Below are 96,507 nucleotides of genomic sequence, written 5' to 3' on the forward strand. Positions count from 1 at the left end.
GATGTCCCAGGTGAAGCGGGAGCGGGTGGACTGGGCCACATCGTCGATGAAGTCGCGGCGGGTGTCGCTGTAGACGCTCTCGATGGGGACATCCGCCGGGCGACCATCGACGCCGGGAATGCCGCGATCCGGGGTGCGATCGTGCTCGTTGCGCTCGTATTGCACCAGCCAGTTCAGGGTGTCGGTGATCTCCCAGTTGACGGAGGGGGCCAGCAGGGTGCGCTTGCTGGTCACGTCGTCGCGAAAGCTGTCTTTGTCTTCCTGGGCCAGGTTCAGGCGCACCTGTACCCGCTCTCCTGCCTCGCCGTTGAGGTCGGCGGCGAAGCGTCGGCTGTCGAAGCTGCCGACCTGGGCGCTGACGCTGGAGGCCTGCCCCTTCTGGGGAACCTTGCTGACCCGGTTGACGATGCCGCCCGTGCTGCCACGGCCGTAGAGCACGGCGGCGGGGCCCTTGAGCACTTCGACCCGCTCGATGTTGCCAAGGTCGCGGGTGTATTGCATGTCATCGCGCAGGCCGTCGAGGTAGAAGTCGTTGCTGGCGCTGAAACCGCGGATGGTGACGCCGTCAAAACGGGTGTCGCCGCTGGCGTTGACGCCAGGGATGCCGGTCAGGGCTTCACTCAGGGTGGGCTGGCCGAAGGCGGTCAGCTCGCTTGCCTTGACGCTCTCGATGCTCTGGGGCACCAGCTTGGCCGGGGTGGCGGTACGGGTCGCGGTGGCGACCTCTTCATGTTGGCTGCGTTTGCCGACCACGGTCAGGGTTTCGTCTTCGGCACGGGGGCTGGTGCAAACCGCCAGCAAGGCGACGCCCAGCAAGGCGCGCGGGGAGTTGGAATGGTTCATCTGGGTGTGACTCTTTGTCGACCAATCGGCCTGAACTTGTTGATTTATTTGTAATTATTGATTTCTCTCATCGCGAGAGGTTGCTAATGATATTGATTTTCATTTGCCTTGCAAGGAGAAGATGCAAGAAAAAGAGATCATTGGCGGGCAGGCACTGAGGGGGCTGGAATCTCGGGGAAAAGGCCGGGGGAGCCTTGGTTCGGTTCGGAGGGGACGCTACCATGGTGGCCTCGCGCCTTGGCGCACCATCCGGAACACACAGGGAGAGAAACATGGTCGAGATCATCAGGGCGGATCTGCACAACCCTCGCCACGGCGAGGCGCTGATCGCGATGCTGGACGAATACGCCAGGGATGAGATGGGGGGCGGCAATGCACTGGCGGACGAGGTGAAGGCGAATCTGGCCGACGCCCTGGCCGCGCGGCCCGGTGCCCATGTGCTGCTGGCCTGGGTCGATGGGGAGCCCGCTGGCGTTGCCACCTGCTTCGAGGGCTTCTCGACCTTCGCCTGTCAGCCGCTGCTCAATATCCACGACGTGGCGGTGCACCCTGCCCATCGCGGCCAGGGCATCGGCAAGCGGCTGTTGGCGGAGGCGGAGCGGCTCGCCCGGGAGCTCGGTTGCTGCAAGCTGACCCTGGAGGTGCTGGAGGGGAACAAGGTGGCCCAGGCTGCCTATCGTGCCAGCGGCTTTGCGGGTTATGAGCTCGATCCCGAGGTGGGCCGGGCCATGTTCTGGCAGAAGAAGCTGGGGTGAGAGGGTCGGCAAACATGATCTGCCGGGCTTGCCTCTGAGACTCCTGTCCCCTGGAGTGGCACCAGATTTTTCAATGTGTTGATGGAACCGGCCCGGCCGGGTGAGTGACATGACCCTTTATGCTTCGGATCAGCGAGTGACCCGAATGAACTCCGTACAGATGCGCACGATGAAGCATTGTCCGGAGCCGGTGGAGGCCCAGACCTCCCATCCATTCATCGTGCAGTGACGACCGGATCTCGCTACCTCGCGGGAGCCGTGACCTTGCCGCACGACTGAACCAAGGCCATAGACGTTGCCTCGTCTATGGCCTTTTTTGTTGCCCCGCAGCCAGGCTGCGGGTGCGAGACAGAGCAGAGGCCCGCCCGGGTCTCTGCTTTTTTTATGGTCTGTCATGACCGACGGGTATGCTTGGCAAGGGCCGGGTCGTCGGCCAGAGAGGCTGACCATCTTCAAGAGGAAACAGTGCAATGTCACAAAATATCTATGACGAACCAGGGTTTTTTGAGGGCTATGCCCAACTGCCACGCTCCCTTCACGGGCTGGCGGGGGCGCCGGAGTGGCCGGCGCTGCACGCCATGCTGCCGGATCTTGCCGGCAAGCGGGTGCTGGATCTGGGCTGCGGTTATGGCTGGTTCTGCCGGGCAGCCAGAGATCTCGGGGCTGCCGATGTGGTCGGTATCGATCTTTCCGCGAAGATGCTGGCCCGTGCCGCCGAGCTGACCCGGGATGAGGCCATCCGCTATCGGCAGGGGGATCTGGACGGTCTTGCGCTGTCCGATGAGCCTTTCGATCTCATCTACAGCTCCCTGGCGCTACATTACCTGCCCGAGGTGGCGCCGCTGTTTGCGGAGATCCACCGTGCGCTGGTGGCTGGCGGCAGCCTGGTGTTCTCGGTGGAGCACCCCATCTTCACCTGCCCGCAGCCGCAAGGCTGGCTGGTTGATGCAGAGGGACGCCGCTCCTGGCCCGTCAACGGCTATCAGGCGGAGGGCAAGCGGGTCAGCAACTGGCTGGCGGAGGGGGTAGTCAAGTATCACCGCACCCTGGGCACCTACCTCAATGCCCTTGTCGCCGCCGGGTTCCAGATCCGCCGCGTGGAGGAGTGGGGGCCGACGGCGGCGCAGATTGCGGCCAACCCGGCCCTGGCGGAGGAGGCGGAGCGCCCCATGCTGTTGCTGGTGTCGGCGTACAAACCCCTGGCCTGACGCAATAAAAAACGGCGCGCAGAGTGCTCTGCGCGCCGTGTTGTCAGGTGGTTGCCGACTTAGAAGTCGTAGCGGGCCGCCAGCTGGAAGTCATCCTTGGTGTTGAGCTTGCCGCTGTCATGGCTGTCGAGGTTGTTGATGCGGTACTCGCCGATGACGCGCAGGTTCTTGTTGAACTTGTACTGGGCGCCCAGGGTGTAGTAGTCGATGGAGTCGTAGTCAGACTTGCCAGCCTGCTCCACCTTCTGCTTGTTCCACAGGGCCATCAGGCCGAAGCCGCTCTCGAAGTTGTAACCCAGCGCCCCTTCCCAGCCGGTGTGATCCTTGCCGGTGGCCAGGAAGTCGCTGCCGTCGGCATAGCTCAGGGCGGCGTAGAGGGCCTTGTTGTCGTACTTGGCGGAGAGCAGCCACAGCTTGGCATCCTCTTCACCGCTCTTGTCGCGGATGCCCACGTTGTAGGCGGTCCCCAGGGAGAGGTTGAACGGGAAGGTGTAGGCCACGGCGGCACCGTAGGCGGCATCGCTGTCCTTGCTGGAGGTCTCTTCGGTGTCACCGCCATCGAACTTGTAGCTGGTATCTACCTGGAAACCGTTGAACAGGCCGGAGTACTTCAGCACGGAGCCGGCGCGGTTGGTGGCGAAGGTGTCGGTCTTGGCGCCCAGTGCCTCGTTGCCGTAACCATCGGAGAGAGAGACATCAGTCCAGTCCGCCAGGAAGCCAGGAGCCCCCTTCTGGCGACCGAAGGTGACGGTCCCCCAGTTGGCGCCGACACCGGCGAACGCCAGACGGGTACGCAGGTTGTCGGAGTTCTCGCTGACGGTCTTCTCGCTGTCGTTGATGTACATCTGCAGTTCGTACTGGGCCAGCGCCTTGAGACCCGGGTTGATCTCGCTCTCTACCTTGGCGCCCAGACGGACAAACTGGTTGGCCCCCTGCTTGTCGCTGTATTCGTTCTTGATGTCACCGTTGGCGTCCAGCTCTTTCTTCTCGCCGAAGAACTGGCCGGCGTAGATGCGGCCGTAGAGGTCGAGCAGGGTGCTCTCGTTTTTGTACACTTCGACGGCTTGAGCCTGGAAGGCGGCGGTAAGAGCCAATGCTACTACTGTCAGCTTTTTCATCATGATCCCTTGTGTTGCAAGCTTTTGTTTTAAAAGACGGGGCCATGCTAGAAGTGACAGATGACAGTCGGGTGACCGTGCAATGAACAAACCGTGTCGGTTCCATGTCAGCGGGATGAAAACCGGGATTTATGTGGCTGGTCGCCACTTTTACGCGCAAAGGTTTGCCCTTGTGGTAGAATGCCGCCCGTTTTCGAGCTCCTAAGGTTGGATATGCGATGAGACGTGAACTGGCAATCGAATTTTCCCGAGTGACGGAAGCGGCTGCACTGGCTGGCTACAAGTGGCTCGGACGTGGTGACAAGAATATCGCCGATGGCGCGGCCGTGGCGGCCATGCGTCACATCCTCAATCAGATCCAGATCGATGGCGAGATTGTGATCGGCGAAGGGGAGATCGACGAAGCCCCCATGCTCTACATCGGCGAGAAGGTGGGCACGGGTCAGGGCGACGCCGTGGACATCGCGGTCGACCCCATCGAGGGGACCCGCATGACTGCCATGGGTCAGGCCAATGCTCTGGCCGTGCTGGCGGTGGGCGACAAGGGATCCTTCCTCAAGGCCCCCGACATGTACATGGAAAAGCTGATCGTGGGCCCCAAGGCGAGAGGCGCCATCGATCTCGATCAGGCCCTGGAGCTGAACCTCAAGGCCGTGGCCAAGGCGCTCGGCAAGCCCCTCTCCCGTCTGACCGTCATCACCCTGGCCAAGCCGCGTCATGACAAGGCGATCAAGGAGATGCAGGGTCTGGGAGTGCGGGTGTTCGCCATTCCCGACGGCGACGTGGCCGCTTCCATCCTCACCTGTCTGCCGGACAGCGAAGTGGACATGCTCTACGGCATCGGTGGCGCGCCGGAAGGGGTGATCTCCGCCGCGGTGATCCGCGCCCTGGACGGCGACATGCAGGCTCGCCTGATCCCCCGCCACCAGGTCAAGGGTGACAGCCCCGAGGTTCGTGCCCTGGGTGAACAGGAGATCGCGCGCTGCGAGGAGCTGGGCATCGACGTGAGCAAGGTGCTCAAGCTCGAAGATCTGGCCAAGAATGACAACGTCATCTTCTCGGCCACCGGCATCACCAAGGGTGATCTGCTGGAAGGGATCACCAGCGACGGCGTCATGGCGACCACCGAGACCCTGCTGATCCGCGGCAAATCGCGCACCATCCGTCGTATCAAGTCGATCCACTTCCTGGATCGCAAAGACAGCGTGGTACGCGACATCATCCTGTGATGTGCTGACTCCCGCAGCAAAAAGCCCGGCACTGCCGGGCTTTTTGCGCTCTGCAGGGCGCCAGGGTGCCCGGGCAGGGATAAGGCTTAGGAGAAACCGGACTCCTTGCTACACTGCGGTGCCCCACAGAGGAAAAATCACATGGAATGTCGTCAGGGATGCGGTGCCTGCTGCATCGCCCCCAGCATCAGCAGTGCCATTCCCGGCATGCCGGACGGCAAGCCCGCCGGTGTGCCCTGTGTGCAGCTCGATGCGCACCTGGGGTGCAAGATCTTCGGCCAGCCGGAGCGCCCGGCGGTGTGCGGCGGCTTTCGCCCCATGGCGGACGTGTGCGGCTCCCATCGCCAGGAGGCCATCTGGCTTATCGGCGAGCTGGAGCGGCTGACCGCCTGAGCCCTTGACCCTCTCCCTCGGGGAAAGGGTGTCTGCTTGTCCTCCTCATCCCCGCCCCCTTCTCCCGCAAGGGGAGAAGAGAGCCACCATTCGGAACAATGGCAATAAACAATCCCAATAAAAAGAGGCCGCAATTGCGGCCTCTTTTTATTTCGCGACGAACGGGCGTCAGATGTCGGCCAGCTGCAATGCCTGGCGGTAGTACTCGTTGGCCTTGTTGGTCAGGCGGCGCTTGTCCATCACCTGGCCGAGGGCGTGGTAGAGGGCGGCATCCGGCGCCTTCGCCACTTCCTGCTCCAGCAGCCGCTGGGCTTCGTCCAGTTGACCGGCCAGCAGGCAGACCCGGGCCAGCGCCGCTTCGGCGCCCGGTTGATCCTGGATCTTTCTGAGCAGGGTCAGCATGGGCTGGTAGTCGTCCAGTTTGAGCTTGGGCAGGCGGGCGAACAGCTCGGGGGAGGGATCCTTGCGCAGGGCCTCCAGCCAGAGATCGGCGGCTTCGGCATCGGCCCCCAATCGGCGCAGGCGATCCCCGTAACTGGCCAGCAGCACGGGATCCTGGCGCTGTTTGCGGGGCAGACCCTGCCAGACCGTGCGCAGGGTGTCGAGGGAGCCGCTGGCGGCCTCCAGACGACCGCACCACGCCTGGTGCAGCAGGGTCTCTTCCTGCTGGGCGGTCAGCTTGCCCACCTTGCGCAGGGCAGGGGCGAGATCGATGAGGGCCGCCCAGTCTTCACGGGCCAGATACACCTGACGCAGCTGATCCAGCACCATGGGGTGGCGCGGGTTGAGGGCATAGATGGACTCGAGGCGACCGAGGGCGCTGTCGTACTGGCCCTGCTCAATCTGCAACTGGGTCTGGATCAGGGTCAGTGCCAGCTCTGCCTTGGGGTTCTCTTCCTGGGCTTTCTGCAGGTAGTGGTCCCGGCGCACGTCGTCACCCCGGGCCTGGGCCACCCGGGCGGCGCTCAGGTAGTTGAGCAGCGGGGTGTCGCTGTTGTCGGCGCCCTTGATGAGGAGCTTCTCGGCCTGGTTGTAGTGCCCCTCTGCCATGGCCAGGGTGGCATTGACGGTTTGCAGGTTGGCCTTGCGGCGGCGGCGGGAGCCGAACCAGCCCTGGGTCTTGCGGCGCAGGCCGAACAGGCGGGCCAGCACCCATTCCACGATGAGCAGGGCGCCGTAGAACAGCACCGCCAGGATCACCGCGCTGGTGACCGAGGATTCCACCGTGTAGTTGCCCAGCGAGATGAGCACATAGCCCTTGTTGCCGGAGGCTTCGGGACCGAAGATGAGGCCCGCCACCATCACGGCGACTATGACGATCAGACGAATCATGGTCTCCTCCTCAGTTGCCGGCCAGGATGCGTTGCAGGCGTTCGGTCAGCACCTGTTCCAGCATGGTCTGGGTCTTGAACTGATCCGGGTAGTCAAACTGGATCTGCTCGCCTTTGAGCTTGTCGAGCTCGGACTGCATGTACTGGGTGGCGCTGTTGTCGGCATCGAAATACTGGGTCAGCCAGCGCTGGGCCTTCTCCAGGCTGTCGACATAGAGGGACTGCTGTTCACGATAGACGGCGAGCTGGGCCTGCAGCAGCTTGGTCTTGAGGTTCTCCCGCAGGAAGATCTCCTGCTGTGGGGAGAGCAGGGCTTCCACGGCGCCATCGCGGCGACGGATGGTGATGAAGTTTTCGGTGAACTTGACCCAGTTCTTCTTCAGGTTGCTCTGCCACTCGTCCGGGTTGGTGCTGACGGTCTGGTCGGGCTCGCTCTTGGCTTCCGGCATGCTGACGGTGGAGAGGGGCAGCAGCTCGATCTGGTCCGAGAGGGCGGCCAGCTTCAGGGTCAACCCTTCGCGATCGACCCGCGGCATCCCCTTGAGCTTGGCGATGTCTTCCGCCAGCGCCTTGCGAATGGGCATCAGGCTGGGGTCGTTGAGCGCCTTGATGCGCTCGTCGGCGTTGCCGAGCAATGTGATGGCGGAGACGATGTCGTGTTCGAGCCACAGCTTGCGGCCCGCCATGCGCACCAGGTATTCGGATTCGGCCAGCATCCAGTCATTGGGGCGCTTGTCGTCCAGATCCAGCACCTTGGTCTGCAAGGCGTCCAGCGCCTCCTGCAACTGCTGCTGGCTCTTGCCGAGGGCACCGATCTGTTCGGCATCCTTGCTGCTGCCCTGATCAATCCTGGTCATGGCGTCGGCCAGTTGCTGCTTGAGGGCTACCAGTTCGGCCTGCTGGGCAACGGCGTTCTGGTGTCCGTGCACATAGAGACCACCGGCCAGCCCCAGGGCCAGCAGGATGGCGATGCCGCCAAGCACGGTGCCAGAGCTGCCCTTCTTGCTCCCTGTTGTTCCGGGAGCGGGCTTGTTGTTGTCGGCCACGGTGGCCGCGGCACTCGGCTGGACTTCTTGCTGTTCAGTCATTCCATCTTCCTCAGTTCCAGGGCGGCCACCAGAGCCTGGTTGGATGCACCTTGGGCAATCACGATACGGGTAAAACCAGCCCCTTCTGCCATCTCGGCCACCCGGGGACTGGGCACCACCAGCAGGCGGTCATAAAGCCAGGGGTGCTGCGGGCCGGGCACCAGGGCCAGCAACCGCTGCAACAATTCGCCACTGGTGATGAGCAGGCTGTCGAGCCCGGCTGCCTGCCAGTGGCGGGTCAATGCGTCCCCGTCAAGATCGGGGTAGTGGCGCTCATAGGTGGCACAATAGTGCACCAGTGCGCCCCGTGAGGCCAGCGTCCGGGCGATGAGATCCCGCCCGTCGTTGCCGCGCAGGATCAGCACCCGGCGGCCACTCACCCCTTGCAGCGCCGGCAGGGCCAGCAGCCCTTCACTGCGGGGATCGGCCGGGCACAGGGCCTGGATGCCCGCCTCGGCGAAGGCATCCGCACTCGCCTGGCCGACTGCAAAGTAATCAATATGTGGCCAGGTCTGACCAGTTTGCAACAGAAAATGATGTGCAAAATGAACGGCATGCATGCTGACGGCGATAACGAGGTCCGCCTCTCGCAGCATGTCACCCAGGTGAGGGAGGTCGCATCCCGGCCGGGTTTCCAGCAACGGACAGCAGAGCGGTGCATGACCCAACTGGTGCAGCATCTGCACCAGCTGGTTGGCCTGGGCGGCCGGGCGCACCACCAGGGGGACCATCAGGCGGCGCTCCAGGCAGATGACCGTGAACCTGGCTGTGCTGCACTCATGCCCGGTAGACCTCGGCCAGGATAACGTCGGCGCCGGCGGCCAGCAGGCGCTGGGCCAGGGTGTGGCCCAGCGCCTCGCCCTCTGCCAGGGGGCCGCGGATCTCATCGCGAATGACGTGGCTGCCATCCGGGCTGCCCACCAGGCCGCGCAGCCATACCTCTTCTCCCTGTACCAGGGCATAGGCCCCGATGGGCACCTGACAGCCACCTTGCAGGGCGCGGTTCATGGCGCGCTCGGTCAGCACCCGGATGCGGGTCTCGGGGTGTTCGAGCGGCGCCAGCAGGGCGTGCAGCTCAACATCATCCAGGCGGCATTCGATGCCGACCGCCCCCTGGCCGTTGGCGGGCAGGCTCTGCTCGGGCTCGATGAAGGCGGCGATGCGATGGGCCATCTCCAGTCGTTTCAGGCCGGCGGCGGCCAGGATGATGGCGTCATAATCACCGGCATCCAGCTTGGCGAGGCGGGTGTTGACGTTGCCCCGCAGGTCGCGGATCACGAGATCAGGGCGGGCAGCGCGCAGCTGGCACTGACGGCGCAGGCTGGAGGTGCCGACCACGGCCCCTTGAGGCAGCTCGTCTATCTGGTTGAAATGGTTGGAAACAAAGGCATCACGCGGGTCTTCGCGCTCACAGATGGTGTGCAGGCCGAGTCCGTCGGGGAACTCCACAGGTACGTCTTTCATGGAGTGGACAGCGATGTCGGCACGCCCTTCCAGCATGGCAGTCTCCAGCTCCTTGACGAACAACCCCTTGCCGCCGACCTTGGCGAGGGGGGTGTCGAGGATCTTGTCACCCTGGGTGCTCATGGGCACCAGTTCGACCTGCAGATCCGGATGGAGTGCCTCCAGCCGATCTTTCACAAAATTGGCCTGCCACAGGGCCAGTGGGCTCTTTCGAGTGGCAATTCTCAGGGTTCGGGCTGCCATATCAATCAGTTGTTTCATCTTTTGAGAGGAAAACGATCTTACCACCCTTTGCAGGGGCTTTCATGGCGCAGCCCGCAAAAGCGGGGCCAAGCTCAAAAACGGGGGCTGAAAATTATTTTCATTCAGCCAATAATTGATTTTAAGTTATTGAAAGTAAGCAACTTTATTGCTTTCCTCTGATACCGTTACGAACGGGGTCAGAAATAATCCGGTGATTGTGTGCGGGCTTGTTTACCACTGCTGTTTGCATTGTTAACATGATCACACTTTTTTGACGTCTCCCCGTTTTGGTGCGTCATTTCTCTTCCCCATAGGTAGGGCATTGCTGGTTAAACTCGACACGCTGGTGGCGCGCTACGACGAACTCAATCGTCTCAAGACGCAACGAGCGCTGGATCTCATGAGTCGCTACGGGCAGCAGGTTTTCCACTTGCTGCCTGTCATGCTGCACTTCAATCACCCCCTGTTGCCCGGTTATGTGGCAGGGGATGTGCCTCATGGTATCTGGAGTTTTGTCGCCAACGAGGCCCAGCAGGCCTTCATCCAGGATCTCTGCCAGAACGCCAACTGCCAGGGCGGTCTCAGTACCCACGACAAGTCCATTCAGGGCCTCTACTCCATGGGGAGCACCTCCTCCATCGGTCAGTGCTGCCACTCGGATCTCGACATCTGGGTCTGTCATGTGGCCGGTCTGTCGAGCGAGCGCCTCGCCCTGCTGGAACAGAAGTGCCAGCACCTCTCCATGTGGGCGGAGCAGCGGGGGGTCGATCTCAACTTCTTCCTGATCCCCGAAGACAAGTTCCGTCAGCGCAACGATGCCCAGATGCAGGGGGAGAGCTGCGGCAGCGCCCAGCACCTGCTGCTGCTCGACGAGTTCTACCGCAGCGCCATGCACATCGCCGGCAAGCGGCTGCTCTGGTATCTGGTGCCTGCCGAATATGACGATCACTACGACGACTACGTCAACGGCCTGTTTGCCAACGGCAAGTTGAGCCAGGATGACTGGCTCGATCTGGGGGGTTTTGATCGCATTCCTGCCGAGGAGTATTTCGGCTCCGCCCTGTGGCAGCTCTACAAGGGAATCGACTCCCCCTACAAGGCGGTGCTCAAGTCGGTGCTGATGGAGGCCTACTCCCACGAGTATCCCAACACCCGGCTGCTGTCGGTGACCAGTCGCGACTGGTTCCAGCACAACGAGGGGATGCACTACCGCCTCGACAACTACTGCCTGATGCTGGACAAGGTGACCAACTACCTCAAGTCCATCGGCGACATGCAGCGCCTCGATCTGGTGCGTCGCTGCTTCTATCTGAAGGTGTGCGACGGGCTGAGCCATCCCAAGGAAGATCACTCCCCGGACTGGCGCCGGGAGCAGATGGCCCAGCTGGTAGCCTACTGGGGCTGGAGTCCGGAGCGCCTTTACCACCTTGATCACCGCCAGGAGTGGAAGGTCGAGGACGTCAAGGTGGCCTACGCCGAGTTGCTGGAGGCCCTGATGCAGAGCTACCGCAATCTCATCCAGTTCGCCCGGCGCAACAACATCAGCGAGTCCATCAACCCGGAAGACATCGGCATCCTGTCGCGCAAGCTCTATGCCGCATTCGAGAGCCTGCCGGGCAAGGTGCAGCGCATCAACCTCAAGATTGCGCCGGATCTCGGCGAGCCGGATCTCAGTCTGGTACAGGTGCCCCACGGCCGCCTGAATCGCGCCGGCTGGTATCTCTACAAGCATTCCCTCGAACCCGCCGACATCATTGGCCGGGCGCCGCTCGAATATAACGGCTACATCAGCAAGCTGGTGGCCTGGGCCTATTTCAACGGCCTGCTGACGCCCCAGTCCCGGGTACACCTGTTCAACCAGGGCTCGGATCTGCACATCGACAACCTGCATCAGTTCTGTCGCGATCTCTCCGGGACCTTCCCGGTCAAGTATCCCCGCGCGACCAACCTGGCCCTGAGCCGGCCGTGCGAGATCCGCCAGCTCTCCATCTTCCTGAACCTGGAGACGGACCCGTCCAGCCACTGGGTGGGGCAGGTGATCGAGTTCGATGCCAACGCCGCGGACGTCTTCTCGTTCGGTCGCAACCAGGAGTGTCTGGTGGGATCCGTGGATCTCGTCTATCGCAACTCCTGGAGCGAGATCCGCACCCTGCACTTCGAGGGAGAGGAAGCCGTGGTGGACGCCCTCACCACCATCCTCGGCAAGATGCACCAGGACGCCGCGGCCCCCGAGATGATCGAGGTGTTCTGCTACAGTCAGCACTTCCGCTCCCTGGTGCGCACCCGCTTCCAGCAGCTTGTGGCTGAATGCATCGAGTTGCGCCTGGCCCGGGACAAGCAGCAGCTGGTCAAGACGCTGGCGCTCGGCAAGGAGAAGTACGGCATCTTCTTCGAGCGGCGCGGGGTGTCGGTCAAGAAGCTGGAAAACGCCATCGACTTCTACCGCCACATCTCCCACAACAAGCTGGATCACCTGCCGCTGCGCCTCGACAAGACTCACAGCCAGCACCTGCCCGGTATCGTCGACGCCTACGCCAGCGAAGGGCTGGTGCAGTTCTTCTTCGATACCCGGGATGCAGGCACCAACATCTATATCCTGGACGAGGCGAATCGGGTGGAGATCTACCAGCACTTCGCCGGCAACAAGGACGAACTGGTACAGGGGGTGAATCGCTTCTACACCTCGGGTCACGAGCGATTCAGCAATGCGGGTCAGTTCAGCAACTTCAACCTGCCCCAGTACTACGAAATCGTGCAGGTGGGTGACAAACTCGATGTGATCCCCTACCGCAGCCAGAGCCCGCAGCGGGACACCCCAGGAGCTGCGCGGGAAGTAGGATGATGAGCTGATAACAGCACCGGCAAGATGGCAAACGGCCTGCATGATGCAGGCCGTTGTCGTATCCGTGGTGCGGGAATCAGGCGTGGAGGGGGCGCAGCCAGTGGGGGGATGCCGTCGAGCATCGCCGTCAGGGATGAAAGCAAACGGCCTGCTGATGCAGGCCGTTGTCTTACCCGTGAGCCGACAATCAGGCGCCGAGGCGGGCCAGCAACCAGCTGCGAATGTCGCCCAGCTGGGGGCGGCAGATCTCGTGGCGCATGGGGTATTCGTGCCACTCGGGGCTGAGTCCCGCCGCTTCCAGCCGGTTCTTGGCGTCCCAGCCCATGGAGAGGTTCACCACGTCGTCATAGATGCCGTGCATGTAGCAGATGGGCAGGGCGCGGGCCGCCTCGCTCATTTCGCCGGGCAGGGCATCGGGTACCGCCAGGTAGGTGGACATGCAGATCCGTCATGAGAAGACCACGGGCTCGCCGGCCTGGGTGGTGCAGGCCCGGGTCAGCAGAGCCTTGAGCTCGTCGCCGAAGCGGTTGTCGATCCAGCTGTCACCGCGCAGCTCGAAGTGGAAGCCGTTCTCCCGGGTGGCGACCCAGATCTGGTGCAGGGGCTCCTGCTTGTTGATGATGACCTTGGTCTTGTTCTCGAAGCTCAGGGTCAGCACCCCGCCGGCGCGTTCGCAGTCGATATCCGGATACCCCTCGTCGATGGTGTCTTCCACATACTGGAAAAAGGCGTCGGTCAGGGCGTGATACTCGTGATCCTTCATCGGTTTATCCTGTTGCTTTTAACAATGTGAGTGCGATTATAGAGGGCCAAAAATTTTTTCGCAGCGAACCATTATGATTACCCAGTTCACCAAGTGCCTGTTTGCCGCGTCGCTGTCGCTCGGGTTGGCCGCCTGTGGCCTGACGGGGCCGCTCTACATGCCGCCGGCCGAACAGCCCGCACCTGCAGAACAGACACAGCCCAAGACAGAGAGTACACCGCAAGCCGCCTCGCCTGCGACCGCTACACCGGCCTCAGAGGCCGCGCCGCAATAATCTAGGAAGGAACCGCCCCCTTGGATCACTTTAACTACGACGCAGACGGTCAGCTTCAGGCCGAACAGCTTCCCCTGCAACAGCTTGCCGACCAGTACGGCACTCCGCTCTATGTCTACTCCCGCGCAACCCTGGAACGCCACTGGCATGCCTTCGACCAGGCGGCTGGCGACATTCCCCACCTGATCTGCTACGCGGTCAAGGCCAACTCCAACCTGGCCCTGCTCAATCTGCTGGCACGCCTTGGTTCGGGCTTTGACATCGTCTCCGGCGGCGAGCTGTCCCGGGTGCTGGCGGCGGGCGGTGATCCGGCCAAGGTGGTCTTCTCCGGCGTCGCCAAGAGCGAAGCCGAGATGCGCCTTGCGCTGGAAAAAGAGATCCTCTGCTTCAACCTGGAGTCCGAAGCCGAGCTGGAGCGCCTGAACCGGGTCGCAGGCAGCATGGGCAAGAAGGCGCGGGTCTCGGTGCGGGTCAACCCGGACATCGACGCGGGCACGCACCCCTATATCTCCACCGGCCTCAAGCAGAACAAGTTCGGCATCCCCATCGAACAGGCGCCCGCCATCTACCGCAAGGCGGCGGCCATGGCCCACATCGAGATCAAGGGCGTGGATTGCCACATCGGCTCGCAACTCACTGAATTGAATCCCTTTATGGAGGCGGCGGACAAGCTGCTCAAGCTCATCGACGAGCTGGCGGCGGAAGGCATCCACATCCATCACCTGGACGTGGGCGGCGGCCTGGGGGTCAACTACGGCGCCGAGCAGCCGCCGCACCCCACCGAGTATGCCGAGGCGCTCAAGCAGAAGCTGGCGGGCCGGGATCTGACCCTCTTGTTCGAACCGGGTCGCGCTATCGTCGCCAACGCCGGTGTGCTGTTGACCCGGGTCGAGTTCCTCAAACCCGGCGAGACTCGCAACTTCGCCCTGATCGACGCCGGCATGAACGATCTGCTGCGCCCCTCCCTCTACGGCGCCTGGATGAACATCATCGAGGTGGACAGCCGGGCGACCCACGAGAAGGCACTCTATGACGTGGTGGGCCCGGTGTGCGAGACCGGCGACTTCCTCGGCAAGGAGCGTACCCTGGCGATTGCCGAGGGCTCCCTGCTGGCGGTGCGTTCCGCTGGCGCCTACGGCTTTACCATGTCCTCCAACTACAACACCCGACCCCGTGCGGCCGAGGTGCTGGTGGACGGTGACCAGGCGCACCTCATCCGTGAGCGGGAGCAGTTGGCGGATCTCTGGCGTGGCGAGCACCTGCTGCCGTGATGGATGGATTTTCAGCGTTCCTCCATGTGAGAGCGTGATTAACGGTGAGACAGGAACGCGCGATGTTGATTGAGTTTTCCAAAATGCACGGCCTCGGTAACGACTTCATGGTGGTGGATGGTGTCACCCAGAAGGTGTTCTTCAGCAACGACATCATCAAGAAGCTGGCGGATCGTCACTTCGGTATCGGCTTCGACCAGCTGTTGCTGGTGGAGCCGCCCTATGACCCCGAGCTCGACTTCCACTACCGCATCTTCAATGCCGACGGCAGCGAGGTGGAACAGTGCGGCAACGGGGCCCGTTGCTTCGCCCGTTTCGTGCGTCTCAAGGGGCTGGTCAACCGGGATCGCATCGCGGTCAGCACCGCCCGGGGCCGCATCACTCTGCAGCTGGAAGGGGAGAACCAGGTCACGGTCAACATGGGGGTGCCCCAGTTCGAGCCGGGCAAGATCCCGTTCCGTGCCCAGAAGGCGGAGAAGACGTATCTGCTGCGGGCCCAGGATCACACCGTGATGTGCGGTGCCGTCTCCATGGGCAACCCTCACTGCGTCATCGAGGTGCCCTCGGTGGCCGATGCGCCGGTGGAGACCCTGGGACCCATCATGGAGCGCCACGAGCGCTTCCCCGAGCGGGTCAACGTCGGCTTCATGGAGATGGTCAACGCCAGCGAGATCAAGCTGCGGGTCTTCGAGCGCGGGGTGGGGGAGACCCTGGCCTGCGGGACCGGGGCCTGTGCGGCCGTGGTGATAGGCATCAGCCAGGGCAAGCTCAAGGAGCGGGTCACCGTCACCCTGCCGGGTGGCAAGCTGACCATCGCCTGGAAGGGACCGGGTCAGCCCGTCTACATGACGGGGCCGGCCGAGCACGTCTTTGACGGCCAGATAGAGTTGTAGACAAGGAGCGGGTGATCCCGCTCCATCAACGGATCATATCGGGGCCCTTGGCCCCTTTTTCGGATGGATCAACCAAGTTATGAGCGAACTCAAACGGCAGGAATCACTGGTGGATGAAGCCACAGTGCTGGAGTACCTGGCCCGTTATCCCGAGTTTTTCCTGCGTCACGGGGCCATGCTGGACAAGATCCGCATTCCCCATGGGCAAAAGGGCACCATCTCCCTGGTGGAGCGCCAGCTGGACAGACAGCGGGAGCGCATCGAGCAGCTGGAGCAGGAGATCACCGAACTGATGGGGGTCGCCAGCGAGAACGAGCGGATCTTCCGGGTCTATGCGGATCTCTACGGGGAGATCTACGGCTGCCAGACCCTGTTCGAGCTGAGCGCCGTGATGGGCAAGGCCTTCGTCCAGCGGCTGCGACTCACCGGCCTGCGGCTCTGGCTCAATCCCAGGCATTTCCAGCTGAGCGGCCCCGAGCAGCGTTTCCTGGCGCAGGGCAAACAGCTCGAACAACTGCTGGGGCAGCGCCTGCCCGGCACGGACTACTATTTCGGCCGCCTCAACCAGAGCGAGAAGCAGGCGCTGTTTGGCAATGATGTGCTGGTCAACTCGGTGGCCCTGATGCGGCTCGGGGAGCTAGGCGTGCTGGCCTTCGCGAGCTCGGATCCCAGCCACTTCACCCCTCACAACGACACCCTGCTGCTGGGTCAGCTGGGGCGTCTGCTGCAGCTGCGTCTGCCCGAGCTGGCCCGTGGCTAAGGCAACGACCCGATCCGCTGCCAAGACGCCCCCTGCCGCCGACCCCCTGCCGGTCGCACTGGCGGGGGAGCTGGACGCCTTTATCGAATACCTGCGGGTCGAGCGCCAGCTCAGCCCCCACACCCGTAGCAACTATCAGGCCCACCTGGAAGCCATGACCGCCGAGCTGGTGAAGCTCGGGGTCGACGACTGGGCCCGGCTCGAGGCGAGCCAGGTGCGCAGTCTGGTGACCCGGATGCACAAGGGGGGGCTGGCGCCCCGTTCCCTTGCCACCAAGGTGTCGGCCCTGCGCAGCTTCTGCGACTGGCAGGTGCGCCAGGGGCGGCTCACCGCCAACCCGGCGCGGGGCATCGTCACCCCCAAGCAGGGGCGGCCTCTGCCCAAGAACCTGGACGTGGACGAGATGTATCAGCTGCTCAACATCACCGACGAGCAGGATCCGCTGGCGGTACGGGATCGCGCCATCATGGAGCTGATGTACTCCTCCGGCCTGCGCCTTGCCGAGCTGGTGGGGCTCAACCTCGCGGACGTGAAGCTCGACGAGCGCCAGCTCAGGGTGATCGGCAAGGGCTCGCGGGAGCGGGTGCTGCCCATCGGGCGGATGGCGGTGGAGTGGTTGCACAAGTGGCTCAAGGTACGCCCCCTGCTGGCCGGTGACGAGGGGGAGGCATTGTTCGTCTCCAAGCGCAGGCAGCGGCTCTCGGCCCGCTCGGTACAGGAGCGGCTCGACGGCTGGGGCAACAAGCAGGCGCTCAATGCCCACGTGCATCCCCACAAGCTGCGCCACAGCTTCGCCACCCACATGCTGGAATCCTCCGGCGACCTGCGGGCGGTGCAGGAGCTGCTGGGGCATGCGGATCTCTCCACCACCCAGATCTATACCCACCTCGACTTCCAGCATCTGGCCAAGGTATATGACAGTGCCCACCCGCGGGCGAAGCGGGATCCGGAAACGCCGGAGGATGAGTGATGTGGTGTGCGATCTGCGGGGATGACAATCTCCACGTCGCCCGAGTCAGGCGGGAGCCCGCAACGCCAGAGGATGGGGAGTAAAGAGGAACAGCCATGCAGTTTTACCGTCGCTGGCAGCCGGTGGCCGCCATCTCGTTCGATCTGGACGACACCCTCTATGACAACGGCCCCACCATCGCGCGGGCGGAACAGTGGATGCTGGACCACCTGCGCAGCGAATACCTGGCTACCGCCATGCTGGACAAACCGCGCTGGCTCGCGCTCAAGCGCCAGTTGCTGCTGGACCACCCGGCGCTGAGCCACGACGTCAGCCTGGCGCGGCAGCGGGGCATTCGCGAGGCCCTGGTGCAGGGGGGCATGGAGCCCGGGCTGGCGGAGCAGCAGGCCCGGGCGGTGTTCACCGGTTTCATGGCCGAGCGCTCGAAGATAGAGGTGAGCGAGGCGACTCACGCCCTGCTGGCTCGTCTGGCGGCGCGCTACCCGCTGGCGGTGATCACCAACGGCAACCTGGATCTGGAGCAGGCGGGTCTGGCTGGCTACTTCACCCTGGTCTGCAAGGCGGGAGCGGGAGCCAGAATGAAACCGGCGCCCGACATGTTCGTGCAGGTGCAAGAGGCCCTGGGGCTGGCCCCCGGCCGCATCCTCCATGTGGGGGATCACCCGGTGACCGACGTGCTGGGGGCCAGGCTGCACGGCTTTCGGGCCGCCTGGCTCAACGAGAGCGGTCAGTCCTGGCAGTCGCTGTCGCTGCTGCCGGATGTGGAGCTGGGACAGCTGCAGGATCTGGCCACCCTGCTGCTCTGAGCTGGGGGTGAGGGACAGATTCCGTGATGTATATCGGGCAATAACAACAAGGGAGCAAGGGCGTGAAGGGACTGAAGGGTGTCATCTGGCTGGCGATCCCCGTGATGCTGGCGGGATGCGATCTGGTGCAAGACCGTTACCGGATGGAGTTCAGGGACGGATCCTGGCGGGAGATCGCCATCTCCCCGTTTTCCGACGAGGCGCGCTGGCGCGAAGGGTGTGCCACCGGCGAGATCCAGGTGGACATGACCCTGCCCCTGAAACGGGGCAAGGTGGTGAATGGCCGGGAGCAACTGCTCATCGGGGGCGAGCTGTTCGAGCTGGAGGATGCCCGTCTCTATCGCGGCAACGGCATGGTGCTCGGGCAGGCCCCGGACCATATCCAGCGGGGCCTCAAGGGGCTGGATGTCTGCCGAACCCTGCGCCCTGATCGCGGAGCCCTGCCCAAGCTCAAGGGCAAGGGATTTGGCGACTAGCCCGTCTGCTGCCTGAGCGGGCAGGAGGCGTCGCCGAAGGCAGTGGACAGCTTGATGGCGTGGGGGGGTCACAGGCCCGCCACGTCGGATGCCTCCGGGCAGCCCCCGATGCACGGGGCCCTGCCCAGGCTCAAGGGCAAGGGGTCGGTGACTAGCCGACCTGCTGCCTGAACCGGCGGCAGGCGTCGCCAAAGGCGGTGAAGAGCTTGATGGAGTGGGGGTTCTCGCTGGCCTTCCACTCCGGGTGCCACTGCACCGCCAGCAGGAAGGGGGAGAGGGCGGGTGCGTGGATCGCCTCGATCAGCCCGTCTTCTGCATGGGCCAGGGGGGCCAGCCCCTTGGCCAGCGTCTTGATCCCCTGCCCGTGGAGGGAGTTGACCGGAATCGACGGCTGCCCCATCAGCTCGGCCAGCCAGGTACCGGGCACCAGCTCGACATGATGGCTCTCGCCATACTGCTCGTCCACCGGGTCATCCGCATCCTCCCGATGATCGTCATAACCCGGCTCGCAATAGACCTTCTGGTGAATGTCGCCTCCCAGGGCCACGTTGATCTCCTGCATGCCGCGGCAGATCCCGAGGATCGGCAGGCCACGGTCGAGGGCGGCGCGCACCAGGGGAATATCGAACAGATCCCTGTCCCTGTCCTGGGGCTTCTCCGGGGTGAGGTTCTCCTGGCCATAGAGGGCAGGATCGATGTTGGATCCGGCACCGCTCAGATAGACCCCGTCGGCGAGGTCCAGATACTGCTCCAGATCCTCGGTGCCACAGCAGGTGGGCACCAGCAGCGGCACGCAGCCGCTGATCTCCACCAGAGGCTTGATGTATTTGTGGGTCATGACCTGGTAGGCGTGGCCACTGCGGGCCTGGGCCCCCATGGTCATCAGCACGACGGGTTTGTTATGGGCACTGGGGTTGGGCATAGGTCACCTTGGCTATCCTTGGCGGTCTCATCCTGCGCCTTGGGAAGGCCCTTGCCGCCTCGGCTCGCAAGGGCATGCCTCAAGGCATGGTCGTGGGATCAGGGTCGCGCCAGCGTGCCAGAATCGTCGGTCAGCCTTGGCAACGACAGCCTGGATCCTGCCTCCAGTCTGCCAAGGCCGTTCAATATGTCAAACAAAATGATGCAATTATGTTAACCGTTGATGTCGAGATGCGGCTGCGAGTCCCATTTAAAGGGGCTTGAGGGGGAATGCCTGGCGCGGCGAGAGATTTGATGGTGGATATATTAAACATCTGGCCAGGTGGCCGGATAGCAGAAGGGGCCCACAGGGCCCCTTGTCGACTCAGGCGTTCAGGATGAAACGTTCGATCACCTGGGCGACCCCGTCTTCATCGTTGCGTCCCGTGGTGTGCTGTGCCAGCGCCTTGATCTCGTCGGTGGCGTTGCCCATGGCGACCCCGAGTCCGGCGTAGGCGATCATGTGGTGATCGTTGCCCGCATCCCCCACCGCGATCACCTGGGAGGCATCCAGCCCCAGGTGCTCGGCCAGGGCGGCGACGCCGGTGCCCTTGTTGCTGCGCTTGTTCATGAACTCGAGGAAGTAGGGGGCGCTGCGCACCACGGTATAGCGCTCGTGGAGTTCGGCGGGCAGCTGGGCGATGGCACGGGAGAGCAGGGGCTCTGGGTCAATCATCATCACCTTCATGATCTGCTCGTCGTCGGGCAGGGTGGCGAAGTCCACCAGGTTGATGGGTTGACCGATGAGGCGGGATTCGTGCTCGGTGTAGGGGCTGATCCTGGGGCTGATGAGCCCCTGGCGGACGGAGAAGCCGTGGATGTTCACCCCCAGCTCACAGGCCAGGTGGGCGATGGCACGGGCGTCGCTGCCGGTCAGCAACTGGCTGCGGATGATGCGTTGCTCGGACACCTGCTGCACCAGGGCGCCGTTGTAGCAGATGACGTAGTCATCCTGGCCGGTGAGGCCCAGCTCGGTCAGGGCGGCGGTCATGCCTTCCAGCGGGCGGCCGGAGGCCAGCACCACGGTCACGCCCCTGGCGCGGGCTGCCGCGATGGCGGCCTGGGTGCGGGGGGAGATTCGGCCCTCTGGGGTCAGCAGGGTGCCATCCATATCCAATGCGATCAGCTTGTACATCTTCTCACTACCTGAGTCTGGCCGGCCCGCCCGATGGGGCCATGGGGAGGCCGAGTGTAGCGAAAATCGCCGCCGGGATCACGCCGCCTGCCGAAGCGGGGGCACGTTGCCCCTCAGCGCTGGCCCTGGTAGGGGGTCAGTTGCAGCTGATCTTCCCGGATGGCGAAGTGGATGGGGCCGTGCTCGATGTCGACCCTGTTGTGGTGATGGGCCATCTCCACCTCGACGCCGGGGAAGAGGCGCTGGGTGGCGATGATGTCCATGTTGGCCATGAGCGCCTGCAGCTCCCGCTGCGCCTCGGCGAGCTGCTCGTCCAGGCTCTTGCTCTCGTCGAACTGGCGGGTGCGCAGCGCCTTGATCTTCTGCAGGGTCTCGGGATTGCGCTTGTCACGAGGCAGTTGCAGCAGACGCAGGATGAGATCCTGCAGCTTGTCTATCTGCTCGGCGCAGGTCTGTTTGCGCTGGCGAAGCGCCAGCTCCTGCTCCTTCTGGCTGAAATAGCCGCCGAGGATCTGCAACCGGGTCCGGTTGGCCGCCGAGGCTCCGAGCACCGGTGCCATGATGAGCCGGTTGGCGATGTTGATACCGCCGATGAGGTGCCCCTTGCGCATGGCGCTGTCCCCCACCTTGAGATCCTGGCCGCTGCGGCAATAGCAGTGACTGAGCTGGCTCAGGATATGGATGTCGCCATCGGCCTCCAGCCTGGCGTACTGGGCATAGCTGGCGTGGATCTCCCCCCCGGCGTTGAGGTGGCAGAGGTATTCGTCGTCTGCCAGCTTGCGCCCTATGATGCCGTTGCGCACCGTGATGGTGCCGCCGGATTCGATGTAGCCGCCCTCGACGAAGCCGCCGATCACCACGTCCCCGCTGGTCTTGACGCGCATGCCGGGCATGACGTCCCCGGTGACCAGCAGCGATCCCTCGAACTCGACGTGGCCGTGGCGGATGTCGACCTGCTTGACGTTGAGTACCTCGTCGACCCGCATCCCGGCACGCTCCTGACAGGGGAGCCCCGGGCGGGTCGCCAGCAGCAGGTCCGGATCCTCGGGGGAGAGGCAGGTGCCGTCACCCGGCGTCATGGCGCTCTCCTTGCCGTGGCGGGCGGTCAGGGTCTGGCCCGTCACGGTGAAGCCGTCGATGCCCTGGGTGGCGGGGTGCCTGCGCATCAGCAACGCCCCGGCCTTGACGGTGAGCAGGGTGCCGAGGTCGCGCATGTCCACCTTGCCGTGATCCCGCTCCTGGGGTTTGAGGATCCGCTCGGCTGCGGTCTCCACCAGCCGCTCCAGGCGGGTATCCAGGCCGTGCCTGGCGGCCTTGCCGAGGGCGATGACGAGATTGAGCTGGGCACCGGGGGCCGCCTCACCCGCTGCCTGGATGGCGGCGGCAAGGAGTCGTTCGCTCACCCCCTGCTTGACCGTGCTGGCCGCCAGGGCCTCCTGCAACTGGGCCAGGGTCAGGGGCTGGCCGCCCCAGTCCGCGGTGATCTGCGCCCTGGCGCTCATCTGGTCCTTGTCCACCTGGATGAGCAGCCTGGCATCCTGGCGCCGGGCAATGGGGACTGGCGGATGCGCGGGGGCATCCGGCTCTGCGATGAGGGCGTTGAGCAGGGTGACGGCTTCGCGGATCCCCTCGCCGAGGGGTTCGTAGCGCCGACAGTTGGAGAGTCGCAGCAGGGCCAGGACGTCGCTTTCCTGGATGGGCTCGGTGAGGCCCGGGGTGATGCGCAGGCAGACATAGCTCATGTCGGCCGACAGCTGAAACCACGCTTTGCTTAACACCGGGCCCTCCTTCGTTGTCCCTGTCCGGTTTGCCCCATGCCGGGGCCTCTCCTTGCCGGCATCCAATGCCGCCGGGGCGGATCCAACGCGCAGTATTCGGGTATTTTTCCTTCCGGGTCAACGATCTGAATGCAAATGGGTGAGCCGGGTTGAGGAAATTTCGGCTGACGGGAGAGGGGCAGAGCCGGCCATGTCATGGGTTCCATTGCAGTTTTTTAGCGCAATATGCTGACGTTTTATGCTTTCGCTATCCAGGGTGTCCATCACGTTGAGGGAGGCGATGCAAATCACCTTGCCAGACAGGAAGAGAAGGATTTTAATCTGCCGCCGCCCCAGGGCGAGGACCCTGGTCGCCATCGATCAGCCCCTTTTTCTGTCCAACCGAACGAGCCCCATGACCGCCCAAGGCCACCTGCTGTTTTCCGTCACCTGCGTCCTGCTTGCCCACAAGGTCGAACTGACTCCGGCCCTGGCCGATGCCAGCCTGTGGCATATCGTTCCCATGGCCCTGGCGAGCGCCCTGCTGCCGGATCTCGATCACCCCCGCTCCCTGCTCGGGCGGCAACTGCCCTGGATCTCGGGGCCGCTCTCCCGGCTGTTCGGCCATCGCGGCTTCACCCACAGCCTGCTGGCGGTGGGGATGGGGGTCTGGGGGCTGGCCCAGGTGGAAGCCCCCTGGTTGCTGTCGGGGGCGGTGAAGGATGCTCTCATCGTGGGCTATCTCAGCCATCTGCTGGGGGACTGGCTCACCCCCATGGGCATTCCCCTGCTCTGGCCCTGGCGTCGGCGCTTTCGCCTGCCCGGCCTGCCCCTCAAGAGCGGCGGGGGCTACGAGAGGGCCTTCTGCCTGCTGACCCTGGCGCTCGCCGGGTACTGGGTCCATGGCGGCGCAGGCTTGACTCACTTCTAGCCCCGGGCGCCTTCCTGGCATCTGGCCGTTCGGGTCAGGGTGAGGTAATCGGCGAGCACCGGCAGCCCCAGCAGGTGGCGGCGCAGCATGTCGAGGGCGGCGAAGGCGAGGATCCGGCGACCGCTCGCGGGATCCGGGTGGCTGACCCTGAGCGTCTGGCCGTGCAGTTGCCCGTCGGCGCAGAGCAGCAGCGGCACGCCGTCCGGCCCGGCACGGCCTATGGTGAGGCTCAGGGGGGCGGCGGGCACCGCCAGTTGAGTCAGATCGTCGCTCAGGGTGTGGCTGAAGCCGGCGGTCAGGGCCGGGTGCCCGTGACACATGGCCAGCAGGGCGCCCCGGCTCTCCCCTTCTTGCAGGTGCAGCGACCGCTCCCCCAGCAGGGCCAGGATCTGGCTGGCAGGCGCCTCGTTGCCACGCCCTACCAGCCAGGGGGCGATGGCCGCAAGCAGCCTCGCCTCGGCGGCGTCCATGTCGGCGGTGCTGGCACCGTGGCCGATGAGCTTGAGCTCGATGAGAGGCATGGAGGAGCGGTAGCCCAGCTCGATGCCGGCAGGCCAGGGGGCCGCATCCAGCATGTCGCTGAGGGCGGACTCCGAGACGCCGAAGGTGTAGAAACGGCGCAGCTCGGTGTCGGTCTCTTCCCCGGCCAGCGCCTTGAGGCGGGGCATGATCTGTTCGCGCACCATCTGCTTGAACTCGAACGGCACGCCCGGGGTGAAGAAAAGCCGGCTCTGGCCGTGGCTGGCCGGGTGGCGGACCACAAAGCCGCAGGCGGTGCCCACCGGGTTGTCGAGGATCTCGCAGTCCCGGGGCAGCCAGGCCTGCTTGGTGTTGCTCCGGGCCATGGTGCGGCCCCGGCTGGCATAGCGTTCGGCCATGGTGGCGAGCCAGTCCGGGAACAGGGTCAGGGGCTGGTCAAACGCCTCGGCTGCGGCCTGGGCGGTGAGGTCGTCCGCCGTGGGGCCGAGCCCCCCGCACACCAGTACCACCTCGGCGCGGTTGGCGCTCTCCTGCAGCACGGCTGTCAGATCCGCGAGGTTGTCCCCCACGGTGGCGCGGCGGCGCACCTGCCAGCCCTGCTCCAGCAAGAGGGCGCTGAGCCAGGCGGCATTGGTGTCCACCACCAGGCCGGTCACTATCTCGTCGCCTGTGCTGATGATCTCGATGCGCATGGGGACTCCTTGGGTGGGGCCAGCCCTCTCAGGGCTTGCCGTGTTCGAAGTAGTAGCTGATCCGGGTGCGGGGGTTGAGGTATTCGAACACCGCCGGGGGCAGGCGTTTGGGCTGGATCACCTTGGCGATGGTCAGCCCGGCCGCGTCGAGGTCGATGATGGCCGCCTCCTGGCGCGGAATGCGGGGGTCGTATACCAGCACGGCGGGGTAGAGCAGGCGGGAGGCGTTGACCGACATCACCAGCCCCACCTGGCCGTTGGAAAGCTGCACCACGCTACCCGGGGGGTAGACCCCCATCAGTCGGATCAGCATGCCGAGGTGATCGGCGTTGAACTGGGACTTGCGCTGCTTGTAGAGGCTGCCGAGGGCCGCGTAGGGCACCTTGGCCTCCAGGTGGCAGAGGTTGTCGTACTCGTTGATGAGGGAGACGATCTGGGTGAGGGGATCGAGCTGATCCCCCTTGAGCCCCTGGGGGCCGGTGCCGTCCAGGTACTCGTGGTGGTTCTGCACTATCTGCTTGGCCGCTTCCGGAAAATCGCTGACCAGCCCCAGCAGTTCCAGGCCGTAGCGGGGATGCTGGGCCATCAGGTTCTGCTCCGGCTTGGTCAGCGGCTCCGTCTTGCGCAGGATCTGGCTCGGGATCCTCAGCTTGCCGATGTCGTGGAACAGGGCCCCCATGCCGACCTGGCGGATTGCCTCGGCCGGCAACTTGCACTCCCGGGCGAGCAGCATGCTGAGCACGCTGACGTTGAGGGAGTGAAACTGCAGGCTGTTGCCATCATCGCTGTCGGAGACCAGGTGCAGCACCATCTCGTCCACCGAGAGGAGCTGCTCCGTCATGGCGTTGATCAGCTCCTGGGCCTCGCTGATGGCGTTGAGGGGGCGGGACTGGATCTTGCCCATGAGGTTGCGCACCTGGGCCAGGGATTGGCGGAACTGTTTCTCGCACTGCTGCAGGTCGCGGCGATAGCGCTGCAACTGCTCGATGCGCCGCAGTTTCTCCTGCTGCATCTCCTCCTGGCGGGCGACGAGACCCTCTCCCTCAACCTCATCCGCCTGGGGCTGGGTCTGTCCGAGGGGCTTGGGCGGCGTGTCGCTCTTGTCGGGAATGATGGTCACCAGCTTGAGGCCAAGGCGACGAATGAGCTCGATCTCCTCCTCGCTCTTGAGCTTGAAGCTGGAGAACAGAAACGGGTGCTCACGCCATCCCAAAGGCAGGGAGACATAATTGCCGACTTGCAGCCGTTCTACGGAGATCTTGATTCCTGTCATGGGGTTGGGCACGAGGGACACACTGAGCCGTATGCTAGTCAAAGGGCGGGGTGAATACAAAAGGTATCTGATGACAGCGGGAGCGCTTTATTATAGGCTTCTAGATGTCCAGACATATTTACCGATGCAGTACAGGGAGTCAGCATGCCGATCAAGATCCCGGACCAGTTGCCCGCCGCCGAAGTGCTGGGGCAGGAGAACATCTTCGTGATGACGGAATCCCGGGCCGTCACCCAGAACATCCGCCCGCTGCGGGTGCTCATCCTCAATCTGATGCCCAAGAAGATAGAAACCGAGATCCAGCTGATGCGGATGCTCTCCAACTCGCCCTTGCAGGTGGACGTGGATCTGTTGCGCATCGACGATCGGGAGTCGAAAAACACGCCCCAGGCGCACCTGGAGAACTTCTATCACGACTTCGAGCAGGTGAGAGGCAACAACTACGACGGTATGATCATCACGGGGGCGCCGCTCGGGCTGGTGGAGTTCGAGGAGGTGGTCTATTGGCCCCGCATCGTCGAGATCATCGAGTGGTCCCATCAGCATGTCACCTCCACCCTCTTCCTCTGCTGGGCGGTGCAGGCGGCGCTGAAAGCCTTGTACGGCATGGAGAAGCAGACCCACGGCGAGAAGCTCTCCGGGGTCTATCGCCACCACCGCCTCGACGAGCACGAGGCGCTGCTGCGCGGCTTCGATGACGAATTCGTGGCGCCCCACTCCCGCTATGCGGCCTTCGACGGGGATCTCATCCGCGCCCACACCGATCTGCAGATCTTCGCCGAGTCGGAAGAGGCGGGCGTCTATCTGGCCGCCACCAAGGATTGTCGCCAGGTGTTCGTCACCGGCCATCCGGAATATGACGCCCTGACCCTGGATGGGGAATACCGGCGGGATCTGGCGGCCGGGCTCACCCCCGTCATTCCGGTCAACTATTACCCGAACAACGACCCAAGCCAGACCCCGCGCGCCACCTGGCGTAGCCACGGTCACCTGCTGTTTTCCAACTGGCTCAACTATTACGTCTACCAGTTGACCAGCTACAAGGTGGAAGACATCGGCAAGGTGTTTACCTACCAGCAGCCCAAGGGATAGAGCCCATCAGTCCGCCCCGGCCAGCCGCCGCCCACGGGTATCGAGCCAGTGACGGTGGCAGGCCAGGGTGAAGGCCCGTGGCCGTCTGGCCCGGATGAGGGTCATGGCCTCCTGCTGGGGCAGCCCCTGGGTCATCAGCAGCAGGGCGGCCGCCAGCCCGGTACGCCCGCTTCCGCCGTGACAGTGAATGGCAAGGTGCCGTCCCTCGCGCAGCAGGGCGAGCAGTCGGGGTTGCACCCCGGGCCAGGCCTGTTCGAAGGTTGCATCCGGTGCCTCGTCATCCGCAATGGGCAGATGGAACCAGCTCATGCCTCTGGCCTGCACCAGCTGCCCGAGAGAGAGGGACCCGCACAGGGCCAGCTCCTCCTCCGTCATCAGGGTCAGCACCCCGCCGGCACCGGCCAGCTGCAACTGGGCAAGGGCGTGGGCCATGGGGACTTGCTGGCTGCCGGGGCAGGGGGTGAGCAGGAGCTGGCCGTCGAGCCGTGGAACGTCCAGGCTCCAGAAGGGATGGGCACTGAGCATGGGGTTCCTCGTGGTGGTCGGGATCAACGGGATCGGCATCCCGCGGGTGCGGCACAGCATAGAGGGGCCGGAGGCGATGTCAATCTGCGTTGTGTTCGGCCCGGTTTACGGGCAGAGTCTAAAAAAATCGAGCGATGCAAGGAGTAAAGATGAGAAACCTGGATCAACTGGACTTGGACATCCTGGCCCATCTGTTTCGCGATGCGGGCATGACCAACAAGGATTTGGCAGCCCTGGTCGGGGTGGCGCCGTCCACCTGTCTGGAGCGGGTGCGCAAGCTGCAGCAGGATGGCGTGCTCAAGGGGGCGCACTGCGAGGTGGATTACCAGGCCCTGGGCGGTCACATCCAGGCCATGGTCTCCCTGCAACTGGCCCGTCACAGCCGCCAGATCATCGATGCGTTTCGCGACGCCATCCTGGCCCTGCCCGAGGTGATCAGCCTGTTCCACATGGGCGGCAAGGATGATTTCCTGGTGCACCTGTGCGTCTCCGATACCGAACACCTGCGCAATTTCGTCTTCGATCACTTCACCTCCCGGGAAGAGGTGGTGCACCTCGAGACCTCCCTGGTGTTCGAGCACAGGTTCAGCCGCTCGCTCCCCTGCTTCCCCCACCCCTGACGGGGCTAGCCGCAAGAAAAAACCGCCCGAGGGCGGTTTTTTTGTGGGCGGTTCCTCAGTTGAGAGCCAGCCGGCTGTCCTGCGCCGTCCGGTAGAGCCCCTGCTGATAGGCCAGGCTGCCCCACAGGACCAGCCCCAGGGTGGCATCCTTCATGGCGCCCGGCTGCGGCGCCGGGGTGAGCGTCTCGGTCGCATCCTCGTAGATGAAGCCTTCCGGCGCCCGCTCGGGCTGCAGGATCACCACATCCTTGCCGCGCATCAGGGCGAAGTTCTTGTCGTATTGCATGATGGCGCGCCCCGGCCAGTCGGCGGGCATGCGGGTGAGATCCTTGCCCAGCATGGGGTAGTCGGCACTGATGCCCATGAGGGAGAGCAGGGTCGGGGCCATGTCGATCTGGCTGACGATGCGGGGGTCCTTTCTCGGTGCAATGCCGTCCCCCAGGATGACCCCCGGGATGTGGAAGCGGGGGATGGGCACCAGGCTGGCTCCCCCGACCCGGCTGTCGTGATCGGCGATGACCAGGAACAGGGTGTCCTGCCAGTAGTCCGATGCCCTGGCCTTCTTGAAGAACTCGCCGACGGCGTAGTCCGCGTACTTGGCGGCGTTGTTGCGGGTCTGCTTGGGCTGCTCGTACAGGGCGATGCGGTTGTCGGGGAATTCGAAGGGATCGTGGTTGCTGGAGCTGAACACCAGGCTGAAGAAGGGTTTGCCCTCCTTGTGCAGCGCCGCGAAGGTCTCGTTGGCCTTGGCCATCAGATCTTCATCCGAGGCGCCCCAGGATCCCTCGAACACCGGGTTCTTGAAGTCCTTCTGCTCGACGATGGTGGTGAAGCCGTTGCCGAGGAAGAAGCTGCGCATGTTGTCGAAGTGGCTCTCGCCACCATAGATGAAGCTGGTGTCATAGCCTCGCTGTTTGAGCAGGTCGGCGATGGTGAAGAAGTTGGTCTGGCTCTTGCCGAGCTTGACCACGGCCTGGGCCGGGGTCGGCGTGAAGCCGGTGAGCACCGCCTCGATGCCGCGTACCGAACGGGTACCGGTGGCGTAGAGCTGCTCGAACGCCCAACCCTCTTTCGACAAGGCATCGATGTTCGGGGTGAGCGGCAGGCCGCCGAGGGAGCCGACGAACTGGGCCCCCAGGCTCTCTTGCAGCAGGATCACCAGGTTTTTGGGCTTGCCCTGGTAGCTGGCCGTGTTGAAAGTCTGGCTCGGCAGATCGGCAGAGGTGAAATCGCCGAGAGGGCGGCCGCTCTCCTCGCGGACTATGTCGAGTACCTGATGGTCAGCCATCTTGCCGTAAAACTGGCTGGCGTCCTCCTCGGCCCCCATCTGCTTGATGGCAAAGAAGAGGGAGTAGGCGGAGTTGACGGTGAGGGCGTTGACCAGGGGATCGTCGGCAAAGGCCACCATGGCCGGGTTCAGGGCGCGATGGCCGAGACTGGAGCGGGCGCCGAGGAAGCCGACGGCGAGGATCAGCAGGGCGAAGGCGGGGCGCCAGTACCAGCGGGGGAAGCTTAGGTCACGCACCAGGCGGCCGCTCAGCCACCAGCCACCGCCGAGTACGGCGCCGCTGAAGATCACGGCCAGCAGCAGCTCGCCCTTGCGGCCAGCCCACAGCATGGAGAGCACCTCCTTCGGATAGATGAGGTACTCCACATAGAGGCGGTTGGGGCGCACCCCGTATTCGGTGACGAAGGCGGGAGTGGAGATCTCGAGAAAGAGCATCAGCCAGAGCCCCAGGGTGAGCCAGATCCGGATAAGCTGCATCCAGAGCCGCCCCGGCGCGTGGGGCCCGGCCAGCAACTGGGTCAAGACGGCGGGTACGCCCCAGACCCAGCAGAGGGTGGCGACGTCGACGCGAATGCCTTGCAGCAGCATCTCCTGCCAGCCAGAGACAGCATCCACCCGTTCCAGTTGCCAGAGCCCCAGGCCAAGGCGGCTGACGGTCAGGGAGATGAGCGCGATCAATGAAAATACGGCGATGGGCCAAACCGGTCCCAGCCATTGTCTGATGGTGGTCATATTGTTCCTGCAAACCTGTTTGCGCCCAGTCCCCGGACGCATTGTTGTTATGGTGCAGGAGTATGACAGTGGCGCCTGGCAAAGGTTGCATGGGCATGGGGTATACATGGAAAAGTTGGCACGTTTTATGATTTTTTTGTGACGGGATGCAGGGTTCGAAGAGAGCATAAAACGCTGGGAAAACTGTGATCCTGCTGGCACATCGAGACAAGGGTCGTGCCTATAATGGCGCCGGGTTTCTCAATCGGAGCTGAAGGGATGCCGGTCTTCATCGATGTGGAATATATGCAGGGCTGGTCTTTGTTCGTGGTGCTCTCCGACGGCACCACAGGCGTGCTGGATCTCACCCCCTGGCGCGGCCAGCCGCTGTTTGCGGCCATGGAGACCGAGCGTCGCTTCGCCCGTGTCTTCATCGATGATCGCCATCAACTGGCGTGGCCCACGGGCTTCACCCTGGCGGCCCACGAGGTCTACCACCTGATCCTGCCCATCGACGAGCGCGCCGCCTTCCCCGATCGCAACATGCATCGATTCTGACATGCTAACTCGTTGAGTCAGGTAACGTTTTCAGTCACAGACCCGCGTCGGTCAGGTCGATATCATGACCCCAGTGCGGCGCTTTGGGCGCCCATCCACCACAGCGGGAACATAACAATGAAACAAGGAACGTTGCGTCGTGGCGGCCTCATCGGGGCCGCCCTGTTACTGACGGCTTGCGGCAGCGGGGGAGGCGGTGGCAGCAGTGACCCCCAGCCCCCGGTGGTCAATCCGCCCCCCGCGTCGGCCAGCCGCGCCTGCTACGGCAATGATCAGCCAGCCTGCAACCTGCGCACCTACCAGGTGATGGTGGAGTCCTTCGTCGACGGCGACGGCAGCGCCAACTACGGCGTTGGTTACGGCCCCTCCCGGCACAACGGCGATCTGCAGGGGATCATCGACAGCCTCGACCACATCAAGAGCCTCAACGTCAACGCCATCTGGCTCACGCCGGTGTTTGACTCCTGCGCCGGCCAGGCCGGGGACGACCGGCTGGATGCCACCGGCTACTTCGCCTGCGACTTCTTCAACGTGGATTCCAACTTCGGCAGCAACGCCCAGCTCAAGCAACTGGTGGACGGGGCGCACCAGCGCGGGCTCTATGTCTTCCTGGACGGGGTGTTCGGCCACGTCAACAAGGTGGGGGTGAGCAAGCCTTCACCAGAGGGGCGGCTGCCTGCCCTCAAGAGCGGCGGCGCAGGCTACCCGGGTCAGCTGGTGGATTACGGCCAGCCCGAGAGTCTGGCCTACTTCAAGGAGGTGGCCCGTTACTGGGTCGAGCAGTACGGCATCGACGGCTGGCGCCTCGATCAGGCTTATCAGTTGGGGCTGGATGACTGGCGCGCCATTCGCAGCGAGGTGGCGCGGGCCAGCGCGGCGCGCAAGGCCGCCGGCCAGCAGTGGGGCACCCTCGGCTACATGGTGGGGGAAGTGTGGAAGGGCGCCGACGAGATCCGCGCCCAGGCCTATGGCCCGAGCGACAACCCGGCGCTCTCTTCGGCGTTCGACTTCCCCCTGCGCTACGGCCTGGTACAGGCGCTGGCGGTGGAAGAGTCCGGCAAAGGCGGGCAGGGGGCCAGCGTGCTCGACGCCAGCTGGAACAAGGTGGAGAACTACCCGGACCACGCCATGCCCAACCTGATGCTGGGCAACCACGATCTGGTGCGCTTCGGCGATCTGCTGGAGCGGGGCAACTTCAATGGGGCGGACTACTGGCAACGCCACAAGGCGGCCTTCAGCTTCATGGCCGCCCGCTCAGGTCCCATTACCTTCTACTATGGTGAGGAGTTTGGCGACGAGGTGCCTGGCTTTGCCAGCCAGGTGGGGGGCGACTGTGCGGCCCAGGGGCTCTGCGATGATCACGTGGCCCGCAGCGATGGCAAGGTCCCCGGTGTCACCGGCTTCGTGCCGAGCAGCGAGCAGGCCGAGCTCAAGCAGTGGCTGAGCGACCTGCTGGCCTTGCGCGCCGCCCACCCCGCCCTCTATCAGGGGGAGCGGGTCAAGCTGGTGGCCGAGGGGAGCGTCTATGGCGACATCAAGCAGACGGCGGGCGAGCAAGTAGTCTACCTGCTCAACGTCTCCACTACGCCCCAGAGCTACGCTGTGCCGGTCGGCAAGCTGCGCAGCGGCAGCGCCCTGGTGGATCTGCAGAGCGGCGAGAGCCTGGCCATCGGTGGCAGCAGCGTGACGGTGGACTTGCCACCCCTCACTGGCCGCTTCCTGCTGGTGCGCTGAGGGAGGCAGACAACAGAAAGGGCTCCATGATGGAGCCCTTTTTCATGGTGGCGGCTTACTTCTCGATGCCGCTGCCCAGATCGTCCCGGCGGGAAGAGACCGAGGGCTCGGCCCCGTGGCGCCAGTGTTCCAGCCTGTTGTGCACCCCGCGGCGCAGGCTCTTGAAGCTGGCTTCCAGATAGTCCACCCCCACCAGGATGGAGAGGGTGACGACGGTGAGCAGCAGCGCCTGATGCAGCATGTCCATGCCGATGAGGGCGCCGAGGGCGGCCAGCATCCAGATGGCGGCGGCGGAGGTCACCCCCAGCACCTGACCATCCCGGGTCATCATCACCCCGGCCCCGAGAAAGCCGACCCCGGTGATGAGCTGACCCAGCACCCGCGCCTGATCGGCGCCCTGAGGGCTGACGGCGGCGCCGATGGCGAGAAAACAGTAGGTGCCGAGCACGATGAGGGAAGAGGTGCGGATCCCCACCGGCTTGCCGCGAAGCTGCCGCTCCAGCCCCACCAGGGTGCCACACACCAGACAGACCAGGATGTTCTCCCAGCCAAGGGGCGCGATGTCCCACCACTGCATTGTCATCATATCCACCTCTGCTCGCGATGCTTGTTATCCTGTCGCGCTCTGCCCCCGGTTCTCCAGCCGCTGGCGGAAGGCCCGGGCGAGGCGCTCGTAGAGGTCCTTTGCCTCCCTGTCTTCAATATCGCCACGTATCCAGGGGTTGTCGATGATTTCCAGCAACACGCAGCCCTGACCCTGCTGGCGCAGATCCACCCCGAACAGGCCGTTGCCGAGCTGGTGCACGGCGCGGCGGGCGGTTTGCAGCACCCGCTCCGGCACGTCGCTGAGGGGCAGCGCCTCGATGCGGCTCATGTCGAGGGGGTGTTTGCGGCGACGGATGCGGTTGCCGGGTTCGGGTCGGTAGCGGCGGCAGGCGAACAGCGGCGAGCCGTCGAGAAAGCCGATGCGCCAGTCGAACTCGGCAGGGATCCGGCTCTGGACCAGCAGCAGGGCGGAGCGGGCCAGCCCCTCGTCCAGCAGGCGGGCGAGCTGGATGTCATCGCTGGCCATGGCGAGGTCGCGCCCCTGGGCGCCGTCGGGGATCTTCACCATCAGTGGCAGACCGAGGCGCTGCACCAGTTCGTCCACATGCTGGCGGCCGCGGCGGGTCACGACGGTGGTGGGGGGCATGGGCACGCCGCTGCGCACCATCAGCTCGTAGAGATAGAGCTTGTTGCTGCAGGCGAGGATGGCACGGGAGCTGTCGATGACCGGCATCTTGAGCTGCTCGGCACGGCGGGCAAATTCGAAGGTGTAGTGGCCGACCGCGGTCTCGGCGCGCAGCCAGAGGGTGTCGAACTCCGGCAACCGTTCGATGGCCGAGGGAGGCAGGATCTCGGCCTGGATCCCCTGGGCAGCGGCCGCCTTGATGAAACGCTCCAGCGCCAGGGCATCGCTGCTGGCGCGGCCGTCGTTGGGGTCGACCAGGATGGCGAGCTGGTAGCGTGGTGCCGTCTGCTCCTCGTCCCCCGTGCCCACCAGCGCCTGGGCGTGCTGCACCATCAGCGCCTTCTCGCTCGGGCTCAGCGCCAGCGGTGACAGGCTCTCCTGCTGGCGCACCGACCAGCCGTGGCGGCCGCGCTTGAGGGTCAGCTCCTGCAGCGGCAACTGGCTCAGGCCGTAGTAATAGCGGGCGAGCCCCGCCAGCTCGCTCTGTTCGCACTGGCCGAAGATGGCGCGCACCCGGATCCTGTCTTCGCTTTGCTGGGCCAGCCAGCCCTGCAATTTGCGCCACAGCTTGGCGGGAGGCTGCTGGGGTTGCAGCCGGCTGATGGCCTGCAATCCCGGCAGGCAGTGGTGGCCGCGGGCCTGGGCCAGCAGGGAGCAGTAATAACCGGCCCCCAGGTGTTCCAGGCTGCGGCAGAGGTTGATGATGCGCGGACGCCCCCCTGTGGTAGGCAGACCGTGTTGCAGGTAGGTGCGGGCGGTCAGCAGATAGTCGGCATGGCAGGGCCAGTCGCCCAGCTCCTCGACGATGACATAGGTACTCATATTTTCAGGCTCCACAGAAAGGACTGCCAGAAACGGCAGGATCCCCAGTGGGCTTCGATGCACCGACAAGCACGACAATGGCGCGAGGGGAAACAAGAGGTTACAGTGCCTAATATTCTGCCTTGGTAACTTGTGATACAAGTCGCATTTCTGGTGCTGAGGATAAATAACCGAACAAGGACTCCCCGTGTTGACCGTGCGCGCCGCCCGAGCCGATGATTTGGGCGCCATCGTGAAGCTGGAACGCTACTGTTTTCCCCCCGAGGTCGCCTTCGGCCGCAGCCGCTGGCACTATCTGCTCAATCAGGCCAAGGGGCACACCCTGCTGCTGCAAGACGAGAAGGCGCAGGTGATGGGCTATTTGAGCGTGCTGGAGCACAAAGGCTGGGATCGTCTCATCATCCAGACCCTCGCCATCCGCTGGACCGTCCGCCGTCAGGGGTGGGCACGCCGCCTGCTGGAGCAGGTGATCCGGGAAGGGCGCGAGGCCGGCTGGGGGGCGATTCGCCTCGAGGTCGCCGACGCCAACCCAGAAGCCAGGACCCTCTATCAGGGGCTGGGGTTTCGCCCCAGGGTACGGCTGCCCGATTATTACGGGCCCGGCCAGCATGCCCACCGCCTGGTGCTGGCGCTGGGGGATGAGCGGCAGGAGCCATCATGAGTTGCGAGGATTGCCTGGCCACGGCCATCAGGGCCAAGCTCGGGCGCTGCCCGGTCTGCGCCGCCCAGACCTTTCTCATCGGGGTCGTCGGCTGGCTGGTCTGGTGGTGGTGCGGCGCCGATACCTCGGTCAACGCCCTGACCGGCCTGCTGTTTGCGCTGGGGGGCTCGGGTCTCTTCCTGCTGCATCTGGCGGTGTTCGCATGGCGAAAGCTGGGCAAGCGCGACATATAACGTGCTGATTTTTCAAGAAGACAAATAACAATGGAGGTTCACATGATTGCAATGGTAACGGGCGCCTCGTCCGGCTTTGGTGAGGCCATCAGCCGCCTGCTGGTGAGCGCTGGCCACCGGGTGATCGGCACCGGGCGCCGCGCCGAACGGCTGGCCGCCCTGTCCGAGGTGCTGGGCGAGCAGTTCCTGCCTCTGGTGTTCGACGTCCAGGACAAGGCTGCCACCCGCGCCGCCATCGAGGGGCTGCCGACCGAATGGCAACAGGTGGACCTGTTGGTCAACAACGCTGGCCTGGCACTGGGGCTGGAGCCTGCCCACAAGGCGGATCTGGAAGACTGGGAGCAGATGATCGCCACCAACATCAGCGGCCTGACCCTGATCACCCGGTTGCTGCTGCCGGGCATGGTTGCGCGCAACTGCGGCCACGTCATCAATATCGGCTCCATCGCAGGGACCTATCCCTATCCGGGCGGCAACGTCTACGGCGCGACCAAGGCGTTCGTGAAGCAGTTCAGCCTCAACCTGCGTGCCGATCTGGCGGGCACGGCGGTGCGTGTCACCAACGTGGAGCCCGGCCTGTGTGGCGGCACCGAGTTCTCCAACGTGCGCTTCCACGGTGACGACGCCAAGGCGGCCACCGTCTATCAGGGGGTGCAGGCCATCCTGCCGGAAGACATCGCCAATACCGTACTCTGGATCAGCGAGCAGCCCGCCCACGTCAACATCAACAGCATCGAGATCATGCCGGTGGCCCAGACCTTCGGTCCGCTCCACATCAGCCGTCGCTGATGTCATGACGAGCCGACTCCTGTCCACAAGAGGCGCCTTCGGGCGCCTTTTTTAATGGATCTGGTCGCACTCGTCATGGAGTGCAGAAGGAGGCGTGCTGCGACCCCGTGCTGAACCGTCGAAAGAGGGGGGGTACTCAAGTTGGCCTGCATTTTGCTGTCTCCGGCTCATGGCGGGGAAACCATCCCCGGAGCCGGCGAGGCCGGCAGTGAGCGTGGAGCCTTCATGGATATCAAACCCTATGGTCATCAACTCGCCCAGAGCGCGTCCCAGAACCGTGCCCTGGCGACCCTCAGCGACAGCGACGACAAGCAGAGCGGCTGGTCTCAGCAGGTCAGCCTCTCCAGTCAGGTGCTGACCGGCAAGGCGCAGCAGGCGCTGACCTACGAGCATCTGGCCAGGAACGGCAAGAACACAGTCCTGACCGGTGGTGTCAAGGATGCGCGGGTGCAGCAGATGGTGGACAAGGCCCTGGGCTTTGATCGCAAAAAATTTGACGATCTCGAGCGTCAGCTCAAGGGGATAGCGGATGACAAGACGCTCTCTGCCGAGGAGCGCGAAACGCAGAGCAAGGACCTGGCCGCGCAGCGCGATGCCATGCTCAAGGAGGCCATGGATCGCCTCACCGGCAAATCCGCCTCCCAGGCATGATGTGATTCAAACGGCAATCTTTGGGCGTTAAAGGCAAGGGGTTGCCCCCTTGCCACGGGGCTGGCAGGCCGTGGTCAGGGTTCAGGGACTCTGGGGGGCGATGCCGATGGCGATGGCGGTGGTCTGCACGGCCTTGATCTGGTCCCCCTTGGCGATGAGGGCGAACTGGGCCGGATCCTGCACCTTGAGGGTCAGGGTGTGGTCGACCCCCTTGACCCGGATGGTCTGGTGCGCCTTGTCCACGTCGATGACGTCGGCATAGATGGTTACCTGCATGCCGGCGCCGGCTGCGGGTTTCTCCCCGGCGGCTGCCTTGCCCCCTTCCACTTCCACCACCCGTTTTCTCACCCCGGCGGTGCCCTTGAGCAGGGTCAGGTCCAGCAGTTGCAGATATCTCAAGGCCACGACATCTCCCACCTTGAGCTGGGGAAGGTTGGTCACCTCCTCCCCGGCGATCAGATCCAGGGTCTGCCCTTCGGCATTTTTCAGGCTGACCTTGCGGGTGGCCAGGTCGATGGCGGTGACGGTTGCCCTGGCCGTCAGTTCTTCGGCCAGGCTGGCTTGTCCGGGGGCCACGGCCACATGGGTGGTGACCTCGGCGGCATAGAGCAGGGGAGGGGCACAGAGGGTGAGGGCACCCGCAATCCAGGCGTGCTTCAGTTTCATGATAGAGACCCTGTGAGTGGGAAAGGGACCCCGGGAGGGGCTTGAGGGGGCGACGAACTCGTCTTCCCGCTATCACCATAGCAAAGCCGGGCAGGAGCGCCCGGCATCGGCAGGCTGGCATCGTATTTTTGACGACAGGCTCCCGTTTTTGACCTGATGGCACGGCAGGCGCACAATTCCCCGGCATGCAATCAACCGAGGGCTCTGCCGTGTACAACTTCCAATATGCCAATCCCACCCGCATCTGTTTTGGTGAAGGCCAGATCGCCACTCTGCCGGAGCTGATCCCGGTCGGCAGCCGTCTGCTGGTGCTCTACGGGGGTGGCAGCATCAAGCAGAACGGGGTCTATGACCAGTTGACCCAGGCGCTGGCGGGCCGGGAGTGGCTGGAGTTTCCCGGCATCGGCGCCAACCCCCAGTACGATCAGCTGATGGAGGCGGTGGCTCTGGTCAAGCGCGAGCGCATCGACTTCCTGCTGGCGGTGGGTGGCGGCTCCGTGGTGGATGGCACCAAGTTCGTGGCCGCCGCTGCCTGCTTCGAGGGGGACGATCCCTGGGAGATCCTGCGGGACAAGGCCCCCATCAAGGGGGCGCTGCCGCTCGGCTGTGTGCTGACCCTGCCGGCCACCGGCTCGGAGAGCAACCCCGCCGCCGTGGTGAGCCGGGGGGAGGCCAAGCTCTCCTTCTACAATCCGCTGGTGCAACCGGTGTTTGCGGTGCTGGATCCCGCCACCACCTACAGCCTTCCACCGCGCCAGGTGGGCAATGGCGTGGTGGATGCCTTCGTCCACATCCTCGAGCAGTACCTCACCTTCCCGGTGGGGGGCGAGGTGCAGGACCGGCTGGCGGAAGGGCTGTTGCAGGTGCTGGTGGACAACGGTCCGCGGGCGCTGGCGGAGCCCACCAACTACCAGGTACGCGCCAACCTGATGTGGGCTGCCAGCCTGGCCCTCAACGGCCTCATCGGTCGCGGTGTGCCCCAGGACTGGTCCACCCACGCCATCGGTCACCAGCTCACCGCCCTGCATGGGCTGGATCATGCCCAGAGTCTGGCGGTGGTGCTGCCCTCCCTGCTGCGGGAGCAAGCGGCCCAGAAGCAGGAGAAGCTGGCCCAGTTTGCCGAGCGGGTGTGGCACTCCAGCCGGGAGGACAAGGCGCTGCGCATTGAGGAGGCGATCATCCGCACCGAGCAGTTCTTCCAGCAGATGGGGGTGGGTACCCGCCTCGCCGACTATGGCCTGGATGCGCGCTGTATCCCGGGGATCTGTTCCAACCTCAAGCTGTTCGGCCTGACCGCCCTCGGGGAGCAGCAGGACATCGATCCCGACAAGGTAGCGCGGATCCTCTCTCGCGCCCTCTAGGCCTGAGTCCCTTGGCCAAGGGGCGATCTGGACAATAAGTGCGGCCAGGATCCTGTCCCACGCGCTTTGATATCTGGCTGACGGCCGGAAAAGAGAACGCCCCGATCATCGGGGCGTTTTGCAGGGTGTCACCGGGGCACCGCCGTTTATTCGGCGCTGCGGTCCAGCTCGCGCTCCAGCGCTGCCGCCTTCTGGCGAGCCGGATAGGTGTTGAGTCGCTGCCAGTAGGCCTCAAGGTGCGGGAACTGGGCCAGCTGGCCGCTCTGGGCCAGCAGATCCACCAGGAAGGAGTTCAGGATGTCGGCGCCGGTGAGGCGATCGGCCACCAGGTAACGGCGGTTTGCCAGCACCTCATCGAGATAACCCAGCACCTTGGCGCACTCGGCTTTGGCGTAGTCCGGCAGGAAGCGCATCGGGCTGCCATCCTTGCGCACGAACATGTCGAGCAGCAGCGGCAGAATGCCGGAGCTCTCGGCGAAGTGGAGCCACTGCAGGTATTCGGGATACTCCGGGCTGTCGGTGGCCGGTGCCAGCCGTTCCGGAGCGTGGCGGGCGATCAGGTACTCGGTGATGGCGCCCGATTCCGCCAGCACCCGGCCGTCAAACTCGATGACCGGCGACTTGCCGAGGGGGTGGACGGCCTTGAGCTCGGGCGGCGCCAGAAAGGTGGTAGCATCGCGCTGGTAGGCCTTGATCTGGTAGGGCAGGCCCAGCTCTTCAAGCAGCCAGATGATGCGCTGGGAGCGGGATTTGTTCAGGTGGTGCAGGACTATCATGAAAACCTCGACGCAGTGACGGAAGGCGGTGATACGCAGCGCCCCGGCAGCAGGTTCACTGATGGATGAAAAAGAGCGGGCGTGGTGCCCGCTCCTTCGTCGATTGACTCAGGCCTCCAGCGCCTGATCCAGATCCGCCAGTATGTCCTCGATGGCTTCGATCCCCACCGACAGCCGGATCATCTCAGGTTTCACTCCAGCCTTGGCCTGCTCCTCTTCGCTCAACTGGCGATGGGTGGTGGAGGCGGGGTGGCAGGCCAGGGACTTGGCGTCGCCGATGTTGACCAGCCGCTTGAAGATCTTGAGGGTATCGTAGAAGCGCACGCCCGCCTCGTAGCCCCCCTTCAGGCCGAAGGAGAGGATGGCCGAGGGGCGACCGGCCATGTACTTCTCCGCCAGCGGGTAGTGGGGGTGACCCGGCAGACCGGCGTAGCTGACCCAGGCCACCTTGGGGTGATGCCTGAGGTGATGGGCGACCCGCAGGGCGTTGTCCACGTGGCGCTCCATGCGCAGGCTCAGGGTCTCCAGCCCTTGCAGCAGCAGGAAGGCGTTCATGGGAGCCAGGGCCGCGCCCGTGTTGCGCAGCGGCACGGTGCGCACCCGGCCGATGAAGGCCGCCGGGCCGAAGGCCTCGGTGTAGACCACCCCGTGATAAGAAGGCTCGGGTTGGGTCAGTTGGGGGAAGCGCTCGGCGTGATCCGCCCAGGGGAACTTGCCCGAGTCGACGATGACGCCCCCCAGGGAGTTGCCGTGGCCGCCGACATATTTGGTCAGGCTGTGCACCACGATGTCGGCGCCGTGTTCGATGGGTTTGCACAGCACCGGGGTGGCGACCGTGTTGTCGACGATGAGCGGCACGCCGCGGGCGTGGGCGGCCTTGGCCAGGGCGGCGATGTCGACGATGTTGCCCGCCGGGTTGCCGATGCTCTCGCAATAGACCGCCTTGGTCTTGTCGTCGATGAGGGCGGCGATGGCCTCGGCGCTGTCATCCTTGGCGAAGCGCACCTCGACCCCGAAGCTCGGCAGCATGTGGGCGAACAGGGTGTAGGTGCCACCATAGAGCTGGGGGGTGGAGACTATGTTGTCACCGGCGGCGGTCAGCGCCTGGATGGCGTAGGTGATGGCGGCGGAACCCGCCGAGACCACCAAGCCGGCGATCCCCCCTTCAAGGGCGGCCATCCGTTGTTCCAGCACATCGTTGGTGGGGTTCATGATGCGGGTGTAGATGTTGCCCGGTACCGCCAGATTGAACAAGTCCGCCCCGTGCTGGGCGCTCTCGAACTCGTAGGCCACCGTCTGGTAGATGGGCACGGCCACCGCCTTGGTGGCGGGATCGCTGGAAAAGCCGTGGTGCAGGGCCAGGGTCGCATCTTTCATCACACACTCCTTGTTGGATGTCACCATTATGGATGGATAGACGTCCAATCTAGCAGTCCTGGCGCCGATGTAAACCACCCATTCCGGCAAAGCAATGCCGGGGGATGGGGGTGACCGGATGGCGTCGGTGACGGCAACCTCAGAGACGGCGGCGATACTCCCTGTCGTCTATCTGGTGCATATCCCACTGCATCAGGCGGTTGAGCTGCACCATGGGATCTTCGACCAGCGTCAGAGGGCGGGGCAGGATCCTCAGGAAGTAGCGACGGAGGGTTTGCTGGATCCGGTTCGGTTTGAGGGGGGTGGCATGGCTCATGATGGTGCTCCTGTGCTGTGGTTCTCACGTTCGCCAGCAGTATTGAGCTAAAATGCGGAAGTAAAAACTGATGACTTTCAGCCAATGGATTTCCTCTTTTATGCCTACTAGCCGCCTTTATCAGCAATTTCAACGGCTCGCCCAGCAGCTTGGCTGTGACGAGCGGGAGATCAGCCTCGCCGAGGTGGCGGACCTGCTCTGCTGCACCCCCCGCAATGCCCGCCTGCTGCTGCGCCGCATGGAAGGGCAGGGCTGGCTGTGCTGGACGGCAGAAGCAGGGCGGGGGCGGCGCTCCCGCCTCACCCTGCTCGACAACCAGGAGAGCCTGACCCGGCGCCGATTGCGGGATCTGCTGAGCCAGGGCCAGCTGGCGCAGGCGGTACGGCTGGCCGAAGATCGCCTGGATCTGCTCACCCCGCTGCTCATCGAGCAGCTCGGCCAGGCCACCCGGGAGGGGCGCCAGATCCTGCGGGTACCCTACTACCGGCCCCTGCCCGGTCTGTTGCCCACCGCGCCCTTGCGCCGCTCCGAAATTCACCTGAGCCGCCAGATCTTCAACGGTCTGACCCGGCGAAACGAGGAAAATGGGGAAATCGAGGGGGATCTCGCCCACTACTGGGAGTGTCTGGCCCCCTGTCACTGGCGCTTCTATCTGCGCCCCGTGGTGCGCTTTCACCATGGCCGCGAACTGGTGGTGGAGGATGTGATGGAGAGCCTGCAGGCCTTGCGGGATCGCCCGCTGTTCGCCCATCTGGCACGGCTGGAGAGCCGCTGGCCGCGCACTCTGGATCTTCATCTCGACAGCCCGGATCCTCTGCTGCCGCACCTGCTGGCCGAGCCGGTGGCGGCCATCCTGCCGCGGGAGCTCAAGGGGGAGGCGAATTTCGCCCTGCAGCCGGTGGGCACCGGCCCCTATCGGGTGAGCGCCAACGACCCCCTGCACCTGTGCCTCGAAGCATTTGACGACTACTTCGGGCTGCGGGCCCTGCTCGACGAGATCGACATCTGGATGCTGCCGGAGCTGGCGGAGCGGCTGGAGAGCCACGTCAGGCTGGGCAGCGACACCCCGGAGCTTGGTTCCATGCGCGGGGAGTCCGAACTGGAATCCGGCTGCTACTTCCTGCTGCAGGACGACAGATCGGTCCCCCTGCAGGACCCGGCCCTGCGCCAGTGGCTGACCCGGCTGCTCAACCCCATCGCCCTGATGGCCCGGGTGGCACCCGAACTGCAGCGGGGCTGGACCAGCGCATTGGGTCTCCTGCCCCACTGGCGCGAGAGCCTGCCTCTTCCCGAGCCCGGCCCGGTCAGCCTGCCAGCGCGGCTGGTACTGGCCTGCTTCAACCAGCACCTGGAATTCAACGAGTGCGCCAGCGCCATGAGCAGCCTGCTGGCAGAGCAGGGGATCCAGCTCGAGGTACGTACCCTGGACTACGGCCGCTGGGTGAGCGGGGAGGATGAAGATGTGGATCTCTGGTTCGGCACCCTCAACCTGGAGCATGAGCACGCCTTCGCCCCTTACGCCTGGCTTCAGGGCACCCCCTTGCTGCGCCGGGTGTGGGGCGGCCAGCAGGCCCTGTGGCAGGGATTGACGCAGTGGCGCGCCCATGGTGAAGAGCCCGGCCCCCGCGCCCTGCTGGCCGAGGTGCAGCGCCAGAGCTGGTTCGTGCCGCTGTTTCACCACTGGCTGGAGCTGGAGAGCCGGGTCGGCGTGCACGGCGTGCGCATGACGGCCCTTGGCTGGTTCGATTTTCGCAGCGCCTGGTTAAAGCCCGAGCAGGTGGCGCAGGAGCCGGAAACCGGCGGTGGCTCTCACCCCCAGGCAGGGACGCTTGAGTCGGACGGGTTGGCGCGCTAGCCTGTGCGCGGTCCTACGACAAGGAGTCGACATCCATGCTGGAAATGCAGATCCAACCCCGTTTTCAAGAGACGGACGCCCTCGGCCACATCAACAACACGGTGCCGGCGGTCTGGTTTGAATCGGCCCGTGATCCCCTGTTTCGCCTCTTCTCGCCCGAGCTGGATGTGCATGACTGGCATCTGATCATCGCGGGCTACACGGTGCAATTCAAACGGGAGCTGTTCTATGGTCAGATGGTGTCGATCAAGACCGGCGTGCGGCGTATCGGTACCAGCTCCTTCACGCTCTGGCAGGAAGCCTGGCAGGGCGGCGAGCTGGCGGTGACCGCCGAGACGACCCTGATCCATTTTGACTACCGGACCCGGCAGTCCATCCCTTTGAGCGAGGCTCACCGGGAGGGACTGAGGGTCTGGCTGGTAGAGAGTTAATCCGGCCTTCGGGCCCACCACAGGACACTTATGCGCACAACCGCGATCGCCCTGAGCCTCGGCTTGGGACTGGGACTCTGCTCCCTGCCTTCATTTGCCGCCTCCCTGGCCGAGCAGTTCACCCTGATGGAGAAGGGGGCCGACAGCGCCCTCGATACCCGCTTGTTCAGCCACGATGGCGTTGACATCAAGGCCTGGGTCGACGGCACGCCTGTCATCATCGCCGTGCCCATCCTGAACGAGCAGGGCAAACAGGAAGGGGAGAGCCGTTACTACTTCAAGGGCGGCAAGCTGTTCGGGGTGAAGGAGCCCGCCGCCCAGTTCGCCTTCGATGACAGTGGCAAGCTGACCCAATGGCTGGACGACAAGGGGCAGCCTGCGGAGTTTGTCAGCAAGATGAGCATGCAGCAGCGGGAAGCCTGGCTGACCAGACGGGCGGCCGAGCTGGGCGGGTTGTTTGCACCGAGCACCGCCGAGGAGAAGGCTGACAAGGGGGGCGTCAAGCTCAAGGGGGCCGAGCTCGCCCAGTGGCTCTGCAATGGCAAGCTGATGGCGCTCGCCGGAGGTGACAAGGTGACCTTCGAGCCGGCCAAACTCAAAAGGAGTGCAGAGGGCATCAAGGGAGAGGTCTCCCTGCGCCAGGAGAAGGGGTGGCAGGATCTCTGCCTCACCTGCGAGGTGCAGGGCAACCGGGTGACTCGTCTCACCTGGCAGCCGCTGCCGGGTGCCAACAAGCCGCAGTAAGGGCGGCAGCGTCAAAGAATGGGGGCCCACTTGCGGGCCCCTTTTTCATGCCGGTTACTGCTCGCCCAGGGTGAGCCGGGTGAGGGCCTCCACCCGTCGCCACTGACCGGGCTCGAACCAGCGTGCCAGGATCTCCGGCTGCTGGCTGGCACGGGCCTCGGCAGGCAGGGGCCTGATCTCGGCCAGATAGCCGGCCAGCTGCTGCTCGAACCCCTGCTGGCTCTCTGCCAGCTGGTGCAATCGATCTGCCGCCTCCGGTCCCAACTGTTCGCGCAGTGCGGCGTCACGCCCGGCTGCGGGGAGTTGTTCCAGAGCCTGCAGATCGCCCAGCAGGCGGCTGTTGGCCTCCGCCTCCCGAAACCACTGGGGCTGCTCCGCCAGCCAGAGCTCCAGCTCGCTCGCCAGCAGCGGCTTATCGGCATCGTTGGCCTCCGTCAGCGCCTTGCGGCGCAGGGTCCACTGCTCCATCAGCCTGTCCTCGGCAAACAGCTGCTCCTGCTCGGCCGGGGTGAAGCGCTGCCTGCGCAACTGCTCGCGCTCGTCGAACAGCTTTTGCAAGCTGGCCAGGCCCGGATCCGCCGGCACCGTCAGGCTGCCCTCAGCCGCGAGAAAGGCTTCATGGCGGGCCTGCAGCGAGGACTTATCCGACGGCGGTGAGGCCTGCCTGACCAGAGGGGAAGCGGGCCCGGCATGTTGCGGCGAAGGGGCGGTTGCGTCAGCGGAGGTCCAATACTGCCAGCCCCCCAGCAGCAGGGCCGCCGCCAGCGGAGCAGCCATCAGCCATGCCCTGTTCATAGTCCCAGCCTCTGCAGGCGGTTGGCGTGCTGGCGATAGAGGTTGACCGGGTCGGTCTCGAACAGGTGGCGAATGCCGAACGACTGGTTCACCTCGTCCAGATGGTTCATGCGGTAGTGGGTGCCGATCACCTTGCCGAGGTGGCTGCTGCACACCCCGACCAGGCCGTCACTGGGCTCCTTGAAGAAGCTGCCGGTCAGCGCCAGCGCCGGATCCACCGGATCCAGGATGTTGGTCATGGTGCCGCGTCCGCTCCAGGAAAAGTAGTAGACCCCGTTGGCGGCCTGCATGGGCCCTTCGCCGCAATGCTGGCTCGGCAGCCCTTCCGGATAGCGCTGGTTGAAGCGCTGGGCGCCGGTGCTGGTGAGGGCGTCGAGGGCTGCGAGGGGATCCTGCGGCAGCTGGCTGCCCCCGGAGAGCAGCGAGATGACCCCGGACAGGGCCGAGGCGGCGGCCACCGCCAGACCTTCGGCCGCCGAGCCCGGCGTCACCTTGGCCCGCACCAGGTCGGCGATCTCCGAGCCATGGTTGACCCCGCCCACGCTGGTGGCGGAAGCGACCAGCTCGGGGGCGACCGAAGCGACGTAGCGAATGGTGGGGCCACCGTGAGAGTGGCCGATGAGGTTCACCTTCTCCGCCCCCGTGATGGCGAGCACCTGCTGCACCTGCTTGAGCAGCTGTTCACCGCGAAGCTCCGAGCTCTGGGTGGCGGAGACCTGTGCCACGTAGACCTTGGCGCCATCCCGGGTCAGGGCCTGGGGGATGCCGTAGAAGTAATCGACACCGAGCAGCTTGTCGAAACCGAACAGACCGTGCACCAGCACTATGGGGTAGCGGGTCTGGGTATAACCGGCGCCCTGACCCAGCATGGGCAGGGCGCACAACAGCATCAATAGCCATCTTTTCATCTTCACCGTCCTTGTGAAAAAACCGGCTGCATTCTGGTCGTCACCGGGGGTCGTCACCGGGCAGCCACCGGCCTCATGCCAGTACCGGCAGCATGGTGGCTGAACTCAAATGTATCTGTGGATGGGATCACTAAACTGGGGATTGCAGAAAAACCCTACCCATATGGGCAAAAAAGGCGGCACCAACTATTCCTTGTGACTGCCCATTAAATAAGTTAAATAGTAATTATTATCATTTGAGTGGTCGAGTCATGACGGGAACCTGGGTGAAGGGGTGGGTCGGTACCACCGGAGCGGACAGCAGCATGGCGCACTGGAAGGCGCAGACCCTGAGTGGCAACCGCCATTTCGATGCGGGGGAGTACGCCAGGGCGCTCGACTGCTATCAGCAGGCGCTGTGGCTTGCCCGCCAGCAGTTTGCCGACTGGCACGATGCCGACGAAGCGGTGGCGGCCCTGGTGGTGGCCCATCACAACCTGGCGGATCTGCTGGTGGCCATGACCCTGCCGGATCGGGCCGCCGACCTGCTGTGTCACATCCACGACTGCCTGCTGGCCACCAGCCAGTCCCCCACCAGTTCCGCTGCCCTGCGGGAGGCGGCTGTTCGCCACGCCCGCAGCACCCGTACCGAGCTGCTCGCCTTTCTGGGCAAACACGGTCATCACGACGGCATCCAGCGCAGCCTGGGTCAATGTCTGTGTCAGACCGGCTCTGCCCATCAACTGCATTGAGCCCAACAGGAGAGACAATGAACATGAGCCATACCCTACCAGCCCTTCCTTACGCCTATGACGCGCTGGAACCCCATATCGATGCAAAGACCATGGAGATCCATCACAGCCGTCACCATCAGACTTATGTCACCAACCTCAATGCCGCCCTGGCCGATCTGCCGGAGCTGGCTACCCTGCCGCTGGAGGCATTGCTTGCCCGTATCGACAGCCTGCCGGCCCAGGTTCAGGGGGCGGTGCGCAATCACGGCGGCGGCCACGCCAACCACAGCCTGTTCTGGCAGGTGATGAGTCCGCAGGGCGGCGGCGAGCCGGGCGGCGAGCTGGCCGCAGCGATCGAGCGGGATCTGGGTGGGCTGGAGGCCTTCAAGCAGGCCTTTACCCAGGCGGCGCTGAGCCGTTTTGGCAGCGGCTGGGCCTGGCTGGTGGTCGATGGGCGCGGCAAGTTGCAGGTGGTGAGCAGCGCGAACCAGGACAGCCCCCTGATGGAGGGGCTCACCCCCATACTCGGGCTGGATGTGTGGGAGCATGCCTACTACCTCAAGTACCAGAACAAGCGTCCCGATTACATAGCCGCGTTTTACAACGTGATCGACTGGGATGAGGTGGCACGGCGTTATGTGGCGGCGCTGGCCTGACGACCCATTTCACCTGATGAAAGAGACCCGCCTGTTGGCGGGTCTCTTTTATTGAGGTGTCAGTGCGCTGCCGGTTGGCGTTGCCGCGCTGGCGGCAGCCGGATTATCCACGGGCGTGACTTCGCTCGGCACGGCTGCGCTGGTGGCTGGTGCACCGCTGGTTGCAGCCGCTGCACTGGTGGCGGTTGCCGCGCTCACGGCCGCTGCCTGCTTGGCTTTCGGCTTATGAGGGGGCGGTGCAATGGGCAGGCAGGGCTGGCTTGCCCCTATGGTGCTCAACGCCTGGCAGGGGACCGGGCCGCCGATGACGATGGGCTCGCCGAGGAACTTGGGACCCTTGTCCAGCACGTAGAGGTCCAGCAGCCCCATCAGGCGGGCGAACACCTCGCGCACCCGGGTCTTGATGCCCTGATAGGCGCTGGGATCCACGGCGTTGAAGCCGACCGCCTCGATGCCGAAATGGCGGGCGATGAAGATGGCGCGCTCGTTGTGAAAGGCCTGGGAGACCACGGTGAAGTGGGCCTGACCGAACACCTCCTTGGCACGCACGATGGAGTCCAGAGTCCGAAAGCCGGCGTAGTCGCTGTAGATGGCGCTGGCCGGGATGCCGGCCTGGATCAGGGCCCGCCGCATCTGGCGCGGTTCGTTGTACTGCACGGTGGCGTTGTCGCCGGAGACCAGGATGTAGTCCACCTTGCCGTTGTTGTAGAGCTCGGCGGCGGCCTTGATCCGGTATTTGAAGTAGTGGTTCGGGCTGCCGCCAATCAGGTATTTGGAGGTGCCGAGCACCAGGGCGACCCGGTTGTAGGGCACCGCGTTGACGTCGTCGTAGGTGTAGTGACGGGCGTCCGAGACGGTCCACTCGCTGTAGCCAAGCAGGGCGGCGATGGAGGCCAGCAACAGGCAGAGGCAGGCGAGCAGGATCTTGGCAAACTTCTTCATGCGCGGTGCGGTTCGGGTCTGAAGTAAGAGAAGACAGGGGGTCATTCTATTACAAGTTGTTGTGGCGCGTCAGGTTTGATGGCGGCGCAGGGGCTCACTCGGGCAGAGGTTGTCGCAGCGCGCGCCAGGATCCCGGGCTTATCAAACGGCGCCATAAACAAGGGGCGACCATGGCCGCCCCTTGTCATAGCCGTCTCGTCCTCAGTGGGAGGAGTCGTTGGCCTTGCACTCGTCGGAGTCCTTGTTGGCTTCCCACCAAGGCAGCAGCTCGCGGCCGAGCCACTGCTGGTAGGCCTCGCTGTCATTGGCAATCAGCTGGTCCAGCTCGGCTTCGAAGGTGCTCATGGCCTGCTCTCGATCCGGGCCTCGCAGGGCCTGGGCCATGGCCAGCCAGCTGGCGCCGCGACCGGTCTCGTTCAGGAAGCGGTGCACGGTGTAGGACCAGGAGTAGACCATCTCGCCGCCCTTGTCGTAATCCAGGTGCAGGATGTCGGCCAGGGCCGGGCGATCGCCTGCCGGGCGGCCGGCGACGTTGTCCAGACCGCGGGCGAAGCACTGGCCGTGGGCGACGAACTCCGCCAGCCCTTCCGACCACCAGGTGGTGCGGTTGAGCGGGTAGTGGCCGAAGCTGCCGTACTGGTTGAAGCGGCCGTCCAGGTAGTGCACGTACTCGTGGCGCAGGTTCCACACCTGGAACGCAGGGCGTTTCCACTCCGCCTCGTAGGCGAAGAAGCGGGCCTGGTTGCCGGGGCGAGCCGGATCCCCTTCGAGGTAGATGCCGCCGTTGTCGGTGGAGACGCCGCCAAACAGGGCACTGCCGTAGCGTTTCCAGTCGTCGGAGGAGTTGAAGACCACCAGTTCCAGCGCCTCGTTGTGATCGTCCGCCACCGGCTGCCAGCCGGTCTCCATCTGCTGGTGGAACTGCTGCTCTTCGGCACCCAGTTCACGGCAGATCCCCTCTGCCTGAGCCATGGTCAGGTCCTGGGCCCGCAGGCGCAGGGTCGGTGAGCAGGTGTGCTCGAACGGCAGCACGTCCTCCACCCGGACAGGGGTGCAGAGCCCGGCGAAGTCACCGCTGATGCAGGCTTCGCTGGTGCGGTCCGTGTAGGTCAGGTAGTAGGTGGAGAGGGTCAGTGACATGTCTTCCAGCAGGTCCTGACTCTGCTGACCACCAGGGATCAGGTCGTGGTGGCGAACGAGGGCGATGACGGAGTCATCCAGCAGCTTGCGGTAGTCGTCGAGCTCGTCCGGGCGGGTATGGCGAGCGACCCGGTAGAGGCGTGTGTAGGCATCCAGCACGTTGTTGAGCAGGAACAGATCGGCGCCATCCCTTCCTTGCCACAACGCGAGTTCGCTCATGCCGAGGGCGTGCAGCTGCTTGCGCAGCTCGCCATCCTGCTGGCGAAAGTCGTTGGCGAAGGGGTCGCTGTAGTCGCTGGCGAAGTCGAGGAAGTTGAGCAGATCGAACAGGCCGGTTGCCCAGGCGTGCTGACCGTTGATCTCGCTGGCATGGCGGGTACTGTAGGCCAGCATCTGGTTGAACTCGCCGAGCAGGGTGCCAAAACGGCTCTGCACTGCCGGGCTCTTGAACTGGCCGTGCAGGGCGATGCTCCAGGCACCCATGACGGCGCCTACTTCGTCGCTGGCCTGCTCCGGGAAGAGCAGCGGATGGGCGCCTAACGCGGTCAATGCCTCGGCCAGCGCCTCGGCGGCGGCCGGGCCGTCTTCCTTGTGCTTGCCGTAGTTGTGGTAGTTGTGGGCACGCACGTATTCCAGCAGCAGCTTCATGGCCGGATGGGCCGGCTGATTGGCCGCCAGCAGGCTCTGGATGCCGCGCGACACGGCCAGCAGCTTGGTGTCATCGTGACCATAGTTCTCCTGCCAGACCGGGGCGGGCTGGCCACTGGCATCCTGCACTATCCTGGCCGCTTCGGCGTCCAGCAGCTCGGTGCCCGGCAGATCCGGCTCGGAGCAGGCGCGGCCGTCGGCACGGCGACAGTCGAGCTGCTCTTCCTTGCTGGCCAGCACGATGGGGCGGTTGAGCACCCGGTTCTCCTGCCACTCGGTTGTTTCCGGCAGGGTCTGCCATTCGCTGCCCCCCACCGGGTATTGATAGCCGGTGTCCTTCAAGACCACCTGCACTTCGCTGCCGGCGGGCAGGGTCTGACGGCACACCCGATAGCTGATGGTCTTGTCCCCTTCCTGACGGGTCTGGGGTTCATCGCACTCCTGCTGGGCCTTGATCTCGTCCAGCAGCCAGGTGTACTGGCGCCAGACGTGCAGCTCGCTCACCTGTTTGGCGGCCTGGCTGCCCGCGATGGGCTGCAGGCGGAAGAAGATCTGCTCGAGGCGACCATCCCGTTCGTTGGGGGTCTCTTCCAGCACCTTCAATTGCTGCCAGTTTTGCGGCTGGTACTGCCATGCCTGCTCGGCGCAGCGACCTTCGGCGTTGAGCTCACAGCGATCCAGCTCCTGCTCGCTGTGACCCAGAATGACCCGCTCAGCCAGCGGCAGACGATCCTGACGCGGCGCGGTCGGGGTGCCCGCCAGCGGCTCCCAGCGGCCCTGCTTCATGCCGTAGCCATAGTCATAGCTGCTGGCCGGGACGGCCTTGCCGGCCGGTACCACCTCTTCACAGCTGAGGTAGCGGATCTGCCAGCCCTGCTCGATCTTGAGTTGCGGCTCGCCGCACTGCTGCTCTGCCAGCGCGGCCAGGTTGGCATCGCGCCAGTCGAAGCGGCGATACACCCTCAACTGCTGATAAGGGGCGTCGCCGCTGCGGGCGCTCAGTTCAAAGGTCACTTCGGTGAGACGATCCCCCAGCTGACGGCTGGATTCGCCTTTGAGTTGATACTGTTGCCAGTCGGAGGGGGAGTAGTTGGCCAGCGCCGAAGTGGCGAGCAGGCTAGGGGCTGCCAGGAGCAGCAGCCGGGGAGAGAGGTGCTTCATCATGATCCCTTTGGTGGATGGAGAGGCGTGGGGACCAGAGAGGGTATTGGGCTCCAAAAGAATATCAATTGGCCAGATGGCGCAGCGAAATGATGCATTCGGGAGCAAACAACACAAAAAACAGCCCCAAAAGGGGCTGTGTTGATAGCAAGGACTCCGCCCCATATGGGGGAGGTGTCACTCCTCTTGTCGCAAACTGCGGGCGAGCAGGGTGCGGGAGGGTTTCAGATTGCCGCCGATATCCGGCCAGGGATGCCACTGGTCCGGCACCATGAAGCCGGGTAACGACAGCCTGATCCAGGCGGCCAGCTCAGCAGGGGGGGCCGGTTCGCCGTGCCAGTCGATGAAGGCGGCGGGCCTATGCCCCCACTCGTCGCTCGGCACCGGCACCACCAGGGCCTGGGCCACGGCGGGGTGATCCACCAGCCGCTGCTCTATGGTCTCGGGCTGGATATTCTCCCCTCCCGAGATGAAGAGGTTGTCGAGCCGCCCCTCCACCACCAGATCGCCCCCCGGAGTGAGGCGGCCCTTGTCCCGGGTGTGGAACCAGCCCTCTTCATCGAGGGGGCGCACCAGCTCGCCCTCCCTGAAATAGCCGGCAAACAGGGTCTCACCGCGCACGCAGATCTCCCCCTGGCGGATGCAGACCTCCCGCCCCGGCAGCGGGCGGCCCACCACGCCGGCGGCGCAGGGTTGCCCGGTGCAGACCTGGCTGCCCATCTCGGAGAGGCCATAGCTCACCTTGGGCTCCAGCCCCAGAGCGGTCAGCCGGTTGACCAGGGGCGCCGGGATGGCGGCGCCCCCGAGCAGCAGCTCTCGCACCCGGGTGCGGGATGGGTCGAACCCCTGTGCCAGCAGGCGCCAGAGCTGGGTCGGCACCAGCGAGAGGTGGGTGATGGGCTGATCCTCGAGCCGCGCCTTGAGGGGCCGGGTGCGATCGTCCAGCACCAGGGCGGCTCCCGCCAGGAAGACCCGAAACAAGATAGCGTAACCGCCGACGTGAAACAGTGGCAGGGAGAGCAGCCAGCCGCAGGCTTCGTCCAGGGGGATCAGGGTGGCGGAACCCCTGGCGGAGGCGAGGTGGTTGGCGAGGCGGTGGACCACCGCCTTGGGGGTACCGCTGGATCCCGAGGTGAGGATCATGTTGTTCGGCTGGTCGGGTACCAGCGGGGACTCCCCATCTGCGGCCAGCTCGCCCGTGAAGTCGAGGCTGAGGGCTTGCCAGTCGCCCGCCGGGATCTCGCCTGCCGACCAGAATGCCCGGGCCTCGAGCTGGCTCGCCAGTTCGCTGTGTCTGGTTGCCGGAAAGGCGGGATTGAGGGGGCAGAAGACGATGCCGCTGCGCACGCAGGCCCAGGCCAGCAACACATCCTCCAGGGCGCCGCGCACCACGGCGGCGAGATGATCTCCCCGTTCCAGCCCGGCCCGGGCGAGCTGATTGCACAGGCTGTTGAGGCGCAGGTCGAGGCGCTGGTAGCTAAGAGGCTCCCCGCTGTGGATGGCAATACGATGAGGGGCCAGTGTCGCCCAGCGTCGTACCGGGCAGGTTTCCTGCCGTGGGATCTGACGGGTCACCATGGGTCAGTCACGGTGAAACAGGGGGTCCATCCTGCCCGGATCGGGTTGCCCCTGCTTGTCCAGCAGATCCCTGGCCAGCCAGCGGCGGGTATCGAGGCCAGGGGCCTGATCCGGCGCCCACTCCCCTGCGAGGCGGGCGAGCTGGCCGAGGCCGAGACCGGACTCGAAGCAGGAGGAGACGATCACCTTGAGCTTCAGTTCGCGAGCGCGGGCCACCAGTGCCTCGCTGTTGGCCAGGGCGCCGAGCAGGGTCGGCTTGAGCACCAGGGCGCGCAGTTGCGGGATGGGCTCCCAGGGCTTGCCCTGGGCCAGCAGTTCGTCCAGCGCCACCGGCATGCCGGTGCGGTTGGCGACGAAGGCGATGTCCTCGAAGTCGGCGCACAGATCTTCGAGGTATTCGATGCGATTCGGATCCAGGTGGCCGCAGAAGGCCCAGGCCTCCTCGCGGGTCCAGCCCTGGTTGGCGTCCAGGACCAGCTTGAGGTTGGGGCGCCGATCGAGCAGCAGCCGGATCAGCGCCAGCTCGTCGCGCATGGGGTAGCGGGCTACCTTCAGCTTGGCCTTGAGGGGGGTCTCGTGTAGCCACTGTTTCCAGTTCTTGAGCAGCTCCTGGGGGGAGCCCTGGATCAGCGGATAGGGCTCGGGCAGGGGGGCACCCTGCTCGGGCCAGCTGCGACGGGCGCAGTCGAGCCCGAACTGCACCGAGGGCAGCTGTGGCGTCGGGGTCTGTCCCCGCGCCAGCAGCGCCAGACAGTCGAGGGCCTCGGCCTGGGCGTCGGCCAGGGTCTCTTTGGAAAATCCTGGCAGGGGGGCTATCTCCCCCCAGCCATCGTCGATGCGTACCAGCAGGCCCTCGCGCGCTACCTGCAACTGACCGTGAAAGGCCAGGGGCTGGGTAAAGGGCAGTTGGTAGCGGTAGAGGGCGAGTGTCATCAGGGATTCCGCTTGTATTTGGAGAAGTCGGGACGGCGTTTCTCGTTGAATGCGTTGCGCCCTTCCTGACCCTCTTCGGTCATGTAGAACAGCATGGTGGCATTGCCTGCCAGCTCCTGCAAACCGGCCTGGCCGTCGCAGTCGGCGTTGAGGGCCGCCTTCAGGCAGCGCAGGGCCATGGGGCTGTGTTGCAGCATCTCGCGGCACCAGCGCACGGTTTCACGCTCCAGCTCGGCCAGGGGCACGACGGTGTTGACCAGCCCCATGTCGAGGGCCTGTTTGGCGTCGTAGAGGCGGCAGAGGAACCAGATCTCCCGAGCCTTTTTCTGGCCGACGATGCGGGCCATGTAGGAGGCGCCCCAGCCGCCGTCGAAGGAGCCCACCTTGGGGCCGGTCTGGCCGAACTGGGCGTTGTCGGCGGCGATGGTCAGGTCGCACATCATGTGCAGCACGTGGCCGCCACCGACGGCGTAGCCAGCCACCATGGCCACCACGGGTTTGGGGCAGGTACGGATGTCACGCTGGAAGTCGAGCACGTTGAGGTGATGGGTGCCTTCATCGTCTTTGTAGCCACCGTAGTCGCCGCGGATCTTCTGGTCGCCGCCGGCGCAGAAGGCCTTCTCGCCGAAGCCGGTGAGGATGATGGAGCCGACCTTGTCGTCGTAGCGGGCATCGGCCAGGGCTTGCAGCATCTCTTTCACGGTACGGGGGCGGAAGGCGTTGCGCACCTGGGGACGGTTGATGGTGATCTTGGCAATGCCCTCTGGGGACTTGTGATAGAGGATGTCCTCGTAACCGGCGGAGCAGTCGTGCCACTCGACAGGGGCATAGAGCTCGGCTTCCGTCATTGCTTCAATCATGGATCTTCTCTTCTGGTTGGTGAGCCCACTCCCGCAGGAGCCGGGCAAAGGTATCGGGCTGGCTTGTGTGCAGATTGTGTCCGCCATCCAGAGCCAAGTGTTTGATATTGCAGCCTTGCTTTACCAACTGGCAAGCGAGGGCATGGAATTTGTGATCCCGGTTGCCTGAGATCCACTGCACCGGCAGCCGGGTATCCCGAAGCCAGGGGGCGAGATCCGGCTGCCGCCCCAGGGACGTGGCCCTCAGCATGGCGGCCACGGCCTTGCCGTCGTTGCCAAGGCGGCGTGCGGCCTGGCGGGTGCGGGCATCGTCGTCCAGGTCGGCGAAGACGCCCTGGCGGTACCAGTCGGCAAGCACCCGAGTCAGGGGCTCGCACTCGAAACGCCGGGCCCAGGCTTCATCGTGAGCGATGCGGGCCGGACGTTCACCGGCAGGCAGCCCGGGGTGGCAGTTCTCCAGCAGCAGGGCCTGCAACCCCGCCGGGGAGTGGCTGGCGTGATGAAGCGCGAGCCGCCCCCCCAGCGAATACCCCACCAGCCGGTAGTGGGCGATATCCCGCGCGGCCAGCTCGTCGCAGAGCCAGTGATGGGCCTCGTCAAAGCCGCTCACCCGCAGTGCCCGGTTGCGGCCGTGGCCCGGCAGATCCAGGGCATGGCACGGGACGCCGGGCAGGGTCTGGATGACAGGTCGCCAGTCGTCGGCGTCCCCCAGCAGGCCGTGCAGCAGCACCAGCGGCGCGGCGGGATCAGAGACCACGGATAGCGGCTCCCAGTGCTTTGAGATCCTCGGCGACTTCACTGCTCGGTACCTTGATTTCAATCAGGGTTACCCCGTTTTTCAGGGCTGCGGCATAGTCCTGCTCAAATGCGTCGAGGGTGGTGGGGGCCCGGTAGTGCAGGCCGAACATGGCGGCGGCGTGCTCGAAGTGCAGGCCGTGGGGCAGGCAGTAGTAGGTCTCCAGCAGGGCGTCCTGGGTGGGCACAGGCAGCATGCGGAAGATGCTGCCGCCGTCGTTGTTGAGCAGGATCACCACCAGGGGGCGGCTCCCCTTGCCGAGCAGCGCCAGGCTGTTGAGATCGTGCAGGGCGCTGAGATCCCCGAGCAGCAGGGTGGTGGGCTCGCGACTGTCAGGCGGGACCGACTGTGCGAAGCCGTATGCGGTGGCGATAAGGCCATCGATGCCGGAGGCGCCGCGGTTGGTCATCACCCGGCTGGGGCCCTTGCCCACCTCGCCCAGCATGTCCATCAGCCGGGCCGGCATGCTGTTGCCGACGAACAACTGACCCTGGATGAGCTGATTCAGGCGATGGCACACCCCGAGCTCCGAGAAGCGATCACAGGCGGTGCGGATCTGCTGGCTGATGGCCTGCTGGCGCGCGGCCAACTGGTGCCAGGGCTGCTGCGAATGGGGGATTGGATGGGCGGCCGCAAAGGCGGCGGGGTCGCACACCAGGCGACGGCGCAGCCGGTAGTCGGGGTCGAGGCGTGCCGGCTGCGGGTCCACCAGCCAGTAATCTTGCCAGGGGTGTTGTTTGATGAACTGGCCGAGGCGCTTGGAGATGAGGCGGGCGCCGAATTGCAGCACTACCTCGGCGCGGGCCAGCTCGGCCACGAAGTCGCTGTGTTGCAGGGCGAGATCCGTGTGGACGAGGTTGCGATCATCGAAGCGGATCTGGCTTTGCAGATCCGCCAGCAGGGGCCAGCCGAGGCGGTCTGCCAGCTCGGCCACCGCCTTGCCTTGCACCGGATCCTGGATGCGTCCGGCGACGATGACACCGCGCTTGCCGATGAGACTGTCCCAGTCCGGCTGGGCGGGGCAGCCCGGCTCGCCCACCAGCCAGGGGCTCCAGGGCTTGGCCGAGTGCAGCCAGTCGCCGAGGGGCGCCAGGTAATCGGAATAGTCCAGATAGTGGTCGCCGGGGTAGAGGGGCTCGGGGTACATGCAGTTGAAGTGCACCGGCCCCGGGGTGTGCGCCTGTCGTGCCAGGGCCTGATCCACCGAGCTCAGCACGAAGGCCGCCGGAATGGTGGGAGTGGGGCTCGGCAGATTTTGCTGATAGACGGGGTAGCGACCGAAGATCCCCGGCTGATCGATGGCCTGGTTGGCCCCGTTGTCGATGAGCTCGGGTGGCCTGTCGGCAGAGAGAATGATGAGCGGGACCCCGGTGAGCTGGGCTTCCGCCACCGCGGGCCAGAGGTTGGCCACCGCGGTGCCCGAGGTCATGATCACCGCCACCGGGCGGCCGCTCCCCTTGGCCAGCCCCAGCGCCATGAAGCCCAGACCCCGCTCGTCGAAGTGCAGATGGCGGCGAAAGCCCGGGTGGGCTGCGGCGGCCATGGTGAGCGGCGCCGAGCGGGAGCCGGAGGCCAGGGCGATGTCGCGTACGCCGAGGCGAAAGAGCTCTTCCAGCAAGAGGGAGGACCAGACATGGTTGAAGGTGGCGTGATGGCTGGCAAAGGCGTGATGCGCGGACACGTGGCTGGCGGACATGAAGCTCTCGCAGTGAGGAGTCGGTGAGAAACGCTATCCCAGCAGGGAGAGCACGTTGGCGATCTTGTTGTCGAGTTCGGCCCACTCGGCGGCGGGCTCCGATCCCGCCACTATGCCGGCACCGGCGAACAGGCTGATGCGTTGGCCCCTGATCCGGGCGCTGCGAATGGCGACGGAGAACTCCGAGGTCTCCCGGCTCAGCATGCCGCAGGCACCGGCATACCAGCCGCGATCATGGGGCTCGCATTCACGGATGAAGGCGAGCGCTGCCTCGCGGGGGGCGCCCCCCACGGCGGGAGTGGGGTGCAGGGCAGCCAGCAGTTGCCAGTCGCAGACGCCGGGTTTGAGCTCTGCCTCGATGTCGCACTTGAGGTGTTGCAGCAGCCGCAATTTCAGAATGCGCGGCTCGGTCAGGGTGGCATCGGTCGTGAGGGGGGCCAGGCGGCTGAGAATGTCGGCGTGAACCAGCCGGTTCTCCAGCCGGTTCTTGCTGTCGGCCAGCAGCTCGGCGGCCAGGGCCGCGTCGGTCGCCTCATCCCCGGAACGGCGAATGGTGCCTGCCAGCGCCTCGGTAAAGAGGTGGCCCTTCTCCCGGCGGTAGAGGCGCTCGGGGGAGCAGGAGATGAAGCTCTGCTCGGGGGAGAATTGGAAGCCGAAGTGGAAGCATTCCTGGGCGTGGCGGGCCCACTGTGTCAGCAGGGACCAAGGGCAGAGGGGCGCATCGTGCGCCTCGCTCTGGAGCAGACTCTCCCGCGACAGCACCACCTTGGGGGTGCGGGCCTGGAAGTCGGGGGCCGTGACCTGCTCCACCAGGGTCTGCCACTGGGCAGGGCCCGGCAGGTCCTGGCGCTGCCATGGCCGCTTTTGCAGGGCGGGCAGGGGGGCCTCGGGTTGCAGGGCATCGAGCGCCGCCTCGGCGGCGCAGAGTTCGGCTTCGAATGCGTGACCCTCTTCCCGGGCGGGCAGCCAGAGATTGAGGCAGAGGCTGGTGCACTCCCCCCGGCGTACCAGTTCGATACGGGGCAGCACGAAGCGGCAGGGGCCAAAACCCTGCCAGCCGGGCAGATCCGGGTCGAACGCCAGGCCACCGTAGTAGCGAGGGCTGTCTTCACTGGCCGTGCCGGCAAGGTCGCAGACCCGCTGGATATCCTCCGGCCGCGTCAGCTCGTGGATGGCGCCAAGCGCCACGTACTCCGGGCTCTGTTGCCCTCTGGCGTGCCAATAGATGCGGGGGTAGAGCGTCTGGGCCGCCAACCAGCCGGGAAAGACGTCGACGTGAGCGGCCACGCGCAGTCGCACGAAACCGCTGACAGTGCTGTGACGCAGGGCGTCCAGTTGTTGCTTGAGGTGGGTCTGAGCCAACATGGATGTCTAGTCTGAGCCGGATAATCGCGATCGCTCCGGGGGAGGATGGCGCAGGTTGATGCCAAAGGGCGACGATTTCCTATATATTATCTGCCCATTCGTCCATGTAAATTGCCCGGGGGAGCCGACGCCCCCGCGCAGCCAAGTATACCTAAATCCGGTTCGATAACCCTTAACACGATCAATATCTGATTGTTTGGCCATCACAATATGACAAATACCTTCTCTGTTTGGTTGCTGGCGGCGCGTTTGCGAACACTGCCCCTGGCGTGCTCCTCCATCTTGCTGGGCTCGGGGCTGGCAGCCAGCCGGGGAGCGTTCGACGGCACCATCATGGGGCTCTCCCTGCTGACCGCCATCCTGCTGCAAATTCTCTCCAATCTGGCCAACGACTATGGCGATGCGGTCTCCGGTGCCGACAACGGGGAGCGGATCGGTCCCCAGCGCGCCGTGGTTTCCGGCCTCATCACCCGGCACCAGATGTGTGTGGCCATGGGGCTGACCGCCCTGGCGGCCGTGGTGAGCGGCCTCTCCCTGCTGGTCTGCGCCTTCGGGGAGGCGTGGCAGCAGATCCTGACGTTCATCCTGCTGGGGGGGGCGGCCATCGTCGCGGCCATCACCTACACGGTGGGCAAGAGCCCCTACGGCTATCGCGGCTTCGGGGACATCTCGGTATTCCTGTTCTTCGGCCTGCTGGGGGTGCTCGGTTCCTACTACCTCTTCACCCATCGCCTGGAGTGGGACCTGTTGCTACCTGCCACCGCCTGCGGCCTGCTGGCGACTGCCGTGCTCAACATCAACAACGTGCGGGACATCGAGACCGATGCCGCCAGCGGCAAGATCACCCTGGCGGTACGCCTTGGCCGCAACCGGGCCATCGCCTATCACTGGGTCTTGCTGGGGGCTGCGCTGCTGGCGACCATCGCCTTCCTGCTGACCCAGCCTGCGAGTCTCTGGCCCTGGATCTTCCTGCCCGCCATGAAGCCCCTCACCGATGCCGCCCGCACCCTGCGAGAGAGTTTCGATGGCGAGGTGCTGACCGGCGCCCTCAAGAAGACCGCCATCAGCGCATTTCTGTTCAGCCTGCTGCTCTCCGCCGGGCTGGCGCTCACCTGAGGCCGACGCGTTTGGCAATGAAAAGGGCTCCCGAACGGGAGCCCTTTTTGTTGATGTGTCGACGCGTTGTTGTTTCATCAGACCGATGTGATGATCGCCAGGGGAGGAGCATGCCGCCAGGCGAAGGATGATGCCAGATGATGCAGACGACGAGGGCCCCCGACAGGGAGCCCTCGTGTGCATGAGGCGGGCTTGCCCCTGGGTCAGCTTGCCTGGGCCACGGCCGTGCGGCGAGAGAAGAAGAGACTGTCCAGCAGCCAGATGGCAACCATGGAGGCCCCCACCAGCGGGAAGCAGATCCCGAGCACGACCAGCACCGCGATGGCACCGCCCATGGGAGGCAACTTGGCGGGCAGGGGCGGGGCGGCGAGGCGACCACTGGGACGGCGGCTCCACCAGATCCAGAGCCCGCTCACCGAGCTTGCCAGAATCATCAGGCAGATGAGCAGCATGACGAGCTGGTGCGGCCAGCCGTAGAGCTTGCCCATGTGCAGCATGACGCCGGTTTCCACCGTCTTGGCGACCGGGCCGTAATCCTGCCAACGCACGTCGACCAGCACCTTGCCGCTGTATTGGTCGATGTGCAGGGTGGCGTCGTTGCGGGGATCATCGGCAAAGATGGCGATGGTATAGACGCCGGTTTCACCGACCGGGGGGGTGATGCTGTAACCCGGGCTGACCCCACGCTCGTTGGCGATGTCGACCACCTGTTGCAGCGGAATGCGATGGCTGGCCATGACCATGCCCTCATGTCCGCCGCCATGGGTCATGGCGCTGTGATCATGGCTCTCTGCCGTGGGTTGGGAGCTCGGCATGGGCAGGGTCTCGGCCCCCCAGGAGACGGTCTGTTCGTGAGCCTGGTTGAGGCTGCGGGTGAGGGGGGCCGACTTGGGCACCTCGTTCCACATGGCCGCAGGGAAGCGGTTCCAGACATCGGCGAACTGGCCGCCCCAGAAACCGGTCCAGGTCATGCCCGTCAGCAGCAGCAGCAGCAGGAAACCCGCGCCCCAGAAGCCGACCACGGCGTGCAGATCACGCCACCAGAGACGGCCGCGCTGGTGCATTCTCGGCCAGAGGATGCCCCCCACACCCGGCCCCTTGCGGGGCCACCAGAGATAGAGTCCGCTGACGAGGAGCACGATTCCCCAGCCTGCGGCCAGCTCGATCAGGCGATCACCCGTGGTGCCAAGCATCAGCTCCGCATGGAGAGCACGCGCCACCGCTTGCAGGTTCCACTTGTTGTCCATGGTGCCGAGCAGGGCGCCGTTCGCGGGATCCATGAAGAGGGTCAGCTCCTGCCCTTCACGCATCACGACTATCTGGGCGCTCGCGTCTGCTGCCACCGGGGGCAGGTATTTGCGCAGGCTGGCGTCCGGCATGGCGATGGTTGCCTTGGCCAGCAGCTGGTCGGCACTCAGGGTCTGGGTGGCGGGCGTCACCTTCATCAGCTGGGGGTAGAGCAGGTTGTCCAGCTGCGGCTTGAACAGGTAGACGATGCCGGTGAGGGAGAGCAGGATCAGGAAGGGGGCGACGAAGAGACCGGCATAAAAATGCCAGCGCCAGATCCGTTGGTAATAACTTGCGTCTTGTTGCTTCATCGTTGTTCCCTGGGTGAACGCCAAAAGGTTTCAGTAGGTGGAATGTTTTGAGTGGCGCGGATAATAGCAGCAACGTTTTGTTAACTGCAACAGAACATGTCGAAGAAATGTACATTCCGCCACCGGGGTAAAAACGGGGGTTGAATGGCGCTTTCCGTTCACAATGCGGGGAGCTTCATGGACTTTTCGGGGATAAATTCTTACTTTGTGGCAACACAGGGCATATCAGCCGCAGCGAAGGACTCAAGGCAGGAGGTGAACGTGCAAGCACACGGCCATTTTGAGATGCAGCGACAAGGGCAACTGCTGATCTGTCGGCCGAGCGGCCCTTTCAACCTGGCAGGCGCCATGGCCTATGAGGGCAAGTTCAGCCAGCAGATAAGCCGTTTGCAGGGAGCCCCCTGGGGCATCGTCGAGGTCGCGACCGAGTTCGAGGCCGCCGGCCCCGAGGTGCTGGCCCGTTTTCGTCGCCAGTTCAACTGGTGCGCCACTCATGGCTGCGCCTTTCTGGCGGTGGTCATGATCGGGGATTTCAAACGTTATCTGGCGGATCACGTCTTCAGCGAGCTTCCCTTTCAGGAGGTGCGCTATTTCGAGGAGGAAGCACAGGCCATCCACTGGCTGACACAGCGCCTCGAGGGGCTGCAAGGCAAGGAGATCCACGTCAGCACGGGTTGAACTTCCCGTTCATTCCAGCCTGATGAACCACTTGTCCCGCTCGTCGAGGCAGTCGGGCTCCCCCATCTCGAATTCACGGCAGATAAGTGGCCGCACCTCGTAGATGCGACACATCATGGTGTTGCGGTCGAGGGCGGCGCACCAGCCATCTTCCAGTCTGTGCATCACGGGCACTTCTCCTTCCCGTTCCTCGATATAGCGGTCCGGCACGCCGGTGTCGGTGAAGAGCATCACCTCGAGGCGGCAGCAGCAGGCTTCGCAGTTCTGGCAGCTCACATCGCTCTGGATTGCTTGGGTCATGTCACCTGTCTTGCCGCATGGCGGCGAATGATATGAAACAGGCGCCTGTCAGGCGCCTGTGGTCTGGCCGGGCGTGTGAAATACCTTAGCCCAGTTTGCGGGCACGGTAGCTGCGCCCCTTGATCTTGCCTTCCTGCAACCGCTTGAGGGCGGCGCTCGCCACCTGGCGCTTCACCGCCACGTAGGAGTACTGCTCGGAAATCTGGATCTTGCCTACATCGGCACCGGCAATGCCGCCTTCGCCAGTCAGGGCGCCGAGGATGTCACCGGCACGCACCTTGCTCTTGCGGCCCGCATCGATGGAGAGGGTCACCATCTGCGGCGCGATCGGCTTGATGTCGCGGCCGATCCCGGCCAGGTCGCCCTGGGGAATGGGGGCCTGCTGGTACTCCTCGATGAAGTTGACGCGCTGGGCCTCGTTCGGCTGGTAGAGGCTCAGGGCCAGGCCCTGCTGGCCGGCACGGCCGGTACGGCCGATGCGGTGCACGTGCACCTCGGGGTCGTAGGTCAGCTCGTAGTTGATGACGGCCCCCAGCTCCTTGATGTCGAGGCCGCGGGCCGCCACGTCGGTGGCGACCAGTATGGTGGCGCTGCCGTTGGCGAAGCGCACCAGCACCTGATCCCGCTCACGCTGTTCCAGGTCACCGTTCAGCGCCAGCGCCGAGAAGCCCTTGGCGGCCAGGTGATCGGCCACGTCGTTGCAGGCGCGCTTGGTGTTGCAGAACACCACGCAGGAGCCCGGTTGGTAGTGGCTGAGCAGCCAGGTGAGGGCATCGAGGCGCTGGCCGGCCGGCACTTCATACAACTTCTGTTCGATGGCGCTCTCTTCGTGCAGGGACTCCACGCTCACCTCCACCGGGTTGCGTTGCACGCCGCGGCTCATCTGGGCGATCCCTTCCGGATAGGTGGCGGAGAACAGCAGGGTCTGGCGATCCCGCGGGGCGTGGCTGATGACGCGGTTGATGTCTTCACCAAAGCCCATGTCCAGCATGCGATCCGCTTCGTCCAGCACCAGCGTCTTGAGGTCGTCGAGCTCAAGGGTGCCCTGCTCCAGGTGCTTGAGGATCCGGCCCGGGGTGCCGACGGCGATGTGGGCGCCAAAGCCCAGGGTGGCGGATTGCGGTGCGGTCGGGGTGCCGCCGCACAGGGTCACCAGCTTGACGTTGGGCAGGGTGCGGGCGAGACGGCGGATCTCGGTGGCCACCTGATCCGCCAGCTCGCGGGTCGGACAGAGCACCAGCGCCTGCACGGCCAGCCGGTTGACGTCCAGCTTGGCCAGCAGACCCAGGCCGAAGGCCGCGGTCTTGCCGCTGCCGGTTTTCGCCTTGGCGATCAAATCTTTGCCGTCGAGCACCAGGGGCAGGCTCTGGGCCTGGATCGGGGTCATCTGCAGATAGCCCAGGCTGGCGAGGTTGTCCTGCAGGGCGGAGGAGAGGTTCAGGCTGCTAAATTCGCTGTTGTTCACAAAAGGACTCTATGTCGGAAAACCAGAAATGGGGGTGCGCGGTGCGCAAGGGGGCGCATCATACCAGAATGTGCCGCCGGATGCGGTGAATATTTGAACGGTTGGTGTCATGGGTTGCCGATGGAGGCTTCTGTCTGCGTTGGCGGGCTTGCGGTATGTAAAAAGAGCACAATGGAACAGGGTGGTCATGGCCAGATCATGATGAATGGCGAGAAAACGTTTTTAATTAAACATGTCCTGGTGATGATGAGTCATCGGAGGATGCCATATGGGATATAGCCGTTATGAAATATATATACGAATGAGGAATAAAATTAATGAAAGAGCATAACTTATTGTTTTTAATTTATTTTTAAGCTTTATCAGTGACGATTAATAATCATGTGTCTTGGCAATTAATTTAAAAACGTTTGTATTATTCCGCATGCATATTTTTACCGCGGATTGTGATGATTCTCTGATTTTTAAATATGCAGTTCTTTATGATGGCGCCGGTCAAAAATAACAATTCAATGGGTGCTACTGGTATGGAATACGTTCATTTCGTGCTCGGACTCGTGATGGTCCTGGCATTGGCGTTGCTGGCAAACCGCCGCAACTGGAAACAGATCAAGCTGCGTTACATCGGCCAGCTGCTGGTGGTCGAGCTGGCGCTCGCTTGGTTCATGCTCAACTCCGAGGTGGGTCTGGCGGTGGTGGGTGGCTTTGCCGCCGGCTTCACCAAGCTGATGGAGTTTGCCAAGCAGGGGACCGACTTCGTGTTCGGCGGTCTGGTCAACGAAGGGGCCTTCTCCTTCTTCCTGATGGTGCTGATGCCCATCGTCTTCATCTCCGTGTTGATCGGCATTTTGCAGTACATCCGTCTGCTGCCCATCGTCATTCGTGGTATCGGCACCGTGCTGGCCAGGATCAACGGCATGGGCAAGCTGGAGTCCTTCAACGCCATCAGCTCCATGATCGTCGGTCAGTCCGAGAACTTCATCGCCCTCAAGAACATACTGCCGCACCTGAACGAGAAGCAGATGTACACCCTGGCGGCGACAGCCATGTCCACCGTCTCCATGTCCATCGTCGGTGCCTACATGCAGCTGATCGAGCCGCGCTACGTGGTGGCCGCGCTGGTACTCAACATGTTCAGCACCTTCGTGGTGCTCTCCCTCATCAACCCCTACGAGCCCGACAACACCGTGACCGATGCCAAGGCGCTGGCCGAGGGTGACGAGCACCATACCCCGAAGAAGGAGAACTTCTTCGAGATGCTGGGGGAATACATCATGGCCGGTTTCACCGTGGCGGTGATCGTCGGTGCCATGCTGGTGGGCTTCATCGCCCTGATCGCCCTCATCAACTACCTGTTCGAGGCGGCGTTCGGCGTCAACTTCCAGCACGTCATGGGCTACATCTTCTATCCCGTTGCCTGGATCCTGGGCATCCCGGGCAGTGAAGCGCTGCAGGCCGGCTCCATCATGGCGACCAAGCTGGTGACCAACGAGTTTGTGGCCATGATGGATCTGGGCAAGATTGCCGCCGAGCTCTCCCCGCGCACCGTCGGCATCCTCTCCATCTTCATGGTGTCGTTCGCCAACTTCAGCTCCATCGGCATCATTGCCGGTGCGGTGAAGGCGCTCAACGAAGAGAAGGGCAACATGGTCTCCCGCTTCGGTTTGAAGCTGGTCTATGGCTCCACCCTGGTGAGCCTGCTCTCCGCCGTTATCGCCGGTGTGATGATCTAGGTCCTCCCCCCGCGCTGCTCATGACGACCCCCTGCCTTGGCAGGGGGTCTTTTTTTGAGCAGATGAGCGGGTGAACTGAGGAGGGGACTGGTCGGCAGCCCGGCCATCAAGCGCGGGGGTCTTCCACCTTGATGTTGGCGGGAACCCGCTTTTTGCCCAGCACCATGGCGCGGACCAGATCGCTGCGGGTGAGGCGATCGGTCAGGAGTACCACGGCCGCATGGACGCCAACGGCGGCCATCAGGGTGTTGGCGATGATGCCGTGCAGCTCCTCCAGCCACTCCTCGCCCCAGAAGGCATCCCAGGTGGTGAGCCAGCCGGTGACGACGGTCCCGACCAGGGACAGCAGCAGCAACCAGATCATCAGGGAGCCGACCGGATTGTGGCCGAGGTAGTAGGGGTGGCGCCCCTGGGCGAGCTGACGCAGGTAGTAGCGGACCCGGGCAGGGGTTGGCCACCACTGGCCGAAGCGGGCGTAATAGGGGCCGACCAGCCCCCACAGCAGGCGGATGATGAGCAGGATGCCCACCGCGTAGCCAGCATATCTGTGGGGTTTGCTGCCCTCTTCCAGCACGAAGAAGTTGAGCAGGCAGAGGGTGACGGTCGCCCAGTGAAACACCCGGATGAGGGGATCCCAGACTTTCACTTCAGAGGCAGGTGTCATGGCAAGGCTCCATGGTGGAGGCCGGGGGAAGACCGGCCCTGGGCGGCGTTACTCGTCGATCTCTTCTTTCACCTTTTTCAGGTTGGTCGGGTCGAAGTAGATCTCGACCTTGCGCTTCTCCTTGTCCCAGCCGTAGATCTCGTAGCAGCCGGTCTTGGTGGCCTTGAACTTCTTGATGTCGTAGCCCATCGCCTTGATCTGCTGCTGGGCGTCGGCTTCGCTCATCCACTTGCTCTTGTCGGCCTGGGTGCATTGGGGGTCGGCCAGGGCTGCGCCGCTCAACAGGGGGATCAGTAACAACAGGGGGGTCAGTTTCATTGCTTGCTCCTTGCGGGTGGTTGGGTCAACAGTCGCAAGGCTAATCAAGGCGCATTAAGGAAGAATTAAGGGAAAAGGGAAATGAATGGCTCTCCCCGGCTGTGGGCCGGGGAGAGGGTGATCAGCTCAGCGTGCCCCTGACCAGCCACTTGTCCAGCGCATTGGCGAAGCGCTGCTTGTCGGCGGCGTTGAAGGGCGCAGGGCCGCCGGTCTGGACGCCGGCAGAGCGCAGCTCCTCCATGAAGTTGCGCATCCCGAGCCGTGCCTGGATGGTTTCCCGGGTGTAGATCTCGCCCCGGGGATTGAGCGCCTCGCCCCCGGCGTCGATGACCCAGGAGGCGAGGGGAATGTCGCCGGTGATCACCAGGTCGCCGGGCTTGACCTGCTGGGCGATGACATGATCTGCCACATCGAAGCCCTTCTCCACCTGCTGGGTCTTGATGAAGGGGGAGGGGGGGACTCTGAGCCCCTGGTTGGCCACTAGCGTGGTCACCACCTGGGCGCGGTGAGCGGCGCGGTAGAGGATCTCCTTGACCGGGATGGGGCAGGCATCGGCATCAACCCAGATGGGCATGGCATGGCTTCCTGTGTCTGGAACGGGTGGCGCATCTTAGCATGGCTGGTGCGGGGCGGCTGCCCCGGGGCTGAGTCGTCCCCGCCTTTGGTGTAAGCTGGGGCCTGCACATGAAACGAGAAGGAGACGAGATGGATCGGGTGCCCGGTGACGTGATTTATGGCCTGACCCTGGACGGCAAGGGGGGCATGACCCCGCTGGCCGAAGGTAGCAAGATCCCCGGTGCCCAGCCCGGCTGGCTGCATCTGGACTACGGCAACCCGGAGTCGGCGCGCTGGCTGCTGCAGACGCCGCTGCTGGGGGAGGCGGCCCGGGAGGCCCTGCTCGGCCAGAGCAATCGTCCCAAGCTGGTGCGGATGGGGGAGACGGTGCTGTTGATCCTGCGCGGCATCAACCACAACAAGGATCACAGGCCTGAAGAGATGGTGGCCCTGCGGATCTTCATCACGCCGGATCTCATCATCAGCAGCCGACGTCGTCCGCTGCTCTCCGAGAAAGATGTGTTCGAGCAGCTGTCGCTGGGGGGCGGTGCCGACACTCCCGCCGACTGGCTGGTGGAGATATGCGACGCCCTGACCGACCGGGCCGGGGAGTTCGTCGAGGAGCTGCACGACCAGATCCTGGATCTGGAAGAGATGGTGCTGATGCGCGACCTGCCCGCCAACGGTCGGCTTGCGCGCATCCGCAAGCAGCTCATCATGATCCGTCGCTACCTCTCCCCCCAGCGGGATCTGGTGGCGCGCCTGGCCAACGAGAAGATCAGCTGGCTGGACGAAGATGACAGGCGACGCCTGCTCGACATCGCCGACCGCTTGCGGCGCTGGCTCGACGATCTGGATGCCGGGGTGGCGCGCACCGCCGTGCTGGCGGACGAGATCAACAACCTGATGGCGGAGGCGACCAACCGCCGTGCCTACCAGATGTCGGTGATGGCGCTGCTGTTCCTGCCCGCCAGCTTCCTGACCGGCCTGTTCGGCATCAACCTGGGGGGGATCCCCGGGGCCGAGAGTCCGACTGCCTTCTGGGTGTTCTGTGGCTTCCTGCTGGTGCTGGCGACCGGACTGGCGGTCTGGCTCAAGCACAGGCGCTGGTGGTAAGGAGTGAACATGACGACATGGGAATCTTTTGGCGTGACCCTGCTGCTGTTGCTGGGGCACACCCTGGTGCGCGGCCTCATTCACAAGAGCCTGATGGCCCTTGGCCAGAGCCGGCAGGTGAGCGAGAACCGGGTACTCTACGTGGAGCACGTATTCCACTTCCTGCTGGGCTGCGCCACCCTGCTGATCCTGGCCGGGGTCTGGGGGCTCGACTTCTCCCGGCTGGTGGTGCTTGCCTCCTCCTTCTTCGCGGTACTGGGGGTCGCCATGGTGGCCCAGTGGTCGATCCTCTCCAACATCACCGCCAGCATCACCATCTTCTTCGCCTTCCCCTACAAGATTGGCGATCGCATCCGCATCCTCGACAAGGATGACTCCGTCACCGGCATCATCACCGAGATCGGCCTCTTCTACGTGCGGGTGCGGGATGACAACGGCGATCTGGTCACCTATCCGGCGAACCTTATTCTGCAAAAGCCGGTGAGGCGGCTGGAGGGAAAGGAGGCTGAGTCCACGCAGCCGGAATGAGAAAAGGCTCCCTCGGGAGCCTTTTTCGATGGCTGTTCAGCGTTCGAAGAAGCGGTAGAGGTGCTCGACCTGGACGGGGCAGTCGGCCACCAGGTGGATGTGGTCCCGTGCCTCCTCGGTGGACGAGAAACTCATGGGGCACCCCAGGGTGTCCGTCATCACGTAGAGGTGGCCGTCCTGCCCCCTGAACTCCACGATCCAGCCGGGGGAGACGATGTCGTGCATGATCTCCGCCTCCTTGAACCTGTGCTGCTGGTGAAGCGCGCGCAATTCACTGACTGTCATGACATCCTCCTATGACTCATGGCGCCACCCTCAAGTCTAGTTCTCCTTCCCGGTGGCGCCGTCATCGGATCAGGGCGCCGTCGCCCCCTCCCGGGGTGGCTGCAGGGCGATCAGCAGCTCCCCGGGCAGCGGCGTGACAGGGCCGGTGACCACCCTGGGTCTGGCCTTGGCATCCAGCACGAACAGAGGAATGGCGCCGGGATTGGCCTCCTGATACTGGTCCCAGTCGAAGGTGTCGCTCAGGCGGGTCGCCTTGATCTGCCCGCCCCGGCTCAGCAGGCCGCTCAGCCTGGCGAAGTTGATGTCGGCGCCGAACAGGTTCTGGCGGGCACGGAAGGTGGCGCTCTCCCGGTTGGCCTTGCCGTGCTGTTCGCTGGAACGCAGGGAGTGGACCTTCTCCTCCCCGTAGAGGTGGGCGAAGTGCAGTACCCCGAGGGCGTTGTTGTGGCGGCTGGGAGAGAGCGCCAGCACGGTGCTGATGCTGGTGAGGGGCAGGTGCCGCTCGGCGTGCTCCGACTGGGGGTTGCCGAAGTAGCAGGGCAGGCCGCTCATGCGGGCCAGCTTGCAGTGCTCCCAGGCAGGATCGGAGAGCTGCACCGGGATCCCCTGATCCGCCAGCGCCTTGCCGATGGCCCGGGCCACCGAGTTGGCGCCGATGAGCAGCCAGACATTGGGGGCGCTCTGGCGCATGTCGAGCAATCTGGCCAATGGCGTGGCCGTCAGGCTCTGCAGCACCACGGTGAAGATGATGACCGCAAACACCAGGGGCACCAGCTTGTCGGCATCCTCGATGCCGGCCTCGTGCATGCTGATGGCGAAGGAGGCGCTGACCGCCGCCGCCACTATGCCCCGGGGGGCTATCCAGGCGAGCAGGGCGCGGGCGCGCCAGGGCAGGTCCGACCCCCGGGTCGAGACTAGGATGCAGAGCGGGCGGGCCACGAACTGCACCACGCACAGCAGGGCCAGCACCATGGGGCCGAGCTGCCAGAGCTGGGCCAGATCGAGGCGGGCCGCCAGCAGGATGAAGAGGGAGGAGATGAGAATAACGGCGAGATCCTCCTTGAAGGCCAGCACCTCCTCCAGATCCAGCCCCTCCTGGTTGGCGAGCCAGATGCCGAACACGGTCACCGCCAGCAGGCCGGATTCGTGACTGAGCCAGTCAGACAGGGTGAAGGTCACCAGCACCAGCGCCAGTACCCCGAACTTGTGCAGGCTGACCGGCAGCCAGTCCTTGCGGATGAGCAGGGTGGTGAGCCAGCCGGCACCGACCCCGATGAGCGACCCCACTCCCACCGTCTTGGCCAGGGCCAGCAGGGTATGACCGACCAGATCTCCCTGGCTGCCGAGGCGCACCGCCTCGAACACCAGTACCGCGAACAGGGCGCCGATGGGGTCGATGACGATCCCCTCCCAGCGCAGGATCTTGTCCACCTCCCGGACCGGGCGGATCACGTTGAGCATGGGGGCGATCACCGTGGGGCCGGTCACTACCAGCACGGCGCCGAGCACCATGGCGACCCGCCAGTCCAGCCCAAGCAGGAAGTAGCTGGCGGCGCCGATGACGGCAAAGCTGGTCACCATGCCGGTGGAGCAGAGGTTGCGTACCACCTTGCCGATCCCCTTGAGTTCGGTCAGGTGCAGGGTCAGCGCCCCTTCAAACAGGATGATGGCGACCGAGAGGGAGACCAGGGGAAACAGCAGATCCCCCAGCAACTGATCGGGATCGAGCAGACCGGTCACCGGGCCGAGCAAGAGGCCGCTCAGCAGCAGGAACAAAATGGCGGGAACGCGCACGGACCAGGCAAGCCATTGGGCGAGCAGGGAGATGAGGGCAATTCCGGCGAGGGAGAGAGCAATCATGCCAACCTCGTACAGGTGATGGGGTTGGACCTAGTGTAGCGGGGAAGGGGGGCAAGATGACACCCGCCAGGCGTGCAGGGGAGAGCCGCTCAGATCAGATGGGGCTCTCTTTGTGGAGTTCGGTGACGCAATCGGTCACCGCCAGCACCAGGGCGGAGCGCACCATCTGATCGAGCCGGTTGAGCTGCATCTGGTAGAGGGGCCAGTCCTCCTCGTTGGCCGGGGGATCCTGCGGCATCATGCTGCCCTGCTGGATGGCATTCAGGCGCTCGAGCAGATCGCGGACCGGCTTGTCGCTGAAGCGGTAATCCTTGGGGTCGCGTACCAGAAAGTCGCGGATCTTCAGGTACGCCTCGAGATCCTGATAGCGCTCGAGGGAGATGAGGCCGAGGGCGAAGATGAGCTTGAGGCGCACCTCCAGCTGGCCGAGGGGGCCGCTCTGGTTGAGCAGGGGTTCGATGGCGTATTTGACGGCATACTCCTCCTGACGAAAGGCTCGCCGCATCAGGGAGTCGACCGCCTCTTCCAGGATGGTCACGACCTCGAGAAAGAAGCCGCGGGGGCCATCCTGCTCGTTCAGTCGCTCCAGTACTTCATCTTCCTGGTGTGTGGTCATAAGTGCTTCGGGTCCGGCTGACAGGGGGAGAGCAGGCCCTCCCCCGGTTTGTATCGTATGGGGTCCGTCACGGGCGGTGTGACGCCACCCCATCAGGTCACTTCAAGTTGTTGTAACGGGCGACGATGGTGCGTACCACATCGCTGTGCTCATCCAGGCCGGTGACGCGGGCCAGGGTCCGTGCCGGACCAAGTTCCGCCAGCATGGCCTGCAGCTCCACCGCCTGGGGATCGTCCTCATTGCGGTAATGCAGTGCGGCGGCGATGCCCTCCTGCAGGTGATCGCTGGGCAGGCCGTACTCCAGGGTGCCGAGCAGCGGCTTCACCAGCCTGTCCCCCGCCGCCAGCTTGCGCAGCGGCTGGCGACCGACCCGGTCAATCTCGTCCACCAGATAGGGGTTGGCGAAGCGGGAGAGGATCTTCTCGATGTAGGCGGCGTGCAGGCGCGGGTCGAAGCCGTAGCGTTTCACCAGCACGGCCCCGCTCTCCTCCATGGCGCGGCGCACCTTGCTGCGGATCAGCGGATCCTCGATCGCCTCGCGCACGGTGTGATAGCCCCTGAGCTTGCCGAGATAGGCGGTGACGATGTGGCCGGTGTTGAGGGTGAACAGCTTGCGCTCGACGAAGGCCATCAGGTTGTCGGTGGGTTCCATGCCTGCCACCTGGGGCAGCTCCCCCTTGAACTGGGTCCGATCGACGATCCACTCGCTGAAGCTCTCCACCGTCACCTCCAGGGGATCGTCGTTCGCCGCGGCGGGCGGAACGATGCGATCCACCGCCGAGTCGACGAAGCCGACGCACTGCTCGAGGGTGGCATGATACGCGACCGGCAGGTACTTGAGTACCTCCTCCTTGAGGTGGCTGGTGCCGCGCACCATGTTCTCGCAGGCGATGACGTTGAGGGGAGTCAGGTTGCCAGCATCGAAGCGGGCCTGCAGCCCCTTGGCCAGGGTGCTGGCAATCTTGTCCAGGATGTTGGGGCCGACCGCCGTGGTGACCAGATCGGCGGTGATGATACGGGCGATCACCTCGTGTCCGGCCGAGCTGACGGCGGCAACGTTGCGCACCACGTCCAGCTTCTGATCCGTGCCCACCACGTGCACCTTGTACTCCTGGCGGTGGTTGAGCTGGTCGATCAGGGTCTCGTTGACGTCGGCGAAGGTGACCTGATGGCTGGCGTCAGCCAGCAGTTTGCCGATGAAGCCCCGACCGATGTTACCGGCACCAAAATGCAATGTTTTCATGATATTAACCTCTACAACCAAAGACGATGACGGATGATTACGCGGCCTGCTCGGCCCCCAGCAGATCCAGGAACTCCTGGGGATCCTGGGTGCTGGCCAGACGGTCGACGAGACCGGGCTCATCCAGTGCATTGGTCAGGCGGGTTATGACCTGTATGTGTTCATCGTTGCGGGCGGCAATGCCGATGACCAGGCGCGCTACCTCATCGGCGCCCTCGCCGAAGGCGACTCCGGCCGGGTACTGGCAGATGACGATGCCGGTACGCTTCACGTGCTCCTTGGCGGCGATGGTGCCGTGGGGCACGGCGATGGATTCGCCGAGGTAGGTGGAGACCAGCTGTTCGCGCTCCAGCATGGCGTCGACGTAGTCCGGTGCCACATAGCCTCGCTGGGCCAGCAGCTTGCCGGCGGTCACGATGGCCGCTTCCTTGCTCTCGGCCTTGAGTCCCAGGTGCACGTCCTGCAGGCTCAGGGTGAAGACTTCCGGCTCCTGCGGCTCGTAGCTGTCGTCGTTGGCCGCCACCAGCAGTTGCGGGTTGGCGACGTCATCGTTGGCCGCGTTGGCCAGGCTGAGATTCTGCACCAGCTCCTGATAGAGGGCGTTGTCGAGGAAGTTGGTCAGCGAAATGTGCTGTGCATGCGGCGCATGGCGACGGGCACGGTCGGTGAGATCCTTGTGGGTGATGACCAGATCCACCTGATCGTCCAGGTTGTTGATGGCACGGTTGGTGACGCTGATGTCGAGACCGGCGGCCTGCACCCGCTTGCGCAGCATGCCGGCGCCCATGGCGCTGGAGCCCATGCCCGCATCGCAGGCGACGACGATGTTGCGCACTGCGGTCAGCTCGGTTTCCGGCTTCTTGGCGGCGGTGGTCTCGGGCTTGGCACCCTTCATGGCCTTCATCTTGCGGGTGGCTTCACCCAGGGCATCGGCCTCGTCGGCTTCCGGCTGCTGGGCACGGACGAACACGGCGGCGACCAGGAAGGAGACGGTGGCGGAGGCGACGATGGAGAGCAGCACCCCAATGAGGGAGGCTTTCGGCGTCATCAGCAGCACGGCGAAGATGGAGCCCGGGGAGGCGGGGGAGACGAGACCTGCGTTGAACAGGGTCAGGGTGAAGACCCCGGTCATGCCGCCTGCGATCACCGCCAGGATGAGGCGCGGGTTCATCAGCACGTACGGGAAGTAGATCTCGTGGATGCCGCCGAAGAAGTGGATGATGGACGCACCGGCTGCGGACTGCTTGGCGGCGCCACGGCCGAACACCATGTAGGCCAGCAGCACACCCATACCCGGGCCCGGGTTCGCTTCAATCAGGAAGAAGATGGAGCGGCCCTGTTCGGTGGCTTGCTGGATCCCGAGCGGCGAGAAGATGCCGTGGTTGATGGCGTTGTTCAGGAACAGGATCTTGGCCGGCTCGACGAAGATGGAGGTGAGGGGCAGCATGTGGTTGTCCACCAGGAAGCCGACACCGCTCGCCAGCACGCCGGAGAGCACCTTGACGAAGGGACCGATGACGAAGAAGGCGAGAATGGCGAGCAACATGCCGATGATGCCGGCGGAGAAGTTGTTCACCAGCATCTCGAAGCCGCTCTTGACGCGACCTTCCATCGCCTTGTCGAAGCGCTTGATGGCCCAGCCACCCAGCGGGCCGACCATCATGGCACCCATGAACATGGGGATGTCGGTCCCCACGATGACGCCCATGGTGGTGATGGCACCGACCACGCCGCCGCGCTCACCACCCATCAGCTTGCCGCCGGTATAGCCGATGAGCAGCGGCAGCAGGTAGGTGATCATGGGACCGACCAGCTTGGCCAAGGTTTCATTGGGCAGCCAGCCAGTGGGGATGAAGAGGGCAGTGATGAAGCCCCAGGCGATGAAGGCGCCTATGTTGGGCATGACCATATTGGACAGGAAGCGTCCAAAATTCTGTATCTTGACTTTGGTATCCGGTGATAACATGTCGGGACCCCGTTTTAAGCCTGTGTGATTAAAAGTGGTAGTCGGGATGACGAGTTTTGCCGAACTCCCATCCCAGTCGTCTAAGCAACTTCAATCTACCAGCTTGTGATCAAATTAGGCTGAAAACGGGGTGTCTTGTGACCTGGATCTCAAATACCCCAACCTCCCCCCTCCCGACATAGTGATGACGATCACAGTCAGTCGCTGTATTTCGGCTACATTTCGATCTTCTCGCTTCTAGGTGTCAATTTTTTGTGATTGATGTCTCGTTTTGCGGTTTGCGCAAATGCGGTGTCAACGTGATTGTCGTCACAAAACCAAATTTTGCACTCAAATGAGTCATGGTTTGTCGCCTCGTATTCGCAAGTAATGACGATGGATATGTCGCAGTTAATCGTTAATCACCAATGAATCATTTATTTTGTAACCCACTTTCAGTTTTTCCGCCGAGAGGATCGGTTCTGACAAGGCCTCTTGTGACGCCCGGGTGGCGGATCCTGATCCGCTCCCGTCTTGCTCCTCTCTGCCGGTAGCGACGCAGGCAGGGGCCTGCGAGCGGGTCTCCCATCCCGCCTGCCTGCGGAGCACAGCCATAAAAAAGCCCGCAGGATGCGGGCTTTTGCAGAGCAGACAAACAGGGGGATCACTGCGCCTTGGGGGCCTCGTCGGCAGGCGCGGCATCGGCCTCGCTGGCAGGGGCCACCGGCGCCGGGCCAGGTACCAGCTCCACCGCCGGCTTGGCGATGAGGGAGCGGGTCTCTTCCACCGCTTCGGTCAGCTTGACCTCGATGATCTGGCCGAGCTCGTAGACCACCTCGGTCTTGTCCAGATAGACGCGACCGTTGTCCCAGTTGCACTCCAGCCGATCCTTGTTGTCCAGGATATGGCGGGCGGGCATGAAGACCACGGCGCCGTTCTCCTGCAGGCGCAGCTTGAGGCCGGCGCGCATCACGTCGATGATCTCGGCGTTGAACACCTTGTCGGTGCCCGCATCGGCCTTGAGGTAGCGCACATAGAGCCAGTCGCCGATGTCGCGCTCCACCATGCGGTGCAGGCGGCGGCAGGCAGTCAGGTGCTCGGTCAGCTCCAGGCTGGGGCGCTCGCCCGGGGTCTTGCCGGCGATGACCGCCTTGAGCAGGCGATGGTTGACCATGTCGCCGTATTTGCGGATGGGGGAGGTCCAGGTGGCGTAGGCATCCAGACCCAGGCCGTAGTGGGCGCCCGGTTCGGCGGACATCAGGGCATAGCTCTGGAAGCGGCGGATCTTGCCGTCCAGCCAGCGGGTGTCCAGGTTGTCTATCCAGCGGCGCAGGGCGCAGAAGCCGGAGAGACTCGCGATCTCTTCCTTCTCGAACGGGGCCTCGGCGGTCTTGAGCAGCTCGATGGCGCCGTCCAGGGACTCCTCGTCAAAGCCGGTGTGGACGTTGAAGATGCCGTAGCCGACCTCTTTGCCCAGCACGCGGCCGGCGCAGATGTTGGCGGCGATCATCGACTCTTCCACCATGCGGTTGGCGATGCGGCGCGGCTCCACGTGGATGGCCAGCACTTCGCCGTCTTCACCCAGCTCGAAGTCGTAGTCGGGTCTGTCCGGGAACACCAGGGCATGCTCGGTGCGCCACTTGATGCGGGCCTCCGTCATCGCCTTCATCAGGGGCAGCTGGGCCAGGACGCCGGCGTCGATATCCAGCGCTTTGCCGTGCTCGGCCCAGTCGGAGACGTCGTCATAGCTGAGACGGGCATGTGAGACGATGCGGGCGGCGAAGAACTCGGTCTCCTCCAGCAGCAGGCCGTCCTCGGCGATGAGCAGACGGGCGCACAGGGTGTTGCGCTCCTCGCCCTCTTTCAGGGAGCAGAGCTCGTCGGAGAGGGTGCGCGGGATCATGGGCACGTTGCGCCCCGGCATGTAGACGGTGAAGGCGCGCTGGGCGGCCTCCTTGTCCAGCTCGCTCCCCTCGGCCACATAGGCGGTCGGGTCGGCGATGGCCACCAGCAGCTCCCAGCCGTTCTCCAGCTTGGTGATGGCCAGGGCATCGTCCATGTCCTTGGTCTTGGCACCGTCGATGGTGAAGAAGGGAACCTGGGTCAGATCCCGGCGGGGCAGCTCTTCCTCTTCGATCACCTTCCACTCCGGCAGGTCCGCCGGTTCAATCTGGGCCAGGTTGTGGCGCGCCAGCACCACCCACCAGGGCACGTTGTGATCTTCCTGGGTGGCGATGAGCTGGGTGATCTCGGCGGAGAAGTTGCCGTCTACCAGGGCATGGCGCTTGAGGGTGGCGACCACCCAGTCCCCTTCCTTGAAGGATTTCTCGTCCAGACCCTTCTTGGCGCGGGCCTTGATGGCGTCCTTGATGAGGGGGTGGTCGGGCACCACGTTGAGGCGGTCGCGGAACATCTTGACGCGGCCGACGAAGCGGGTGACGGCCTGCTCCAGCAGGGCATCCGGCTCGGCCACCTCTTTCTCTTTTTCAGTGCGGATCAGGGCGCTCACCCGGTCACCGTGCATCACCTTCTTCATGTAGGGAGGCGGCACGAAATAGCTGGTCTTCTCATCGACCTCCAGGAAGCCGAAGCCCCGATCGGAGGCGCGGATCACACCCTCTTTCTTGGGGATGTTTTCGCGGATTTGTTGCTTGAGCTGGGCCAGCAGCGGATTGTCTTGGAACATAAATGGGGAACCTGAGTGGAGACCTGATGGTTAATCGCCCAGCACTATACGTTTTTACCCCCCCAAAGCCAAGGTGAATGGCCCCCTCAACGGGGTTGCAGTGCCCGTCGCCCCTGCTGGATCAGGCGCTGGGATATCTGCTTGTGCAGCCCCCGCTCCAGCACCCAGCGGTGCCAGTAGAGCTGCTCGACCAGGTGGTGATCCGGGTTGAGATCGAGCAGGCGCCCCTCTTCCAGTTGCTGGCGGATCTGCAATTCCGGGATGAGGCAGCAGGCCAGCCCCTGCTCCGCCATGGCGACGAAGGCCTCGGAGGATCGCACCGTGTGGCAGGGGTAGCCACCGGGGGGGAGGGCGAAATGACGGGCCATGTAGCTGATGTGCATGTCGTCGCGCTGATCGAAGGCCACCGCCGGCGCCTTGGCCAGGGTCGCCGCCGTGAGGCCGTTCGGGAAGTGGCGGGCGACGAAGGCGGGGCTGGCGGTGAGCAGATAGCGCATCTCGCCGAGTTCGTCGACGCAGCAGCCCGCCAGCGGCTGGGGTTGCAGGCTGACGGCGCCGAACGCCTGCCCCTCGCGCACCCGGTCCAGGGTGCGGCTCTCGTCATCCACCAGCAGGTTCAGCTCGATGGGGTATTGCTCCAGCAGCGGCGCCAGGGCGGGCAGGAACCAGGTAGCCAGGCTGTCGGCATTGACGGCGATACTGACCCGGATGGGGGCCCTGGGCTCGTCGGGGGAGAGCTCGCCGGCCAGCTCCAGCTCCAGCTGGCGCACCTGGCGATAGTGGGCCAGCAGCTTCTGGCCGAGCCCCGTGGCCTGCAGCGGCTGGCTGCGGATGATGAGCGGCTCCGCAAACTGCTGCTCCAGCTGCTTGATGCGCTGGGAGATGGCGGACTGGGTGATGTGCAGGCGCTGGGCGGCACGCTCGAAGTTTTGCTCCCGGATCACCGCGTCCAGGGCCAGCAGCAGCTTGTAGTCCAGCGTTTTCATCAGCATTCCTTATGAAAAAAGGGAGTTCAGCAAGAATGCTACTCAAGGGAGCGCCAGAGGACAACCTGACCGCCCCCATGGAGGGGGCCGGTGCCCGGGGCCGCCCCTGTGAGATGTGACAGTAGCCCTGGCATGAGATTCATAAGATACTCACCCGGTCCGTTTTTGCATGGGGTGGAAACGGACCATAGCGAGCGTCTTGAATCCCGGGCCGGTCCCGGGACTTTTTTTGCTCAGATGACGGCGAGCAGAGCATCCCCCGCCGGCCGGTAATGGCCCTGCAGGGGGCGATGGACGGCGCGGTCGAAACGCTCGTCCAGGTGGAAGCGGATGCCGACCCCGCGCACGGCCCCCAGATCCACCGCCTGGCGATGGCCGAGGCGCTCGATGGGCAGGCCGAGGCGACGGAAGATGCGCTCCACCGGCAGGCTGACCACGGCCACCAGCTCGCGGATCCCCTGCTCCCTGGCGAAGGCCAGCACCTCGCGGAAGATGACGCAGGTGAGTTCGCTGATACCGTTCTCCAGGCGAGGGGCCCGGTCGGCGTCGATGGCGAGGCGGGTCAGCTCCCACACGTCGTTGCCGCGCGGGGGGGCTTCGCCAGCGAGGGCGGTGGGGAAGATGCTGGGCAGCATGTAATCCTGGGCGCAGCTGAGCAGGCGGATGCAGCCGCACAGCCCCTGCTTGTCTTCAATCAGCACCCAGTGGGTGTCGGGCTTGTCGAAGTTGTCCCGCTCCAGGCCACGGCGGGATTCCACGTCCCAACCGAGTCGATCGGAGAAGACGCGGTTGCGAAATCGGTAGAGCTCGTTTTCGACCTCCCATCTGGGGTGTTCTTTCAATTTTCCTTTGAAAACAAGCATTCATGTCTCTCCATTTCATGGTTAGGCGCTATAATCCAAGGCCTTGGCCAGGGGAGGCTTGCCTATGACACGCGACCAACTGCTTGAGTACCTGGAACATTTCACGCTGGTGACCGATGGCAACCGGCTGTCCGAGCTCATCGGCCGCTTCACCCTGGGAATGGGTTACGACTACTACCGCTTCGCCCTCATCCTGCCCATGTCGATGCAAAGGCCCAAGGTGGTGCTGTTCAACCAGTGCCCCGACTCCTGGGTACAGGCCTACACCCTGAACAACATGCTGGCCTGCGATCCCATCATCCAGCTCGCCCGCAGGCAGACCCTGCCCATCTACTGGAACCGGCTGGACGAGAAGGCGCGCTTCCTGCAAGAGGGGAGCATGGATGTGATGGGGCTGGCGGCGGAATTCGGGTTGCGCAACGGCATCTCGTTCCCGCTGCACGGGGCGGCGGGGGAGAACGGCATACTCTCTTTCATCACCCGGGAGCGGGCGTCGAGCGATCTGATGCTGGAGTCCTCGCCCATCCTCTCCTGGATGTCCAACTACATCTTCGAGGCGGCGATCCGGATCGTGCGCCAGAGCATGAGGGAGGACGATCCCCAGGAGCCCCTGACGGAGCGGGAGACCGAGTGCCTGTTCTGGGCCAGCGAAGGGAAGACATCGGGGGAGATCGCCTGCATCCTCGGCATCACGGAGCGCACCGTGAACTACCACCTCAATCAGGTCACCCGCAAGACGGGGTCGATGAACCGCTACCAGGCCATCGCCAAGGGGGTGAGCAGCGGCATCCTGCTGCCGAACCTGGAGCAGGTGGTGGTCACCAACTTCCCCTCCCTGCTGCAGTGAATACAGGCCCGGCGGCACCGGCTCGTCGCCTGGCATCCCCTCTGTCGCCATCACCGCTGTCCTGCGCCGTCCCATCCTGCCGCCGATTCTCGGGGTGGGGCTGTGACCCCACAATTGTCAGATCCTGCAATTGACAACCTTCTTTGTGTGGTTTCGGCCCGGTTTTCATCAGTTTTATGAATGCATCAGAAAATGAATGAATTTCTCTGATTACCCGCACCCCCTTATAGTGCGTTTCTCTCTTTCACAGGAACGCATCCCCATGTTCGCCACCACCCTGCAAGGCTTTACCCTCGGCCTTGCCATGATCATCCCCATCGGGGCCCAGAATGCCTTCGTGCTGAGCCGGGGCATTCACCGCAACCACCACCTGCTGACGGCGACCCTCTGCTGTCTGTGCGATCTCGTGCTGATCGGCATCGGGGTGTTCGGCGGGGCCAACCTGCTGGCAGCCAGCCCGATCGGCCTGGCCCTGCTGACCTGGGGCGGCGTGCTCTTCCTCGGCTGGTTCGGGGTGCGCTCCCTGCGCAGTGCCTGGCGCGGCCAGGAGGCGGCCCTGGCGGACTCGCCCCGGTTGATGGGGGTGAAGAGCGTGCTGGCCATGACCCTCGGAGTCACTCTGCTCAATCCCCACGTCTACCTGGATACCCTGATGCTGCTCGGTTCCTTCGGCAGCCAGTTTGCCGAGGAGCTCAGACCCGCCTTCGCGGCGGGGGCCATGCTGGCTTCTCTGGTCTGGTTCTACGGACTGGCGTTCGGGGCGGCGGCGCTTTCCCCCTGGCTTGCCCGGGGCCGGGTGCAGCAAGCCATTGATCTTGTTGTAGGTCTCATCATGCTGGTGCTGGCGGCCAAGTTGGCACTGGGTGCCATATCGGCCTCATGAGGCTATTTTTGTGCCGGGCTTCATAAAAATGAGTCCCGGTGCCATCTGCTGACATATTCGTCTGTTAAATTCCCGGCGCTGGTAAAGCGTTACTCATAATAAAAGGGAAAAAACAGTGAATAACACCATGAAGCTGGGGGCTATTGCCGCCATCGTGCTGCTGTCTGCCTGCAGCAACGAGAATGACAGCAAGGCGCAGCCGGGGACCGTCTCCCTGCGCCTGATCCAGACCTCCGACATCCACTCCAACGTGCTGGGGTACGACTACTACCAGAACAAGGAGGATCGCAAGTTCGGCCTCTCCCGCACCGCCCTGCTGATCCGCGCCGCCCGCGCCGAGAACCCCAACAACCTGCTGCTCGACAACGGTGACCTCATTCAGGGCACGCCGCTGGCGGACTACATCTTCGAGCAGTCCGGTGCCGGCTACCTCGAGAAGCAGGCTCACCCGGTGTTCAAGGCGATGAACGAGCTGGGCTACGACGCGGGCAACCTGGGCAACCACGAGTTCAACTACGGCCTGGACTACCTCGGCAAGGTGCTGGCGGGAGCCGACTTCCCCTATGTGAACGCCAACGTGTTCGAGGCGGGGGCCTTCAAGCGCGATGCCAAGGGACAGATTGACTGGAGCGGCAACAAGTTCACCCCCTATCTGCTGCTGGAGCGCGAGGTGACCGATGACAAGGGCCAGCGCCAGCGCGTCAAGGTGGGCATCCTGGGGCTGACCCCGCCCCAGGTGCTGCAGTGGGACAAGCGCCATCTGGAGGGCAAGGTGGTGGTGGCCGACATGGTCGAGACCGCCAATCACTATGTGCCCGAGCTGCGCGCCAAGGGCGCCGACATCGTGGTGGTGGTGGCCCACACCGGCATCAATGCCAGCAGCTACGAGGCCATGATGGAGAACTCCGCCTGGCATCTGGCCAAGGTGAAGGGGGTGGACGCCCTGATGCTGGGCCACGCCCACAAGAACTTCCCCGGGGACTTCCCGGATCTGCCGGAGGTGGACAATAAGGCCGGTACCCTCAGCGGCATCCCCACCGTGATGCCCGGCTACTGGGGCAACCACCTCGGCATCATCGACCTCAAGCTGGAACAGGTGGACGGCAAGTGGCAGGTGAAGCAGAGCCAGGCCAGCCTGCGCAAGATAGACGCCAGCGAGGGCAGTGCGGTGGATCAGCGGGTGGTGGACCTGGTGCAGGCGGATCACGACGCCACCAACCAGTGGCTGGACGAGCCGCTCGGCAAGATCACCTCCCCCATCCACAGCTTCTTCGCCCTGGTGCAGGACGACCCCTCGGTGCAGCTGGTGAGCGATGCCCAGCGCCGCCACGCGGAGCAGTTGCAACAAGACGGCCTGCTCAAGGAGTCCTACCCCATCCTGTCGGTGGCGGCCCCCTTCCGTGGCGGTCGCAACGGCATCAACGACTTCACCTACGTGGCCCAGGGTGACATCTCCCTGCGCAACGTCTCCGACCTTTACATCTATCCGAACACCCTGCAGGTGGTCGAGGTGAACGGGGCCACCGTCAAGGAGTGGCTGGAGATGAGCGCTGGCCAGTTCAACCAGATCGACACCGGCAAGACAGAGGTGCAGTGGCTGGTGAACGAGAGCTTCCCCACCTACAACTTCGATGTGATTGACGGGGTCAACTACGAGGTGGACATCACCCAGCCGGCCCGCTACAGCAAGGACGGGGTCAAGGTGAGCGACGGCCAGCGCATCAGCGGCCTCACCTTCAACGGCCAGCCCGTGGACCCGGCCCAGAAGTTCTACGTGGTGACCAACAACTACCGCGCCAGCGGCGGCGGCCACTTCCCGGGCATCGACGGCAGCAACATCGTCCATGAAGATCCCTTCGAGACGCGGGAGATCATCGCCCAGTACCTGAAGGCCCAGTCTGCGGACAACCCGGCCGGCTTCAGCCCGGCGGCCAACAACAACTGGCACATGAAGGCCCTGCCCGCCAACGTGGACGTGCGCCTCTACTCCTCGCCGACCGACGAGGCCAAGGCCCTGGCGGGGGCGGATCTGTCGTACCAGTCCACCCTGCCGATGGATGACGCCAAGCACCCCGGCTACGCCATCTACCGCCTGATCCGCCAGTAAGGCAGACGCTGGCAGCCAACAAAAAAGCCCTCGCAGTGCGAGGGCTTTTTCATGGGGCGTGGTGCCATCCTGTCCTGTCGTCTGGACTTGCCCGGTCGACGGGGCGAGAGGGCATCAGTAGTAGCCGGGATCGTCCGGATTGGGGCGGGTCTTGAAGCGGCGGTGCAGCCACATGTACTGCTCCGGCGCCTTGCGCACGGCGGCTTCAATCTCGCGATTGGCGCGGCTGGCATCCGCCATGTCGTCACCGCTCGGGTAGTCCGCGAGCGGGGCCCCGATATGCAGGGTGTAGCCCTCCCGGGTGCGGATGTTGTAGCAGGGCAGGGTGACGGTGTTCTTCACCCGGGCCAGGGTGGCGGTACCCGTGATGGTGGCGGCCTGCTCCACCGCGAAGTAGGGCACGAAGACGCTGGCATGGCTGCCGTAGTCGTGATCCGGTGCATACCAGAGGGCGTCGCCGTTGCGCAGCGCCTTGATCATCCCCTTCACGTCCATCCGGTCCACCAGGTATTTGTTGGAGGCGCAGCGACCGTGGTACTGGGCGTACTCCAGCACCGGATTGGTGTTGGGGCGATAGACGCCGACCCCGGGGCGCACCAGGCCGAAGCAGCGGGCATTGAGCTCAAGGGTGAGGAAGTGGCAGGAGAGCAGCAGCATCCCCTGGCCCTTCTCCATGGCGTTGATGACGTGCTCTTCCCCTTCCACCTTCATCAGGCGGCGCATCCGCCAGTCTGGCCAGAACCAGGCCATGCCCACCTCGAAGATGGCGCAACCCACGCTCTCGAAGTTCTGCACCAGGAGGGCTTCGCGCTCATCCCGGCTGAGTTCGGGCATCGCCAGCTCCAGGTTGCGGCGGGCAATCTTGACGCGGGATTTCAGCAGCTTGCGGGCCAGGGTGCCGAGCTGGCGGCCCAGCCACATCTGACTGCGCCAGGGCAGCAACACCAGCAGCCAGAGCAGGGAGAGGCCCAGCCAGCTCCCCCAGTAACGGGGATGGAACAGACGGGGTTCGAGGCGGGGAGCGTGTTCTTGGGCCATGAAGAGTCTCTTGTTCGCAAAGGCAAAGGGGGGAGTCCGACCGAACCGGGGGGCCTGTGTGGGGTGGCCCGGCGCGGATGCGGTCACTCGCATGTGGAGGATTCTATCCGAAAAGCGGGGGCGGGCGCGAATCGCCGTCATCTGGTCAGAGGGGGCGTCAGGGGGCAGGGCCGTGCTTTTTTCACGCCCCGGAAAAGAGTGTGATAAAATCGGCCGCTGAATTTTTCAGGTTTTGAGAGCCGATACAGATGAAAATCACCCTGCCCGAGTTTGAAAAAGCCCGCATCCTGGTCGTTGGCGATGTCATGTTGGATCGCTACTGGCATGGCCCTACCGGCCGGATCTCCCCCGAGGCACCGGTCCCCGTGGTCAAGGTCGAGCACATCGAGGAGCGTCCGGGCGGCGCCGCCAACGTGGCGCTCAACTCCGCCGCCCTCGGCGCCCAGGCCGTGCTGCTGGGCCTGACCGGTCAGGATGAAGCCGCCGATGCCCTCGCCAGCCAGATGGCCGGGGTCAAGGTGGCCTGTGATTTCGTGCGCCTGACCGACTATCCGACCATCACCAAGCTGCGGGTGCTGTCCCGCAACCAGCAACTGCTGCGCCTCGACTTCGAAGAGGCCTTCCACGACGTGGATGCCAGCCTGCTGATGGGCAAGGTGGAGCAGGCGCTGCCCCAGGCGGACGTGATGATCCTCTCCGACTACGGCAAGGGCGCCCTCAACGATGTGCCCGGCATGATCCGGCGTGCCCGCGCCGCCGGCATCCCCGTGCTGGTCGACCCCAAGGGGACCGATTTCGAGAAGTACCGCGGTGCCACCCTGCTGACCCCCAACATGTCCGAGTTCGAGGCCGTGGTGGGTAAGGTGAAGGGGGAAGAAGATCTGGTCGCCAGGGGGCTGGAGCTGGTCAAGCGCTTCGAGCTGGACGCTCTGCTGGTCACCCGTTCCGAGAACGGCATGACCCTGATCCGCGAAGGGCAGCCCGAGCTGCACCTGCCGGCCCAGGCCCACGAGGTCTATGACGTCACCGGTGCCGGTGACACCGTCATCTCCACCCTGGCGACTTCCCTTGCCGCGGGCAAGAGTCTGGACGAGGCCTGCGCCCTGGCCAACACCGCCGCCGGTATCGTGGTCGGCAAGTTGGGGACCTCCACCGTGAGCCCGGTGGAGCTGGCCAACGCCCTCTACACCGAGCAGGAGACCGGTTTTGGCGTCATGTCCGAGGCCCAGCTCAAGGTGGCCGTCCAGGCCGCCCGTCTGCGCGGCGAGAAGGTGGTGATGACCAACGGCTGCTTCGACATTCTGCACGCGGGTCATGTCTCCTATCTGGCCAATGCGGGCAAGCTGGGGGATCGCCTGATCGTGGCGGTGAACACCGACGAGTCCGTGCGTCGCCTCAAGGGGCCGGGTCGCCCGGTCAACCCGACCGAGCGCCGTATGACTGTGCTGGCGGCCCTGGGTGCCGTGGACTGGGTGGTCCCCTTCAGCGAAGACACTCCCCAGCGTCTGATCGCCGAGATCCTGCCAGACCTCCTGGTCAAGGGGGGCGACTACAAGCCCGAAGAGATCGCCGGTTACGCCGAGGTGACCGCCAATGGCGGCGAGGTGCGGGTGCTGAACTTCGAGGACGGCTGCTCCACCACCGACATCATCAAGACCATCCGCGAGCGCGGATAAGCGTAAAACCCGGCCAAGGCCGGGTTTTTTGATGGGGCTGCCGGGTCGGTGACATGGCCGTTGCCTGGCAGGCCCCGACCAACGCACTTCCAGCGGCGAACAGAGATGAAAAAGGCGACCCCGGGGTCGCCTTTTCTCATGGTGTGCGCCTGGCTCAGGACTTCTTGGTGACCTGGGCGGCGGGCATCAGACCCTGGTTCACCTCTTCCAGATCCTTCTGCTCCAGGATGCCGGCGGCCTGCTTGAGGGAGAGGATGCTGAGGATGTAGTTGTAGCGGGCCTCGGAGAGCTTCTGCTTGGCCTGATACAGCTTGCGGGTGGAGTCCAGCACGTCGACGATGGTGCGGGTGCCCACCTCGTAACCGGCCTCGGTCGCCTTCAGGGCGCTGTCGGCGGAGATGACGGACTGGCTGTAGGCGCGGACCGAGCCGATGCTGGCGTTCACGTTGTTGTAGGAGGAGCGGACCGTGCTCTGCACCGAGCGGAAGCTGCGCTCGAGCTGTTCGCTGGCGGCCACGTAGTTGAACTGTGCCTGCTTGACCTGGGAAGTGGTGGCCCCGCCGGTGTAGATGGGCAGCTTGAAGTTCAGGCCGATGTTGCCCTGATTGCTGTTGCTCTCGGGGTTGCGGATCTCGTCCTTGTAATCGTTGTAACCGGCGTTCAGGCCGGCGCCCAGATCCAGGGTCGGTTCATGACCGGTCTTGGCCAGATCGATCTGCTCCTTGGCGATGTCCTTGCCGATGCGGGCGCTGTGCAGCTCCAGGTTCTTGTCCAGGGCCAGTTCCAGCCACTTGTCGGAGTTGAACGCGGTCTTCTGCGGGCTGAAGCGATCGGTGTTGAGCACGTCCAGTTGACGGTGGTCGATACCGGTCAGCTCGCGCAGGCTCTCGTAGCTGTTGTCCAGGGTGTTCTCGGCATTGATCTCGTCCGCCAGCGCCTGATCGCGCTCGGCCTCGGCCTCGTGCACGTCGGTGATGGCGGTCAGGCCCACTTCAAAGCGCTGCTGGGTCTGTTCAAGCTGACGCTCGACCGCGGTCTTGTTGGCACGCACGAATTCCAGGGTATCCATGGCCTTGAGCACGTCGAAGTAGGCCTGGGCGGTACGCAGCATCAGGTTCTGGTACTCGAGGTTGTAGGCCACGTCGGACTGGGTGGCGCTCTTCTCGGTCAGATCCAGGTTGACCCAGTTGCTGCGACGGTAGATGGATTGATCCAGGGTCACGGAGCCGGTAGCGCCCGTGTTGGTCATGGTGTCGTTCTTGTTTTGCAGGTAGTTCAGGCCGGCGCCCAGGTTGATCTGGGGCAGCAGGGCTGCACGGGATTCGTTGATCTTCTCGAAGGCCTGGTCCCGCTTGGCCTTGGATTCCAGCAGCTGGGTGTCCTTGATCTGGGCCTGTTGGTAAATATCGAGCAGGTTTTCGGCATGAGCGGCGCCGCTCACACCCAGCATCACCATGACTGACAAGAGTGTTCTTTTCATATGATAGTTTTAACCTTTTGTATCAACCCAAAGCTGTCCGCTGGATGAAGGGGGGATTGTCACCGACCAAGCTTGATTTCAGCTTAACCACTCTACTATAAGCAGATTTCATTGCGAACTGTCTCTTTTCCAGCTGCGGAAACGTCAAGGTCCGGGGCGAGTTTTCTCGGCAACGCGCCTAGCCAAATGCCCTGTGGCTGCTAAAATCCTTCCCTCATCGTCGGCGAGAGCGAGTGAATGAATGTTCATTCATGCCCCCGAATATTATGGTCAAACCAAGCCAAGTCAAGCTGGCAGGAGTCTCGAATGTCACAGCAAGCCTTGCCTCAAACCTGCCACTACTCCAGCGATGATGTGAAAATCATTGAAAAATCAGCTGGATATAATGGCTTCTTCAAGGTGAATGTCTACCGCCTGCAACACAGGCTGTTTGCCGGTGGCTGGAACGCCCCCATCGTCCGGGAACTGTTCGAACGTGGCCATGCCGCCGCCCTGCTGCCTTATGATCCGGTGCGGGACGAGATCGTGCTGGTGGAGCAGTTTCGCATCGGCGCCATGGAGACCAGCGCCACCCCCTGGTTGCTGGAGCTGGTGGCCGGCATCATCGATGAAGGGGAGACCGCCGAGGCAGTGGTGCGGCGCGAAGCGGTGGAAGAGGCAGGGATCGAGGTGGGACGCTGCGAACACGCCATCAGCTATCTGGTGAGCCCGGGTGGCAGCACCGAGCGCATCGAGGTGTTCGTGGGCGAGGTGGATGCCAGTCAGGCCAAGGGGATCCACGGTCTGGCGGAAGAGGGGGAAGACATCCGGGTCCACGTGGTGAGCCGCGAGCAGGCCTATGCCTGGCTCAAAGAGGGGCGCATCGACAATGCCGCCTCCGTCATCGCCCTGCAGTGGCTAGCTCTGAACCACGGCGAGCTGCGGGCACGCTGGCTGGCGGGGCGCTGAGGTGACGTTCGTTCAGACCCGGGTCAGGTGCCCTGTGTCCGACTGGAGCACTGTGCAGTGGGTCCACCCTTCATGGACCCTGATTGAGGGAGCCGCGACATGTCATTAGTCCAGAGCCCGATGAAGCGCTATGTGCCTGATTTGATGTCCTTGCAGCGTACCTGCGAGGTCAATTACATGGCGCTGATGAAACTGTTGCCGCCCGGCGGCAGCGTGGGTGCTGAGCGCCGCTATCAGGTCGGCAACGGCCTGCAGTTCCAGCTCACGGTGACCGAGGAGAGCCGCTTCACCAGCCAGGTGATCCTGGCCCAGCACAACCCCGAATTGCCGAGCTACTTGCAAGCCCGGATAGAGATTCGTTTGTATCATGATGTGCGAATGGCGGAAGTGTGTGCGGCGCAACAGATTTCAATGTTGCAACCACGTTATGATTATCCCAATCAAAAAATGCATCACAGGGATGAAAAGGAGCAGGTAAATCTATTCTTGGCCGATTGGTTGAGATTTTGTCTCAAACACGGCACCAGCCTGATTAACATCCTCTAGTCGAACCCATAAAAAAGAAGCGTGATTTTGGAAACAGAGCTACCTCAGGCGCCGGACGGCAGTGTGCGCCTGTTACAGATTACCGATACCCATCTCTTCGCCAGTGCTGAGGGGCGGCTGCTGGCCGTGCCCACGGCGCAGAGTCTGGCCGCCGTGCTGGAGCGGGTGCAGGCCAACGAGCACCCGTTCGATCTCATCCTCGCCACCGGGGATCTTTCCCAGGATCACAGCCCGGAGTCCTACCAGCGCTTCGCCTCCATGATGGCGCCCCTGGCTCGCCCCATCTACTGGTTGCCCGGCAACCACGACGACGGCCCCCTGATGACCGAATACCTCCATGCGGCCGGCATCAGCGAGGCCAAGCAACTGGTAGGCGAGCACTGGCAGGTGATCCTGCTGGATACCCAGGTGCGCGGCAAACCCCACGGGGTGCTGGGGGATCACCAGCTGGCGGCCCTGGATCAGGCCCTGCGCCAGCATCCCGAGCGCCACGCCCTCATCGCCCTGCACCATCAGGCGGTGCCGGTGGGCTGCGCCTGGCTGGATCAGCACAACCTCAAGAATGCCGACGACCTGTTCGCCGTGCTGGCCCGCCACCCGCAGCAGAAGACCATCCTGTTCGGCCACGTCCATCAGGAGTTTGACGAGGTGCACCACGGAGTGCGGCTCATCGCCAGCCCCTCTACCTGCATCCAGTTCAAGCCGCTCTCCGACGGTTTCGCACTGGACGAATCCGGCCCGGGCTGGCGCTATCTCACCCTGCACCCGGATGGCCGGGTGGCGAGTCAGGTGTGGCGCCTGCCGCTGGGGCAGTTCGTGCCCGACCCCAATGCCACCGGTTACTGAGGCGTTGCCATGAAGCCCGTCCTGCTCTATCTGCACGGTTTCAATTCATCCCCCGGCTCGGCCAAGGCGCAGCAGATGGCGGCCTGGGTGGCAGAGAACAGGCCCGATATCGAGGTGGTGATCCCGGCCCAGCCCAACACCCCGGCGGCCGCCTGGGCTGCCATCGAGCAGGCCATCGCCGACCTGAAGGCCCGCCACGGTAGCGCCCTGCGACTGGGCGCCGTGGGCAGCTCCCTCGGTGGCTTCATGGCCACGAGAGTGAGCGAGATGTACGGTTGCCGCGCTGCCCTCATCAACCCGGCGGTGCGCCCCCACGAGCTGCTCTGCGACTACCTCGGCCCCCAGACCAACCCCTACAGCGGCGAACGCTATGAACTGCTGCCTGTGCACATGGACGAGCTGAGAGCGCTGGCGGTGCCGGTGACTGCCCCCGAGCGGCTCTGGGTGCTGCAACAGCAGGAGGACGAGGTGCTCGACTATCGCAAGGCGCTGGACGAATACCGCTTTGCCCGTCTCTCCCTGGAGTGTGGCGGCGATCACGCCTTCACAGGCTTCGAGCGCTACCCCGCCCAGATCGTCCGTTTCCTCGGGCTCTAGCCATGCAACCGCCGTTGGCCGCCTTCCTCGAACAGGTGCTGGCCACGGCCCAGGCGGGGCTCACCTACTCCCGGGATCCCTTCGACATCGCCCGCTTCGAGGCGCTGCGAGCGGCCACGGTGACGCTCATCGCCAGCCAGAGCGAGCTGGCTCCCGATGCCATCGGCGACTGGATTGCCCTCGACAGTGGCTATCCCACCCCCAAGCTCGATGTGCGGGCCTTCATTCAGAACGACGCGGGCCATATCCTGCTGGTGCAGGAGCGCAGTGACGGTTGCTGGACCCTGCCGGGGGGCTGGTGCGACATCGGCGATTCGCCTGCGGACGCCGTGGTGCGGGAAGTGAGCGAGGAGACCGGCCTCGCCTGTCGGGCGGTGCAACTGCTGGCCCTGTTCGACAAGCTCAAGCATCCCCATCCCCCGCAGTTGCCCCACGCCCACAAGGCCTTCTTCCTGTGCGAGGTGACGGGCGGCGCTCTGCTTACCGACACCGATGAAACCAAAGGGGCGGGGTACTTCCCCATCGACGCCTTGCCCGAACTCTCCCGCCACCGGGTGGTGGCGTCCCAGTTGCGCACCCTGCATGACCATCTGTCGCAGGGGCGGGGGGATACCCTGTTCGATTAACCGGTTCGCAGCCTGACACTGCGGCAAGGAGGCAGCATGATCACACGCATCGGCAATACCCCCATCCAGAAGAAACACAAGGCGAGCTGCCACTGCGGCGCCGTGGTGCTGGAGCTGACCCTGCCGGATGGCGTGGTGGATCCGCGCCGCTGCGACTGCTCCTTCTGTCGGCGGCGAGGGGCCATCGTCGCCTCGGTGCCGCTCTCCGGCATCCGCATCCTGCAAGGGGAGGCGGCGCTTCGCTGCTACCAGTTCAACACCCGCACCGCGAAACACTACTTCTGCAGCGTCTGCGGCATCTACACCCATCACCAGCGCCGATCCAATCCGGCGGAATATGGCTACAACCTCGCCTGTCTGGAGGGGGTCAACCCGTTCGATCTGGGAGAGGTGCCGACCCGCGACGGGGTGCATCACCCGGCAGATACCGTAGCCGATTGAACGCGAGGTGAGTGCCCGACGGGTGGCGGGGAGGACGGGCGAGGCGTTGCCGCGTCACTCCCGTGACGACATCTCAGGGGGTCATCTGCTTGTGTAGCCCCCGCCATGGCTGTGTTAACCTTGCCCTGTCCGTCTCCCGGCGGACCCCGGCCTCTCTCTTCATTCCATCTCTGCCAACAGGGGGCACACCCGTGACGACTGCTTCAGCGCTGCCGGATCTGATCCTCGGGGCCTCGCTCTACTTTCCGCCCCTGTTCAAGGCCGTGCTGCTCGGCCTGCTGGGCTGGCTGCCGCTGCACCATCTGCTGCGGGACTGGCTCTACGGCGGCGAGGTCTGGCACCCCCTGCTGATGGATCTCTCCCTCTTCATCCTCGCCGTCAGCGGCGCCCTATGGATATTGCTACATGGCTAAATCACCCCTTGCGACCCTCAAATACTTCTCCACCCTGCTGGTCTTTGCCCTGGCGCTGGTGTCGCTCTGGTGGCTGTGGAACGACTACATGCAGGGTCCCTGGACCCGGGATGGCAAGGTGAGGGCCGAGCTGGTCAGCATCACGCCCCAGGTGTCGGGCAAGATCGTCAGGATAGGGGTCAAGGACAACCAGCTGGTGAAGACGGGGGACCTGCTCTTCACCCTGGATCCCGAGCCCTATCGCATCGCGCTGGACAACGCCAGCGCGGCCCTGGCCAAGGCCAGGTCGGATCTCGACAAGGCGGAGCACGAGGCGAACCGTCGCCAGAGCCTCTCCCGCACTGTCATCTCCGCCGAGGCGGTGGATGAATCCAGGCTCAATGCCCAGGCGATGAAGGCGGCCTATGAGGTGGCCCAAGCCAATCTGGAGCAGGCCAGATGGTCCCTTGCCCGGACCGAGGTCCATGCCGCGAGCGACGGCTACATCACCAATCTGCAGGCCAGGGTCGGCAACTACGCCACCGCCGGGGTGCCCCTGGTGGCCCTGATAGACACCCACTCCTTCTATGTGCAGGGCTATTTCGAAGAGACCAAGCTCAGGCACATCGCCCCCGGCAAACCGGCCGAGGTGGTGCTCTACAGCGGGGATCGGGTACTCAGGGGGGAGGTGGAAAGCATAGGGCGCGCCATTCACGATCAGAGCCTGGAAGGCAGCGAGGGGCTGCTGCTCGACGTCAAGCCGAACGTGCCCTGGGTGCGCCTGGCCCAGCGGGTGCCGGTGCGGATCAGGCTGCTGGCGATTCCCCCGGATCTGGTCTTGATCGCGGGCACGACCTGTACCATCACCATAGGGGACTAGAGTGATCCTCTCGCTCTGGCGCCAGACCCCCTGGGGCAAGGCCAACGGCGGCCAGTGGCGCTACGCCCTGCGCAATACCCTGGCCATGTGCCTGTCACTCTGGCTGGCGTTCGTGCTGCAACTCGACTCCCCCTACTGGGCCATGACCTCCGCCGCCGTGGTGAGCTTTCCCACCGTGGGGGGCGTCATCAGCAAGAGCCTGGGGCGGGTGATGGGCAGCCTCATCGGCGCCATGGCGGCGGTGATGATCACCGGCCTTGGCATCGGTGATCCCTGGCTCTTCAGCCTGCTTATCGCCCTCTGGCTGGGGGGTTGCACCTACATCTCCAACCACCATCAGAACAACGTCTCCTACGGTTTCGCCCTGGCGGGCTATACCGCCGCCATCATCGCCTTCTCCTGCGTCAACCTGACCGACCCGCAACATATCTTCGACATCGCCCAGGCCCGGGTGAGCGAGGTGATCGTCGGCATCCTCTGCGGCGGCCTGATGATGATGATCCTGCCGAGTTTCTCCGATGGCGAGACTCTGCTGGACTCCCTTGGCAAGAGCCAGACCCGGCTGCTGGAACATGCCCAGCTGCTCTGGCTCGGGGAGACGGGCGCCGATGTGCGCACCGCCCACGAGGGGGTGATCGGTCAGATCCTCACCCTGAACGTGCTGCGCATCCAGGCCGTCTGGAGCCACCACCGCCTGCGTCGCCACAACCAGTTGCTGAACTATCTGCTCCATCGCCAGCTGAGGATGGTCAGCCTCATCTCGGGGCTGCGCCGCATGCAGCAACACTGGCCAGAGGACGCCGTCGACCCGGCCCCCATGCTGGCCGCCGTGCTGCGGGAGCTGGGACAGGGGGGCTGCGACAAGCTGCGCATTGCCCGCCTGATGGCGCCCTTCGTGGCCCGTTCGGGGGATGATTATCGCTGTCAGGCCTTCTGGCTGCGGCTGCGCCACTTCTGCTGGAGCTACCTGGAGTGTCAGCGCTGGCTGGAAAGGCTGGCCCGCCACGATGGCCAGGAGTGGCCGGCGCCGCCGCGCCACAGCTCTCTGACCAGCCACACCGACGGCCTGGAGGCGGCCTACAACGGGGGGCGTACCTTCCTCTGCGTGATGCTGGGCTGCACCTTCTGGATCCACAGCCAGTGGGATGCGGGCGCTGCGGCCCTGACCCTGCTCGCCATCTGCTGCGTGCTCTATTCCGCCACCCCGGCCCCGGCCAAGGGGGCCCAGACCATGCTCAAGGCCATCGTGCTGCTCAGCTTTATCTGCTTCGGGGTCAAGTTCGGGCTGATGATCCGCATCGACGACTTCTGGATCTTCTGCGCCCTGCTGTTCCCCGCTCTCATCACCCTGCAACTGCTGAAATTGCAGCGACCCCAGGGGGCGGCGCTCTGGGGCCAGCTCATCGTGCTGCTCGGCTCCTTCCTCGCCATCACCAATCCGCCGAGCTACGACTACCTCGCCTTCGTCAACAGCAGCCTTGCCCAGGCACTGGGGGTGATGAGCGCAGGGCTGGCGTTCCAGCTGCTGCGACCTAGCTCGGATCGGCGCAAGAGCCGCCGCCTGATGCATCGTCTGCGGCGTGATTTCGTGGACCAGCTGGCCCCGGCCCCGCAGCAGAGCGAGGGGGAGTTTGAATCCCGGGTCTATCACGCGGTGAGCCAGCTCAGCCAGAGTCAGGATCAGGGGGCCCGGCTCTGGGTGCTGCGCTGGGGCGTGGTGCTGCTCAATTGCAGCCACATCGTCTGGCAGCTCAGGCTCTGGCGCAGCCGGGATCCGGCCCTCTATCTGGTGCGGGACGGCTGTCTGCGCTGCCTGAAAGGCATTCTGACCGAAGGGGGCGTGCAGCACGAGACCCTGGGGCGCACCCTGGCGGAGCTGGACCGCATCAGCCAGGGGCTGGGGGAACATGCAGACCCGGCGGCCCGGGCTCTGGCGGGGCTGGTGTGGCGACTCCACTGCTCCCTCTCCCAGCTTGTGCAGGCCCTGCCCGGGGAACCCGCCTGATCCCGGGCGGGGAGGCCGGAGCCCCTCTGGATCACCCTTTGCGAGCGCCCCATTTGTCCCGGGCCCTCCCAGCGAGTAAGATTCCCCCCAAACGTCAATTCGCAAGGCCCTCCATGTCCACTCAATACAATGCGGATGCCATTGAGGTCCTCAATGGCCTTGAACCGGTGCGTCGCCGCCCCGGCATGTACACCGACACCACCCGGCCCAATCACCTCGGCCAGGAGGTCATCGACAACAGCGTCGACGAGGCGCTGGCGGGTCACGCCCGCAATCTGGAGGTGATCCTGCACGAGGATCAGTCCCTCGAGGTGATCGACGACGGTCGCGGCATGCCGGTGGACATCCACCCGGAGGAAGGGGTCTCCGGCGTGGAGCTGATCCTCTGCAAGCTGCACGCGGGGGGCAAGTTCTCCAACAAGAACTATCAGTTCTCCGGCGGCTTGCACGGGGTGGGGATCTCCGTGGTGAACGCCCTCTCCGATCGGGTCGAGGTGACGGTGCGCCGGGACGGCCAGGTCTATGACATCGCCTTCGAGCGGGGCGACAAGGTGTCTGATCTGACCATCACCGGCACCTGCGGCCGTCGCAACACCGGCACCCGGGTGCGCTTCTGGCCAGAGGCGCGCTACTTCGATTCGCCGCGCTTCTCGGTCTCCAAGCTCGAGCACCTGCTCAAAGCCAAGGCCGTGCTCTGCCCGGGCCTCACCATCAAGTTCCTCGACAAGAACACCGGCATCAAGTTGGAGTGGTGCTATGAAGACGGCCTCAAGGATTACCTCATCGATGCGGTCAAGCAGTTCACCTGCCTGCCGGAGCAGCCCTTCGTCGGCTCTTTCAGCTCCGAGCAGTCGGCGGTGGACTGGGCCCTGTGCTGGTTGCCGGAAGGGGGCGAGTGCCTCGCCGAATCCTATGTGAACCTCATTCCCACCGCGCTCGGTGGCACTCATGTCAACGGCCTGCGCCAGGGGCTGCTCGACGCCATGCGCGAGTTCTGCGAGTTCCGCAACCTCTTGCCCCGCGGGGTCAAGCTCACCCCGGAAGACATCTGGGATCGCTGCGCCTACATCCTCTCCATCAAGATGCAGGACCCGCAGTTTGCCGGCCAGACCAAGGAGCGACTGTCGTCCCGCCAGAGCTCGGCCTTCGTGTCGGGCGTGGTGAAGGATGCCTTCAGCCTTTACTTGAACAGCAACACCGAGCTGGCCGAACAGCTGGCGGAGCTCTGCATCTCCAGCGCCCAGCGCCGGATGCGCGCCGCCAAGACGGTGGTGCGCAAGAAGATAACGCAAGGCCCGGCCCTGCCCGGCAAGCTCACCGACTGCGGCTGCGCCGATCCCATGCAGGGGGAGCTCTTCCTGGTGGAGGGTGACTCCGCGGGCGGCAGTGCCAAGCAGGCGCGCGACCGCGAGTTTCAGGCCATCATGCCGCTTCGCGGCAAGATCCTGAACACCTGGGAGGTGGAGGCCGGTCAGGTGCTCGCCTCGCAAGAAGTGCACGACATCTCGGTGGCCATCGGGCTTGACCCCGACTCCGACGACCTCTCCGGCCTGCGCTACGGCAAGGTGTGCATCCTGGCGGATGCGGACTCGGACGGTCTGCACATCGCCACCCTGCTCTGCGCCCTCTTTGTGAAGCACTTCCGCACGCTGGTGGAGAAGGGCCATGTCTATGTGGCCATGCCGCCCCTCTATCGTATCGACATCGGCAAGGAGGTCTTCTATGCCCTCGACGAGGACGAGAAGAACGGCGTGCTGCAACGGGTCGAAGCCGAGAAGAAGAAGGGCAAGGTGATGGTGACCCGATTCAAGGGGCTGGGTGAGATGAACCCCAAGCAGTTGCGAGAAACCACCATGGATCCCAACACCCGCCGTCTGGTGCAGCTCACCATGGGCGCGGAAGGGGGGGCAGAAGGGGAAGATGGGGACGAGACCCTGCAACTGATGGACATGCTGCTGGCCAAGAAGCGCGCTGGTGATCGTCGCGAATGGCTGGAAGAGAAGGGCAACCTCGCCATCATCTAAAGCGAGTCGCAAGTACCCCACCCTGGCCC

The 96,507-nt window shown here is 64.3% G+C and carries 93 protein-coding genes and 1 pseudogene (1 of these 94 only partly in view); 46 read left to right on the top strand and 48 right to left on the bottom strand.

All coding sequences use genetic code 11. The annotated features are described in order from the left end of the window. Window positions 1-843 carry the start of a TonB-dependent receptor gene (locus tag BN1120_RS07225; protein ID WP_042015362.1) on the bottom strand. Its footprint begins 1,200 nt before the window's first position, so only the first 843 of its 2,043 coding nucleotides appear in the window; the start codon lies at window positions 841-843; its stop codon lies off the left edge, out of view. Between the two features lie 272 nt (window positions 844-1,115). On the opposite strand from BN1120_RS07225, the gene BN1120_RS07230 reads away from it, so the two are divergent. Then, window positions 1,116-1,598 carry a GNAT family N-acetyltransferase gene (locus tag BN1120_RS07230; RefSeq protein ID WP_039040465.1) on the top strand — a complete coding sequence of 161 codons (483 nt, stop codon included), beginning with the start codon at window positions 1,116-1,118 and terminating at the stop codon, window positions 1,596-1,598. Between the two features lie 470 nt (window positions 1,599-2,068). Continuing rightward, entirely contained in the window at window positions 2,069-2,806 is a 738-nt protein-coding gene (locus tag BN1120_RS07235) for a class I SAM-dependent methyltransferase (RefSeq protein WP_042015364.1), read from the top strand. A gap of 59 nt (window positions 2,807-2,865) precedes the next feature. Here the strand turns inward: BN1120_RS07235 and BN1120_RS07240 are convergent, their stop codons facing one another. Next, entirely contained in the window at window positions 2,866-3,924 is a 1,059-nt protein-coding gene (locus tag BN1120_RS07240) for a porin (protein WP_029313567.1), read from the bottom strand. A 218-nt stretch (window positions 3,925-4,142) separates the two neighbouring features. On the opposite strand from BN1120_RS07240, the gene glpX reads away from it, so the two are divergent. Together glpX and BN1120_RS07250 are read left to right on the top strand one after the other, a co-directional pair. Continuing rightward, window positions 4,143-5,153, top strand: a complete 1,011-nt coding sequence (gene glpX / locus BN1120_RS07245; RefSeq protein WP_039040467.1) for a class II fructose-bisphosphatase — start codon at window positions 4,143-4,145, stop codon at window positions 5,151-5,153. Window positions 5,154-5,294: 141 nt separating this feature from the next. Beyond that, complete coding sequence (locus BN1120_RS07250) at window positions 5,295-5,546, top strand: YkgJ family cysteine cluster protein (RefSeq protein ID WP_010675884.1); 252 nt, start codon at window positions 5,295-5,297, stop codon at window positions 5,544-5,546. 168 nt (window positions 5,547-5,714) lie between these two features. Here BN1120_RS07250 and BN1120_RS07255 read toward each other — a convergent pair whose 3' ends face one another. The 4 genes from BN1120_RS07255 to hemC are packed head-to-tail and all read right to left on the bottom strand — an operon-like array spanning window position 5,715 to window position 9,672. Beyond that, the gene (locus BN1120_RS07255) at window positions 5,715-6,878 is read right to left on the bottom strand and encodes a heme biosynthesis HemY N-terminal domain-containing protein (protein ID WP_042015365.1); all 1,164 of its coding nucleotides are present in this window, start codon (window positions 6,876-6,878) and stop codon (window positions 5,715-5,717) included. Between the two features lie 10 nt (window positions 6,879-6,888). Continuing rightward, entirely contained in the window at window positions 6,889-7,965 is a 1,077-nt protein-coding gene (locus BN1120_RS07260; RefSeq protein WP_039039811.1) for a uroporphyrinogen-III C-methyltransferase, read from the bottom strand. Beyond that, window positions 7,962-8,696, bottom strand: coding sequence for a uroporphyrinogen-III synthase (locus BN1120_RS07265; protein ID WP_039039810.1), 735 nt, complete (start codon window positions 8,694-8,696; stop codon window positions 7,962-7,964). Before BN1120_RS07265 ends, BN1120_RS07260 begins: the two co-directional genes overlap by 4 nt. 46 nt (window positions 8,697-8,742) lie before the next feature. Then, complete coding sequence (hemC, locus tag BN1120_RS07270; protein ID WP_042015366.1) at window positions 8,743-9,672, bottom strand: hydroxymethylbilane synthase; 930 nt, start codon at window positions 9,670-9,672, stop codon at window positions 8,743-8,745. A gap of 322 nt (window positions 9,673-9,994) precedes the next feature. Between hemC and BN1120_RS07275 the strand changes: the two genes are divergently transcribed. After that, window positions 9,995-12,514 carry a class I adenylate cyclase gene (locus tag BN1120_RS07275; RefSeq protein WP_042015367.1) on the top strand — a complete coding sequence of 840 codons (2,520 nt, stop codon included), beginning with the start codon at window positions 9,995-9,997 and terminating at the stop codon, window positions 12,512-12,514. A gap of 187 nt (window positions 12,515-12,701) precedes the next feature. Here BN1120_RS07275 and BN1120_RS07280 read toward each other — a convergent pair. Continuing rightward, a pseudogene (locus BN1120_RS07280) lies at window positions 12,702-12,959 on the bottom strand (alpha/beta hydrolase); the annotation flags it as partial. 3 nt (window positions 12,960-12,962) lie between these two features. Continuing rightward, window positions 12,963-13,277 (bottom strand): iron donor protein CyaY, encoded by a 315-nt coding sequence (cyaY, locus tag BN1120_RS07285; protein ID WP_010672698.1) that lies wholly within the window; start codon window positions 13,275-13,277, stop codon window positions 12,963-12,965. A gap of 73 nt (window positions 13,278-13,350) precedes the next feature. On the opposite strand from cyaY, the gene lptM reads away from it, so the two are divergent. The 7 genes from lptM to BN1120_RS07315 all read left to right on the top strand — a co-directional run bounded on the left by lptM (window position 13,351) and on the right by BN1120_RS07315 (window position 18,727). Beyond that, entirely contained in the window at window positions 13,351-13,551 is a 201-nt protein-coding gene (gene lptM / locus BN1120_RS20665; RefSeq protein WP_010672699.1) for an LPS translocon maturation chaperone LptM, read from the top strand. Window positions 13,552-13,571: 20 nt separating this feature from the next. Continuing rightward, the gene (gene lysA / locus BN1120_RS07290; RefSeq protein WP_039039806.1) at window positions 13,572-14,822 is read left to right on the top strand and encodes a diaminopimelate decarboxylase; all 1,251 of its coding nucleotides are present in this window, start codon (window positions 13,572-13,574) and stop codon (window positions 14,820-14,822) included. Between the two features lie 62 nt (window positions 14,823-14,884). After that, window positions 14,885-15,715 (top strand): diaminopimelate epimerase, encoded by an 831-nt coding sequence (gene dapF, locus BN1120_RS07295; RefSeq protein WP_029313578.1) that lies wholly within the window; start codon window positions 14,885-14,887, stop codon window positions 15,713-15,715. A 79-nt stretch (window positions 15,716-15,794) separates the two neighbouring features. Further along, entirely contained in the window at window positions 15,795-16,475 is a 681-nt protein-coding gene (locus tag BN1120_RS07300; RefSeq protein ID WP_041212252.1) for a DUF484 family protein, read from the top strand. Further along, a complete protein-coding gene (gene xerC / locus BN1120_RS07305; protein WP_042015368.1) occupies window positions 16,468-17,445 on the top strand; it encodes a tyrosine recombinase XerC in 978 nt (325 codons plus the stop codon). The genes BN1120_RS07300 and xerC overlap by 8 nt, the downstream gene beginning before the upstream one ends. A gap of 95 nt (window positions 17,446-17,540) precedes the next feature. Then, the gene (locus BN1120_RS07310) at window positions 17,541-18,251 is read left to right on the top strand and encodes an HAD-IA family hydrolase (protein WP_042015371.1); all 711 of its coding nucleotides are present in this window, start codon (window positions 17,541-17,543) and stop codon (window positions 18,249-18,251) included. Between the two features lie 104 nt (window positions 18,252-18,355). Next, window positions 18,356-18,727 (top strand): hypothetical protein, encoded by a 372-nt coding sequence (locus tag BN1120_RS07315; RefSeq protein WP_042015448.1) that lies wholly within the window; start codon window positions 18,356-18,358, stop codon window positions 18,725-18,727. A gap of 151 nt (window positions 18,728-18,878) precedes the next feature. On the opposite strand, the gene BN1120_RS07320 is transcribed toward BN1120_RS07315, so the two are convergent. The 4 genes from BN1120_RS07320 to BN1120_RS07335 form a co-directional block, all read right to left on the bottom strand. After that, a complete protein-coding gene (locus BN1120_RS07320; protein WP_042015373.1) occupies window positions 18,879-19,649 on the bottom strand; it encodes a gamma-glutamyl-gamma-aminobutyrate hydrolase family protein in 771 nt (256 codons plus the stop codon). 363 nt (window positions 19,650-20,012) lie between these two features. Then, window positions 20,013-20,822 carry a sugar-phosphatase gene (gene yidA / locus BN1120_RS07325; protein ID WP_041214347.1) on the bottom strand — a complete coding sequence of 270 codons (810 nt, stop codon included), beginning with the start codon at window positions 20,820-20,822 and terminating at the stop codon, window positions 20,013-20,015. Window positions 20,823-20,935: 113 nt separating this feature from the next. Continuing rightward, on the bottom strand, window positions 20,936-22,600 hold the full coding sequence (locus tag BN1120_RS07330; protein WP_042015376.1) for a DUF342 domain-containing protein: 1,665 nt from the start codon (window positions 22,598-22,600) through the stop codon (window positions 20,936-20,938). Window positions 22,601-22,717: 117 nt separating this feature from the next. Then, a complete protein-coding gene (locus tag BN1120_RS07335) occupies window positions 22,718-22,957 on the bottom strand; it encodes a hypothetical protein (RefSeq protein ID WP_042015378.1) in 240 nt (79 codons plus the stop codon). A 37-nt stretch (window positions 22,958-22,994) separates the two neighbouring features. Between BN1120_RS07335 and BN1120_RS07340 the strand changes: the two genes are divergently transcribed. Next, complete coding sequence (locus tag BN1120_RS07340) at window positions 22,995-23,510, top strand: metal-dependent hydrolase (RefSeq protein WP_042015381.1); 516 nt, start codon at window positions 22,995-22,997, stop codon at window positions 23,508-23,510. Here the strand turns inward: BN1120_RS07340 and BN1120_RS07345 are convergent. After that, complete coding sequence (locus BN1120_RS07345; RefSeq protein ID WP_042015382.1) at window positions 23,507-24,682, bottom strand: competence/damage-inducible protein A; 1,176 nt, start codon at window positions 24,680-24,682, stop codon at window positions 23,507-23,509. The two genes, BN1120_RS07340 and BN1120_RS07345, sit on opposite strands and share 4 nt — an antisense overlap. Before the next feature lie 28 nt (window positions 24,683-24,710). Then, entirely contained in the window at window positions 24,711-25,955 is a 1,245-nt protein-coding gene (locus tag BN1120_RS07350) for an HD-GYP domain-containing protein (RefSeq protein WP_029313584.1), read from the bottom strand. 144 nt (window positions 25,956-26,099) lie between these two features. Here BN1120_RS07350 and metA point away from each other — a divergent pair, with 144 nt between their 5' ends. Next, window positions 26,100-27,047, top strand: coding sequence for a homoserine O-acetyltransferase MetA (gene metA / locus BN1120_RS07355; RefSeq protein WP_010672713.1), 948 nt, complete (start codon window positions 26,100-26,102; stop codon window positions 27,045-27,047). Between the two features lie 6 nt (window positions 27,048-27,053). On the opposite strand, the gene BN1120_RS07360 is transcribed toward metA, so the two are convergent. Then, on the bottom strand, window positions 27,054-27,572 hold the full coding sequence (locus BN1120_RS07360) for a phosphatase domain-containing protein (protein ID WP_042015384.1): 519 nt from the start codon (window positions 27,570-27,572) through the stop codon (window positions 27,054-27,056). A 149-nt stretch (window positions 27,573-27,721) separates the two neighbouring features. On the opposite strand from BN1120_RS07360, the gene BN1120_RS07365 reads away from it, so the two are divergent. Beyond that, window positions 27,722-28,192: an Lrp/AsnC family transcriptional regulator gene (locus tag BN1120_RS07365; RefSeq protein ID WP_010672715.1), complete on the top strand. Its 471-nt coding sequence runs from the start codon at window positions 27,722-27,724 to the stop codon at window positions 28,190-28,192. A gap of 55 nt (window positions 28,193-28,247) precedes the next feature. Here the strand turns inward: BN1120_RS07365 and BN1120_RS07370 are convergent, their stop codons facing one another. Continuing rightward, a complete protein-coding gene (locus BN1120_RS07370; protein ID WP_042015387.1) occupies window positions 28,248-30,212 on the bottom strand; it encodes an LTA synthase family protein in 1,965 nt (654 codons plus the stop codon). A 258-nt stretch (window positions 30,213-30,470) separates the two neighbouring features. Here BN1120_RS07370 and BN1120_RS07375 point away from each other — a divergent pair, with 258 nt between their 5' ends. Both BN1120_RS07375 and BN1120_RS07380 read left to right on the top strand, forming a co-directional pair. Further along, complete coding sequence (locus BN1120_RS07375; RefSeq protein ID WP_041214353.1) at window positions 30,471-30,749, top strand: DUF2442 domain-containing protein; 279 nt, start codon at window positions 30,471-30,473, stop codon at window positions 30,747-30,749. Window positions 30,750-30,866: 117 nt separating this feature from the next. Then, window positions 30,867-32,483 carry an alpha-amylase family protein gene (locus tag BN1120_RS07380; RefSeq protein WP_042015389.1) on the top strand — a complete coding sequence of 539 codons (1,617 nt, stop codon included), beginning with the start codon at window positions 30,867-30,869 and terminating at the stop codon, window positions 32,481-32,483. A gap of 55 nt (window positions 32,484-32,538) precedes the next feature. Here the strand turns inward: BN1120_RS07380 and BN1120_RS07385 are convergent, their stop codons facing one another. Both BN1120_RS07385 and BN1120_RS07390 read right to left on the bottom strand, forming a co-directional pair. After that, the gene (locus tag BN1120_RS07385; protein ID WP_039039793.1) at window positions 32,539-33,069 is read right to left on the bottom strand and encodes an MgtC/SapB family protein; all 531 of its coding nucleotides are present in this window, start codon (window positions 33,067-33,069) and stop codon (window positions 32,539-32,541) included. Between the two features lie 24 nt (window positions 33,070-33,093). Then, a complete protein-coding gene (locus BN1120_RS07390) occupies window positions 33,094-34,536 on the bottom strand; it encodes a RimK family protein (RefSeq protein ID WP_042015392.1) in 1,443 nt (480 codons plus the stop codon). A 187-nt stretch (window positions 34,537-34,723) separates the two neighbouring features. On the opposite strand from BN1120_RS07390, the gene BN1120_RS07395 reads away from it, so the two are divergent. From BN1120_RS07395 to BN1120_RS07410, 4 genes are all read left to right on the top strand, one after another. Further along, entirely contained in the window at window positions 34,724-35,197 is a 474-nt protein-coding gene (locus BN1120_RS07395) for a GNAT family N-acetyltransferase (RefSeq protein WP_042015393.1), read from the top strand. After that, window positions 35,194-35,430, top strand: a complete 237-nt coding sequence (locus tag BN1120_RS07400) for a DUF3624 domain-containing protein (RefSeq protein ID WP_041212265.1) — start codon at window positions 35,194-35,196, stop codon at window positions 35,428-35,430. Before BN1120_RS07395 ends, BN1120_RS07400 begins: the two co-directional genes overlap by 4 nt. A 42-nt stretch (window positions 35,431-35,472) precedes the next feature. After that, entirely contained in the window at window positions 35,473-36,219 is a 747-nt protein-coding gene (locus BN1120_RS07405) for an SDR family oxidoreductase (protein WP_042015394.1), read from the top strand. A 225-nt stretch (window positions 36,220-36,444) separates the two neighbouring features. Beyond that, the gene (locus BN1120_RS07410) at window positions 36,445-36,870 is read left to right on the top strand and encodes a hypothetical protein (RefSeq protein WP_029313593.1); all 426 of its coding nucleotides are present in this window, start codon (window positions 36,445-36,447) and stop codon (window positions 36,868-36,870) included. Window positions 36,871-36,951: 81 nt separating this feature from the next. Here BN1120_RS07410 and BN1120_RS07415 read toward each other — a convergent pair whose 3' ends face one another. Beyond that, a complete protein-coding gene (locus tag BN1120_RS07415) occupies window positions 36,952-37,536 on the bottom strand; it encodes a hypothetical protein (protein ID WP_041212267.1) in 585 nt (194 codons plus the stop codon). 185 nt (window positions 37,537-37,721) lie between these two features. Here BN1120_RS07415 and BN1120_RS07420 point away from each other — a divergent pair, with 185 nt between their 5' ends. Next, a complete protein-coding gene (locus BN1120_RS07420; RefSeq protein ID WP_080767932.1) occupies window positions 37,722-38,897 on the top strand; it encodes an iron-containing alcohol dehydrogenase in 1,176 nt (391 codons plus the stop codon). 146 nt (window positions 38,898-39,043) lie between these two features. On the opposite strand, the gene BN1120_RS07425 is transcribed toward BN1120_RS07420, so the two are convergent. The 3 genes from BN1120_RS07425 to BN1120_RS21545 all read right to left on the bottom strand — a co-directional run bounded on the left by BN1120_RS07425 (window position 39,044) and on the right by BN1120_RS21545 (window position 41,366). Then, window positions 39,044-39,673 (bottom strand): glutathione S-transferase family protein, encoded by a 630-nt coding sequence (locus BN1120_RS07425; protein WP_042015395.1) that lies wholly within the window; start codon window positions 39,671-39,673, stop codon window positions 39,044-39,046. 108 nt (window positions 39,674-39,781) lie between these two features. Beyond that, window positions 39,782-41,050, bottom strand: a complete 1,269-nt coding sequence (locus tag BN1120_RS07430; RefSeq protein ID WP_042015397.1) for an O-acetylhomoserine aminocarboxypropyltransferase/cysteine synthase family protein — start codon at window positions 41,048-41,050, stop codon at window positions 39,782-39,784. A gap of 139 nt (window positions 41,051-41,189) precedes the next feature. Then, complete coding sequence (locus BN1120_RS21545; RefSeq protein ID WP_080767934.1) at window positions 41,190-41,366, bottom strand: hypothetical protein; 177 nt, start codon at window positions 41,364-41,366, stop codon at window positions 41,190-41,192. 100 nt (window positions 41,367-41,466) lie between these two features. Here BN1120_RS21545 and sgrR point away from each other — a divergent pair, with 100 nt between their 5' ends. From sgrR to BN1120_RS07445, 3 genes are read left to right on the top strand one after another with little or no spacing between them, the layout of a single operon-like run. Then, entirely contained in the window at window positions 41,467-43,221 is a 1,755-nt protein-coding gene (gene sgrR / locus BN1120_RS07435; protein WP_042015399.1) for an HTH-type transcriptional regulator SgrR, read from the top strand. A 35-nt stretch (window positions 43,222-43,256) separates the two neighbouring features. Next, window positions 43,257-43,652: an acyl-CoA thioesterase gene (locus tag BN1120_RS07440; protein ID WP_010672731.1), complete on the top strand. Its 396-nt coding sequence runs from the start codon at window positions 43,257-43,259 to the stop codon at window positions 43,650-43,652. A 30-nt stretch (window positions 43,653-43,682) separates the two neighbouring features. Beyond that, a complete protein-coding gene (locus BN1120_RS07445) occupies window positions 43,683-44,396 on the top strand; it encodes a hypothetical protein (RefSeq protein WP_010672732.1) in 714 nt (237 codons plus the stop codon). 54 nt (window positions 44,397-44,450) lie between these two features. Here BN1120_RS07445 and BN1120_RS07450 read toward each other — a convergent pair whose 3' ends face one another. Both BN1120_RS07450 and BN1120_RS07455 read right to left on the bottom strand, forming a co-directional pair. After that, on the bottom strand, window positions 44,451-45,191 hold the full coding sequence (locus tag BN1120_RS07450) for a lipase secretion chaperone (RefSeq protein ID WP_042015402.1): 741 nt from the start codon (window positions 45,189-45,191) through the stop codon (window positions 44,451-44,453). Next, window positions 45,188-46,099 carry a lipase family alpha/beta hydrolase gene (locus BN1120_RS07455; RefSeq protein WP_039039783.1) on the bottom strand — a complete coding sequence of 304 codons (912 nt, stop codon included), beginning with the start codon at window positions 46,097-46,099 and terminating at the stop codon, window positions 45,188-45,190. The genes BN1120_RS07450 and BN1120_RS07455 overlap by 4 nt, the downstream gene beginning before the upstream one ends. Window positions 46,100-46,404: 305 nt before the next feature. On the opposite strand from BN1120_RS07455, the gene BN1120_RS07460 reads away from it, so the two are divergent. Further along, the gene (locus tag BN1120_RS07460) at window positions 46,405-46,830 is read left to right on the top strand and encodes a hypothetical protein (protein WP_029313599.1); all 426 of its coding nucleotides are present in this window, start codon (window positions 46,405-46,407) and stop codon (window positions 46,828-46,830) included. A 23-nt stretch (window positions 46,831-46,853) separates the two neighbouring features. Continuing rightward, window positions 46,854-47,468, top strand: a complete 615-nt coding sequence (locus BN1120_RS07465; protein WP_042015451.1) for a superoxide dismutase — start codon at window positions 46,854-46,856, stop codon at window positions 47,466-47,468. 48 nt (window positions 47,469-47,516) lie between these two features. Here BN1120_RS07465 and BN1120_RS07470 read toward each other — a convergent pair whose 3' ends face one another. The 8 genes from BN1120_RS07470 to BN1120_RS07505 form a co-directional block, all read right to left on the bottom strand. After that, window positions 47,517-48,455 (bottom strand): SanA/YdcF family protein, encoded by a 939-nt coding sequence (locus BN1120_RS07470; RefSeq protein ID WP_042015407.1) that lies wholly within the window; start codon window positions 48,453-48,455, stop codon window positions 47,517-47,519. A 156-nt stretch (window positions 48,456-48,611) separates the two neighbouring features. Then, the gene (locus tag BN1120_RS07475; RefSeq protein WP_042015453.1) at window positions 48,612-51,359 is read right to left on the bottom strand and encodes a collagenase; all 2,748 of its coding nucleotides are present in this window, start codon (window positions 51,357-51,359) and stop codon (window positions 48,612-48,614) included. Window positions 51,360-51,536: 177 nt separating this feature from the next. Beyond that, the gene (gene menE / locus BN1120_RS07480) at window positions 51,537-52,937 is read right to left on the bottom strand and encodes an o-succinylbenzoate--CoA ligase (protein ID WP_042015410.1); all 1,401 of its coding nucleotides are present in this window, start codon (window positions 52,935-52,937) and stop codon (window positions 51,537-51,539) included. Between the two features lie 3 nt (window positions 52,938-52,940). Next, window positions 52,941-53,870, bottom strand: a complete 930-nt coding sequence (gene menC, locus BN1120_RS07485) for an o-succinylbenzoate synthase (protein WP_042015412.1) — start codon at window positions 53,868-53,870, stop codon at window positions 52,941-52,943. Beyond that, window positions 53,870-54,730, bottom strand: coding sequence for a 1,4-dihydroxy-2-naphthoyl-CoA synthase (gene menB, locus BN1120_RS07490; RefSeq protein ID WP_039039779.1), 861 nt, complete (start codon window positions 54,728-54,730; stop codon window positions 53,870-53,872). The genes menC and menB overlap by 1 nt, the downstream gene beginning before the upstream one ends. Next, entirely contained in the window at window positions 54,723-55,487 is a 765-nt protein-coding gene (gene menH, locus BN1120_RS07495) for a 2-succinyl-6-hydroxy-2,4-cyclohexadiene-1-carboxylate synthase (protein WP_042015414.1), read from the bottom strand. Before menH ends, menB begins: the two co-directional genes overlap by 8 nt. Beyond that, the gene (menD, locus tag BN1120_RS07500) at window positions 55,477-57,222 is read right to left on the bottom strand and encodes a 2-succinyl-5-enolpyruvyl-6-hydroxy-3-cyclohexene-1-carboxylic-acid synthase (protein ID WP_042015415.1); all 1,746 of its coding nucleotides are present in this window, start codon (window positions 57,220-57,222) and stop codon (window positions 55,477-55,479) included. Before menD ends, menH begins: the two co-directional genes overlap by 11 nt. A gap of 33 nt (window positions 57,223-57,255) precedes the next feature. Continuing rightward, the gene (locus BN1120_RS07505; RefSeq protein ID WP_042015416.1) at window positions 57,256-58,587 is read right to left on the bottom strand and encodes an isochorismate synthase; all 1,332 of its coding nucleotides are present in this window, start codon (window positions 58,585-58,587) and stop codon (window positions 57,256-57,258) included. A gap of 210 nt (window positions 58,588-58,797) precedes the next feature. Between BN1120_RS07505 and BN1120_RS07510 the strand changes: the two genes are divergently transcribed. Beyond that, window positions 58,798-59,703, top strand: coding sequence for a 1,4-dihydroxy-2-naphthoate polyprenyltransferase (locus BN1120_RS07510; RefSeq protein ID WP_039039775.1), 906 nt, complete (start codon window positions 58,798-58,800; stop codon window positions 59,701-59,703). 203 nt (window positions 59,704-59,906) lie between these two features. Here BN1120_RS07510 and BN1120_RS07515 read toward each other — a convergent pair whose 3' ends face one another. Next, window positions 59,907-61,301: a PepSY-associated TM helix domain-containing protein gene (locus tag BN1120_RS07515; RefSeq protein ID WP_010672746.1), complete on the bottom strand. Its 1,395-nt coding sequence runs from the start codon at window positions 61,299-61,301 to the stop codon at window positions 59,907-59,909. A 285-nt stretch (window positions 61,302-61,586) separates the two neighbouring features. On the opposite strand from BN1120_RS07515, the gene BN1120_RS07520 reads away from it, so the two are divergent. Beyond that, on the top strand, window positions 61,587-61,979 hold the full coding sequence (locus BN1120_RS07520; RefSeq protein WP_200164893.1) for a hypothetical protein: 393 nt from the start codon (window positions 61,587-61,589) through the stop codon (window positions 61,977-61,979). Between the two features lie 9 nt (window positions 61,980-61,988). Here BN1120_RS07520 and BN1120_RS07525 read toward each other — a convergent pair whose 3' ends face one another. Beyond that, window positions 61,989-62,279, bottom strand: a complete 291-nt coding sequence (locus tag BN1120_RS07525) for a YkgJ family cysteine cluster protein (protein ID WP_039039772.1) — start codon at window positions 62,277-62,279, stop codon at window positions 61,989-61,991. An 85-nt stretch (window positions 62,280-62,364) separates the two neighbouring features. Further along, a complete protein-coding gene (dbpA, locus tag BN1120_RS07530) occupies window positions 62,365-63,744 on the bottom strand; it encodes an ATP-dependent RNA helicase DbpA (RefSeq protein ID WP_039039771.1) in 1,380 nt (459 codons plus the stop codon). 527 nt (window positions 63,745-64,271) lie between these two features. Here dbpA and BN1120_RS07535 point away from each other — a divergent pair. Then, a complete protein-coding gene (locus BN1120_RS07535) occupies window positions 64,272-65,477 on the top strand; it encodes a NupC/NupG family nucleoside CNT transporter (RefSeq protein ID WP_041214374.1) in 1,206 nt (401 codons plus the stop codon). A 106-nt stretch (window positions 65,478-65,583) separates the two neighbouring features. On the opposite strand, the gene BN1120_RS07540 is transcribed toward BN1120_RS07535, so the two are convergent. The 3 genes from BN1120_RS07540 to BN1120_RS07550 form a co-directional block, all read right to left on the bottom strand. After that, window positions 65,584-66,141 carry a cytochrome b/b6 domain-containing protein gene (locus tag BN1120_RS07540; protein WP_041214375.1) on the bottom strand — a complete coding sequence of 186 codons (558 nt, stop codon included), beginning with the start codon at window positions 66,139-66,141 and terminating at the stop codon, window positions 65,584-65,586. 48 nt (window positions 66,142-66,189) lie between these two features. After that, a complete protein-coding gene (locus tag BN1120_RS07545) occupies window positions 66,190-66,459 on the bottom strand; it encodes a PepSY domain-containing protein (protein ID WP_042015422.1) in 270 nt (89 codons plus the stop codon). 121 nt (window positions 66,460-66,580) lie between these two features. Continuing rightward, a complete protein-coding gene (locus tag BN1120_RS07550; RefSeq protein ID WP_042015424.1) occupies window positions 66,581-67,033 on the bottom strand; it encodes a YaiI/YqxD family protein in 453 nt (150 codons plus the stop codon). A gap of 131 nt (window positions 67,034-67,164) precedes the next feature. On the opposite strand from BN1120_RS07550, the gene zntB reads away from it, so the two are divergent. Beyond that, a complete protein-coding gene (zntB, locus tag BN1120_RS07555; RefSeq protein WP_175429545.1) occupies window positions 67,165-68,130 on the top strand; it encodes a zinc transporter ZntB in 966 nt (321 codons plus the stop codon). A gap of 9 nt (window positions 68,131-68,139) precedes the next feature. Further along, window positions 68,140-68,658, top strand: a complete 519-nt coding sequence (locus BN1120_RS07560) for a mechanosensitive ion channel domain-containing protein (protein WP_039039767.1) — start codon at window positions 68,140-68,142, stop codon at window positions 68,656-68,658. 36 nt (window positions 68,659-68,694) lie between these two features. Here the strand turns inward: BN1120_RS07560 and BN1120_RS07565 are convergent, their stop codons facing one another. From BN1120_RS07565 to BN1120_RS07600, 8 genes are all read right to left on the bottom strand, one after another. Next, window positions 68,695-68,943, bottom strand: coding sequence for a hypothetical protein (locus tag BN1120_RS07565; RefSeq protein WP_010672757.1), 249 nt, complete (start codon window positions 68,941-68,943; stop codon window positions 68,695-68,697). Window positions 68,944-69,012: 69 nt separating this feature from the next. After that, entirely contained in the window at window positions 69,013-70,803 is a 1,791-nt protein-coding gene (locus tag BN1120_RS07570) for a cation:proton antiporter (RefSeq protein ID WP_042015426.1), read from the bottom strand. 94 nt (window positions 70,804-70,897) lie between these two features. After that, entirely contained in the window at window positions 70,898-71,419 is a 522-nt protein-coding gene (locus tag BN1120_RS07575; RefSeq protein ID WP_010672759.1) for an MltR family transcriptional regulator, read from the bottom strand. Window positions 71,420-71,516: 97 nt separating this feature from the next. Beyond that, window positions 71,517-72,662, bottom strand: a complete 1,146-nt coding sequence (locus BN1120_RS07580) for a mannitol-1-phosphate 5-dehydrogenase (RefSeq protein ID WP_042015428.1) — start codon at window positions 72,660-72,662, stop codon at window positions 71,517-71,519. A 37-nt stretch (window positions 72,663-72,699) separates the two neighbouring features. Next, the gene (locus BN1120_RS07585; protein ID WP_042015429.1) at window positions 72,700-74,628 is read right to left on the bottom strand and encodes a PTS mannitol transporter subunit IICBA; all 1,929 of its coding nucleotides are present in this window, start codon (window positions 74,626-74,628) and stop codon (window positions 72,700-72,702) included. Between the two features lie 643 nt (window positions 74,629-75,271). After that, window positions 75,272-77,293, bottom strand: coding sequence for an exoribonuclease II (locus BN1120_RS07590; protein ID WP_042015431.1), 2,022 nt, complete (start codon window positions 77,291-77,293; stop codon window positions 75,272-75,274). An 86-nt stretch (window positions 77,294-77,379) separates the two neighbouring features. Beyond that, on the bottom strand, window positions 77,380-78,279 hold the full coding sequence (locus BN1120_RS07595) for a LysR family transcriptional regulator ArgP (RefSeq protein WP_042015433.1): 900 nt from the start codon (window positions 78,277-78,279) through the stop codon (window positions 77,380-77,382). A 233-nt stretch (window positions 78,280-78,512) separates the two neighbouring features. Next, window positions 78,513-79,142 carry an acyl-homoserine-lactone synthase gene (locus BN1120_RS07600; RefSeq protein WP_029313613.1) on the bottom strand — a complete coding sequence of 210 codons (630 nt, stop codon included), beginning with the start codon at window positions 79,140-79,142 and terminating at the stop codon, window positions 78,513-78,515. A 64-nt stretch (window positions 79,143-79,206) separates the two neighbouring features. Here BN1120_RS07600 and BN1120_RS07605 point away from each other — a divergent pair, with 64 nt between their 5' ends. From BN1120_RS07605 to BN1120_RS07615, 3 genes are all read left to right on the top strand, one after another. Then, the gene (locus tag BN1120_RS07605; protein ID WP_010672766.1) at window positions 79,207-79,989 is read left to right on the top strand and encodes a LuxR family transcriptional regulator; all 783 of its coding nucleotides are present in this window, start codon (window positions 79,207-79,209) and stop codon (window positions 79,987-79,989) included. Between the two features lie 262 nt (window positions 79,990-80,251). Next, window positions 80,252-80,872 (top strand): L-lysine exporter, encoded by a 621-nt coding sequence (gene lysE / locus BN1120_RS07610; RefSeq protein ID WP_042015435.1) that lies wholly within the window; start codon window positions 80,252-80,254, stop codon window positions 80,870-80,872. Between the two features lie 127 nt (window positions 80,873-80,999). Then, on the top strand, window positions 81,000-82,979 hold the full coding sequence (locus BN1120_RS07615) for a bifunctional 2',3'-cyclic-nucleotide 2'-phosphodiesterase/3'-nucleotidase (RefSeq protein ID WP_042015436.1): 1,980 nt from the start codon (window positions 81,000-81,002) through the stop codon (window positions 82,977-82,979). A gap of 114 nt (window positions 82,980-83,093) precedes the next feature. On the opposite strand, the gene lpxL is transcribed toward BN1120_RS07615, so the two are convergent. Next, on the bottom strand, window positions 83,094-84,017 hold the full coding sequence (lpxL, locus tag BN1120_RS07620) for an LpxL/LpxP family Kdo(2)-lipid IV(A) lauroyl/palmitoleoyl acyltransferase (protein WP_010672769.1): 924 nt from the start codon (window positions 84,015-84,017) through the stop codon (window positions 83,094-83,096). A 248-nt stretch (window positions 84,018-84,265) separates the two neighbouring features. Between lpxL and hldE the strand changes: the two genes are divergently transcribed. Next, window positions 84,266-85,693, top strand: coding sequence for a bifunctional D-glycero-beta-D-manno-heptose-7-phosphate kinase/D-glycero-beta-D-manno-heptose 1-phosphate adenylyltransferase HldE (gene hldE / locus BN1120_RS07625; protein ID WP_039039759.1), 1,428 nt, complete (start codon window positions 84,266-84,268; stop codon window positions 85,691-85,693). A gap of 154 nt (window positions 85,694-85,847) precedes the next feature. On the opposite strand, the gene tolC is transcribed toward hldE, so the two are convergent. Further along, on the bottom strand, window positions 85,848-87,173 hold the full coding sequence (gene tolC, locus BN1120_RS07630) for an outer membrane channel protein TolC (RefSeq protein WP_029313618.1): 1,326 nt from the start codon (window positions 87,171-87,173) through the stop codon (window positions 85,848-85,850). 306 nt (window positions 87,174-87,479) lie between these two features. Between tolC and nudF the strand changes: the two genes are divergently transcribed. The 10 genes from nudF to parE all read left to right on the top strand — a co-directional run bounded on the left by nudF (window position 87,480) and on the right by parE (window position 96,478). Then, window positions 87,480-88,121 carry an ADP-ribose diphosphatase gene (nudF, locus tag BN1120_RS07635; RefSeq protein WP_010672772.1) on the top strand — a complete coding sequence of 214 codons (642 nt, stop codon included), beginning with the start codon at window positions 87,480-87,482 and terminating at the stop codon, window positions 88,119-88,121. Window positions 88,122-88,220: 99 nt separating this feature from the next. Then, window positions 88,221-88,667, top strand: a complete 447-nt coding sequence (locus tag BN1120_RS07640) for a DUF1249 domain-containing protein (RefSeq protein WP_039039758.1) — start codon at window positions 88,221-88,223, stop codon at window positions 88,665-88,667. A gap of 27 nt (window positions 88,668-88,694) precedes the next feature. Further along, window positions 88,695-89,513: a 3',5'-cyclic-AMP phosphodiesterase gene (cpdA, locus tag BN1120_RS07645; RefSeq protein ID WP_041214382.1), complete on the top strand. Its 819-nt coding sequence runs from the start codon at window positions 88,695-88,697 to the stop codon at window positions 89,511-89,513. A gap of 9 nt (window positions 89,514-89,522) precedes the next feature. Beyond that, a complete protein-coding gene (locus tag BN1120_RS07650; RefSeq protein WP_010672774.1) occupies window positions 89,523-90,110 on the top strand; it encodes a YqiA/YcfP family alpha/beta fold hydrolase in 588 nt (195 codons plus the stop codon). A gap of 2 nt (window positions 90,111-90,112) precedes the next feature. After that, window positions 90,113-90,736 (top strand): NUDIX hydrolase, encoded by a 624-nt coding sequence (locus tag BN1120_RS07655; protein WP_039039755.1) that lies wholly within the window; start codon window positions 90,113-90,115, stop codon window positions 90,734-90,736. Between the two features lie 36 nt (window positions 90,737-90,772). Further along, window positions 90,773-91,177, top strand: a complete 405-nt coding sequence (locus tag BN1120_RS07660; protein WP_039039754.1) for a GFA family protein — start codon at window positions 90,773-90,775, stop codon at window positions 91,175-91,177. A gap of 170 nt (window positions 91,178-91,347) precedes the next feature. Then, window positions 91,348-91,590 carry a DUF1656 domain-containing protein gene (locus tag BN1120_RS07665; RefSeq protein WP_039039819.1) on the top strand — a complete coding sequence of 81 codons (243 nt, stop codon included), beginning with the start codon at window positions 91,348-91,350 and terminating at the stop codon, window positions 91,588-91,590. Continuing rightward, window positions 91,583-92,449 (top strand): efflux RND transporter periplasmic adaptor subunit, encoded by an 867-nt coding sequence (locus BN1120_RS07670; protein WP_042015437.1) that lies wholly within the window; start codon window positions 91,583-91,585, stop codon window positions 92,447-92,449. The genes BN1120_RS07665 and BN1120_RS07670 overlap by 8 nt, the downstream gene beginning before the upstream one ends. A gap of 1 nt (window position 92,450) precedes the next feature. After that, window positions 92,451-94,454, top strand: coding sequence for an FUSC family protein (locus tag BN1120_RS07675; protein WP_042015438.1), 2,004 nt, complete (start codon window positions 92,451-92,453; stop codon window positions 94,452-94,454). Window positions 94,455-94,567: 113 nt separating this feature from the next. Continuing rightward, window positions 94,568-96,478: a DNA topoisomerase IV subunit B gene (gene parE, locus BN1120_RS07680; RefSeq protein ID WP_042015440.1), complete on the top strand. Its 1,911-nt coding sequence runs from the start codon at window positions 94,568-94,570 to the stop codon at window positions 96,476-96,478. Window positions 96,479-96,507: the final 29 nt, after the last annotated feature.

The sequence above is a fragment of the Aeromonas caviae genome (assembly GCF_000819785.1).
GTDB lineage: Bacteria > Pseudomonadota > Gammaproteobacteria > Enterobacterales > Aeromonadaceae > Aeromonas > Aeromonas caviae.

What these genes read in the sequence shown, in the direction of transcription:
- BN1120_RS07230 (WP_039040465.1), top strand. Translation starts at nt 1,116, where the DNA reads ATGGTCGAGATCATCAGGGCGGATCTGCACAACCCTCGCCACGGCGAG.
- BN1120_RS07235 (WP_042015364.1), top strand. Translation starts at nt 2,069, where the DNA reads ATGTCACAAAATATCTATGACGAACCAGGGTTTTTTGAGGGCTATGCC.
- BN1120_RS07240 (WP_029313567.1), bottom strand. Translation starts at nt 3,924, where the DNA reads ATGAAAAAGCTGACAGTAGTAGCATTGGCTCTTACCGCCGCCTTCCAG.
- glpX (WP_039040467.1), top strand. Translation starts at nt 4,143, where the DNA reads ATGAGACGTGAACTGGCAATCGAATTTTCCCGAGTGACGGAAGCGGCT.
- BN1120_RS07250 (WP_010675884.1), top strand. Translation starts at nt 5,295, where the DNA reads ATGGAATGTCGTCAGGGATGCGGTGCCTGCTGCATCGCCCCCAGCATC.
- BN1120_RS07255 (WP_042015365.1), bottom strand. Translation starts at nt 6,878, where the DNA reads ATGATTCGTCTGATCGTCATAGTCGCCGTGATGGTGGCGGGCCTCATC.
- BN1120_RS07260 (WP_039039811.1), bottom strand. Translation starts at nt 7,965, where the DNA reads ATGACTGAACAGCAAGAAGTCCAGCCGAGTGCCGCGGCCACCGTGGCC.
- BN1120_RS07265 (WP_039039810.1), bottom strand. Translation starts at nt 8,696, where the DNA reads ATGGTCCCCCTGGTGGTGCGCCCGGCCGCCCAGGCCAACCAGCTGGTG.
- hemC (WP_042015366.1), bottom strand. Translation starts at nt 9,672, where the DNA reads ATGGCAGCCCGAACCCTGAGAATTGCCACTCGAAAGAGCCCACTGGCC.
- cyaY (WP_010672698.1), bottom strand. Translation starts at nt 13,277, where the DNA reads ATGAAGGATCACGAGTATCACGCCCTGACCGACGCCTTTTTCCAGTAT.
- lptM (WP_010672699.1), top strand. Translation starts at nt 13,351, where the DNA reads ATGATTACCCAGTTCACCAAGTGCCTGTTTGCCGCGTCGCTGTCGCTC.
- dapF (WP_029313578.1), top strand. Translation starts at nt 14,885, where the DNA reads ATGTTGATTGAGTTTTCCAAAATGCACGGCCTCGGTAACGACTTCATG.
- BN1120_RS07300 (WP_041212252.1), top strand. Translation starts at nt 15,795, where the DNA reads ATGAGCGAACTCAAACGGCAGGAATCACTGGTGGATGAAGCCACAGTG.
- BN1120_RS07310 (WP_042015371.1), top strand. Translation starts at nt 17,541, where the DNA reads ATGCAGTTTTACCGTCGCTGGCAGCCGGTGGCCGCCATCTCGTTCGAT.
- BN1120_RS07315 (WP_042015448.1), top strand. Translation starts at nt 18,356, where the DNA reads ATGCTGGCGGGATGCGATCTGGTGCAAGACCGTTACCGGATGGAGTTC.
- BN1120_RS07320 (WP_042015373.1), bottom strand. Translation starts at nt 19,649, where the DNA reads ATGCCCAACCCCAGTGCCCATAACAAACCCGTCGTGCTGATGACCATG.
- yidA (WP_041214347.1), bottom strand. Translation starts at nt 20,822, where the DNA reads ATGTACAAGCTGATCGCATTGGATATGGATGGCACCCTGCTGACCCCA.
- BN1120_RS07335 (WP_042015378.1), bottom strand. Translation starts at nt 22,957, where the DNA reads ATGGCGACCAGGGTCCTCGCCCTGGGGCGGCGGCAGATTAAAATCCTT.
- BN1120_RS07340 (WP_042015381.1), top strand. Translation starts at nt 22,995, where the DNA reads ATGACCGCCCAAGGCCACCTGCTGTTTTCCGTCACCTGCGTCCTGCTT.
- BN1120_RS07345 (WP_042015382.1), bottom strand. Translation starts at nt 24,682, where the DNA reads ATGCGCATCGAGATCATCAGCACAGGCGACGAGATAGTGACCGGCCTG.
- BN1120_RS07350 (WP_029313584.1), bottom strand. Translation starts at nt 25,955, where the DNA reads ATGACAGGAATCAAGATCTCCGTAGAACGGCTGCAAGTCGGCAATTAT.
- metA (WP_010672713.1), top strand. Translation starts at nt 26,100, where the DNA reads ATGCCGATCAAGATCCCGGACCAGTTGCCCGCCGCCGAAGTGCTGGGG.
- BN1120_RS07360 (WP_042015384.1), bottom strand. Translation starts at nt 27,572, where the DNA reads ATGCTCAGTGCCCATCCCTTCTGGAGCCTGGACGTTCCACGGCTCGAC.
- BN1120_RS07365 (WP_010672715.1), top strand. Translation starts at nt 27,722, where the DNA reads ATGAGAAACCTGGATCAACTGGACTTGGACATCCTGGCCCATCTGTTT.
- BN1120_RS07370 (WP_042015387.1), bottom strand. Translation starts at nt 30,212, where the DNA reads ATGACCACCATCAGACAATGGCTGGGACCGGTTTGGCCCATCGCCGTA.
- BN1120_RS07375 (WP_041214353.1), top strand. Translation starts at nt 30,471, where the DNA reads ATGCCGGTCTTCATCGATGTGGAATATATGCAGGGCTGGTCTTTGTTC.
- BN1120_RS07380 (WP_042015389.1), top strand. Translation starts at nt 30,867, where the DNA reads ATGAAACAAGGAACGTTGCGTCGTGGCGGCCTCATCGGGGCCGCCCTG.
- BN1120_RS07385 (WP_039039793.1), bottom strand. Translation starts at nt 33,069, where the DNA reads ATGATGACAATGCAGTGGTGGGACATCGCGCCCCTTGGCTGGGAGAAC.
- BN1120_RS07390 (WP_042015392.1), bottom strand. Translation starts at nt 34,536, where the DNA reads ATGAGTACCTATGTCATCGTCGAGGAGCTGGGCGACTGGCCCTGCCAT.
- BN1120_RS07400 (WP_041212265.1), top strand. Translation starts at nt 35,194, where the DNA reads ATGAGTTGCGAGGATTGCCTGGCCACGGCCATCAGGGCCAAGCTCGGG.
- BN1120_RS07405 (WP_042015394.1), top strand. Translation starts at nt 35,473, where the DNA reads ATGATTGCAATGGTAACGGGCGCCTCGTCCGGCTTTGGTGAGGCCATC.
- BN1120_RS07410 (WP_029313593.1), top strand. Translation starts at nt 36,445, where the DNA reads ATGGATATCAAACCCTATGGTCATCAACTCGCCCAGAGCGCGTCCCAG.
- BN1120_RS07415 (WP_041212267.1), bottom strand. Translation starts at nt 37,536, where the DNA reads ATGAAACTGAAGCACGCCTGGATTGCGGGTGCCCTCACCCTCTGTGCC.
- BN1120_RS07420 (WP_080767932.1), top strand. Translation starts at nt 37,722, where the DNA reads ATGCAATCAACCGAGGGCTCTGCCGTGTACAACTTCCAATATGCCAAT.
- BN1120_RS07425 (WP_042015395.1), bottom strand. Translation starts at nt 39,673, where the DNA reads ATGATAGTCCTGCACCACCTGAACAAATCCCGCTCCCAGCGCATCATC.
- BN1120_RS07430 (WP_042015397.1), bottom strand. Translation starts at nt 41,050, where the DNA reads ATGAAAGATGCGACCCTGGCCCTGCACCACGGCTTTTCCAGCGATCCC.
- BN1120_RS21545 (WP_080767934.1), bottom strand. Translation starts at nt 41,366, where the DNA reads ATGAGCCATGCCACCCCCCTCAAACCGAACCGGATCCAGCAAACCCTC.
- sgrR (WP_042015399.1), top strand. Translation starts at nt 41,467, where the DNA reads ATGCCTACTAGCCGCCTTTATCAGCAATTTCAACGGCTCGCCCAGCAG.
- BN1120_RS07440 (WP_010672731.1), top strand. Translation starts at nt 43,257, where the DNA reads ATGCTGGAAATGCAGATCCAACCCCGTTTTCAAGAGACGGACGCCCTC.
- BN1120_RS07445 (WP_010672732.1), top strand. Translation starts at nt 43,683, where the DNA reads ATGCGCACAACCGCGATCGCCCTGAGCCTCGGCTTGGGACTGGGACTC.
- BN1120_RS07450 (WP_042015402.1), bottom strand. Translation starts at nt 45,191, where the DNA reads ATGAACAGGGCATGGCTGATGGCTGCTCCGCTGGCGGCGGCCCTGCTG.
- BN1120_RS07455 (WP_039039783.1), bottom strand. Translation starts at nt 46,099, where the DNA reads ATGAAAAGATGGCTATTGATGCTGTTGTGCGCCCTGCCCATGCTGGGT.
- BN1120_RS07460 (WP_029313599.1), top strand. Translation starts at nt 46,405, where the DNA reads ATGGCGCACTGGAAGGCGCAGACCCTGAGTGGCAACCGCCATTTCGAT.
- BN1120_RS07465 (WP_042015451.1), top strand. Translation starts at nt 46,854, where the DNA reads ATGAGCCATACCCTACCAGCCCTTCCTTACGCCTATGACGCGCTGGAA.
- BN1120_RS07470 (WP_042015407.1), bottom strand. Translation starts at nt 48,455, where the DNA reads ATGACCCCCTGTCTTCTCTTACTTCAGACCCGAACCGCACCGCGCATG.
- BN1120_RS07475 (WP_042015453.1), bottom strand. Translation starts at nt 51,359, where the DNA reads ATGAAGCACCTCTCTCCCCGGCTGCTGCTCCTGGCAGCCCCTAGCCTG.
- menE (WP_042015410.1), bottom strand. Translation starts at nt 52,937, where the DNA reads ATGGTGACCCGTCAGATCCCACGGCAGGAAACCTGCCCGGTACGACGC.
- menC (WP_042015412.1), bottom strand. Translation starts at nt 53,870, where the DNA reads ATGACACTCGCCCTCTACCGCTACCAACTGCCCTTTACCCAGCCCCTG.
- menB (WP_039039779.1), bottom strand. Translation starts at nt 54,730, where the DNA reads ATGATTGAAGCAATGACGGAAGCCGAGCTCTATGCCCCTGTCGAGTGG.
- menD (WP_042015415.1), bottom strand. Translation starts at nt 57,222, where the DNA reads ATGTCCGCCAGCCACGTGTCCGCGCATCACGCCTTTGCCAGCCATCAC.
- BN1120_RS07505 (WP_042015416.1), bottom strand. Translation starts at nt 58,587, where the DNA reads ATGTTGGCTCAGACCCACCTCAAGCAACAACTGGACGCCCTGCGTCAC.
- BN1120_RS07510 (WP_039039775.1), top strand. Translation starts at nt 58,798, where the DNA reads ATGACAAATACCTTCTCTGTTTGGTTGCTGGCGGCGCGTTTGCGAACA.
- BN1120_RS07515 (WP_010672746.1), bottom strand. Translation starts at nt 61,301, where the DNA reads ATGAAGCAACAAGACGCAAGTTATTACCAACGGATCTGGCGCTGGCAT.
- BN1120_RS07520 (WP_200164893.1), top strand. Translation starts at nt 61,587, where the DNA reads ATGCAGCGACAAGGGCAACTGCTGATCTGTCGGCCGAGCGGCCCTTTC.
- BN1120_RS07525 (WP_039039772.1), bottom strand. Translation starts at nt 62,279, where the DNA reads ATGACCCAAGCAATCCAGAGCGATGTGAGCTGCCAGAACTGCGAAGCC.
- BN1120_RS07535 (WP_041214374.1), top strand. Translation starts at nt 64,272, where the DNA reads ATGGAATACGTTCATTTCGTGCTCGGACTCGTGATGGTCCTGGCATTG.
- BN1120_RS07540 (WP_041214375.1), bottom strand. Translation starts at nt 66,141, where the DNA reads ATGACACCTGCCTCTGAAGTGAAAGTCTGGGATCCCCTCATCCGGGTG.
- BN1120_RS07545 (WP_042015422.1), bottom strand. Translation starts at nt 66,459, where the DNA reads ATGAAACTGACCCCCCTGTTGTTACTGATCCCCCTGTTGAGCGGCGCA.
- BN1120_RS07550 (WP_042015424.1), bottom strand. Translation starts at nt 67,033, where the DNA reads ATGCCCATCTGGGTTGATGCCGATGCCTGCCCCATCCCGGTCAAGGAG.
- zntB (WP_175429545.1), top strand. Translation starts at nt 67,165, where the DNA reads ATGGATCGGGTGCCCGGTGACGTGATTTATGGCCTGACCCTGGACGGC.
- BN1120_RS07560 (WP_039039767.1), top strand. Translation starts at nt 68,140, where the DNA reads ATGACGACATGGGAATCTTTTGGCGTGACCCTGCTGCTGTTGCTGGGG.
- BN1120_RS07565 (WP_010672757.1), bottom strand. Translation starts at nt 68,943, where the DNA reads ATGACAGTCAGTGAATTGCGCGCGCTTCACCAGCAGCACAGGTTCAAG.
- BN1120_RS07570 (WP_042015426.1), bottom strand. Translation starts at nt 70,803, where the DNA reads ATGATTGCTCTCTCCCTCGCCGGAATTGCCCTCATCTCCCTGCTCGCC.
- BN1120_RS07575 (WP_010672759.1), bottom strand. Translation starts at nt 71,419, where the DNA reads ATGACCACACACCAGGAAGATGAAGTACTGGAGCGACTGAACGAGCAG.
- BN1120_RS07580 (WP_042015428.1), bottom strand. Translation starts at nt 72,662, where the DNA reads ATGAAAACATTGCATTTTGGTGCCGGTAACATCGGTCGGGGCTTCATC.
- BN1120_RS07585 (WP_042015429.1), bottom strand. Translation starts at nt 74,628, where the DNA reads ATGTTATCACCGGATACCAAAGTCAAGATACAGAATTTTGGACGCTTC.
- BN1120_RS07590 (WP_042015431.1), bottom strand. Translation starts at nt 77,293, where the DNA reads ATGTTCCAAGACAATCCGCTGCTGGCCCAGCTCAAGCAACAAATCCGC.
- BN1120_RS07595 (WP_042015433.1), bottom strand. Translation starts at nt 78,279, where the DNA reads ATGAAAACGCTGGACTACAAGCTGCTGCTGGCCCTGGACGCGGTGATC.
- BN1120_RS07600 (WP_029313613.1), bottom strand. Translation starts at nt 79,142, where the DNA reads ATGCTTGTTTTCAAAGGAAAATTGAAAGAACACCCCAGATGGGAGGTC.
- BN1120_RS07605 (WP_010672766.1), top strand. Translation starts at nt 79,207, where the DNA reads ATGACACGCGACCAACTGCTTGAGTACCTGGAACATTTCACGCTGGTG.
- lysE (WP_042015435.1), top strand. Translation starts at nt 80,252, where the DNA reads ATGTTCGCCACCACCCTGCAAGGCTTTACCCTCGGCCTTGCCATGATC.
- BN1120_RS07615 (WP_042015436.1), top strand. Translation starts at nt 81,000, where the DNA reads ATGAAGCTGGGGGCTATTGCCGCCATCGTGCTGCTGTCTGCCTGCAGC.
- lpxL (WP_010672769.1), bottom strand. Translation starts at nt 84,017, where the DNA reads ATGGCCCAAGAACACGCTCCCCGCCTCGAACCCCGTCTGTTCCATCCC.
- hldE (WP_039039759.1), top strand. Translation starts at nt 84,266, where the DNA reads ATGAAAATCACCCTGCCCGAGTTTGAAAAAGCCCGCATCCTGGTCGTT.
- tolC (WP_029313618.1), bottom strand. Translation starts at nt 87,173, where the DNA reads ATGAAAAGAACACTCTTGTCAGTCATGGTGATGCTGGGTGTGAGCGGC.
- nudF (WP_010672772.1), top strand. Translation starts at nt 87,480, where the DNA reads ATGTCACAGCAAGCCTTGCCTCAAACCTGCCACTACTCCAGCGATGAT.
- BN1120_RS07640 (WP_039039758.1), top strand. Translation starts at nt 88,221, where the DNA reads ATGTCATTAGTCCAGAGCCCGATGAAGCGCTATGTGCCTGATTTGATG.
- BN1120_RS07650 (WP_010672774.1), top strand. Translation starts at nt 89,523, where the DNA reads ATGAAGCCCGTCCTGCTCTATCTGCACGGTTTCAATTCATCCCCCGGC.
- BN1120_RS07655 (WP_039039755.1), top strand. Translation starts at nt 90,113, where the DNA reads ATGCAACCGCCGTTGGCCGCCTTCCTCGAACAGGTGCTGGCCACGGCC.
- BN1120_RS07660 (WP_039039754.1), top strand. Translation starts at nt 90,773, where the DNA reads ATGATCACACGCATCGGCAATACCCCCATCCAGAAGAAACACAAGGCG.
- BN1120_RS07670 (WP_042015437.1), top strand. Translation starts at nt 91,583, where the DNA reads ATGGCTAAATCACCCCTTGCGACCCTCAAATACTTCTCCACCCTGCTG.
- parE (WP_042015440.1), top strand. Translation starts at nt 94,568, where the DNA reads ATGTCCACTCAATACAATGCGGATGCCATTGAGGTCCTCAATGGCCTT.